Source organism: Leucobacter sp. PH1c (assembly GCF_000633415.1).
In the GTDB taxonomy this organism is placed as follows: Bacteria; Actinomycetota; Actinomycetes; order Actinomycetales; family Microbacteriaceae; genus Leucobacter.
Genome location: NZ_AYMV01000020.1, coordinates 115,343 through 205,813, shown reverse-complemented (window position 1 = coordinate 205,813; position 90,471 = coordinate 115,343). Strand labels below are relative to the sequence as shown.

The 90,471-nt window shown below is 72.4% G+C and carries 84 protein-coding genes and 1 pseudogene (1 of these 85 running past the window's edge); 45 read left to right on the top strand and 40 right to left on the bottom strand.

The window, feature by feature from the left end:
• Window positions 1-61 precede the first annotated feature (61 nt).
• Window positions 62-1,018 (bottom strand): 2,3,4,5-tetrahydropyridine-2,6-dicarboxylate N-succinyltransferase, encoded by a 957-nt coding sequence (dapD, locus tag U874_RS0107530; RefSeq protein ID WP_025133928.1) that lies wholly within the window; start codon window positions 1,016-1,018, stop codon window positions 62-64.
• Window positions 1,019-1,081: 63 nt separating this feature from the next.
• Here dapD and dapE point away from each other — a divergent pair, with 63 nt between their 5' ends.
• From dapE to U874_RS0107515, 3 genes are all read left to right on the top strand, one after another.
• Complete coding sequence (gene dapE, locus U874_RS0107525) at window positions 1,082-2,203, top strand: succinyl-diaminopimelate desuccinylase (RefSeq protein WP_025133927.1); 1,122 nt, start codon at window positions 1,082-1,084, stop codon at window positions 2,201-2,203.
• A 102-nt stretch (window positions 2,204-2,305) separates the two neighbouring features.
• Window positions 2,306-2,476: a DUF3117 domain-containing protein gene (locus tag U874_RS15090; protein WP_075201434.1), complete on the top strand. Its 171-nt coding sequence runs from the start codon at window positions 2,306-2,308 to the stop codon at window positions 2,474-2,476.
• A 306-nt stretch (window positions 2,477-2,782) separates the two neighbouring features.
• Window positions 2,783-4,918 carry an alkaline phosphatase family protein gene (locus U874_RS0107515; protein ID WP_025133926.1) on the top strand — a complete coding sequence of 712 codons (2,136 nt, stop codon included), beginning with the start codon at window positions 2,783-2,785 and terminating at the stop codon, window positions 4,916-4,918.
• A gap of 104 nt (window positions 4,919-5,022) precedes the next feature.
• On the opposite strand, the gene U874_RS0107510 is transcribed toward U874_RS0107515, so the two are convergent.
• Window positions 5,023-5,655 carry an O-methyltransferase gene (locus tag U874_RS0107510; RefSeq protein WP_025133925.1) on the bottom strand — a complete coding sequence of 211 codons (633 nt, stop codon included), beginning with the start codon at window positions 5,653-5,655 and terminating at the stop codon, window positions 5,023-5,025.
• A gap of 191 nt (window positions 5,656-5,846) precedes the next feature.
• Here U874_RS0107510 and U874_RS0107505 point away from each other — a divergent pair, with 191 nt between their 5' ends.
• A complete protein-coding gene (locus U874_RS0107505; protein WP_025133924.1) occupies window positions 5,847-6,221 on the top strand; it encodes a twin-arginine translocase TatA/TatE family subunit in 375 nt (124 codons plus the stop codon).
• A 16-nt stretch (window positions 6,222-6,237) separates the two neighbouring features.
• Window positions 6,238-8,046 (top strand): bifunctional diguanylate cyclase/phosphodiesterase, encoded by a 1,809-nt coding sequence (locus U874_RS0107500; RefSeq protein WP_025133923.1) that lies wholly within the window; start codon window positions 6,238-6,240, stop codon window positions 8,044-8,046.
• Between the two features lie 38 nt (window positions 8,047-8,084).
• On the opposite strand, the gene U874_RS0107495 is transcribed toward U874_RS0107500, so the two are convergent.
• The 3 genes from U874_RS0107495 to U874_RS0107485 are packed head-to-tail and all read right to left on the bottom strand — an operon-like array spanning window position 8,085 to window position 11,148.
• Complete coding sequence (locus U874_RS0107495) at window positions 8,085-9,212, bottom strand: P-loop NTPase (protein WP_198525827.1); 1,128 nt, start codon at window positions 9,210-9,212, stop codon at window positions 8,085-8,087.
• Between the two features lie 59 nt (window positions 9,213-9,271).
• Window positions 9,272-9,883: a DUF1003 domain-containing protein gene (locus tag U874_RS0107490; RefSeq protein WP_025133921.1), complete on the bottom strand. Its 612-nt coding sequence runs from the start codon at window positions 9,881-9,883 to the stop codon at window positions 9,272-9,274.
• Window positions 9,880-11,148, bottom strand: coding sequence for a magnesium transporter MgtE N-terminal domain-containing protein (locus tag U874_RS0107485; RefSeq protein ID WP_025133920.1), 1,269 nt, complete (start codon window positions 11,146-11,148; stop codon window positions 9,880-9,882). Before U874_RS0107485 ends, U874_RS0107490 begins: the two co-directional genes overlap by 4 nt.
• A 105-nt stretch (window positions 11,149-11,253) precedes the next feature.
• On the opposite strand from U874_RS0107485, the gene U874_RS0107480 reads away from it, so the two are divergent.
• The 4 genes from U874_RS0107480 (at window position 11,254) to U874_RS0107465 (ending at window position 14,535) form a co-directional block, all read left to right on the top strand.
• Window positions 11,254-12,456: a YncE family protein gene (locus U874_RS0107480; RefSeq protein WP_025133919.1), complete on the top strand. Its 1,203-nt coding sequence runs from the start codon at window positions 11,254-11,256 to the stop codon at window positions 12,454-12,456.
• A 106-nt stretch (window positions 12,457-12,562) separates the two neighbouring features.
• Window positions 12,563-13,063 carry a general stress protein gene (locus U874_RS0107475; RefSeq protein WP_025133918.1) on the top strand — a complete coding sequence of 167 codons (501 nt, stop codon included), beginning with the start codon at window positions 12,563-12,565 and terminating at the stop codon, window positions 13,061-13,063.
• Between the two features lie 54 nt (window positions 13,064-13,117).
• Complete coding sequence (gene arfB, locus U874_RS0107470) at window positions 13,118-13,540, top strand: alternative ribosome rescue aminoacyl-tRNA hydrolase ArfB (protein WP_025133917.1); 423 nt, start codon at window positions 13,118-13,120, stop codon at window positions 13,538-13,540.
• A gap of 26 nt (window positions 13,541-13,566) precedes the next feature.
• A complete protein-coding gene (locus tag U874_RS0107465; RefSeq protein WP_025133916.1) occupies window positions 13,567-14,535 on the top strand; it encodes a pseudouridine synthase in 969 nt (322 codons plus the stop codon).
• Here U874_RS0107465 and U874_RS0107460 read toward each other — a convergent pair.
• On the bottom strand, window positions 14,532-15,533 hold the full coding sequence (locus U874_RS0107460; RefSeq protein WP_081809932.1) for an Lrp/AsnC family transcriptional regulator: 1,002 nt from the start codon (window positions 15,531-15,533) through the stop codon (window positions 14,532-14,534). The genes U874_RS0107465 and U874_RS0107460 overlap by 4 nt on opposite strands.
• Window positions 15,534-15,642: 109 nt before the next feature.
• Between U874_RS0107460 and U874_RS0107455 the strand changes: the two genes are divergently transcribed.
• Together U874_RS0107455 and U874_RS0107450 are read left to right on the top strand one after the other, a co-directional pair.
• A complete protein-coding gene (locus tag U874_RS0107455; protein ID WP_025133914.1) occupies window positions 15,643-17,118 on the top strand; it encodes an MFS transporter in 1,476 nt (491 codons plus the stop codon).
• A 94-nt stretch (window positions 17,119-17,212) separates the two neighbouring features.
• Window positions 17,213-18,439 carry a M20 family metallopeptidase gene (locus U874_RS0107450; protein ID WP_025133913.1) on the top strand — a complete coding sequence of 409 codons (1,227 nt, stop codon included), beginning with the start codon at window positions 17,213-17,215 and terminating at the stop codon, window positions 18,437-18,439.
• Window positions 18,440-18,450: 11 nt separating this feature from the next.
• Here U874_RS0107450 and hrpA read toward each other — a convergent pair whose 3' ends face one another.
• Entirely contained in the window at window positions 18,451-22,458 is a 4,008-nt protein-coding gene (gene hrpA, locus U874_RS0107445) for an ATP-dependent RNA helicase HrpA (protein WP_025133912.1), read from the bottom strand.
• An 86-nt stretch (window positions 22,459-22,544) separates the two neighbouring features.
• Between hrpA and U874_RS0107440 the strand changes: the two genes are divergently transcribed.
• Window positions 22,545-23,384 (top strand): aldo/keto reductase, encoded by an 840-nt coding sequence (locus tag U874_RS0107440; protein ID WP_029987919.1) that lies wholly within the window; start codon window positions 22,545-22,547, stop codon window positions 23,382-23,384.
• Window positions 23,384-24,388: a malate dehydrogenase gene (locus U874_RS0107435; RefSeq protein ID WP_025133910.1), complete on the top strand. Its 1,005-nt coding sequence runs from the start codon at window positions 23,384-23,386 to the stop codon at window positions 24,386-24,388. The genes U874_RS0107440 and U874_RS0107435 overlap by 1 nt, the downstream gene beginning before the upstream one ends.
• A gap of 16 nt (window positions 24,389-24,404) precedes the next feature.
• Here the strand turns inward: U874_RS0107435 and U874_RS0107430 are convergent, their stop codons facing one another.
• From U874_RS0107430 to U874_RS0107405, 6 genes are all read right to left on the bottom strand, one after another.
• Window positions 24,405-25,733 (bottom strand): haloacid dehalogenase-like hydrolase, encoded by a 1,329-nt coding sequence (locus U874_RS0107430; protein ID WP_025133909.1) that lies wholly within the window; start codon window positions 25,731-25,733, stop codon window positions 24,405-24,407.
• 140 nt (window positions 25,734-25,873) lie between these two features.
• Window positions 25,874-26,821 (bottom strand): agmatinase, encoded by a 948-nt coding sequence (gene speB, locus U874_RS0107425; protein ID WP_025133908.1) that lies wholly within the window; start codon window positions 26,819-26,821, stop codon window positions 25,874-25,876.
• Between the two features lie 94 nt (window positions 26,822-26,915).
• Window positions 26,916-28,433, bottom strand: a complete 1,518-nt coding sequence (locus U874_RS0107420) for an aldehyde dehydrogenase family protein (protein ID WP_025133907.1) — start codon at window positions 28,431-28,433, stop codon at window positions 26,916-26,918.
• 26 nt (window positions 28,434-28,459) lie between these two features.
• Window positions 28,460-29,473: an alcohol dehydrogenase catalytic domain-containing protein gene (locus U874_RS0107415; protein WP_025133906.1), complete on the bottom strand. Its 1,014-nt coding sequence runs from the start codon at window positions 29,471-29,473 to the stop codon at window positions 28,460-28,462.
• 44 nt (window positions 29,474-29,517) lie between these two features.
• Complete coding sequence (locus tag U874_RS0107410; RefSeq protein ID WP_025133905.1) at window positions 29,518-30,969, bottom strand: cytosine permease; 1,452 nt, start codon at window positions 30,967-30,969, stop codon at window positions 29,518-29,520.
• Between the two features lie 37 nt (window positions 30,970-31,006).
• Window positions 31,007-31,228 carry a hypothetical protein gene (locus U874_RS0107405; RefSeq protein ID WP_025133904.1) on the bottom strand — a complete coding sequence of 74 codons (222 nt, stop codon included), beginning with the start codon at window positions 31,226-31,228 and terminating at the stop codon, window positions 31,007-31,009.
• Between the two features lie 203 nt (window positions 31,229-31,431).
• Here U874_RS0107405 and U874_RS0107400 point away from each other — a divergent pair, with 203 nt between their 5' ends.
• The 3 genes from U874_RS0107400 to U874_RS0107390 all read left to right on the top strand — a co-directional run bounded on the left by U874_RS0107400 (window position 31,432) and on the right by U874_RS0107390 (window position 34,951).
• A complete protein-coding gene (locus U874_RS0107400) occupies window positions 31,432-33,054 on the top strand; it encodes a PucR family transcriptional regulator (protein WP_025133903.1) in 1,623 nt (540 codons plus the stop codon).
• 9 nt (window positions 33,055-33,063) lie between these two features.
• Entirely contained in the window at window positions 33,064-34,485 is a 1,422-nt protein-coding gene (gene argG / locus U874_RS0107395; RefSeq protein ID WP_025133902.1) for an argininosuccinate synthase, read from the top strand.
• Between the two features lie 127 nt (window positions 34,486-34,612).
• The gene (locus U874_RS0107390) at window positions 34,613-34,951 is read left to right on the top strand and encodes a PLDc N-terminal domain-containing protein (protein WP_025133901.1); all 339 of its coding nucleotides are present in this window, start codon (window positions 34,613-34,615) and stop codon (window positions 34,949-34,951) included.
• A 91-nt stretch (window positions 34,952-35,042) separates the two neighbouring features.
• Here the strand turns inward: U874_RS0107390 and U874_RS0107385 are convergent, their stop codons facing one another.
• Window positions 35,043-35,291 carry a WhiB family transcriptional regulator gene (locus U874_RS0107385; RefSeq protein WP_010156721.1) on the bottom strand — a complete coding sequence of 83 codons (249 nt, stop codon included), beginning with the start codon at window positions 35,289-35,291 and terminating at the stop codon, window positions 35,043-35,045.
• A gap of 194 nt (window positions 35,292-35,485) precedes the next feature.
• Between U874_RS0107385 and U874_RS0107380 the strand changes: the two genes are divergently transcribed.
• Window positions 35,486-35,899, top strand: coding sequence for a hypothetical protein (locus U874_RS0107380; protein ID WP_025133900.1), 414 nt, complete (start codon window positions 35,486-35,488; stop codon window positions 35,897-35,899).
• Between the two features lie 80 nt (window positions 35,900-35,979).
• On the opposite strand, the gene bcp is transcribed toward U874_RS0107380, so the two are convergent.
• From bcp to aroA, 3 genes are read right to left on the bottom strand one after another with little or no spacing between them, the layout of a single operon-like run.
• Window positions 35,980-36,462: a thioredoxin-dependent thiol peroxidase gene (gene bcp / locus U874_RS0107375; protein WP_025133899.1), complete on the bottom strand. Its 483-nt coding sequence runs from the start codon at window positions 36,460-36,462 to the stop codon at window positions 35,980-35,982.
• A 40-nt stretch (window positions 36,463-36,502) separates the two neighbouring features.
• Window positions 36,503-37,561, bottom strand: a complete 1,059-nt coding sequence (gene rsgA / locus U874_RS0107370; protein WP_025133898.1) for a ribosome small subunit-dependent GTPase A — start codon at window positions 37,559-37,561, stop codon at window positions 36,503-36,505.
• 2 nt (window positions 37,562-37,563) lie between these two features.
• The gene (gene aroA / locus U874_RS0107365) at window positions 37,564-39,075 is read right to left on the bottom strand and encodes a 3-phosphoshikimate 1-carboxyvinyltransferase (RefSeq protein WP_025133897.1); all 1,512 of its coding nucleotides are present in this window, start codon (window positions 39,073-39,075) and stop codon (window positions 37,564-37,566) included.
• A gap of 82 nt (window positions 39,076-39,157) precedes the next feature.
• Here aroA and U874_RS0107360 point away from each other — a divergent pair, with 82 nt between their 5' ends.
• Window positions 39,158-39,793, top strand: a complete 636-nt coding sequence (locus U874_RS0107360) for a sigma-70 family RNA polymerase sigma factor (protein ID WP_025133896.1) — start codon at window positions 39,158-39,160, stop codon at window positions 39,791-39,793.
• A complete protein-coding gene (locus tag U874_RS0107355) occupies window positions 39,790-40,032 on the top strand; it encodes a zf-HC2 domain-containing protein (RefSeq protein WP_025133895.1) in 243 nt (80 codons plus the stop codon). The genes U874_RS0107360 and U874_RS0107355 overlap by 4 nt, the downstream gene beginning before the upstream one ends.
• Window positions 40,033-40,065: 33 nt before the next feature.
• Here U874_RS0107355 and U874_RS0107350 read toward each other — a convergent pair whose 3' ends face one another.
• The 5 genes from U874_RS0107350 to U874_RS0107330 all read right to left on the bottom strand — a co-directional run bounded on the left by U874_RS0107350 (window position 40,066) and on the right by U874_RS0107330 (window position 44,988).
• Window positions 40,066-41,706, bottom strand: coding sequence for an ABC transporter substrate-binding protein (locus U874_RS0107350; RefSeq protein ID WP_157834227.1), 1,641 nt, complete (start codon window positions 41,704-41,706; stop codon window positions 40,066-40,068).
• A 147-nt stretch (window positions 41,707-41,853) separates the two neighbouring features.
• Window positions 41,854-42,789 (bottom strand): alpha/beta fold hydrolase, encoded by a 936-nt coding sequence (locus U874_RS0107345; RefSeq protein WP_025133893.1) that lies wholly within the window; start codon window positions 42,787-42,789, stop codon window positions 41,854-41,856.
• Between the two features lie 25 nt (window positions 42,790-42,814).
• Window positions 42,815-43,198 carry a hypothetical protein gene (locus U874_RS0107340; RefSeq protein WP_025133892.1) on the bottom strand — a complete coding sequence of 128 codons (384 nt, stop codon included), beginning with the start codon at window positions 43,196-43,198 and terminating at the stop codon, window positions 42,815-42,817.
• On the bottom strand, window positions 43,195-44,037 hold the full coding sequence (locus U874_RS0107335) for an arginase family protein (protein ID WP_029987908.1): 843 nt from the start codon (window positions 44,035-44,037) through the stop codon (window positions 43,195-43,197). Before U874_RS0107335 ends, U874_RS0107340 begins: the two co-directional genes overlap by 4 nt.
• Window positions 44,038-44,151: 114 nt before the next feature.
• Window positions 44,152-44,988: a DUF3097 family protein gene (locus U874_RS0107330; RefSeq protein ID WP_025133890.1), complete on the bottom strand. Its 837-nt coding sequence runs from the start codon at window positions 44,986-44,988 to the stop codon at window positions 44,152-44,154.
• A 53-nt stretch (window positions 44,989-45,041) separates the two neighbouring features.
• On the opposite strand from U874_RS0107330, the gene U874_RS0107325 reads away from it, so the two are divergent.
• The gene (locus tag U874_RS0107325; RefSeq protein ID WP_025133889.1) at window positions 45,042-46,361 is read left to right on the top strand and encodes an MFS transporter; all 1,320 of its coding nucleotides are present in this window, start codon (window positions 45,042-45,044) and stop codon (window positions 46,359-46,361) included.
• Between the two features lie 129 nt (window positions 46,362-46,490).
• Window positions 46,491-47,681 carry an enoyl-CoA hydratase/isomerase family protein gene (locus tag U874_RS0107320; protein ID WP_025133888.1) on the top strand — a complete coding sequence of 397 codons (1,191 nt, stop codon included), beginning with the start codon at window positions 46,491-46,493 and terminating at the stop codon, window positions 47,679-47,681.
• Here U874_RS0107320 and U874_RS0107315 read toward each other — a convergent pair.
• Together U874_RS0107315 and U874_RS0107310 are read right to left on the bottom strand one after the other, a co-directional pair.
• Window positions 47,678-48,187, bottom strand: coding sequence for a YbaK/EbsC family protein (locus tag U874_RS0107315; RefSeq protein WP_025133887.1), 510 nt, complete (start codon window positions 48,185-48,187; stop codon window positions 47,678-47,680). The genes U874_RS0107320 and U874_RS0107315 overlap by 4 nt on opposite strands.
• Before the next feature lie 419 nt (window positions 48,188-48,606).
• Window positions 48,607-48,966 carry a VOC family protein gene (locus U874_RS0107310; RefSeq protein ID WP_025133886.1) on the bottom strand — a complete coding sequence of 120 codons (360 nt, stop codon included), beginning with the start codon at window positions 48,964-48,966 and terminating at the stop codon, window positions 48,607-48,609.
• A gap of 106 nt (window positions 48,967-49,072) precedes the next feature.
• On the opposite strand from U874_RS0107310, the gene U874_RS0107305 reads away from it, so the two are divergent.
• Together U874_RS0107305 and U874_RS0107300 are read left to right on the top strand one after the other, a co-directional pair.
• Window positions 49,073-49,921 carry a site-specific DNA-methyltransferase gene (locus U874_RS0107305; RefSeq protein ID WP_025133885.1) on the top strand — a complete coding sequence of 283 codons (849 nt, stop codon included), beginning with the start codon at window positions 49,073-49,075 and terminating at the stop codon, window positions 49,919-49,921.
• On the top strand, window positions 49,918-51,513 hold the full coding sequence (locus U874_RS0107300; protein ID WP_029987907.1) for a PLP-dependent aminotransferase family protein: 1,596 nt from the start codon (window positions 49,918-49,920) through the stop codon (window positions 51,511-51,513). Before U874_RS0107305 ends, U874_RS0107300 begins: the two co-directional genes overlap by 4 nt.
• 144 nt (window positions 51,514-51,657) lie before the next feature.
• On the opposite strand, the gene U874_RS0107295 is transcribed toward U874_RS0107300, so the two are convergent.
• The gene (locus U874_RS0107295) at window positions 51,658-52,911 is read right to left on the bottom strand and encodes an amidohydrolase (protein ID WP_025133883.1); all 1,254 of its coding nucleotides are present in this window, start codon (window positions 52,909-52,911) and stop codon (window positions 51,658-51,660) included.
• A complete protein-coding gene (locus U874_RS15345; protein WP_025133882.1) occupies window positions 52,908-54,329 on the bottom strand; it encodes an MFS transporter in 1,422 nt (473 codons plus the stop codon). Before U874_RS15345 ends, U874_RS0107295 begins: the two co-directional genes overlap by 4 nt.
• A gap of 123 nt (window positions 54,330-54,452) precedes the next feature.
• Between U874_RS15345 and U874_RS15340 the strand changes: the two genes are divergently transcribed.
• Window positions 54,453-55,481, top strand: a complete 1,029-nt coding sequence (locus U874_RS15340) for an Lrp/AsnC family transcriptional regulator (protein ID WP_025133881.1) — start codon at window positions 54,453-54,455, stop codon at window positions 55,479-55,481.
• A 3-nt stretch (window positions 55,482-55,484) separates the two neighbouring features.
• Here U874_RS15340 and U874_RS0107280 read toward each other — a convergent pair whose 3' ends face one another.
• Entirely contained in the window at window positions 55,485-55,871 is a 387-nt protein-coding gene (locus tag U874_RS0107280; RefSeq protein WP_025133880.1) for a DUF488 domain-containing protein, read from the bottom strand.
• 244 nt (window positions 55,872-56,115) lie between these two features.
• On the opposite strand from U874_RS0107280, the gene speB (U874_RS0107275) reads away from it, so the two are divergent.
• A complete protein-coding gene (gene speB / locus U874_RS0107275; RefSeq protein ID WP_025133879.1) occupies window positions 56,116-57,105 on the top strand; it encodes an agmatinase in 990 nt (329 codons plus the stop codon).
• Window positions 57,106-57,175: 70 nt separating this feature from the next.
• Here the strand turns inward: speB (U874_RS0107275) and U874_RS0107270 are convergent, their stop codons facing one another.
• Window positions 57,176-57,949, bottom strand: coding sequence for a carbon-nitrogen hydrolase family protein (locus U874_RS0107270; protein WP_051582834.1), 774 nt, complete (start codon window positions 57,947-57,949; stop codon window positions 57,176-57,178).
• Between the two features lie 232 nt (window positions 57,950-58,181).
• On the opposite strand from U874_RS0107270, the gene U874_RS0107265 reads away from it, so the two are divergent.
• Entirely contained in the window at window positions 58,182-59,705 is a 1,524-nt protein-coding gene (locus U874_RS0107265) for an APC family permease (protein WP_025133877.1), read from the top strand.
• Here the strand turns inward: U874_RS0107265 and U874_RS0107260 are convergent.
• Together U874_RS0107260 and U874_RS0107255 are read right to left on the bottom strand one after the other, a co-directional pair.
• On the bottom strand, window positions 59,702-60,718 hold the full coding sequence (locus U874_RS0107260) for a LacI family DNA-binding transcriptional regulator (protein ID WP_025133876.1): 1,017 nt from the start codon (window positions 60,716-60,718) through the stop codon (window positions 59,702-59,704). The two genes, U874_RS0107265 and U874_RS0107260, sit on opposite strands and share 4 nt — an antisense overlap.
• Window positions 60,715-61,671 (bottom strand): polyprenyl synthetase family protein, encoded by a 957-nt coding sequence (locus tag U874_RS0107255; RefSeq protein ID WP_025133875.1) that lies wholly within the window; start codon window positions 61,669-61,671, stop codon window positions 60,715-60,717. The genes U874_RS0107260 and U874_RS0107255 overlap by 4 nt, the downstream gene beginning before the upstream one ends.
• 144 nt (window positions 61,672-61,815) lie before the next feature.
• On the opposite strand from U874_RS0107255, the gene U874_RS0107250 reads away from it, so the two are divergent.
• Window positions 61,816-62,514 carry a metal-dependent transcriptional regulator gene (locus U874_RS0107250; protein ID WP_025133874.1) on the top strand — a complete coding sequence of 233 codons (699 nt, stop codon included), beginning with the start codon at window positions 61,816-61,818 and terminating at the stop codon, window positions 62,512-62,514.
• On the opposite strand, the gene U874_RS0107245 is transcribed toward U874_RS0107250, so the two are convergent.
• Together U874_RS0107245 and U874_RS15780 are read right to left on the bottom strand one after the other, a co-directional pair.
• Window positions 62,511-62,870 carry a multidrug efflux SMR transporter gene (locus U874_RS0107245; RefSeq protein ID WP_025133873.1) on the bottom strand — a complete coding sequence of 120 codons (360 nt, stop codon included), beginning with the start codon at window positions 62,868-62,870 and terminating at the stop codon, window positions 62,511-62,513. The genes U874_RS0107250 and U874_RS0107245 overlap by 4 nt on opposite strands.
• A 2-nt stretch (window positions 62,871-62,872) precedes the next feature.
• Window positions 62,873-63,193 (bottom strand): QacE family quaternary ammonium compound efflux SMR transporter, encoded by a 321-nt coding sequence (locus U874_RS15780; protein ID WP_025133872.1) that lies wholly within the window; start codon window positions 63,191-63,193, stop codon window positions 62,873-62,875.
• A 232-nt stretch (window positions 63,194-63,425) separates the two neighbouring features.
• Between U874_RS15780 and U874_RS0107235 the strand changes: the two genes are divergently transcribed.
• The 3 genes and pseudogenes from U874_RS0107235 to U874_RS0107225 all read left to right on the top strand — a co-directional run.
• Window positions 63,426-64,124 (top strand): asparagine synthase, encoded by a 699-nt coding sequence (locus U874_RS0107235; RefSeq protein ID WP_232755885.1) that lies wholly within the window; start codon window positions 63,426-63,428, stop codon window positions 64,122-64,124.
• Window positions 64,125-64,307: 183 nt separating this feature from the next.
• Entirely contained in the window at window positions 64,308-64,679 is a 372-nt protein-coding gene (locus U874_RS0107230) for a PadR family transcriptional regulator (RefSeq protein WP_025133870.1), read from the top strand.
• 2 nt (window positions 64,680-64,681) lie between these two features.
• Window positions 64,682-65,029: pseudogene (locus U874_RS0107225) on the top strand (DUF1048 domain-containing protein); the annotation flags it as partial.
• 83 nt (window positions 65,030-65,112) lie between these two features.
• Here the strand turns inward: U874_RS0107225 and U874_RS0107220 are convergent.
• Window positions 65,113-65,445, bottom strand: a complete 333-nt coding sequence (locus tag U874_RS0107220) for a GNAT family N-acetyltransferase (protein WP_025133868.1) — start codon at window positions 65,443-65,445, stop codon at window positions 65,113-65,115.
• A 50-nt stretch (window positions 65,446-65,495) separates the two neighbouring features.
• Here U874_RS0107220 and U874_RS0107215 point away from each other — a divergent pair, with 50 nt between their 5' ends.
• The 7 genes from U874_RS0107215 to U874_RS0107185 all read left to right on the top strand — a co-directional run bounded on the left by U874_RS0107215 (window position 65,496) and on the right by U874_RS0107185 (window position 73,292).
• A complete protein-coding gene (locus tag U874_RS0107215; protein WP_157834226.1) occupies window positions 65,496-66,122 on the top strand; it encodes a hypothetical protein in 627 nt (208 codons plus the stop codon).
• Complete coding sequence (locus tag U874_RS0107210; RefSeq protein WP_025133866.1) at window positions 66,115-67,725, top strand: adenosylhomocysteinase; 1,611 nt, start codon at window positions 66,115-66,117, stop codon at window positions 67,723-67,725. The genes U874_RS0107215 and U874_RS0107210 overlap by 8 nt, the downstream gene beginning before the upstream one ends.
• A 48-nt stretch (window positions 67,726-67,773) precedes the next feature.
• Window positions 67,774-69,087 (top strand): amidohydrolase family protein, encoded by a 1,314-nt coding sequence (locus U874_RS0107205; RefSeq protein ID WP_025133865.1) that lies wholly within the window; start codon window positions 67,774-67,776, stop codon window positions 69,085-69,087.
• A gap of 126 nt (window positions 69,088-69,213) precedes the next feature.
• Complete coding sequence (locus U874_RS0107200) at window positions 69,214-70,029, top strand: ABC transporter substrate-binding protein (RefSeq protein WP_025133864.1); 816 nt, start codon at window positions 69,214-69,216, stop codon at window positions 70,027-70,029.
• 43 nt (window positions 70,030-70,072) lie between these two features.
• Entirely contained in the window at window positions 70,073-70,936 is an 864-nt protein-coding gene (locus tag U874_RS0107195) for an amino acid ABC transporter permease (protein ID WP_029987886.1), read from the top strand.
• Complete coding sequence (locus tag U874_RS0107190) at window positions 70,933-71,712, top strand: amino acid ABC transporter ATP-binding protein (RefSeq protein WP_025133862.1); 780 nt, start codon at window positions 70,933-70,935, stop codon at window positions 71,710-71,712. Before U874_RS0107195 ends, U874_RS0107190 begins: the two co-directional genes overlap by 4 nt.
• 125 nt (window positions 71,713-71,837) lie before the next feature.
• The gene (locus U874_RS0107185; protein ID WP_025133861.1) at window positions 71,838-73,292 is read left to right on the top strand and encodes an MDR family MFS transporter; all 1,455 of its coding nucleotides are present in this window, start codon (window positions 71,838-71,840) and stop codon (window positions 73,290-73,292) included.
• Between the two features lie 21 nt (window positions 73,293-73,313).
• Here U874_RS0107185 and U874_RS0107180 read toward each other — a convergent pair whose 3' ends face one another.
• Complete coding sequence (locus tag U874_RS0107180; protein ID WP_232755884.1) at window positions 73,314-74,273, bottom strand: LysR family transcriptional regulator; 960 nt, start codon at window positions 74,271-74,273, stop codon at window positions 73,314-73,316.
• A 79-nt stretch (window positions 74,274-74,352) separates the two neighbouring features.
• Here U874_RS0107180 and U874_RS0107175 point away from each other — a divergent pair, with 79 nt between their 5' ends.
• Complete coding sequence (locus U874_RS0107175) at window positions 74,353-75,930, top strand: aminotransferase class I/II-fold pyridoxal phosphate-dependent enzyme (RefSeq protein WP_081809929.1); 1,578 nt, start codon at window positions 74,353-74,355, stop codon at window positions 75,928-75,930.
• 109 nt (window positions 75,931-76,039) lie between these two features.
• Here U874_RS0107175 and U874_RS0107170 read toward each other — a convergent pair whose 3' ends face one another.
• Window positions 76,040-76,264, bottom strand: a complete 225-nt coding sequence (locus U874_RS0107170; protein ID WP_025133858.1) for a hypothetical protein — start codon at window positions 76,262-76,264, stop codon at window positions 76,040-76,042.
• Window positions 76,265-76,380: 116 nt separating this feature from the next.
• On the opposite strand from U874_RS0107170, the gene U874_RS0107165 reads away from it, so the two are divergent.
• A complete protein-coding gene (locus tag U874_RS0107165) occupies window positions 76,381-78,051 on the top strand; it encodes a DUF885 domain-containing protein (protein ID WP_025133857.1) in 1,671 nt (556 codons plus the stop codon).
• A gap of 2 nt (window positions 78,052-78,053) precedes the next feature.
• Complete coding sequence (locus U874_RS0107160) at window positions 78,054-78,449, top strand: YchJ family protein (protein ID WP_029987883.1); 396 nt, start codon at window positions 78,054-78,056, stop codon at window positions 78,447-78,449.
• 300 nt (window positions 78,450-78,749) lie between these two features.
• On the opposite strand, the gene U874_RS0107155 is transcribed toward U874_RS0107160, so the two are convergent.
• Complete coding sequence (locus U874_RS0107155; protein ID WP_025133855.1) at window positions 78,750-80,129, bottom strand: aminopeptidase P family protein; 1,380 nt, start codon at window positions 80,127-80,129, stop codon at window positions 78,750-78,752.
• 37 nt (window positions 80,130-80,166) lie between these two features.
• Here U874_RS0107155 and U874_RS0107150 point away from each other — a divergent pair, with 37 nt between their 5' ends.
• Entirely contained in the window at window positions 80,167-81,018 is an 852-nt protein-coding gene (locus U874_RS0107150; RefSeq protein ID WP_025133854.1) for a PHP domain-containing protein, read from the top strand.
• A gap of 125 nt (window positions 81,019-81,143) precedes the next feature.
• On the opposite strand, the gene U874_RS0107145 is transcribed toward U874_RS0107150, so the two are convergent.
• On the bottom strand, window positions 81,144-82,622 hold the full coding sequence (locus U874_RS0107145) for a DEAD/DEAH box helicase (protein ID WP_036057989.1): 1,479 nt from the start codon (window positions 82,620-82,622) through the stop codon (window positions 81,144-81,146).
• 231 nt (window positions 82,623-82,853) lie between these two features.
• On the opposite strand from U874_RS0107145, the gene U874_RS0107140 reads away from it, so the two are divergent.
• Complete coding sequence (locus tag U874_RS0107140; protein WP_025133852.1) at window positions 82,854-83,573, top strand: ferritin-like fold-containing protein; 720 nt, start codon at window positions 82,854-82,856, stop codon at window positions 83,571-83,573.
• 2 nt (window positions 83,574-83,575) lie between these two features.
• Entirely contained in the window at window positions 83,576-84,763 is a 1,188-nt protein-coding gene (locus U874_RS0107135; protein ID WP_025133851.1) for a methyltransferase domain-containing protein, read from the top strand.
• Here the strand turns inward: U874_RS0107135 and U874_RS0107130 are convergent.
• Window positions 84,729-85,490: an NRDE family protein gene (locus U874_RS0107130; protein WP_025133850.1), complete on the bottom strand. Its 762-nt coding sequence runs from the start codon at window positions 85,488-85,490 to the stop codon at window positions 84,729-84,731. The two genes, U874_RS0107135 and U874_RS0107130, sit on opposite strands and share 35 nt — an antisense overlap.
• 65 nt (window positions 85,491-85,555) lie before the next feature.
• Here U874_RS0107130 and U874_RS0107125 point away from each other — a divergent pair, with 65 nt between their 5' ends.
• A complete protein-coding gene (locus tag U874_RS0107125) occupies window positions 85,556-86,953 on the top strand; it encodes a phosphopantothenate--cysteine ligase family flavoprotein (protein ID WP_025133849.1) in 1,398 nt (465 codons plus the stop codon).
• Between the two features lie 123 nt (window positions 86,954-87,076).
• Here U874_RS0107125 and U874_RS0107120 read toward each other — a convergent pair whose 3' ends face one another.
• Together U874_RS0107120 and U874_RS0107115 are read right to left on the bottom strand one after the other, a co-directional pair.
• Entirely contained in the window at window positions 87,077-87,301 is a 225-nt protein-coding gene (locus U874_RS0107120) for a DUF3107 domain-containing protein (RefSeq protein ID WP_025133848.1), read from the bottom strand.
• A 134-nt stretch (window positions 87,302-87,435) separates the two neighbouring features.
• Window positions 87,436-90,273 (bottom strand): penicillin acylase family protein, encoded by a 2,838-nt coding sequence (locus U874_RS0107115; protein WP_025133847.1) that lies wholly within the window; start codon window positions 90,271-90,273, stop codon window positions 87,436-87,438.
• A gap of 177 nt (window positions 90,274-90,450) precedes the next feature.
• Here U874_RS0107115 and U874_RS0107110 point away from each other — a divergent pair, with 177 nt between their 5' ends.
• Window positions 90,451-90,471, top strand: partial view of a UrvD/REP family ATP-dependent DNA helicase gene (locus U874_RS0107110; protein ID WP_025133846.1) — the beginning only. The gene runs 3,342 nt beyond the window's last position; 21 of the gene's 3,363 nt are visible here — the first part of the coding sequence; its start codon is at window positions 90,451-90,453; its stop codon lies off the right edge, out of view.

Genomic DNA, 90,471 nt, shown 5'->3' with positions numbered 1-90,471 from the left:
GCCGGGCCCGCAGCCGTTTCTGCGCGAGCGCGCGAGCGGGGAGCGCGTGCTCCCCGCCCCGCTACGCGTGGAGCGCCGCGTTGAGCACGATGCCGGAGCCCTCGCGGGGGAGCGCCTCGACGGCACCCGTGCGCGAGTTGCGACGGAAGAGCAGCTGCGCGACGCCCGAGAGCTCGACCGCCTTCACCTCGACGGCCTCGCCCGCCGAGTCCGCGGTGCCCTGGGGAAGCACGACCTTCGTGCCCGCGGTCACGTACAGGCCGGCCTCGACGACGCTGTCGTCGCCGATGGAGATGCCGACGCCCGAGTTCGCGCCGAGCAGCGCGCGCTCGCCGATCGTGATCCGCTGCGTGCCGCCGCCCGAGAGCGTGCCCATGATGGAGGCGCCGCCGCCGATGTCCGAGCCGTCGCCCACGACGACGCCCTGCGAGATGCGGCCCTCGACCATCGAGGCGCCGAGCGTGCCGGCGTTGAAGTTCACGAAGCCCTCGTGCATCACCGTGGTGCCGGGCGCGAGGTGCGCGCCGAGGCGTACGCGCGACGCATCGGCGATGCGGACGCCCGCCGGGACCAGGTAGTCGGTGAGGCGGGGGAACTTGTCGAGGCCGACCGCCGTGACGCCCGCGCGCTTCAGGAGCGGGAGGCGCGCGGCGTACTCCTCGGGGAGCATGGGGCCGGCGCTCGTCCACGCGATGTTCGGCAGCTTGCCGAAGATCCCGTCGAGGTTCAGTGAGTTCGGCAGCGCGAGGCAGTGGGAGAGCAGGTGGAGACGGAGGTAGGCGTCCTCGGTCGATGCGGGGGCCGCATCGAGGTCGATCTCCACGTTCACGAAGCGCAGCTCGACGCCACGCACCTCATCGGTGCCGGTGAGGCCGGCGAGCTCGGCGGGCGCGATCCACGGATCGCGGTCCTCCGGGCGCTTGCCCAGAGCGGGGGCGGGGAACCAGGCGTCGAGGGTGGAGCCGTCGGCGGCAATCGTCGCGATTCCGGCGGCCCAGGCGTAACGGGTCTCAGTCATGCCCTCAATGCTAGCGAAGCCGGGAGCTCGCCCGTGCCGTCCGGGACCGCCTAGGCTGGACGGGTGAGCACCCAGGAGACCCCGCGCCCAGCCGACCGCCTCGATCCCGCCGTCGGACCCGTCGAGTTGACCCGGAGGCTCTGCGACATCCCGTCGGTGTCGGGGGACGAGCGGGCGATTGCCGACGCCGTCGAGGCGATGCTCGCGCAGCACGCCCCGCACCTCAGCGTCACCCGCGACGGCGACACCATCGTGGCGCGGACCGAACTCGGCCGCGCCCGCCGCGTGGCGATCGCCGGGCACCTCGACACGGTGCCGATCAACGACAACCTCCCGGTGCGGGATCTGATCGAGCCGGAGACCGGCGAGGCGATGATCTGGGGCCGCGGCACTGTCGACATGAAGGCCGGGGTCGCCGTGCAGCTCGCGCTCGCGGTCGAGCTCGTCGAGCCGACCGTCGACCTCACTTGGGTCTGGTACGACCACGAGGAGGTCGCCTCGGCGCTCAGCGGCCTCGGGCGCGCGATGCGGAACCACCCCGAGCTGTTCGCCGCCGACTTCGCGATCCTCGGCGAGCCCTCGAACGGCACGATCGAGGGCGGCTGCAACGGCACCCTCCGCGCGCGGGTCGCGCTCACGGGCAAGCGCGCCCACTCCGCGCGCAGCTGGATGGGTGTCAACGCGATCCACCGGGCCGGGGCGCTGCTCGCCCGGCTCGACGCGTACGAGGCGGAGCGCGTCGTGGTCGACGGCCTCGAGTACCGCGAGGGGCTGAACGCCGTGCGAATCGAGGGGGGCGTCGCGGGGAACGTGATCCCGGATCGCTGCGTCATCGAGGTGAACTACCGCTTCGCGCCCAGCCGCTCGGGCGCGGAGGCCGAGGCGTTCGTGCGCGAGTTCTTCGCGGATGCCGACGAGATCGAGATCGTCGACCTCTCGCCCGGCGCCCGTCCCGGGCTCGATGCGCCGCTCGCGCAGCGCTTCGTCGCCGCCGTCGGCCAGGAGCCCTCAGCGAAGCTCGGCTGGACCGACGTCTCCCGCTTCGCCGCGCTCGGCATCCCCGCTGTGAACTTCGGGCCGGGTAACGCGCTCCTCGCGCACGCCGACGACGAGCGCGTGCCCGTGGCGCAGATCGAGCACGGCTACGCGGCACTGCGGGCCTGGCTTTCCGGCCCCGTGGACTAATCTCGAACGACTCCGCACGTCATCCGGGCGCTCCGAGTTCGCCTTGCTCGCTCGGGGACCGATAAAATGGACGTGAACCACCAAACTATGCGAGGAGGCGTCATGGCTGCAATGAAACCGAGGACTGGGGATGGACCCATGGAGGCGGTGCGTGAAAGCAGGCTGATCGTCGTGCGTGTGCCGCTCGAGGGCGGCGGACGCCTCGTGGTGTCGGTCAACGACCAGGAAGCGGCGGAGCTGCGCGACGTGCTCGCCGGCGTGCTCGACGGCTAGTCACGCCGACGAGCGCGTTCGACGCGCTGCTCAGGCCCCGCCCCTCTGCATGAGGGGCGGGGCCTGTTGCGTGTTCCGGCGAGGCCGCGACCTCGCAGCACCGCCGTCCGCCAAGCGTGGCGCCGCGAGGCGCGTCGCCAGCGAGTTGTGTGGACAACTGAACGCCGGGTGACCCGGCGAGGAAGCTTCCGTGACGACCGTGCGTGTCCCTGACGCGCCGCGATCGTCCCCACAGACTGGATCCCGGCGCGGCCCGGGAGGCCGCGACCGTTCCCTACTTCTCAAGACATCTTGGAGCGAGTCACTGTGAGGAAACACACCATTGCGGCGTCGATCGGGGCGATCGCGCTCGGCGTCACCGGAGTCTGCGCGGGCGTCGCCCCCGCCGCGCTCGCCGCCCCCGCCGAGGGGTCCGTGCCGAAGACGCTCGTGATCGGCGTCGACGGCGCAGCATTCGACGTCATGGCCGAGACCGAGCTGCCGAACGTGCGCGCCCTGCAGGCGGGCGGCCTGACTGCCGCGAGCAACCTGCCGGGCAACCCGATGGCACCGACCGTGTCCGGCGCGGGCTGGTCGACGATCGCCACGGGCGTGTGGCCCGACAAGCACAACGTGGTCGACAACAACTTCACCGCGCCGCGCTACGACGAGTTCCCCGACTACCTCACGCGGATCGAGGCCGCGCAGCCCGAGCGCGGTACCGCGGCGATCGGCACCTGGGGGCCGATCTCCTCCACCGTGTTCGGCGCGGCCGTCGACACGCGCCTCAAGGGCGCGGGCGATGCCGACACGACCGCGCGCGCCGTCGCGCAGCTCGCCGCCCCCGGCACCGACGACGTGTTCGTGCACCTCGACGAGGTCGACGGCGCCGGGCACAATTCCGGTTCGAGCTCGCAGGCGTACCGGGACGCGCTCGTCGTGGCGGACCGGCAGATCGGCGAGATGATTGCCGCCGTGCAGGCCCGGCCGGGCTACGCTTCGGAGGACTGGCTGATCATGCTCACCTCCGACCACGGCCACACGCCGAGCGGTGGGCACGGCGGCTCGACGAAGCTCGAGCGCAAGACCCACGTGATCGCGCAGGGCGGCGAGTTCGCGCCGGGCTCGGTGCGTCACGACGTGAAGATCTCGGACATCGCGCCCACCGTCCTTGCACACACCGGGATCGCCCGCGACGCGAGCTGGGACCTCGACGGCGCCGCGGTCTCCGACCTCGTGCCCGACGATTTCGACACGCTGCGCCCGCAGCTCCGCGTCGCGGCGCAGGAGCAGGGGCCCGGGCAGCTGCTCGGGTGGACCGACGTGGCGCCCGAGGGCTGGGAGGTCGACAACTCGCGGATGCCCTCCGGGGGTGCCCCCGAGTTCCGCGGCTGGACCTTCATGACGGACGACTTCTTCTCGAACGTGGAGCTCGGCCAGCACCGCGAGAACAACGTGCGCTCGCGCGACGTGTTCGCGGTGGCCGATTCCGACGAGTGGGCCGACGTGTCGCCCCGGGGCGGCTCGATGTTCGACTCGACCCTCAGCACCCCCGCCTACGAGCTGAACGGGGCGGCCACGGCCGAGGTCTCCTTCGTCTCCGACTACGCCGTCGACGGACCGCAGGGCGCGAGCGTCTGGGTGGTGTTCGACGAGGCCTCGGGCCTGCCGCGCCAGAAGCTGCTCGACTACCCGGCCGATGGCACGCGCGCGAACCCCGTGAACGCGGTCGAGCGCCACACGATCGAGCTGCCGCGTGATGAGCGCGGCGCGCTCCCGAAGACGCTCAGCCTGCAGTTCTCCTACTCGGGCAACAACAGCGCCTTCTGGGCGGTCGATCAGGTGCGCTTCGGGCAGCCGGAGGCGCCCGTCGCTCCGGCCGAGTTCTCGATCTCGGCCGCGCGGGTGACCGCGGGCGAGAGCGTGACGGTCTCCGGCACCGGTTTCGCCGCGGGTGAAGACGTCCGCTTCGAGCTGCGCTCGACGCCGCAGCAGCTCGGCTCCGCCGTCGCAGACGGTGCGGGTGCGCTGAGCGCGGAGCTCGTGGTCCCCGCGACGACCGAGGCGGGGGAGCACCTGCTCGTCGCGGTGCGCGCGGACGGGAGCGAACTGTCGCAGCCGCTCGCGGTCGCGGCGGTCGACCCCGGAACGGACCCCGGAACCGATCCGGGCACGGATCCGGGCACGGACCCCGGAACCGATCCGGGAACCGATCCCGGTACGGACCCCGGCACGAACCCGGGAACCGGGCCCGGCTCCGATTCCGGCTCCGGCTCCGGCTCAGGCGCGCAGCCCGGCACTCCGGACGGAGCGAAGCGGCCGACCGGCGAGCTCGCGATGACCGGCGGGGCCGCGCCCGGCCTCATCGTCGGCGGCGCGGTTGCCGCAGCTCTCCTCGGCGGCGGCGTGCTGCTCGCCGTGCGTTCCCGCCGCGGCGCCTCGGACGCGGGCCCGCTCGGCTAGCGGTGACCGTTCGGCGGGGCGGCGGCGCGAACGCGTCGCCCCGCCGAAACGCGCAGCGGGCCCGGCCGAATCGGCCGAGCCCGCTGCGCGCGCGGTGAACGCGCTCAGCCGTCGAGGCGCACGAGCGTGAGGAGACCGTCGCCCTCGGGGGAGAGCATCGGCGCGATCGCCGGCGACTCGGCCACGAGCGTCAGCAGGTCGCGCACCGCCTGCGTCTCGGCGTCGCGGGCCGCGGGATCCGGAACCCGGCCGTGCGCGAACGCGCCGGGCACGATGATGCAGCCGCCCTGCCGCACGATCCCGAGCGCGTACTCGAAGTGCTCGAGCAGCTGGGCCGGATCCGCGTCGAGCAGCACCAGATCGTAGGAGTCCAGGTTCAGCCGGGGCATCACGTGGCGCGCGTCGCCCTCGATCGCGCGGAGCCGCGCGGCCGGAATCCCGGCGTCGGCGAACATCGTGCGCGCCTCGCGCAGGTGCTCGGGCTCGATCTCGATGGTGGTGAGCGTTGCCTCGTGCGCGTGGCGGAGCAGGGAGAGCCCGCTCACGCCGACGCCCGTGCCCACCTCGCAGATGGCCTGCGCCCGCGTGAGGACGGCGAGCCCCGAGAGCTGCGCGCCGATGGAGCGGCTCACGGGCTCGATCCCGAGCTCGAGGGACAGGCGCCGTGCCCGGACGAGCGCGTCGGTTTCCCCCGGGTACTGTTCGGCGTACTGCCAGTTGCGTTCGAGCTTGCTCACGTTTCCCTCCGAAAGTTTTGCGCGCCGGCCCCGGGAGAGCGCATCTCCCCGGGCTCCGCTCGCGCGCTCCCCCTAGCGTAGAGCCACCTGCGGCCCGCGGCGGTGTCCCACGCGCTCGGCGGCGCTTTTCCTGCGCGCGCGGCGGTGGGGCCACCGTGCCGCAGGGGGAATGCGCGCTACGATAGAGGCTTATGGGACTCACGTTCGAGAAGATGCTGGTGATCTTGGTGATCGCACTCTTCGTGGTGGGGCCCGACCGTTTGCCGATGTACGCGAAGAAGCTCGGCGACCTGGTGCGCAACATCAAGCGAATGGCTGATGGGGCGAAGGATCGTCTGCGCGACGAGATGGGTCCGGAGTTCGACGAGGTCGACTGGAAGCAGCTCGACCCGAGGCAGTACGATCCGCGTCGCATCATCCGCGATGCGCTCGTCGAGGACGAGCGGGAGGCCCGCGTCGCCGCCCGCCGCGCCCGAGTCGACGAGGCCGCCGCGAAGCGCGCCGCCGCAGCACCTATTGCGGAGCCCCCGGAGGGCGGCATATTCTTCGACGAGGAGGCAACATGACGAACGACGGTTGCGTATGACCTCCCTCGCCGGCGCGGGGGAGTCCCGCGACTGGGCCAGGCCACTGCAGGCGGCCCAGATCGCGCCCCGGCAGGTGCTCGACGAGCTGATGTACGCGCTCGACACCACCTCGATCATCGCGATCACGGACCGCCGCGGGATCATCACGCACGTGAACGATCGCTTCTGCGAGATCTCCCGCTACTCGCGCGAGGAACTGCTCGGGCAGACCCACCGCATCGTGAGCTCCGGGCGTCACTCGAAAGAGTTCTTCAAGGAGATGTGGCGCACCATCGGGCGCGGCGAGGTCTGGAAGAACGAGATCTGCAACCGCGCGAAGGACGGCTCGGAGTACTGGGTCGACACGACGATCATCCCGCTGCTCGACGAGCAGGGGAAGCCCGCGCGCTACGTCGCCATCCGCACGGAGGAGACCGCCCGTCACCTCGCTGAGGAGCAGGTGCGCCGCCTCGCGTACACGGACTCGGTCACGGGGCTCGTGAACCGCGAGTCGATGCTCCGCACCATCTCCACCGCCGTCGAGTCCGGCTCAGGGAAAGACTTCAACGCGTTCGTGTCGATCAGCGTCGACGAGCTGTCGGTCGTCAACGACGCCTTTGGCTTCGAGGCCGGGGACCGGCTGCTGCTCGAGGCGTCGAAGCGCCTCCACGCCATCGAGGGCGAGCGCGCGCACGTGGGCCGGATCGGCTCGAACACCTTCGGCGTGCTGCTCCCGAACCTCGGCGCGGACTGCCGCGAGGCGGAGAGCGCCTGCCTCGCGCTGATCCGCCGGATGCTCGAGACGCTCTCGGGGCCGCTCGAACTCGGCTCCGGCGTCGTGATCGACGTCTCCGCGAGCGTGGGCTACGTGCTCTGGATCGGCGCCGACGCTGGCGCGGGGAGCGAGCAGGAGGAGGCGAGCGGCTGCTCCGCCAACGAGTTCATCGTGACCGACGACCCGCACGAGGTCGTGAAGTGCTCTGAGATCGCGCGGAAGCGCGCGCGGCGCGAGGGCGGCCCGCACCGGCTCAGGCAGTTCCAGCAGCGGATGCTGCACGAGGCGCGCGACCGGGTGCGGCTCATCTCGGAGCTGCACCGCGGGATCGAGAAGGGCGAGCTGCAGCTCTTCGCGCAGCCCATCGTCGACCGGGACCGCCGGGTCATCGGCGAGGAAGGCCTGATCCGCTGGTTCAGCAGCGAGCTCGGCACCGTCGCGCCCGATGAGTTCATCCCCCTCGCCGAGCAGACGGGGGTGATCGTTGAGATCGGCGACTGGGTGCTCGAGGAGGCGTGCCGCACGCTCGCCCGCTGGAGCAGCGACCCCGCCCGCGATGGTCTCACCTTCTCCGTGAACCTGAGCGAGCGGCAGCTCCGCGTCGACGGCTTCGCGGATCGCGTGCGGGAGGCGATCAAGCGGCACGGTGTGCCGCCCGGCCGCCTCACCCTCGAGCTCACGGAGAGCGTGCTCCACACCGATCTCGAGCGCACGGTCGGGATGCTCGCGGTGCTCCGCACCCAGGGCGTGCAGTCCTCGCTCGACGACTTCGGTACGGGCTACTCCTCGCTGAGCTACCTGCAGCAGCTCCCGGTGCAGCAGCTGAAGATCGACCGCTCATTCGTGTCCTCGGTGGTGGACGACGTGCAGGCCGCCGCGATCGCGCAGACGATCGTCTGGCTCGGCCGCACCTTCAAGCTCCAGATCGTCGCGGAGGGCGTCGAGACCGAGGAGCAGTTCGAGAAGCTCCGCGAGATCGGCGTCGATGCATTCCAGGGCTACCTGTTCGGTCGCCCGCGCCCCGTGCGCGACAGCCTCGTCAGCGTCTGACGCCGAGCCGGGCCCGGCGTTCCGCCGTCGCCCCGCGCCTAGCCAACGCTCAGGCCGAGCGAGCGGCCGGCGAGGCCGCGGCCCCGCGCCGCGATCGCACGTGCGACCGCGATGACCTGGGCGGCCGCCGGATCCGCCGGATCCGCGAGCACCGCCGGATCGCCCGCGTCGCCGCCCGCGCGAAACGCGGGGCTGAGGGGGACGCTCCCGAGCAGCGGCACCGCGCCGTGCTCGTCGTCGCTCAACCGCTCGGCGACGAGGGTGCCGCCGCCGGAGCCGAAGACGTCGATCACGCTGCCGTCCGGCTGCACGAGCCCCGCCATGTTCTCCACCACGCCGATCACGCGCTGGCCGGTCTGCCTGGCCACGAGCGCGCTCCGCACTGCGACGTCGGCCGCCGCCTCCTGCGGGGTCGTCACGACGAGCACCTCGGCGTGGGGGAGCAGCTGCCCCACGCTGATCGCGATGTCGCCCGTGCCGGGAGGCAGGTCGAGGAGGAGCACGTCGAGGTCGCCGAACCAGACGTCGCGCAGGAACTGCTCGATCGTGCGGTGCAGCATGGGGCCGCGCCACGACACGGCGGTCGTGCGCGGATCCGCATCTCCGAGGAACATGCCGATCGAGATGACCTTCACGCCGTGGGCGACGGGGGGAAGGATCATGTCGTCGACGCGCGTGGGCTGCTCGACGCGGCCGTCCCGGCTGAGGCCCAGGATGCCGGGGATCGAGAACCCGAACACGTCGGCGTCGATGAGGCCGACCGCGAGGCCCTGCGCCGCGAGCGCCACCGCGAGGCCGGCGGTGAGCGAGGACTTGCCCACACCGCCCTTGCCGCTCGTCACGGCGATCACACGGGTGAGCGAGTCCGGGCCGAACTGCACGGGCCGCGCGCCGCCGGGGCCGCGCACGCGCTCGGTGAACGCGCGGCGCTCGGCGGGGGACATGACGCCCACGTGGACGGTCGCGCCGGTGACTCCGCTCGCGCCCGCGGCGGCGGCCTGCGTATCGGCCTCGATGCGGCGTGCGGCGGGGCAGCCCGCGATCGTGAGGAGGATCGAGACGTCGGCCGCCCCGTCACTGTCGACGCGCACCTCGCGCACCATCCCGAGCTCGGTGATGGGGCGCAGGATCTCGGGGTCGCGCACGCGCTCGAGCGCCGCCCACACGGCGCGCTCGGGCGCGCTCGCGTCGGCCGGGGGGCCGGTCAGGGCGTCTGCCTCCGCGGTCACGGGCGCGCCTCCGGGCCGGGGGCGTCGCCTGCGGGGCCGTCGGCATCGGACCCATCGGCTTCGGACCCGGCCGCCGCCGCGGCTGCCGCGTCCTCCGCGTCCTCGCGATCGAGTTCCGCGAGCAGCGCTCGCAGCTCGGCGCGCAGGAACTCCCGATCCGGGAGCTCCTTCATCGCAAGGCGCAGGGCGACGACCTCGCGGGCGAGGAACTCGGTGTCGGCGAGCGCGCGCTCGGCGCGCTGGCGATCCTGCTCGATCTGCACGCGATCGCGGTCGTCCTGGCGGTTCTGCGCGAGCAGGATCATCGGGGCGGCGTAGGAGGCCTGCAGCGAGAGGATGAGCGTGAGCGCGGTGAAGCCGAGCGCCGCGGAGTCGAAGCGGCCGCCCTCGGGGCCGAACGTGTTCCAGGCGAGCCAGGCGATGCAGAAGAGGGTGAGGATGAGCAGGAACCAGGGCGTGCCCATGCCGCGCGCGATGCTCTCGGTCCAGCGGCCGAAGCGCTCGTTCCCGCTCACGCGCGGCGCACCGCTGCCGGTGCTCGAGCGCTGCGCGCGCGACCCGGCCTGGCGGGGCGCGTCGAGGCCCGGATCCCGCCCGAACAGCCTCATCGCTCGGCCCCCGGCGCGAGCGGCTCGTCGTCCGCGTGCCGCCAGTCGTCGGGCAGGAGGTGATCGAGTACGTCGTCGACCGTGACGACGCCAACGAGCCGACTCTGATCGTCGACGACGGGGAGCGCGACGAGGTCGTAGCTCGCGAGCCGGCGCGACACCTCGGCGGCGCTCGCGGTCACCGTGACGGGTTCGATCTCGGTGTCGACGAGCGCGACGAGCCGCTCGTGCGGCGGGAAGCGGAGCATGCGCTGGAAGTGCGCCATCCCGAGGTACTCGCCCGTCGGCGTCTCGTACGGCGGGTGCGTTACGTAGACGGCGGAGGCCATCGCCGGGGGAATCTCGGCGCGCCGGATCATCGCGAGCCCCTCGGCCACGCTCGACTCGGCGGAGAGCACGATCGGTGCGGGGCTCATGAGCCCGCCCGCGGTGTCCGCGTCGTACTCGAGCAGACGCCGCACGTCCTCGGCCTCCTCGGGCTCCATGAGATCGAGGAGCTCCTCGCCCTTCGCCGTCGGCAGCGCGGAGATCAGGTCGGCCGCATCGTCCGGCTCCATGCGATCGAGCACGTCGGCGGTGCGGTCGGGGCGGAGGTTCGCGAGCAGCGCGAGCTGATCCGGCTCGCTCATCTCCTCGAGCGCGTCGGCCACGCGGGCGTCGGGAAGCTCGCCGACGACCTCGATCATGCGCGCCGTGGGCAGTTCGAGCAGCGCCTCGGCGAGATCCGCCGGCTTCAGATCGACCATCGTCTGGATGAGGAGCTCGGCGGACTGCGCGCCCGCAGCCGGGAGCCGGATCTCGGACCAGCGCACGGTCTTCGCGTCGCCCCGGCTGAACGGCGCCGCGGGCTTCGGCAGCCGCACGAACACCTCGGAGACGAGCCACTCGCCCGAGCGGGTGCGCTCGATGGCCGCGTCCTCGATGCGCGCCGTCACCGGGGGAGCCCCGGCGGCCTCGGCGGCGATCTGCACGTCGCGCCCGATGAGCTCCGCGATCATGCGGGTCTCGCCGCCACGCTGCTCGAAGCGGCGCACGTTGATGAGCCCCGTCGTGATGACCTGGCCCGAGCCGATCGAGGTCACCCGGCTGATCGGCACGAAGACTCGGCGTTTCCCGGGGATCTCGACGATCAGACCGACCACGCGGGGTGCGCCGGCGGCCCGGAACACGACGAGCACGTCGCGCACCTTCCCGATGCGGTCGCCCACGGGGTCGAACACGCTGCGCCCGGCCAGCCGTCCGACGAATACCCTCGAAGTCCTCACACCCCTACGCTAGCGCGCCAGGCTGGGTTCGTGCGTGCAGTTCCGAAGGATCCCCGCGATCCGATTCCTGGGCCGTGCCCAGCTGGCCTCGGGCAGACTGTGCCCATGGCAACTCACTCGGGTGCTCCCATCAGCCGGCGACTGCTGCTCGCGCTGCCCGCCGTGGCCGCGCTCGGGCTCGCTGGCTGCGCGCCCGAGCCGGGCGCGGGGACCGACCGCGCGGCGGCCCCGGACCCGGCACCTCCCGCCGAGACCCCGGAACCGCCGCCCGAACCAGCGCCGGAGCGGCTGCTCGTCTCGCTCGCGCAGAGCGATGAGATCGCGGTGCTCGACCCGGCGCTTTTGGGGGATCCCGTGGTGCAGCGCATCCGGGTCGGCGCGGCTCCCTGGGGCGTCGCCGTCCACACGGACGCGGCGGGCGCGACGACGGCGTTCGCCGCGACGGCCGAGGGACTCGCCATCGTCGACCTCGCGGCGGGCGAGCGGCGGGCGCTCGTCCCGTACGCGCACCCCGCGCCGTCCATCTCGGCGGGCGAGTACCGGCCGGGCGGCCTCGGGCTCGCCGTGTCGCCCGACGGGACCCGGGCCTACGTCGCCGTGAGCACGGGGGAGGGGCCCGCTTGGCTCGAGGAGATCGACACGGAGGCGCGCACGGTGCTGCGCAGCGCGGCCGTGGGCGTGCGGCCGTTCGACGTCGTGATCGCCCCGGACGGCGCGTGGGTGGCCACGATCGATCACGATAGCTTCTCCGTGTCGGTGGTCGACGCCGAGACGTTCGCGGCGACTGCGCACACCGTCGCCCCGTTCGGCGTCGAGGGCGGTCTCGCCTCCTGGGAGAAGGTGCACTACGGCGCGGTGACGCCGGACGGCGCGATCCTGCTCCCCGTGCAGGGTCTCGTCGTGGTGCGACTCGATCCGCTGACCGGCGAGACGACGAGCCTGCCGAGCGCGGCCAACTCGCACGCGCACGGCGCGGCGCTTGCCGGGGAGCGGCTGCTCACGGTCGGCACGGGCGCCTTCGGGAACGCGGACGGCGGGCCGAACCTGTCGATCCTCGACACGTCGAGCGGCGCGGAGCGCGTGATCCCGCTCGACGTGCCGCACGAGACGGTCGCCGTGTGGCGCGCGGAGAACGGTGCCGAGTACGCCGCGGTGGCCGGGGGAAACACGCGGGGGCTCGGCTGGGACGGCGTGACGCTCGTGCCGCTCGCCGAGGACGCGACGGGCGCGGATCCGGTGCGCGGGCTCCCCGTCGCCGGGGCGCCGCAGGCGATCGTGGCGTTCCCCGTCGCGAGCGCCGCCGCGTGAGCGCGCGGGCGAGGGGCGCCCGCGGCGAGTGACGGTTCGCCGTGAGATTGCGCGCCGCACCCGCACGAGGGGTGCAGAAGGCCCCGTCAGGTGGGAGAATCGAGGCATGAGCACACCAGGCCCCATGTCCTCCTCGCGCGTTCCGCTGATGCCGGAGATCCCGAAGGGCGACATCGTCTCCACCTACGACCGCTACGAGGACGCGAAGCACGCCGTCGACGTGCTCGCGCGCGCGAGCTTCCCCGTGCAGCGCATCAGCATCGTCGGCAATGACGTGCGCAGCGTGGAGCGCGTCACCGGCCGCCTCACCTACGGGCGCATTGCGCTCATGGGTGCGCTCTCGGGCGCCTACCTCGGGCTCTTCCTCGGGCTGCTGCTCTTCATCTTCCAGCCGGACAACGCCGCGATCCTCGGCGTCTTCCTCGCCGCGGTCGTCATCGGCGCGGGCTTCGGCATGCTCTTCGGCGTGCTCTCGTATGCCATGAACCGCAACCGGCGCGACTTCTCCTCTGTCATGCAGATGGTGGCCACGCGCTACGACCTCATCACCGAGCCCGAGCTCGTGCACCAGGCGCGTCAGGTGCTCATCGACTCGGTGCAGCAGTAGCACCGCGGCGCGGCCCGGGCACCCCGGGCCGCGACCGTGTCCGCTGAGCGCGTGATGCATCTCGAGATCGGGCGGGGGATCGTGATCCCCGAGACGGAGCTCCGCTGGCGCTTCTCGCGCTCCTCCGGGCCCGGGGGCCAGCACGTGAACACCTCCGACAGTCGGGTGGAGCTGAGCTGGGACATCCGCGCCTCGGCCGCCGTCGACGACGCGCAGCGGGCGCGGCTGCTCGAGCGGCTCGGCGGCCGGGTGCACGCGGGAGTGATCACCGTCGCTGCCTCGGAGCGGCGCTCGCAGCTGCGCAACCGGCAGGCCGCGCAGGATCGCCTCGTCGGCCTGATCGCCGCCGCGCTCGCCCCGGACGGACCGGCCCGGCGGGCCACGAAGCCCACCCGCGGCTCGCAGCGCCGCCGGCTCGACGCGAAGCGGCGCCGCTCCGATACGAAGCAGCAGCGCCGGCGGCCCCCGCACGACTGAGCGGGCCCCGCCGGTAGAATCGTCGGATGCCTCCGCGTTCCCCTCTCCCGCAGCGACTCGGCCTCGACGCCGCGTGGATGCGCACGCCCGACTTCGACGCGGCGAACCCGCGCCCGTGGGCCAGCATGCGCGACTGGCTGAGCTCACGGCTCGCGCAGCACATCGACGTCGACGCGTTCCTCGCGGACGAGCGGTTCGTGCGGCAGACGGGGGAGCCGTTCCGCGCCGACGCGGAGTACCGGCCGAACACGTTCGTGTGGTTCTACCGGGACCTGCCGGAGGAGACCCCGGTTCCCGGCGAGATCCGCGTGGTGCACCGCGACGAGCGCATCGTCGTCATCGATAAGCCGCCGTTCCTCTCCTCGATCCCGCGCGGCAAGCACATCCGCGAGAGCGTCGTGGTGCGCATGCGCGATGAGCTCGGGCTCCCCGAACTCACCCCGATGCATCGGCTCGATCGCGTCACCTCGGGGCTCCTGCTGCTCGCCACCGAGAAGCGCTGGCGGGGCGCGTACCAGAGCATGTTCATGCGCGGGGAGGTCGGGAAGACGTACCGCGCGGCTGCGGCGATCCGGCCAGAGCTCGAGCTGCCCGCCACCGTGACGAACCACCTGCGCAAGGTGCACGGCACCTGGCAGGGCATGGCGGTGCCCGGCGCAGAGCCGAACGCCGAGTCGCTCGTCGAGCTCGAGCGCGAGCTCGCGCCCGGCGCGGAGCACTCCGCCTGGGGTGCGTCGCCCTCGGGACGCTGGGGGGTGTACCGGCTCACGCCGCGCACGGGCAAGACCCACCAGCTGCGCCTCCACCTCTGGGGGCTCGGCATCCCGATCGCGGGCGACCCGCTCTACCCCGAGGTGCTCGATACCGCCGTGGACGATTTCAGCACCCCGCTGCAGCTCCTCGCGAGCGCGCTGACGTTCACCGACCCGGTCGACGGCGCCGCGCGCGCATTCGCGAGCACGCGCCCGTTCCCGCTCGCCCCTGAGCGCTGCTAGCGCGCGATCGCGGCGACCGGGTCGGACCGCTCGAAGCCGTTGACCTCGCGGCCGAGGTGGCGGTAGAGCCGCAGCATCGTCATCCGATTCGTCACCGCGAGCTCCGGCACCAGCTGGGACAGCGCGATCTCCGCGGTGAGGAGGCCGCGTCGGTCGCGCGCGCCGATCGCGACGATCGCGTTCGCCGGACCCGTGGAACTGGCGGCGAACTGCACGGAGGGCACCGAGGCGAAGCGCGCGAGCGCCTCGGCGAGGCGCGGGGCGGGGAGCTGCAGGAAGAGCCAGTTGACCGCGGGGTAGGGATTGAAGCGCTCGGACATGTCCGCGCGGAGCTGGAGCTGCCCCTGCTCGCGGAGCCTCGCGAGCGCGTCCGCCGCGCGCTGACCGCTGATTCCCACTCGTGCGCCGAGCTCCGCGACGGGCATCCGCACGTCGGTGTGCAGGGCCTCGCGAATCGCCGTGGCGAGCGTCGGATCGATGCGTTTTGCTGAAGCCGCCCGCGCCCGTCGCGGCTCGGGGATGCGCTCGAGCTGCGCAGCGCTCAGCGCCTGGATGGTCCAGTCCGAGCCCTCCTTCGCGACGTCGCTGATGAGGTGGGAGCGCACCGCGCGGATCTCGGGGATCACCCCGATCTCCTCCAGCAGGAATCGCGCGAGTGCGTCCTCGTCGCGCGCGAACAGCGTGATGAAGAGATCGCAGGCGCCCGTGGCCAACTCGATCGATGCGACCCCGGGAAGCTCGGCGATCGCCCGCGCCGCCGAGAGGACCTGCCCCGGGAAGCTGTCGACCTCGATGAGCGCGAGCGCGTCGAGCCGCTTCAAGCCCTGCATGGCGCTCAGCCAGACGGCGCCGCCATCGACGAGGCGCTGCCACCTGCGCGCCAGGGTGTGCGCGTCAACGCCGAGCACCCCCGAGAGCGCGTTCCAGCGCACGCGTGGATCCACCTGAAGTGCGTGGATAATCTGGAAATCGAGCTCGTCAAGAGCAATATCTGTCATCACTGACCCTCCCCATGCAGAATACGCGCATTTCCGCCGTGATCATGCATCGTCTGTCAGAGTACCGATCCGTTCCCTCATCCACTTCTGCCCGTCAGGAAACGACCACATGACCATTGACAGCGCCGTCACCGCCAGCCTCCGCCCGCAGGGCAGAGCCAGGCTCCTCGTTCCCACATTCCTCGCCGTCGAGCTCTTCGCCGGACTGATCCAGGGGTGGATCATGCCCCTGCTCGGCGAGATCGCCCGGTTCCACGGGGTTCCAGCGGGCTCGATCAGCCTCTACTTCATGATCACCATGCTCACCTCGGCGATGTGCGTCCCGTTCTTCTCGATGCTCGCCGACCGCTACGGGAAGCGTGCGCTGCTCGTCACCGCGATCGTGCTCACCGCGATCGGCAGCGCGATGATCGCGTTCGCGCCCTCGTTCGCCTTCGTGCTGGTCGGCGCCGCCGTGCAGGGGCCGGTGGCGGCGTTCCTGCCCATCGAGATGGGCATCGTGAAGGAGCATCGTCCTGCGCAGGCGAACCGGATCGTGAGCGCCCTCGTGGGAACGCTCACCCTCGGCATCGCGCTCGGGAGCCTCCTGAGCGGCGCCATCATGGACGCGACGGGAGACCTCGCGCTCACGCAGGCGATCCCGGCGATCCCGCTCTTCCTGCTGGCGGCCGCCGTGCACTTCTGCCTGCCGCGCGACCGCGGGAACCGCGAGAACGCGGTCGACTGGCTCGGGGCGATCCTCTTCAGCGCCTCGCTCGGCGCGCTCATGTACGGGCTCACCGCCGGAACTGAGCTCGGCTGGCTGCACCCCGCGACCCTCGCGGCGCTCGTGGGCGGCGTGGTGGGCGCCGGCATCTTCGTCGTGGTCGAGTCGCGCATCGCGTCGCCTCTGCTCGACTTCACGGTGTTGCGGCGCGTGAAGCTCGGGATCCCGATGATCCTCGGCTTCCTCATCGCGCTCACCGCGTTCGGCATGTCGACCCCCACGACCCTCTACCTCACGGCGCAGCCGGGCGACGTGGGGTACGGGACGGGCATGAGCACCGGCAACGCCGGCCTCATCGTCTCGCTCGTGTTCCTGTGCTCCAGCCTCGGGGCGTTCGTCTCCCCGCTCGCCGTGCGCGTGTTCGGTACCTCCCGCGCCGTCGCGGTCGCGGCGTTCGTGTCGGCCGCGGCGCTGCTCCTCATGCTGACGGCGCCCGCGTCGCCCGTGGTCGTGACGATGCTGCTCGCACTGAACTCGTTCGCGTCGTGGGTGGCACTCGGGATCCTGCCTGGCGTGATCGTGGCGCGTGCGCCGCTCACCGTCGCAACGACGCTGTCCGGCCTGTACAACTGCCTCCGCTCCCTCGGCGGCTCGGTCGCCGGGGCGCTCGTCGCGGCGATCATGGCGACGTTCGTCCTCGCGCAGCAGAGCGCGGACGCGGTGGCTGTTCCCGCGCTGAGCTCGTTCCAGGTGACCTGGGCCGTGTTCGCCGGGTGCCTACTCCTGTCCGGCGCGCTCGCCCTGTTCCTCGGCCGTCGGCCGTCCGACCGGACGGAAGCCGTGATGACCGCGGCTGCCGAGCCCCTCGTCACGCCCTAGCGTCGGCGCGCTTCCCCGCCGCCGCCACCCGGCGCGCGTCCCCGTCCCCACCCCGGCGCCCCGGCGCCGCCCGCAGAAAGCAGGAAACCGGCCCATGACTCACACATCACCCCTCCAGCAGCGCGCCGAGCGCGCGATCCGCCGATCCACGGATGCGCTCATCGAGCTCAGCCACGCCATCGGCGCCGACCCCGAGCCCGGATTCGAGGAGCACCGGGCCGCGGCCCGGGTCGCCGCAGCCCTTGCCGAGACCGGCTTCGAGGTCGAGACCGGCGCGTACGGCCTGCCGACCGCGCTCCGTGCCGCGTACGGCGCGGGGGAGGTGACGATCGCGGTGGTCGGCGAGTATGACGCCCTCCCCGGCGTGGGGCACGCCTGCGGGCACAACATCATCGCGGCGGCGGGCGTGGGCGCGGCGCTCGGGCTGCGCGAGGTCGCCGACGAACTCGGGTGCCGTGTCGTGTTCCTCGGCACGCCCGCGGAGGAGAACGGAGGTGGGAAGGTGATCATGCTCGAACGCGGCGCGTGGGACGACGCGACGTTCTCCCTCATGGTGCACGCGGCCGGAGCGGGCCAGATCCGAACGGCGGGGGGCAGCAGTCAAGCGCTCGACTACTGCGAGGTGACCTTCCACGGCAAGCCGGCGCACGCGGCGTTCGCTCCCGAGGAGGGCATCAACGCCGGGAGCGCGGTGACGCTCACCGAGGTCGGGATCGGGCTGCTGCGCCAGCACCTGCCGAGCGACGTGGTGATCTCCTCGATCGCGACGACGGGCGCGGCCGTCAACGTGATCCCGGAGACCGCGACCATGCAGCTCGAGATCCGCGGGAACACCGCCGAGTCGTGGGAGACCGCCAAATCGCGTGTGCGCCAGGTGGTCGAGGGCGCTGCGCTCGCCGCAGGGTGCACGGTGGACGTTGCGGTGCCGACGCCCGGGTACGCGCCGCTGCAACAGGATCCCGAGCTGTCCGAGTTCTTCGACCAGGCACTCGCCGAGCTCCGTGGCGAGGATCGGGCCGCGTGGGGGCCCGGGATGACGCTCGGCTCGACGGACATGGGCGACGTGTCGCGGTACCTGCCCGCGATCCACCCCATGATCGCGCTCGACGGGACCGCCGCGACGCCGCACCAGCACGAGTTCGCCGCAGCGGTCGTGTCCCCGGCGGGCGACACGGCGGTGCTGCACGGCGCACTCGCGCTCGCGCGGACGGCGATCGCGGCGGTCGAGGACCGTGCGGTGCGCGAGCGGCTGCTCGCCGCCCAGCGCGACCGCGCACCGCATCCGCGCGGGCACTGGGCGGACGCGCCTCTCCCGGTGTAGCGCGGGCGCCGCTAGCCCGCGAGCACCTTCAGGATGCGCTGCGCAGAGACCGGCTCCGCCGTGCGCAGCTGCTGCGCGAACAGGCTCACCCGCAACTCCTCGATCAGCCAGCGCGCCCGCACGAGGTGCTCGGGAGCATCCTCGGGAAGGGGCACTGAGCCCCCCGCCTGCGCGAACGCGCCGCGCACGCGGTCCACCTCGTTCTGCCAGGCGCGATCCCGGCCGGGATTCTCCGTGAGCCCGCGCATGCGCTGCTGGATGGCCTCCAGGTACACGGGCAGTCGCTCCAGCCGGTCGAGCCCCGTGTGGGAGACGAAGCCGATCGTGTTCGTCGCCCACACGAGGCCGTCGATCTGCTGCGCCGCGTCGGCGACCTGGCCGAGCACCTGGATGGCCTTGGCGCCGTCGATCGCCTTGCGGGCGAGCCGGGCCCCGTCGAGCACCCGGGCCGTGAGCGCGATCGCGGCGTAGATGTCGTCGATGAGCGTGCGGGCGTAGTCGTTCGCGAGCGACTCGAACACGTCCGCGCGCCACACGAGCCCGTCGGGGGCGTGGCGCCGGATCACGCGATCCGCTGCCGCGAGCGAGACGTCGGCGATCGCCTGCTCGAGCGAGCGGTAGGGGCCCGCGCCGAGGAGCAGCTTCTCCTGGTTCGAGAGGTGCGCGCGGATGTAGCTCGCGGGGGACGGCGAGCTGAGGGCGAGCAGCCGGCGGATGCCCTTCCGGGAGATGCGGGCCTGCTCCGCCTCGTCGGCGACGAGGACGAGGTCGACGCTCGTGCGCCGGTCGAGGATCGCCGGGTAGGCGCGCACGACGCCGGCGCCGCCCGCGCGGCCCTTGGCGTACGCCGTGTCGACGTGCCGGGGGAGATCGCCGAACTCCCACGTCGTCGCACCCGTCTTCTCCAGTTCGCTCTTCGGGAGCGCCGCCGCAGCGACCTTCGCGACGCCCTGCGTGGCGCGGTCCTTGTGCGCGGCCTGGAGCTCCGCGAGATCCTTGCCCGTGCCGACCGTGCGGCCGCGCGCATCGATCACGCGGAACGTCGGGGTCAGGTGCGCGGGCAGCCGGGACGGATCGAAGTCTGCAGCCGACACCGGCACACTCGTGCGGCGGCGGATCTCCGTCGCGAGCAGCGCGGTCAGCTGCGGCGCCTCGCCCCCGGCAGGCACGGGAGCGTCGAGCTGCGGCGCGACCGTCGCGAGCAGCGTGCGCGCCCAGTCGGCGGCGGGCACCACGTGCTTGCGGATCGCCTTCGGCAGCGTCTTGATGAGCGCGGTGACGAGCTCCTGGCGCAGCCCGGGCACGAGCTTCTCGAAGTCGGCGCCGTCGAGCCGGGGGAGGAGCGGCAGCGGCACGTTGACGGTCACGCCGTCGTCCTCCGCGGTGGGGTCGAAGCGGTAGCGCAGTTTCAGCGACTGGTCGCCGTGCTGCCACTGCCGCGGGTATTCGGCCTCGTCGACGTCCTCGGCCTCGTCCTCGACGAGATCGGCTCGGCTCAGGTGCAGGAAGTTCGGCTCGCTGCGCCGCTTCTCCTTCCACCAGCCCTCGAAGTCCCGCGTTGACGCGACGTCCGCAGGGATCCTGGCGTCGTAGAACTCGAACACCGCCTCATCGTCTCCGACGATGTCGCGCCGACGCGTGCGCTCTTCCAGCTGCTCGAGCTCGCGCCGGAGCTGCCGGTTCGCCCGGTCGAAGGCCTGCGGCGAATCCCACTCCCCGTCGACGAGCGCGTGCCGGATGAACAGCTCGCGCGCGTGCGGGGCATCGAAGCGGGCGAGCTGCACCCGCCGGCGATCGACGATCGGCACCCCGTACAGGGTGACGCGCTCGAACGCCACGGCGGCGCCCTGCTTCTTCTCCCAGTGCGGCTCCGAGATCTGCCGCTTCGCGAGCGGACCGGCGAGCTCCTCGGCCCACGCCGGATCGACGACCGCGTTCGAGCGCGCGAAGAGGCGCGAGGTCTCGACGAGCTCCACGCTCATGACCACCTCGGGCGGGCGCTTCGCGAGCACGGAGCCCGGGTACAGTACGAAGCGGGTTCCCCGCGACCCGACGTACTCCTGCGCGGGCTTCCGCTTCACCGCCCCCGCGACGCCGCGTCCCTGCGGCGCGCTGCGATTCTGTCGATCGTCGCGCACGCCGAGCTGCGAGAGCAGACCCGCGAGCACCGAGCGGTGGACCGCCTCTCCCGCGCCGCCCGTCACCTGCTGAGCGGCGGCGTCGGCCTCGGCGCGCTTCACGCCCGCGATGCGCGCCAGCTGGCGGAACAGATCCATCCACTCGCGCACACGCAGGAAGTTCAGGTATTCGGCCTTGCACATCCGGCGGAACGCGCTCGACGAGCGCTCGCGCTGCTCCTGCTGCAGGTAGTTCCACAGGTTCAGGAGCGTCATGAGATCGCCCTGCGGGTCGCTGAAGCGCCCGTGGAGCTCGTCGGCGCGGCCGCGCTCGGCCTGCGGCCGCTCCCGCACGTCCTGGATGGTGAGTCCCGCGACGATGGCGAGCACCTCCGGGACCACCTCGTGCCTGCGGGCTTCGACGACCATGCGCGCGAAGCGCGGCTCGATGGGGAGACGGGCGAGCTCCCGGCCCACGGGCGTGATGCGGTGCGTCGCGCCCGAGCGCTTCCCCGCGCCGTCCCGCCCGCGGTCATCCCGCCCGCGCTCGTCGCGTGCGCCGCGTCCGCGCCCGCCGCCCGTGCCCGCGGTGACCGCGCCGAGCTCGGCGAGCAGCCCGAGACCGTCGGCGATCCCGCGCTGATCCGGCGGGGTGAGGAAGGGGAAGCGCGCGATGTCGCCGAGGCCGAGCGAGAGCATCTGCAGGATCACGGACGCGAGGCCCGTGCGCCTGATCTCGGGCTCCGTGAACTCGGGGCGATTCGCGAAATCCTCCTCGCTGTAGAGGCGGATCGCGATGCCGGGGCTCGTGCGGCCCGAGCGGCCGGAGCGCTGGTTCGCGCTCGCCTGCGAGACGGCCTCGATCGGCAGCCGCTGCACCTTGCTGCGCGCGCTGTAGCGCGAGATGCGGGCCGTCCCGGCGTCGATCACGTAGCGGATCCCCGGCACGGTGAGCGAGGTCTCGGCAACGTTCGTGGCGAGCACAATCCGGCGCGCGCCCGCGTTCGCGCCGCTCGGGCGCTCGAACACGCGGTGCTGCTCCGCGGCGCTCAGCCGGCCGTAGAGCGGCAGGATCTCGGTGCGCGCCCCGCGGCCCGAGGCGCGCGTGCGGCCGCCGAGCGCGTCGGCGGCGTCGCGGATCTCGGCCTCGCCGGAGAGGAAGACGAGCACATCGCCCGGCGCCTCCTTCGCGAGCTCGTCGACGGCGTCGCCGATCGCGTCGAAGAGGTCGCGCTCGATCGTGCGCACCTTCGGCGGGCCGCCCTTGGCGTCGGGCACCTCGATCCGCTCCACCAGGGGCCGGTAGCGCAGCTCGACGGGGTACGTTCGCCCGGACACCTCGATGATGGGCGCGGGCTGCTTCGTGCGCACGTCGGCGAAGTGCTTCGCGAACGACTCGGGGTCGATCGTCGCCGAGGTGATGATCACCTTCAGATCGGGTCTGCGCGGGAGCAGCGTCTGCAGGTAGCCGAGCAGGAAGTCGATGTTGAGGCTGCGCTCGTGGGCCTCGTCGATGATGATCGTGTCGTACGCGCTCAGATCGCGGTCCCGGTGGATCGCGTTCAGCAGGATTCCGTCCGTCATGAGCCGGATCCGTGTGTCGGCCGACACCTTGTCGGTGAAGCGCACCTGGTAGCCGACGAGGCCGCCGAGCTCGGAGCCCAGCTCCTCGGCGATGCGCTCGGCGATCGTGCGGGCGGCGATGCGGCGCGGCTGGGTGTGCGCGATGCGCTCGCGGCCGAGTGCGAGCGCGATCTTCGGCAGCTGCGTGGTCTTGCCGGATCCCGTCTCGCCGGCGACGATGACGACCTGGTGATCGCGGATCGCGGCCTCGATCTCGTCACGCATCTGCGAGACCGGCAGATCCTCGGGGAAGTCGATGCGGAGCGCGGGGAGTGTCATGATCCTCCCATTATTTCAGGCCGGGAGCGATGCGGCCTCCCCGGGCGTAGACTGCCGACTGTACGCATCACCGGATGGGAGATTTGATGACGACCGCACTGCCGATTCCGACCATTGAGCTGAACGACGGAAACCGGATCCCGCAGGTGGGCCTCGGGGTATTCCTCGTCGAACCGGGCGTGACCGAGCGCGTGGTGGCCGACGCACTCGAGGTGGGCTACCGCCACATCGACACCGCCGCGATCTACGGGAACGAGGCCGAGGTCGGCGCCGCGATCGCGAAGAGCGGGATCCCGCGCGAAGAGCTCTTCGTCACGACGAAGCTCTGGAACGACCGCCAGACCGATGCGCGCAGCGCGCTCGAGGACAGCCTCGAGAAGCTCGGTCTGGAGCAGGTGGATCTCTACCTCGTGCACTGGCCCGTGCCCAGCCAGGACACGTTCGTGACGGCGTGGGAGCAGGTGCTCGATCTGCGCGAGGCCGGTCTCACCGTGTCCGCGGGGGTGTCGAACCACGAGGTGGAGCACCTCACCCGGATCATCGAGGCGACGGGCGAGTTCCCCGCTGTCAACCAGATCGAGCTGCACCCCGAGCACCAGCGGCAGGAGCTCACGGCGTTCTGCCGCGGCAACGGGATCGCGATCGAGGCCTGGGGTCCGCTCGCGCAGGGCAAGAGCGATCTGCTCACCCAGCCGCGTCTCGCCCAGATCGCGGAGGCGCACGGCAAGTTGGTCGCGCAGGTGGTCCTCCGCTGGCACATCGAGAACGGCACGATCATCTTCCCGAAGACGAGCCGCCGCGAGCGCATGATCGAGAACGCGGATCTCTTCGACTTCGAGCTGAGCGAGACCGAGCACGCGCTCGTCACCGCGCTCGAGGCCGGGCGCAATTACGGCCCCGATCCCCGCGAGTTCGGAGCGAAGTGATGTCGGGCGGGCAGGGGTCGTCGCGCCGCCCGGTCACCGTCACGGTGACGGGCGCCGGCGGGCAGATCGGCTACGCCGCGCTGTTCCGCATCGCCTCCGGGGCCATGCTCGGCCCGGATCAGCCGGTCGCGCTCCGGCTCCTCGAGGTGCCGCAGGGCGTGCGGGGCGCCGAGGGCGCGGCGCTCGAACTGGTCGACGGCGCCTTCCCGCTCCTCAGCTCCGTCGAGATCGCGACGGAGCCCGCTGCGGGCTTCGACGGCGCAAACGTCGCCCTGCTCATCGGCTCGCGCCCCCGCACCGCGGGGATGGAGCGTGCCGACCTGCTGAGCGCGAACGGGGCGATCTTCGGCCCGCAGGGCCGGGCGATCAACGATCACGCCGCCGACGATGTGCGGGTGCTCGTGGTGGGCAACCCCGCGAACACGAACGCGCTCATTGCGCAGCGCAGCGCCCCCGACGTGCCCCCCGAGCGCTTCACGGCGCTCACCCGGCTCGACCACAACCGGGCCGTGGGGCTCCTCGCGCAGCGCGCCGAGGCGGCGGTCGCCGAGATCGGCGGGGTGACGATCTGGGGCAACCACTCGACGACGCAGTACCCGGATCTCAGCCACGCCACCGTGGCCGGCACGCCGGCGCTCGACGCGGTCGGCGCGGAGTGGGGGCGGGGCGCCTACATCGAGCGGGTGGCGAACCGCGGCGCCGAGATCATCGAGGTGCGCGGCGGCTCGTCCGTCGCCTCCGCGGCGAATGCCGCGATCGATCACGTCCGTGACTGGATGCTCGGCACTCCTGCCGGGGGCTGGACGAGCGCCGCGACGGTCTCTCGCGGCGAGTACGGTGTGCCCGAGGGGATCGTCTCGTCGTTCCCGGTGCGCGCCGAGGGCGGCGAGTGGTGCGTCGTCGAGGGGCTCGAGATCGACGCCTTCTCGCGCGCGCGGATCGACGCCTCGGTCGCGGAGCTCGTCGCCGAGCGCGAGGCCGTGAGCGCGCTCGGCCTCATCTAGGGACGCCGCGCGCGGATCAGGAGGCCTCCTCGTCCGCGCGCGGCGGCTCGGCGGCGAGGAGCCGCGGTTCGCGCTCGCCGAACAGGATGCTCTTCGCGCTCGGGCGCCAGAGCCCGATGCGCTCGTCGACGCCCTGGAGGAAGATGCGCGCCTCCGCGGTGCCGCGGGTGTCCGCGGCGCGCTGGGCGAGCTCGCCGACGCGGCCCGTGGGGAGGTAGTTCACGAGCACGAGCACCTCCGTGTCGCCGAACTCGGTGAAGTTCCCGTAGTCCGAGCCGCTGTCGCCCGCGACGAACACCGGGTCCCGGCCTCCGTGCTGCGGCGCGATCTCCTGCCGCACGAGCTCGGGTTTGCCCGCGTCGTAGGTGAACGGCCAGCCCGCGCGGGCGAGGGGGAGGGCGGTTCCGTCCTCAGCGGTCTCGAGGCGCAGCCCGAAGACGTGATCGGCGTCGAGCGCGTAGCCGAATGCGGGGTTCGTCGCGATGGCCTCGATCATCCACTCGAAACCGGCGGTCACGACGTAGACGTCGATGCCGTTCGACTGGAGGGTGTGCATGAGGTTGATGATCTCGGGGACCGTGCGGATGCCGTCGAGATACTCCGTCTCGACGCGCCCCGCGGCCCCGGGCGTCTCCGCCGGGCTCGCGAGCCGGACCGTCGTGATCTCCGATCCGAGCTGTTCGCGGATCGCCTCGGTCGCGAGCTCGGTGAAGGCCTCGGGCGTCATCCCGGCGAAGAAGAACGTCTCCCACGGGTATGCGATCTCCGGCCCGTGGGTGTCGATGAGCGCGGTGTAGTAGAAGAACAGCTTCGCCCGGAAGTCCTGGTGCTCCGGGCTCGCCTGCACGGTGGCGAGGGACTGCTCGCCCCCGAGGCCCTCGTAGGCGTCGAAGAGGACCCGGTAGTCCGCCACGATGTCGGAGACGATGGCGTCGCGGGTGATGGGCTCGCCCGCGAGATTGCGGAAGCCGTCGCCGAGTTCGCCCGCGGGCACGTCCGCCACGAGGACCTCGGCGAACTGATCGGGGGAGAGCGCGTAGCTCAGCGTCATCATCTGGGAGAGGAACAGCTTGTCGGTGACGTCGCTGATCACACTCGTGTTGTCCCAGTCGAAGACGGCGTACGCCGCGTCGGGGGCGCTGGGATCGGCGCCGCGGTGCTGGTCGATCATGTGCGTGAGGGCGGCGTAGGCATCGGGCGCCCAGTTGCCTGGTTCGAGCTGCTGCCCCTCGGCGGGGCTGTTCGACGGTGTCGATGCGAGCGCGGGGACCCGCAGACCGCCGATGAGCGCGCCTGCGGCGAGCGCGACCGCGGCCGTCGCGATGAGGGGGATGGGTTTCGCCAACGTCGGACTCCTTCGTGCGTGTGAGCGTGGGTGCGGTGCGGTGCGGTGCGGTGCGATGCGGTGCGCGTGGCACCGGCGCCGACGTCCCCCCAGTGGCCGTCGGAGAGGTGCGGTGCCCCGTCCCGGGGGCACCGCACGGGCTACGGCCGCGTGAGCAGCGCCATGTAGTCGAAGACGAGCGTGGCCGCGGCGAGCGCCGTCGTGTCCGCGTGGTCGTAGGCCGGGGCGACCTCCACCACGTCGGCGCCGACGATGCGGAGCCCATCGAGCCCGCGCAGCAGCTGGAGCAGCTCGCGCGAGTGCAGGCCGCCCATCTCGGGAGTCCCCGTGCCGGGCGCGTAGGCCGGGTCGAGGACGTCGATGTCGACGGACAGGTAGACGGGGGCATCGCCGATCCGTTCCCGGACGAGGCGGATCGCCTCGGGGACGCCGATGCGGTCGATGTCCGAGCAGCGGAGCGTGCGGAATCCCGCGTCCCGGTCGCGCGTGAAGTCCTCGCGATCGTAGACGGGGCCGCGGATGCCCACGTGCATCGAGCGGTCCTCGATGAGGAGCCCCTCCTCGAAGGCGCGGCGGAACATGGTGCCGTGGGTGATGGGTTCGCCGAAGTAGGTGTCCCACGTGTCGAGGTGGGCGTCGAAGTGGAGGAGCGCCACGGGGCCGTGCACCTGCGCGGTGGCGCGGAGCATGGGGAGGGCGATCGTGTGGTCGCCGCCGAGGGCGATCACGACGCGCTCGGGGCCGACGAGTTTCGCGGCGGCCGCCTCGATCTGCGCGACGGCGGTCTCGATCCGGTACGGAGTGCAGGCGACGTCGCCCGCGTCGACGAACTGCTTGCGGGCGACCGGGGTCGTGTCGAGTTCGACGTGGTATCCCGGGCGGAGGAGCCGGGACGCCTCGCGGATGGCGGCGGGCGCGAAGCGCGCCCCGGGCCGGAACGAGACGCCGCCGTCGTAGGGGACGCCGAGGATCGCGACATCGTAGTCGGGCACCTCGGAGAGCTGGGGGAGCCGGGCGAAGGTGCCGAGGCCGGCGTAGCGCGGCACCTCGGTCGCTTCGACCGGGCCGACGGGTTCGTGAGCCACCATGGGGAGGGTCCTTTCGTTGGTGCCCGCTGAGCGGGCGAGGAGGGAGGGGTCGCCGGCCGGGCGGCGGGTGGGCGGATCCGCCGCCCGACCGGGGCTATGCGTCGTCGATCGTGATCCAGACGGTCTTGGTCTCGGTCACGTGATCGAGCTGTTCGGCGCCGAGGTCGCGGCCGAAGCCGGAGGCCTTGTACCCGCCGAAGGGCATGGCGGGATCGATCGTGCTCTGCGCGCCCACGTAGACGGTGCCGGCCTGGAGGCGCGGGGCGATGCGCAGCACGCGGCTGAGCGACTCCGAGTAGATCGTCGCGGCGAGGCCGTAGGGGCTGTCGTTCGCGAGGCGGATCGCCTCCTCCTCGTCCGAGAAGCTCGCGACCGTGAGCACGGGGCCGAAGATCTCCTCGCGGACGATCGACATTGACTGCTCCACTCCCGCGAAGACGGTCGGCCGGATGAAGAACCCGGGACCGTCCGTCTCGGGACCGCCCGCGACGAGGCGGGCCCCCTCCGCGATGCCGGCCTCGATGCACGCGACCACCTGCGCGCGCTGCGCCTCGGAGACGAGCGGACCCATCTCCGTCGCGGGATCGAGGCCGGGGCCGACGACGATGCGGTCCGCGTGCGCTGCGATGCGCGCGGTGAAGGCCTCGGCGATCGACTCGTGCACGTAGACGCGGGAGCCGGCGTCGCAGACCTGGCCGGCGTTGCCGAAGATGCCGAGCGCGACGCGTTCGACGGTCTGCTCGAGGTCGACGTCGTCGAAGACGAGGACGGGCGACTTCCCGCCGAGCTCCAGGGTCATGCGGGTCCAGTTCGCGAGGGCGGCCGTCCCGACCGCGTGCCCGGTGCGGGTGGAGCCCGTGAACGTGATCTTGTCGATGCCGGGGTGCCCGGCGAGGTGGGCGCCGACGACCGAGCCCTTGCCGGTGACGACGTTCACGACGCCGTCGGGGATCCCGGCCTCGTGGACGAGTTCGGCGAAGCGGAGCGCGCTGAGGGAGGTGAGCTCGGCGGGCTTCACCACCACGGTGCAGCCGACGGCGAGCGCGGCGCCGAGCTTCCACATGAGGGTCTGGAGCGGGAAGTTCCAGGGCACGATCACGCCGATCACGCCGACCGGCTCCCTGCGGGTGTACGTGAGGTACGAGCCGGGGAGGCTCGACGCCTCGCCGCTCCGGCCCCCGACCTTCGACGCCCAGCCGGCGAAGTAGCGGAGGGTGTCGATCGTGCCCTGCACGTCGATGTCCCGCGCCTCGACGAGCGGCTTCCCGACATCGAGCGATTCGAGCTCGGCGAGCTCCTCGTGGTGCTCCTCGATGAGGTCGGCGAGGCGGCCGAGCAGTTGTTCGCGCTCGAGCGGTTTCAACCGGGGCCAGGGGCCGGCGTCGAAGGCGCGACGTGCGGCCGCGACGGCCCGGTCGATGTCGGCGGTCGTGCCGAGTGTGAGGCTCGTGAGCACCTCGCCCGTGCTCGCCTCGACGACGGGGGCGCGTTCGTCGCCGGACGACCAGGTTCCGTCGATGCAGATGCCGTGCGAGCGGCTGAGAAAGGCGCGCGTCGCCGTGGACAGTCCGAAACGGGTGACGTAGGCCTCGAGGGCCGGAGGGAAGGACATAGGAACTCCTCGGGGGTGCGTGGCGGTCAGAACGTGACGACGTAGCGGCCGGGTGCGCGGCCCTCGTCGAGCTCGATGAGGGAGCGCGTGAGCTCGGCGAACGGGATGGGCAGCACGCGGGAGCGCACGCGGCCCTCGGCCGCGAGCCGCACCACCGTGTCGCGTTCGAGCCGCGTGCCGTCGGCGCTGCCGCGGATCGTGAGGCCCTTGTTGATGATCTCCCAGGCGAAGAACGACAGCTCCTGCGGGGGCAGCGCGACCTGCACGATCGTGGCGCGCGGGGCGGCGACCTCGATCTCCGAGCGGAGCACGCGCGGGCTCGGGGCGAAGCTGAGGCAGGCGTCCGCTCCGCCGAGCTCGAGGATCGCTGCCGTCGCCTCGTCTCCGGGCGGGAGCGCGAGGGCCGCGCCGTACGCGCGGGCCTGCGCGAGTTTCGCCTCGTCGAAGTCGAGCGCGACGACCGTCGCCCCCGTGAGCACCGCGAACTGGAGCGCGTACATGCCCACGCCGCCGAGACCGAAGACGACGCCGATCTTGCCCGGCCCGAGCCCGGTCTTCCCGATCGCGCTGAACGCCGTGACGCCCGCGCAGAGCAGGGGCGCGGCCTCCGCAGTGTCGAGCGCATCCGGGATCGCGGTCACCCAGGTGTCGGGCGCCACGATGAACTCCGCGAAGCAGCCGTCGACGTCGACGCCCGTGGCCTCCGCGCGCGGGCAGGTGGTCTCGCCGCCCGTGCGGCACTCGCGGCACTCGCCGCAGCTGCGGTAGACGAAGCCGATGCCGACGCGCGCGCCGAGCTCCCCGCGCGCACCCGGCCCGAGGCCCACGATCCTGCCGACGCCCTCGTGGCCCAGGACGGGACGCTCGCGCCCCTCGGGAAGCGCGTCCTCGCCGTTCCAGTAGTGCACGTCGGAGTGGCAGACGCCGCTCGCCTCAAGCTGCACGAGCACCTCGCCCGGCCCGGGCTCGGGCCGAGGGATCTCGGTGATCTCGAGCGGGGCGCGGGTGCCTGCCAGGACGGCGGCCTTCATCGTTGACATGGGGGTCCTTTCCAGAGGGAGAGCGGGGAGGGAAGAGCGATGCGCTACGCGGCGGCGGGGCTCGGCTGCTGCGCCGCCGGGGCGCCCGGCGCCACGGGGTAGGCGCCCCAGCCCCGCCGCCGCACGAAGAACGGGTTCACGAGCGCGTACACGAGCCCGGCCACGACGAGCGAGAACACGGAGGCGGTCGTGTGCTCGAAGAACAGGCCCGAGCTGAGCGTCTGCGGGTTGAACGTGGCGACCGACGCCGCGATGCCCGCGATGAGCGCGATGACGGCGGCCGGGTTGAAGCCGCGGGCGTAGTAGTAGCGCGAGGCCGGCGTCGTGTCGAACAGATCGGCGAGCGGCACTCGGCTGCGCCGCAGCCAGTAGTAGTCGACGATCATGATGCCGGAGAGCGCCGAGTAGAGCGCCGCCGTCCACACCATGAAGGTGATGAAGCCGTCGTAGAGGCCCGGGAGCACGAACATGGCGACCACGGGGACGAGGCAGAAGAGGTAGGTGAGGCGCTCCCAGCCGAAGCGTTCGAGCTGTCGGAGGAAGGCCTGGCGCAGCCCGGCGATCGCGGTGTACAGGATGTTCGCCATGCTCGTCACGTTGGCGAACGCGATGAAGACGAGCACGATGACGCTCAGCCAGACGCCGCCGAGTTGCGTCATCCAGTGGGTGGGATCGGCGTTGCCGTAGACGATCGCGCCCACGAGGCCGACGGCCTCGCCCACGCAGGCGGCGAAGCAGATCCCGATCAGGTTCGGCCAGAACGCGACGCGCTCCGTCTTCGTGATGCGCGAGAGGTTGCCGATGTACGGCCACCAGGAGAAGCCCGCCGCGATGTTGATCTCGACCGCGATCATGAAGTTCATCGCGTGCGATGGCGAGATCTGGTCGAGCGCCGGCAGGGCGAGCAGCTCGCCGAGCGAGTACTCCCGGAGGTAGAGCACCACCATCACGCCCATGATCACGAAGAGCGCGGGGGCGACGACGGTGTTGAAGATCTTGATCGAGGTGGGGCCCTTCGCGACGATGATCGCGGTGAGCGCGATCGCGGCGATCGTGATGACGGGGATGTACCAGGCGTTCGGCTCGGGATCCCGGGCGCTCACCACCGCGATGGCCGAGTCGACCGAGCGGCCGAACATCGTGCCGAGCACGACGAGCCAGCCCACCGTGAGGAGGACGATCGCGAGGATGTACACGACGCGGCTGCCGTTCGGCCCGAAGACGCTGCGCAGGAAGGTGTACTGCTCGACCCCGTACTTGCCCGACGAGACGCTGACGGCGAGGCTCACGATGAGCACGCCGACCACGTTGCCGAGCAGGATTGCGAGGAGTCCGTCGGTGACGCCGACGATGCCTGCGAGGGACCCGCCGATCAGGAATCCCCAGGTGGCGATGGCGAGGGCGGAGTTCGCCCACGTGTACTCCCAGAATCCCCACAACCGCATCCGTGCGGGAAGCGGGGCGCGGCCGCGCTCGGCCTCGAGAGCGAAATCCATGATGGCTCCTTCGGAGAAGAACGATGTGCGGAGTGCCTCAGCGGCAGAGGAGGATGCCGATGAAGGCGGCGACGAGCGCGATGATCGCGATGGCGTACTCGGCGGGGGTGAGCTGGCCCGGCAGGCGCGTGCCCTCGCTCTGCGCGTACTCGAGGCACACCTCGTCGCGCTGGCGCCGGAATTCCTCCTCGGCGCCGTCGATGTCGATCCGGATACTGCCGGAGAGCGCGGCGCTCTGCGGTGCGGGATGCTGCGTCATGGGACTGTCCAAACTTCGTCGTGTGAACGGTTCACGGCCCGGGGAGCTCGTCGGTGAGCGGGGCCGGACGGGGACGGAGTGCCGGGGTGCCGCGGTGCGGGCTCCCGGGGCTCTGCCTCGTCCGTCTCAGTATTGAGTTGCCGCGCTGCGGGCTCAAGATGCGGGCTGTATCGAGCCGCGGCGCGCGGGGTTACACTGTGTAAATGATGCCCTCGATCGCTGATGTTCTGCGGGTCCCTGCGGTCGCCGCAGGCGAGCCGGAAGTGCTCGGCGGCGCGACCGGCCTCGGTGCCCCCGTGCGCTGGCTGCACACGACCGACGGGACCGATCTCGCCGGCCTGCTGCGCGGCGGGGAACTCATCCTCACCGCGGGGGAGCGCTGGACGGGATCGCTCGCCGACGCCGTCGCCTACCTCGACAACCTGGTCGAGAACGGGGCCTCCGGCGTGCTCGTCTCGCCGCTCACGGAGCGCGCCGGCGCGAAGGAGGTGCTCCGCGCCGCGGCGCGCACGGCGCGGCTCCCGGTCGTGCTCCTGCGCGACCGGGTCGCGTTCGTCGAGCTCACCGAGGCCGTGCACCGGATGCTCCTCGCCTCGGGAAGCGCGGCCGACACGGCGCCCGCCCCCGGAGTCGGTGCATCCGGGGCCGGCGCTGTGGGCGGGGGCGTCGATCCGCTGCGGCTCATCGAGCAGCTGAGCGTCGTCAACGCAGACCCCGCCGAGGTGCTTCGGCGCACGGCCGAGCTGCTCCTCGCCCCCGTCGTCCACGAGGACCTGCAGCAGCGCGTCGTCGACGCGGCATGCGCCGGGGTTCCCGAGCCCCGGCTGCTCGCGAACTGGACGCGCCGCTCGCGCCTCGGGGCCGCGGGCGGCGACCCGGCGTCCGGGGAGCGCTGGCTGCGCGCCCCCTATCGCGAGCGCGGGGAGGCGGCCGGCGCGCTCGTCGTGCCCGCTGCTCCCGCGCATCCGCTCGCGGCGGCGATCCTCGAGCGCGCCGCACAGGTGCTCGCGCACTGCCATGAGAATGTCGACCGCCCGAGCGCGGTCCGGCACCGCGCGCTCGCCGCCGTGAGCCGCGAGCTCGCGGCTCGGCCGCGCCCGGACGACGCCGACGCGCTCGTGCGGGCCGAGGCCGGAGGGTTCCCGCGCGCAGCGAGCTACCTGCCCATCGCGGTGCGCGGGGCCGCGCTCGACGCCGTGTTCGACGCCGCCGCCAGCGCGAGCGTTCCACTCGTCGCGCGGGAGCACGCGGGCGCGGTCGTCGGGGTGATCGGCGCCCCCGGGCCCCGGCTGGCCGAGTCGCGGCCCGTGCTCGACGCGCTCGCGGCCGCGCTCGGCTCGGCAGCTGCGGGAGCCGCCGAGCTCCGCTCCGCTGCGCGGCCCGTGCTCGCCGTGGGCCCCGCGGAGGAGGAGCTCGGCGCCGCGAATACGGCGGGCGCGGCCGAGGCGCTCGCCATCGCGGAGGCGGCCGGGCCCGAGACGCGATCGGGCCCCCTCGTGACCGCCGCAGACGTCCGCCTGCGGCGCCTCCTCCGCGAGCTGGGGGACGATCCGCGGATCCAGAGCTTCGTCGCGGAGAGCCTCGCCGAGCTCCGCGCGGAGGGCGAGGACCACCTCCGCGTGCTCCGCGCATACCTGGAGACGAACGGCAATATCGCCGAGGTCGCGCGTGCCGTGTACCTCAGTCGGCCGAGCGTCTACGCGCGCCTGCGGCGAATCGAAGCCGTGCTCGGCACCGAGCTCAGCAGCGTGGATACGCGGATGGGCGTGCACCTCGCGCTCCTCGCCGAGGAGTGCTGGGATTCGAGCGGCCACGGCAGACCCTAAGATAGAGGTATGTCCAAGGTTCTTTCTTCTCTTCCCGTGGGCGAGCGCGTCGGCATCGCCTTCTCCGGTGGTCTCGACACCTCGTGCGCGGTCGCGTGGATGCGCGAAAAGGGCGCTGTGCCCTGCACCTACACCGCCGATATCGGCCAGTACGACGAGCCCGACATCGACGGTGTCGCCGGGCGCGCCAAGGAGTACGGCGCCGAGCTGGCCCGCCACGTCGATGCCAAGCGACCCCTCGTGGAGGAGGGCTTCGTCGCACTGCAGACCGGCGCGTTCAACGTGCGCTCCGGCGGCAAGACGTACTTCAACACCACGCCGCTCGGCCGCGCGGTCACGGGCACGCTGCTCGTGCGCGCCATGAAGGAGGACGGCGTCGATATCTGGGGCGACGGCTCCACCTACAAGGGCAACGACATCGAGCGCTTCTACCGCTACGGCCTCATGGCCAACCCGGCGCTGCGCATCTACAAGCCCTGGCTCGACGCCGACTTCGTCACCGAGCTGGGCGGCCGCCACGAGATGAGCGAGTGGCTCGTCGAGCACGGCTACCCCTACCGCGACTCCACCGAGAAGGCCTACTCGACCGACGCGAACATCTGGGGTGCGACGCACGAGGCGAAGACCCTCGAGTTCCTGAACGCGGGGCTCGACGTGGTCGAGCCGATCATGGGCGTCGCCGCGTGGCGCGACGACGTCGAGGTCGCCACCGAGGAGGTGTCGGTGCGCTTCGAGGCGGGCCGTCCCGTCGCGATCAACGGCGTCGAGTACTCCGACCCGGTGGCACTCGTCTTCGAGGCGAACGCAATCGGCGGCCGCCACGGCCTCGGCGTCTCCGACCAGATCGAGAACCGCATCATCGAGGCGAAGTCGCGCGGCATCTACGAGGCCCCCGGCATGGCACTGCTCCACATCACCTACGAGCGGCTCGTCAACGCCATCCACAACGAGGACACCCTCGCGAGCTACCACACCGACGGCCGCCGCCTCGGTCGCCTCATGTACGAGGGCCGCTGGCTCGACCCGCAGGCGCTCATGCTGCGCGAGTCGCTGCAGCGCTGGGTCGGCTCCGCCGTGACGGGCGAGGTCACCCTCCGCCTCCGCCGTGGCGACGACTACACGATCCTCAACACCGAGGGCCCGAACCTCAGCTACCACCCCGAGAAGCTCTCGATGGAGCGCACCGTGGGTGCGGCATTCGGCCCCGAGGACCGGATCGGCCAGCTCACCATGCGCAACCTGGACATCGCCGACTCGCGTCAGCGCCTCGAGCAGTACGCGCAGATGGGCATGGTCGGCGGCGCCGTCGCCGATCTCGTCGGCGAGCTGGAGAAGGGCGGCGCGGCTGAGATCGCCGACGCCGTGACCGGGATCAGCGAGGAGGGCGACGTGCTCGGCCTCTCCGCGGCCTTCGACGCCGGCACCGACTAGAACGCGGCCCGGGATCCGGGCCGACCTGGGCATCCGAAGCGCCCCCGCACTATTCTGGTGCGGGGGCGCTTCGCTGTCTGCGCCGGCCCCGTTCCCGCCGCACCGAGAGTTGAGAGCCGTGACCCCCATGACCGCGCTGAGTGCGCTGACCGAGCTGGCCGTGCCGGCCGCCGTTTCTCCGGTGCTCGCGCCCGCTGCGGAGCGCGTGAACCCGCTCCTGCCGACGGGGTACGACGTCGCCTTCTCCGTGATCGCCGTGCTCATCCTGGGGCTCGCGGTGTGGGCGCTCGCAGTGCTCGTGAAGCGTCAGAACGAGGTGTCGCTCGTGGAGTTCTTCCTCTGGATCGCGGTGATCCTGATGTTCCCGCTGTTCGGCGCGGGCGTGTACTTGCTCGCTCGCGGCCGCGGGAAGCGATCGGAGCGCTCCGCCGGAGCCGACGGCGCGGAACGAGCCCGCGCCGAGTGACGCGCACACGCAGCAGGTCCCGGCACTCCGAGGAGGACCGGGACCTGCTGCGTGCAGCGCGGGCTGCGAGTCTCGCGCGCGGCGCGGGGGATTAGGAGGCGCGGCGTGCGCGCGCGGCGCGACGCTTCAGCGCGCGGCGCTCATCTTCGCTGAGACCGCCCCAGACGCCGGAATCCTGGCCGGTGTCCATCGCGTACTGGAGGCACATCTCGGTGACGGTGCAGCGGGCGCAGACCGACTTGGCGCGCTCGATCTGCTCCACCGCGGGGCCGGTGTTGCCGACCGGGAAGAAAAGCTCGGGGTCCACAGTGAGGCACGCAGCCTGTTCACGCCAATCCATCATGTTCTCCTTAAGTGCGACGCGGGCACGCGAACTCAGAGAGACCGGATAGCCTAGAATTCGCGCCGCCGTTACCTGAATACGTGGCTGAGAATGCTCACGTCGGTGTGCGCGAAACTCGACGGAATATATAGTTCCACGGAAATGAATGCAAATCAATAGTCAATTTGCAATCACTGGGAAAGAGAGCCGAAATGAACGCGACACCCTCCGATCACCTGCCGACCCGGGTCGGGTGGGTCGCGCTGCGCATCGTGCTGGCGATCGAGGTGATCGGCGGCGCGTGGCTGCTCTGGAACGTGCTCATCGGCTTCTTCGCCGCGGGTGACGAGCCGCTCGGCAGCCGCCTCAGCCTGCTGCTCGCCGTGGCCATCTGGTGGGTCTGGATCGCGGCCACCGCGTGGGGCGCATGGAAGCGCCGCGCGAGCTGGGTGCGCGGCTCCTCGATCACGATCCACGTGCTGCTCTTCGCCGCGGCGACGGGGATCCTGCAGGGGCTCCTCGGCCCGCAGGCCACGCTCGGCTTGGAACTGCTCGTGCTCGCCCTCGTGGGCTTTGTCGCGGCCGTGCTGGCGAAGCCCGACGCCCCCGCCGTGCCGGAGGCCTAGGGGCCCGCGTCGAAGGCGCGGAGACGCCACGGGCGCCGCACCCCGATCACGCGGGTGCGGCGCCCGTGGCGCAGCCGGGGCTAGCCCTGCGCGACGCCGAGCAGCTTCAGCACGCGCGCGACGTGGCCCGTCGCCTTGATGTTCACGAGGGCGTGCTCGATGCGCCCCTCCTCGTCGATCACGAAGGTCGAGCGGATGACGCCCTCGATGATGCGCCCGTAGCTGTTCTTCTCGCCGTAGGCGCCGTAGGCGCGGTGCACGCTCGCGTCCGGGTCGCTGAGCAGCGGGTACTCGAGGCCGTCCCGGTCCGCGAAGCGGCGCTGGCGCTCGACCGCGTCGCGCGAGAGGCCGAGCACCCGGTAGCCAGCCTCCGCGAGCGGGGCGACCGACTCCTGGAACTCGCACGCCTCCTTGGTGCAGGCTGGCGTCATCGCCTGCGGGTAGACGAAGAGCACCACCTTCTCACCGCGGAACTCGGCGAGCGTGCGGGTGACGCCGTCCTGATCGGGAAGGGAGAAGTCGGGGGCGGGCTGGCCGGGCTCGAGGATCACACGTTCAGTCATGCATCCAGCCTAGCGAGCACCGCCGACAGCGGGCCGACCCCTACTTGAGGAGCCGGCGCAGCGACTCCACGCGCAGCGCGCCGAGCGCGTCGAGCCGGCCGTCGGCGATCGCGACGTCGAGCTCGCAGTCGGGGGCATCCTCCTGATGGGTGCAGCCGCGTGGGCACCGCTCGATCAGCTCGGCGAGGTCGGTGAAGCCGCGGAGGATCCCATCGCTCGTCACGTGGCCGAGACCGAAGGAGCGCACGCCCGGCGTGTCGATGACCCACCCGGTCTCGCCGTCGACGGCCCCGGGGGTCGCCGCCCGCAGGGCGACCGAGGAGGACGAGGTGTGGCGCCCGCGCCCGGTCACCTCATTGACGTGCCCGGTGGCGCGACCCGCCTCGGGGACGAGCGCGTTGATGAGCGTCGACTTCCCGACCCCGGAGTGGCCGACGAACACGGTCGTTCGGCCGGCGAGTGCCTCGCGGATCTCCGCGAGCGGCTCGTCGCCTCGGGCGGAACGGAACACCGGCACCTCGAGGCCCGCGAAGTGGGCGAGGAAGGGATCGGGGTCGGCGAGATCCACTTTCGTGATGCAGAGGAGCGGCTGAATCCCCGCATCGTAGGCCGCAACGAGGTAGCGATCGACGAGGCGCACGCGCGGTTCCGGGTTCGCCGCGGCGATGACGATGAGCATCTGATCGGCGTTCGCGACCATCACCCGCTCGACGGTGTCGCTGTCGTCGGCGCTCCGCCGCAGGAGGGTGCGGCGCTCGTCGAGCCCGACGATGCGTGCGAGGCTGCCCTCGGCGCCGCTCGTGTCGCCCACGATCTGCGCCCGGTCGCCGATGACGATCGGGGTGCGACGCAACTCGCGCGCGCGGGCCGCGACGATCTCGCGCTCGCTCGGGTCCTCGGGGTCGGCGCCCGCGGGCACGAGCACCGCGTAGCGCCCGCGGTCGACGCCGGTCACCATCCCGACGATCGCGTCCTCGTGATCGGGCCGCCGCTTCGTGCGGGGCCGGTTGGCCTTCGGATTGGGGCGCTCGCGCACCCGGTGATCGGCGTACTCGCCGTAGGGCACGTCCTCGTCGTCGTCCGGGAGGAGCCAGCTCACGCTTACAGCCCCTCGATGAACGAGCGGGCGGCGCGGCCGAGCCCGCCGAGCGCGGTCGCCGCCGCGCCGAGGCCATCGGCGCTCTGCTCGACGATCGCGTCGAGCGGGTCGGCACCGGCGTCGCTCGCGTGGCGTCCGAGCATGCGCTGCCAGAGCTCGGGGAACTCGGGCAGGGTCTTGCTCGTGCACGCGATGTCCTCGACCTCGACGCCGGGCACCCGGAGCCCGATGAGCGCGCCTGTCGTCGCCATGCGATGGTCGGCGTAGCTGTTCCACACGCCGCCGTGGAGGGCGGCCGGGGCGATGCGGATGCCGTCCGGGAGCTCCTCCGCGGCGCCACCGAGCCCGCGGATCTCGGCGACGAGCGCGGCGATCCGGTCGGTCTCGTGGTGCCGGATGTGCCCGATGCCCGTGATCTCGCTCCCGACGCCGTCGGTGCCGTCGCTGCCGTGAGCCGCGAGGGCGGCGAGGCCGATGAGGGTGGGGGCGAGCTCGCCCGCCTCCGGGAGGTCGAGCCGCACGCCGCGGAGCGGGCCGTCGCCGTGCGCGGTGACGGCCCCGTCGTCAGCGACCGAGATCCGGGCGCCGAACTCGGGGAGCAGGGCGCGCAGCTGGTCGCCCACCTGCGTGGTCGTTTCCGGCCAGTCGGGCACGGTGACGGATCCGCCGAGCACGAGGGCTGCGGCGAGGAACGGGGCGGCGTTCGACAGATCCGGCTCGATCGTCGTATCGAGCGCCGCGATGGGGCCGGGGGCGACGCGCCATTCGCCCGGGGCGGGGGAGTGCGCGTCGACGCCGCGCGCGCGGAGCGCCGCGAGCGTCATCTCGATGTGGGGAACGCTCGGCAGCCGGTCACCCGTGTGAACCACGTGCACGCCGTCGGTGAAGCGCGCGCCCGCGAGCAGCAGCGCCGAGACGAACTGGCTCGACAGCGACGCGTCCAGCTCGACGCGGCCGCCGCGCAGTCCGCCCGTGCCGTGCACCGTGAAGGGGAGGGCGCCGCGGCCCTCGTCGGCGATGTCGGCACCGAGCGCTCGGAGCGCGTCGAGGAGGGGGCGCATGGGGCGCTTGCGCGCGTAGGGGTCGCCGTCGAAGGCGACCGGGCCGAGCGCGAGCGCGGCGAGCGGCGGCACGAAGCGCATCACGGTGCCGGCGAGGCCGCACGCGATGCTCGTGGATCCCGTGAGCTCCGCCGCGGGGGTCACCCGGAGATCCGCGCCGAAGCGGTGCGCGCTCGGCACCTCCTCGATCCCCGTGCCGAGCGCGCGGAGCGCGTCGATCATCAGGGCGGAGTCGCGCGAGTGGAGCGGCGCGCGCAGCACGCCGGGCCCGTCAGCGAGCGCGGCGAGGATGAGCTCGCGGCCGGTGAGGGACTTCGACCCGGGGAGTGCGACGCGGGCCGCGAGCGGCGCGTCCCCCGCGGGCGCGGGCCAGTGCGGGATCGCTTCCGCCTGGGCGTCGCCGGAGCGCGCCTCATCGCCGTCCTTGCCGGGGTTCAGTTTTCCTATCAGCATCCCCACCGAGTCTACCCGGCTCGCCCGCCCGCGGTGCGCGGGATCCCGGGGGCTCGGAGCTTGCCCCGCTAGGATCGGGAGTGTGACTGATACCGCATCCCAGGCGAGGCTCGAGCAGCGCTTCACCGACGAGGCGCTCCCGCTGCTGGACCAGCTCTACGGGGCCGCGATGAAGATGACGCGCAATCCGCCGGACGCGCAGGATCTCGTGCAGGAGACCTTCGCGAAGGCGTTCGCCGCGTTCGCCTCGTTCGAGGAGGGCACGAACCTCAAGGCCTGGCTCTACCGGATCATGACGAACGCGTACATCAACACGTATCGCAAGAAGCAGCGCGAGCCGCATCTCGGCGCGGTCGAGGAGCTCGAGGACTGGCAGCTCGGAGGCGCGGAGTCGACGACGGCCATGTCGGCCCGCTCCGCGGAGGCCGAGGCGATCGATCGCACCCCGGACACGGTGGTGACCGACGCGCTCAACGCGCTCCCCGAGGACTTCCGCATGGCTGTGTACCTCGCGGACGTCGAGGGCTTCAGCTACCAGGAGATCGCGGACATCGCGGGCGTGCCGATCGGTACCGTGATGAGCCGCCTCCATCGCGGCCGCGCGCGGCTCAGGAAGTCGCTCGGGGAATACGCGCGCGAGCAGGGCGTTGGACTCACTACGAAGCCTGCACAGAAGAAGACCACGGCGAAACGCACAGCGAAGGGAGACGCGTCATGAGCGACTGCGGTTGCGAGAAGGCGAAGGCGAACCTCTACGAGCTGCTGCGCGGCGAGCTCTGCGCGGAGGAGTCCGCTCCGATCCGCGAGCACATCGAGACCTGTTCGGGGTGCCAGAACGAGCAGAGCGTGTGCCTGCGCCTCACCGAGGTCGTGCGCCGCGCCTGCGAGGAGGAGCGCGAGAACGCGGCCCCCGTCGATCTGCGCAACGCGATCCTGCAGGGCCTCCGCGCCGAATAGCAGTCCGGCTGCCGGGGCAGCCCGTGCGCCGGCTCAGCTGCGCGCGTCGACCGTGACGCCCGCCAGGTTGATCCGCGCGTTCGTGTTCGCGCTCGGGAAGCCCCCGACGTGCCTGCCGACCACGTTCGTGGGCGTGTAGGTGAAGAGCCACTTCGCCGGTGCGTCCGCGGCCACCCGCTCCGCAGCCTCGGCGCGGAGCTGCGCGGCAGACGCGGCATCGGGTGCCGTCGACGCCGCGGCCAGCCGATCCCGCACGAACGGGCTGTCATAGCCGAAGTAGGACTCGGGGTCCCCGTAGTTCGCGAGGGCGTCGGTCTCCGCGTGGTCGACGTAGCTCAGCTGGTAGTCGTGGTTCGTGTACACCTGCTCCAGCCAGACGGGGAACTCGACCCGGCGCACCGTCAGCGCGACGCCGACGGCCGAGAACTGGCCCTTCAGGAGGTCGAGCGGGGCGGTGTCGTAGTGGTCGGGCACGGTGAGCGTGAGATTCAGGTGCTCCTGGCCCGCCTCGCTGAGCAGCTGCCTCGCCGAGTCCGGATCGTAGGCGTTCACGTCCGTGAGATCGGCGTAGCCGGGCTCGCCCGGGGTGATGGGCCCGCCGAGCGGGGCGCCGTCGCCGTGCTGCGAGGCGATGATGGCCGCCGGATCGACGGCACGGCTGAGCGCCGCGCGGACGCGCGGATCGTCGAGCGGGGCCTTCGCGGAGTTGAAGGCGAGCGTGAACACATCGGGCCCGGTCGCGCGCTCGAGCGCAAAATCGGGGCTCTCCGCGAACTCCTCGCGGAGCGAGGGGAGGAGTGCCGTGTGCACGTCGACCTCGCCCGACTTCAGCGCCTGCACGGCCGCGCGGCCCTGCGGGAGGAACCGGAAATCGACCGTGGCAAGCGTTCCCGCCTCGCCCCAGTAGTCGGCATTCCGGGTGAGCGTGAGCCGCTCCCCGCGCTCCCAACTCGTGAACGCGTAAGGGCCGGTCCCGTCGACCGCGAACTCGGGGGAGTCCACACGGACGCCGCGATCCCGCTCCGCGGCGCGCGACGCGGGGACGATCAGCCCGGCCGGCCCCGCGAGTTCGCGCAGGAACTCCCGATCGGGCTCCGCGAGCGTGAGGCGGACCGTGCGCGCGTCGAGCCCGGCGACCTCGACCGCGGCGCGGCCCGGCTCCGCGGACCCGAGCGCGTCGTGCAGCGAGGCGACCGCATCGTCGACGGTGAGCGGGGCGCCGGAGTGGAACGTCACTCCCGTGCGCAGCACGAAGGTGTATTCCCGGCCGTCGGCGCTCACCTCGGGCAGCTCGGTCGCGAGCACCGGGACGACCTCGGAGACGCTGCCCTGGCGAATGCCGACGAGGCCCTGGACCACGTTGTCGATGAGGATCTGCCCCGCGGCGACGCCCGGCGTGTGGCGCACGTCGAGACTCGTCGGCTCGAGGATCACGCCGATCGCCGCGTGCGCGCCGTCAGCGTCGCCCGGGCGAGTGAGGGCGTACGCGCCCGTGCCGATCGCGCCCACGGCGAGCGCGAGCGCGATCGCGGCAGCGGCGATCCTGCCGCGCCGCCTGCGCGGCCGCGCTCCCGTTCCTCGCGCGCTGGAATCGGGCACGACGGAATCGAGCACGACGGAATCGGGCACGGGGGATCCGGGCGCGGCAGATTCCGGCACGGGGGAATGGGGCACGGGGACGGACTCCTCGGGTCGAGCGCGCGGCGGTCGCGCGTGGGGAAGAACAGCGATTCCCCGCGCGACCCTGCGCGAGCATCGGTAGCCGAGACTACGCCTCGCTCCGCGCCGACTCCACCTGAGCCGAGCCTTGTTGCAGGGTTGTTACGTGCGGTCCGGTGCCGTGGCGAGCAGTGAGGCGACCGCCTCGGCGAGTGCGACGGGCGCTGCCTCGTGCAGATTGTGCGGCCCGGACACTTCGCGGATGGTCGCCTCGGGCAGCTGCTCCCGCCACTCCTTCGCGAGGGCGTCGCTCACCATCCCGGAGCTCGCGCGAACGAGGAGGATCGGGGCCGTCACGGTCTGCAGCGAGGCCCAGATGGGGGCGTAGGGCTGCGGGTCCTCGCCCGCCGGGTCCGCGCCCGTTGCGGGCGCATCGAGGTGGGCGAGGTGGTGCGTCCACTCGAGTCGGCCGTCGGCGCGCGTGCGCGTGTTCAGCGTCACCCCGCGGGTGAGCGCGGCGCGGTCGGAGCCGATCCCGAACGCGATCGCGCGATCCACGGCCTCCGCGACGTCGGCGAAGCTGCGCTGCCCGCGGATGAACTCCGTCACCGCTCCGGCGTCGCGCGCGGGAGAGAGCCCCGGAGTGATGTCCACGATGACGAGGGCCCGCACGCGCTCCGGCTGCGCCGCGGCGACGAGCGCCGCGGTGAGCCCGCCGAGGGAGTGGCCGAGCAGCACGACGGGCTCGGGGGCGAGCGCTTCGAGCGCCGTCGCGACGTCGTCCGCGAGGTGATCGGGGCGGTAGTCGCCGTCGGCCCGCCAGTCGCTGCGGCCGTGCCCCGGGAGGTCGAGCGCGAGCGCGGGGGCCCCGAGCGCGAGGAGGAAAGGATCGAAGCTGTGCGCGTTCAACCCCGCGCCGTGGAGCGCCACGATCCGCGGCGCCGCAGGAGTATCGAACGAGAGGCCGCTGAGCCGGCGCCCCTCGCCGACCGAGGCGGAGACGCGCGTCACGGGCGGCAGCGGCGCCGTGCGCCCGGCCCGCAGAGCGTCGCCGGGGAGGAAGCGGAACTCGGGATCCTGAGCGTCGGCGGTCGTCATGCGCTCAGTCTAGGTCGTGTCCGCCTCAGCGCACGTACCCGCCGTCGCGCAGCCCCGCCTCGATCTCGAAGCGGTTGCGCAGCGGGTCGCGGCCGGCCAGGAGGTAGAGGAAGGGCATCGCGAAGCCGTAGTGGCGCCACTGCTCGCGGTGCACGAGCTCGTGGCGCAGCACCGAGGGGCGCGTGTTCCGGTCGGTGAGGTAGCACGAGCCCACGCAGACGCCGCCGCGGCCGAACGCCCACTTCGGAAGCCCCGTGAACACCCAGAGCCCCTCGTGCCTGCGGACGCGGCCCGTGCTCCAGATGAGTCCCCAGACGAATCCGAAGGCCGTCGCGCAGGCGAAGCCCAGCCCGGCGAGGGGGAGCGGGCGGGAGCGGCGACGCGTGCCGCTCGCCGTGCGGCCGGTCACGCTGCTCCTCGCAGGAGACCGGAGGTGAGCGCGCCGAGGGTGCGCAGCACGGTCGGCAGATCCTCCGCCGCCCGCTCAGCGCTGGCCGGCGCGAACTCGCAGATCGCCCCGCCGACGAGGGGCACCTCCGCGACGGCGGCCCGGAGCGCCGCCGTGAGCTGCGCGACCGAGAGCCCGAACGGCACGGGCGTGTGGACCGAGCCGAACTCTGCGGGGTCGAGCACGTCGAGGTCGATGTGCACGTAGAGCCGCCGTGCCGGTGCGACCGCCGCGACGATCTGAGCCGCGAACGCCTCGGGATCCGGATCGGCCTCGATGCGTCGCAGCCCGCGCGACTCCGACTCCGCGAGCTCCTCGGGGTCGAATGCGCGGGCGCCGATGAGGGAGACGTGGGGAGCGGCCACCGGCTCGGCGAGCGCGAGATCCGGCGCCCCGTCGCCGAGCGCGTGGCGGAGCGTCATCCCCGAGGCGGCACCCGACGGCGAGGTGCTCGGGTGCTGCAGATCCGGGTGCGCGTCGAACCAGAGCACGGCGAGCGCTTCGCCCGCAGCGGCGCCGACGGCGTGCTCGAGGCCTGCGAGCGACGACGCGCAGTCGCCGCCCAGCAGGATCGGCACTTCGAGCCCGCGCCCCGCGCTCGCGAGGATCGCCTCGCGCGCGGCCGAGCGCGCCTGGACGAGGCTACTCAAGCGCGCGACGGGGGTGCCGAGCGCGTCGCCCGCCTCGAGCGGGACCGGGATGTCGACGCGCGCGCTCGGGGGCAGATCCTCCCGGAGCAGCTCAGCGCCCTCGACCAGGCGCATCGCGCGGGACGAGGGCGAACCCTGCCACTGAGGCATCACCAGAAACGCGGGCTTGGACACCGGAGACCTCCTGCACACTGCGTGGGATCCCATGGTAATCCCGCGGGGCCGGAAGCGAGCCGTGCGTTCGCGCACGGAGGACGGCGCGGCTCAGCCGACCGTCACGAAATCGATGAGGTGCTCCACGCGGCCCACGAGCTCGGGCTCCAGGTCCCGGAAATTGCGCACCCGGCCACGGATCCGCGACCACGCTTCGGCGATGTCCGCGGGCTCGTCCGACGGCCAGCCGAGCGCGCGGCAGATCCCGGCCTTCCACTCGATGCTGCGCGGGATCACGGGCCACTCCGTGAGCCCCACCCGCCCCGGCTTCACCGCCTGCCAGATATCGACGAACGGGTGCCCCACGATGAGCACGTGCTGGCCGTGCGGCCCGCGCGCGATCTGCTCGGCGATGCGGGTCTCTTTGCTGCCCTTCACGAGGTGGTCGAGCAGCACGCCGGCGCGGCGCTCGGGCCCCGGCCCGAACTCGGCGAGCACGTCCTGCAGATTGTCGGCGCCCTGCAGCAGCTCGACGACGACGCCCTCCACCCGGAGGTCGTCGCCCCACACCTGCTCGACGAGCTCGGCGTCGTGCTTGCCCTCGACGAAGATCCGGCTTGGCATCGCGACCCGGGCCCGCTGCGGGGCCGTCGCGAACGAACCGGAGGCCGTGCGCTGCCGGCCTGCGGGGCGGCGCTGCGGCATCACGAGCCGCACCGGCTCGTCATCGATCAGGAAGCCGTCGCTCAGAGGGAAGGCGCGCACCTTGCCGCGGAAGTCCTCGAGCTGCACGAGCCCCTCGCGCGCGCCGACCACGGCGCCGCACCACTCGGTCTCGCTGTGCTCCACGACGAGGTCGCGTGCGAGCACCACCTCCCGGCGCTGCACGGGGCCGCGGCGGGGCTTCATGCGGGCGAGGGGGTCACCGTCGTAGCGATCGTCGAACACGCTCCGAGCCTACCGGCCCACCCGCTGACGGGGGCGACTGATAGCGTGCTGCGGTGACCACCGATGATCGCCCACCGCGGCGCCGCCTCCGATCTCTCCTCGTCGACGTCACGCCGCTGCGCGCCAGCCCGGCGTTCGCGAAGCTCTGGGTGGGCACCTCGGTCGCGCAGATCGGCGCGCAGATCACGATCGTGGCCGTGGGCCTCCACGTCTACGCGCTCACCCAGTCGACGCTCGCGGTCTCGCTCGTCGCGCTCTGGGCGCTCGGCCCCATGATCCTCGCGGGCTTCGTCGGCGGCGCGCTCGCCGACACCTTCGACCGGCGCAGGGTCTCCCTCGTCACCGCGCTCATCGCGTGGAGCAGCGTCGGCACGATGACGGTCATCGCGTTCCTCGACGTCACCGCCACCTGGCCGTACTACCTGCTCGCCGCGGTGAACGCCACCTCCGCCACGATCCTCGGGGCGACGCGCGGCGCGATCCTGCCCCGGCTGCTGTCGCCGCAGCTGCTCCCCGCGGCCGCCGCGCTCAGCGGCATCACGATGGGGCTCGCGATCACGGTCGGCCCCGCCGTCGCCGGGGTGCTCGTCGCGAGCGTCGGGTTCCCCTGGACCTACCTCCTCGACGCCGTCCTCTTCACGGGCGCCTTCCTCGGGATCCTCAGCCTGCCGGCCATGGTGCCCGAGGGTGGCCGCGCTCGCGTGGGCTTCGGATCGGTCGTCGAGAGCCTCCGCTTCCTGCGCACCGCACCGAACGTGCGCGCCACCTTCGTCTGGGATCTCGTCGCCATGACCCTCGGCTCGCCGCGCGTCGTGTTCCCCGCGGCCGGTGCGCTCGTGCTCGGCGGCGGCCCCGTCACCGTCGGCGTGCTCACCGCGTCGTTCGCCGTGGGCGCGCTCCTCTCCGGGCTGTTCTCGGGGCCGCTCGGCGCAGTGCGCTGCCAGGGCCGCGCCGTGACCCTCGCGATCGCGGCGTTCGGCGCCTGCACCGCGCTCTTCGGCGTCGTGCTGCTCGTCACGGGAATCCTCGGTGGCGGGCAGGCACCCGCCGCCCCCGTCGTCCCCGCGATCCTGCTCGGCGGGCTGGCGCTCGCGGGGACGGGCGCCGCCGACAACGTGAGCGCCGTGTTCCGCACGACCATCCTCCAGACCGCGGCGCCCGACGATGTGCGCGGACGCATGCAGGGCCTGTTCTACGTGGTGGTGGCGGGCGGCCCCCGCGTCGGCGACCTCATCGCGGGCGGCCTCGCCACGCTCCTCGCGCTCTGGGCGCCGCCGCTCCTCGGCGGTCTCGTCATCCTCGGGGTGATGCTCGTGCTGCTGCGCACGGCGCGCGGCTTCATGGCGTACGACGCGCTGCGCCCGACGCCGTAGAGACGGCTGCCGCTGCTCCGGGGTTCCGGCTGCGGCTGCTGCGCTGTGGCTCCGGCTGCTGCCCGGTGGCTGCGGCTGCTGCCCCCGTGGCTGCGGCCGTCCGGGCCGCCGCGATGCTACGGTGCTGCCATGAGCACCGCCGCTGCAGCCCCGAGCCCCGCCCCCTCTGAACCCCTCGTTCTCGTGCGAGCGGAGGGCGCGATGACGCGGATCACGCTCAACCGGCCGCGAGCGATCAACGCCCTCTCGAGCGAGATGTTCGGCATCCTCGCCCACGCGCTTCGCGAGACGCGCGAAACAGCGGGTGCGAGCGGCGCCGCGGCCCCCCGCAGCATCCTGATCGACGGCGCGGGGGACCGGGGCTTCTGCGGCGGCGGCGACATCAAGGAGATCGCCGGAGCGGATCCGCGCGGGATCCTCGCCCTGGAGTACGCGGTGGACCACTGGATTGCGCGCTCGCCGCTCCCCGTCGTCGTCATCATGGACGGCATCGCGATGGGCGGCGGGATCGGGCTCGGCGGGCACGCCGCGCAGCGCGTCGTGACCGAGCGGAGCCGCCTCGCCATGCCGGAGGTGCGGATCGGGATCGTGCCCGACGTGGGCGGCCACCTCCTCCTCGCCCGCGCTCCCGGGCGGCTCGGCGAGCTGCTCGCGATCACAGCGGGGGAGTTCGGCGCGGCCGATGCGATCGGGCTCGGTTTCGCGGACTGGTTCGTCCCCTCCGAGCGGATCCCCGAGCTCCGCGCCGCGCTCGCCGCAGGTGAGGCGCCCGCGGCCGCCTGCGCGCGCCACGCCGAGCAGCCGCCTGGCCCGGCGCCCATCCTCGAATCGGCGGCCTGGTGGGACCCGATCGCCGAGTTCGCGCTCGGAGCCGGCGCTCCCGACGCTTCCGCCACTCCCGCCGCTCCCGCCGCTCAGGGCGGGGCCGAGGCGATCGCGGCGGCCGTTCGGCTCCTCGCCGCCCTCGACGCGAGCCCCGTCCCCGCTGCGGCAGCGACGGCGGAGCTGGTGCGCGGCATGTGCCCCGCATCAGTCGTCGTGACGCTCGCGCAGCTCGACCGCACGCGCCGCCTCGACCTCGACCTTGCGGCCGTGCTCGCCGACGACCTTCGCGTGCTCGGCCGTCTCGCCGCGCGCCCGGACTTCCCCGAGGGCGTGCGTGCACAGGTCATCGACAAGGATCGCAGCCCCGCCTGGTGCCCGGCGACGATCGCGGAGCTGGAACCGGCCGAGGTCGCGGCGATCCTCGATCCCGAGCTTCGGGACGGCGAATGGGCGCTCGACCTCGATCCCGAGCTGCCCGCGGATCCCCGGGGCTAGGACGCCGGGGCGGCCTCGTCCGCTTCGGGCTGCCAGCCGAGCGTCACGTCGACCCACCCGGCGGCGCCGGTGAGCTCCACGAGCCGGTCGACCGGGATCTCGACGGCGCTCGTCGCCGTGCCCGCGGCTGGGAACACGGTCTCGAAGCGGCGCAGGGAGGCATCGAGGAAGACGCGCGCGCCGGGCGCCGGGGCGAACGGGCAGACCCCGCCGATCGGGTAGCCCGTCCGTTCGAGCACCTCGGGGCCCCGCAGCATGCGCGGCTTGGCGCCGAACGCTCGCTTGAAGCGGCCGCCGTTCACGCGGGCATCTCCTGCGGCCACGACGAGCACGGCGCGATCCGCGTCCTCGGGGTCGGTGAAGCCCAGCGTCTTCGCGATGCGCGCGGGCTCGGTGCCGACCTTCTCGGCGGCCAGCTCGACCGTGGCGCTCGACTCGGCGAACTCGAGGATTTCTCCCGTCCACCCGAGGGCGGCGAGGTGTGTGCGTACGCGTGCGGTGTCCAAGGATGGTCCTCTCGGGGTTGGGGTCGGGGTGATGTGTGCTGGAGTGCTGGGGCTTCGCGCGCTGGGTGGTTCTGTGCGGGAGATCGGGTGGGGCGTGCGCGGGCTCGCTCCGGCGTTCGCGTCTCGCTCCCGCGTTCGCTCCCGCGCCTTGCCCGCCTCGCTTGCCCGCCTCCGCTTCCTCGGAGAAATCTGGAATATCGGAGAAATTGCGGGCTCTGCCTCCGAGATTCGTGATTTCTCCTGCGGGGTCTGTGCGCGGGGGCGCCACAGATGCGCGGGCAGAACGCGCGCCGCCCTTCCTCGCCCCGCCCGCACACCTCCGTTTCCTCGGAGAAATCTAGGATCTCGGAGAAATTGCGGGCTCTGCCTCCGAGATTCGTGATTTCTCCTGCGGGATCTGTGCGCGCGCCGCGCGCGCCCTACTCGTGCGGGTCGCCGATGCAGAACTCGTTGCCCGCGGGATCCGTGAAGACGTCCCACGAGAAGCCCTCCTCGCCGCGGAGCCCGAGGTGCTCGGCGCCCGCCGCGGTCCACTCGGCCACGAGCGCGTCGCGGTCGACGTCGGCCGTGCGGTTGAGGTCCAGGTGCATGCGGTTCTTCCCGGGGGTGGGCGCCTCGACCTTCTGGAAGCCGAGCGCCACCGGGAGTTCGGGCGCGCGCACCATGCAGAACCAGCCGTCGGCGTCGTACGCGATCTCGCCGCCGAGACGCTCCGCCCACCACGCCGCCAGGGGGCGCGGATCCTCCGTATCGAGGGTGATCATTCCGAGCTGGATCATGCGAGGTCCTCCTCCGTCGTCCGAGCCCGCGCAGCGGCGGCGCTCCCGCGCCGACCCGGGCGGCGGCGCTCCCGCACCACGCTAGCGCGCCCGGTACGCTGGTGGGGTGAATGAACGCTGGGATCCGGCCGGCCCCGACCTGGTCTACGAGGGCGACAATCTGCCGATCCTGCGCAGCCTCCCCGGGAGCGCATTCGCGACGGTGTACCTCGACCCGCCCTTCAACACGGGGCGCTCGCGGCAGGCGGAGCGCGTGCGCGGCGTGCGGTCGCCCGGCGGTCGGCTGGGCTTCCGCGGGCAGGGTTACGACGTGACGCGCGAGATGACCCTCGCCTACGACGACCGCTTCGTCGACTACTGGGAGTTCCTCGAACCGCGCCTCGAGGAGGCGTGGCGGGTGCTCTCGCCGGACGGGCTGCTGTATCTGCACCTCGACTATCGCGAGGTGCACTACGCGAAGGTGCTGCTCGACGCGATGTTCGGTCCCGAGTGCTTCATCAACGAGATCATCTGGGCCTACGACTACGGCGCGCGCACGAAGCGGCGCTGGCCGGCGAAGCACGACAACATCCTCGTGTACGCGAAGCTGCCGGATCACTACTACTTCGACGCGGAGGCCGTGGACCGGGAACCCTACATGGCGCCCGGGCTCGTGACCCCGGAGCAGGCCGCGCGCGGCAAGCTGCCGACGGACACGTGGTGGCACACGATCGTGTCGCCGACGGGGCGCGAGCGCACGGGCTACCCGACGCAGAAGCCCGAGGGGATCCTGCGCAGGATCATCCAGGCGTCGTCGCGTCCCGGGGATTGGGTGCTCGACGCCTTCGCGGGGAGTGGCACGACCGGGGCCGCCGCGGCCGAGCTGGGGCGCCGCTTCGTGCTGATCGACGACAACCCCGAGGCCACCGAGGTGATGCGGCGCCGCTTCGCCGAGCGGGAAGTGCGGTTCGCGTGAGCGGCTCGGGCGGCGCGAGCGCGGCGTTCCCGGTCCACCTCGACCGGGCGGCCGAGGCGCCCCTGCCCGTCCAGCTCGCGGCCGCGCTGCGCGAGGCGATCGACGCTGCGACCCTGCGGCCGGGGGAGCAGATCCCCGCGACCCGGGAGCTCGCGCGGCGGCTCGGGATCGCGCGCGGCGTCGTGGTCGCGGCGTACGAGCAGCTCATCGCGGAGGGGTATCTCGCTTCGGCGCACGGGCGGGGCACAATGGTGAACCCGGCGCTCGAGCGCACGGATCCCGCGGATCCGGAGGCGGCGTGGAGCGCCGAGCCCGCCGCCCGGGCGGCCGCGAAGCCCGGGACAATGGCGGGCGCCACTGCCGGCGCAGCGGCGGGCACCACGGCGGGCACAGCGGCGGGCGGCACTCCGGCCGCCACTGCGAGCACTGCTCAGAACACCACTGGCTCGGCCGCGCCAGCGACACCGCTCGCGGCCGCGCTCGACCGCGACGAGCCGCCCGCGCCGCTCACGCCCGGGCAGCCGATCACCGACGCGGTGGTCGGCCCGGCCTGGCGGAGCGCCTGGCGGCACGCGGCGGCGCTCGTCGACGCGGTGCCGCCCGCGCTGGGGGATCCCGCGCTCCGCACCGAGATCGCCGACCACCTCCGCCGCATGCGCGCGACCGCCCGTGGTGCGGGCGACGTGCTCGTCACCGCGGGCACCCGCGACGGCCTCGGGCTGCTGCTCACCGCGCTCGGGGGGACGCGCGGGCGCGAGCTCGTCGTCGGGGTGGAGGATCCGGGACTGCCGTCGCTCCGCGGCGCCGCCCAGCGCTACGGCGCGCGGATCGTCGCGCTGCCCGCCGACGGCGAGGGACTCGACACGAGCCGATTGCCTGAGGGCATGCTCGACGTGGTGATCGTCACGCCGAGCCACCAGTACCCGCTCGGCGGCTCGCTGCCCCTGCCGCGGCGCCGGGCGCTCCTCGCGTGGGCGCGGCGCACGGGCGTCGTGGTGGTGGAGGATGATTTCGACTCCGAGCTGCGCTACACGGGCAGCGCGCTGCCCACGCTCGCCGCCCTCGATGATCCGGATCGCGGCTCCGTCGTGCTCCTCGGCACGTTCTCGCGCACGATCGCCCCGGGCCTCTCGGCGGGGTTCCTGCTCGCGCCCGCCGGTCTCCGCGCGCTCATCGAGCCCGTGCGGCGCGAGCTCGGCGGCCCGGTCTCCGGGGTGGTGCAGGCCGCGCTCGCCGCCTATCTCGCGAGCGGCGAGCTGCGGCGCCACACCGCCCGGATGCTGCGCCGCTACGCCGCGCGGCGCGACGCCGTGTCCGAGCTGCTCGCGGGCGCCGCCGGGGTGCGGGTGCGCCCGATGGACGGCGGGCTGCACGCCGTGCTCGAGTTCACGAGCGGGGGGAGCGAGCGCGAGGCCGCGGCGGTCGAGCGCGGCCGCGCTGAGGGGCTTGGGGCCGCGGCGCTCGGCCGCTACTGGCAGCGCCGGGATTCCGGGACCGGGATGTCAGGCCTCGTGATCGGGATGGGCGGCGCGGACGATGACGAGTTCGTGCGCGCGCTCGTGCGGCTGCGCGCGATCCTCGACGCGCGCTGATCCCGCGTTCCCGGCGCTCGCTCCGCACGCCCAGTACGAGGACCCGGGCCGCGCGCCCAGTACGAGGACCCGGGCCGCGCACCGGCACCGCGCACCGGCACCGCGCACCGGCACCGCGCACCGACACCGCGTACCCGCACCCGCTCACGCCCGGGTGCGCGTGAGCAGCCGGGCACGCTCGGCGGGGTCGGCGGCGGCAGCGGCGGCGGCCGCTGCGAGGCCGAAGGCCGCGTCGACGACCGCGAGATCGGCCGAGGCGGTCGTGCCGTGGCGCGCGAACTCGGCGGTGTGGTGGGCGGCGCCGCCCACGTCGTAGCCGATCATCGGATGCAGGCTCGGCACGAGCAGCGACACGTTCCCCATGTCGGTCGAGGCGACGGGGGCGCTCGTCAGCGCGACGTCGCGCCCGCGGAGCGCCAGCGCCTCGCGGTAGGCAGAGCAGAGCGCCGGATCCTGCTCGAGCGCCGCGAAGGGCCGACCCTGCTCGGCGACGACGAGCGCGCAGCCCGTCGCGAGGGCCCCCGCGTCCAGGCACGCGCGCACGCGCCGGGTCACCGCCGCAAGATCCGCCTGACTGCGTGCCCGCATTTCCACGCGGCCGCGCACGCGGTCCGGGATCACGTTCACCGCCGAGCCGCCCTCGTCGAGCACGATCGAGACGACGGCCCCGGGCGGGAGCTGCTGCCGCGCGAGCGCGATCGCCGTCTGCGCGACGACGGCGGCGTCGAGCGCGTTGACGCCCTCGGCCGGGGCTGCGGCAGCGTGCGCCGCGCGCCCCGCGTAGTCGAACGCCCACAGGGTCATCGCGAGCGAGGCGTTGCCGACCGCGTCGGAGCCGGCGGCGTGGGCCATGACCGCCAGGTGCGCGTCATCGAAGAAGCCCTCCTCAATGAGGTCGATCTTGCCGCCCGTGGTCTCCTCCGCGGGCGTGACCAGTGCGAGCACCGTGAGGCCCGCGTCGGCGGCGACGGCCGCGAGGGCGAGCGCCGCGCCGAGCGCCGCGGCCGCGTTCACGTTGTGGCCGCAGGCGTGGCCGATCCCGGGCAGGGCGTCCACCTCGATGCAGCACGCGACGACGAGTTCGCCGTCGCCCGCCCGGGCCGCGAGGGCCGTCGGGGCCGACGGCTGCACGGCGTCGAGCGTGAAGCCGGCGCGGAGGAGCCGCTGCTCGATCCGGGCGCGGGCGCGGTGCTCCTCGCCGCCGAGCTCGGGGTCGGCGTGGAGCGCGTGGCTGAGCCCGCGGAGATCTGCCGCCGCCGCCGCGACGGCCGCGCCGATGCGGGCGCGGAGCGCCGGGAGCAGGAGGGGCGTGGGGAGCTGCTCGGGTGCGGGAAGCACCCGGGGTGCGGGAGACGCCTCGGACGCGGGAAACTGCGCGGGTGCGGGCGAAACGATCATGCTGCGGCCTCCTGCGCTGCGCCGCGGCGGTATCCGGCCCCGACGCAGCCGGCGATCAGCGCGACGGCGGCGAGGACGATCCAGATCGCCCACAAGCCGCCCTCCGAGATCTTCCCCGCGTCGGTCACGCTCGCAGCGGAGATCATGCGGACGATCGCGGCGCCGACAGCGATGCCGACCGAGAGCGCGAGCTCGTTCAATCCCGCGGCGGCGGAGGTACGGTCGACGGGGACGCCCTCCACCGACAGCGCGCGGGTGGCGGCCTGGTACATGCCGAGCGCGACGCTCAGCAGGGTGAAGCCCGCGCAGTACAGCGGGAAGCTCGTGTGTCCGAGTGCCATCGTCGCGAAGCCCGCCGCGAGCACGAGCCCGGCGGTGAGGAGCGTGCGATGCTCGCCGATCCGGGACATCAGCCGGGACGTCCCGAGCGACGCGAGGAACGAGGCGATCGAGGTGAGCGCGACGACGAGCGCGATGTCGAATGGGTTCAGGCCGAAGCCGTAGCCCGCGGTGGCCGGATCGGCGTGGAGGAACAGGCCGTTCGTGCCGAAGTAGCTGATGGTGGCGAAGCCGAAGCAGAACGTGGCGATCGTGATCGAGCGGATCCGCGGGATGCGCAGCATCGAGAGGTCGAGGAAGCGGCGGCGGGCTCCGCTGGGCGCCCCGTCGAGGCGCCCCCACAGGGCGAGGAGGGCGATCCCCGCGACGCCCGAGGCGAGGGTCCGGACGTCGGCCCAGCCCCACTCGGGGCCCATCGCGAGGGCGACGACGAAGCCGATGATGCCGAGCGAGCACGCGGCGAGCGGTGCGATCGCGATCGGCTCGCGGGAGGGCACGCCGGCGTCGGGCAGGGCGAACGTCGCCGCGAGGGCGAGCGCGGCAACGGGAACGGCGATCCAGAATCCGGTCACGGGGTTCTCCGCGCCGACGATCCCCGCGATGAGGCCGCCGAAGCCCACGGAGATCATGAGCACCCCGATGAGCACGCTGACCCCGCTGCGCGTGCGGGAGTCGTCGGTGGTGCGCAGGATCCCCATCATGAGCGGGATGAACCCCACCACGCAGGTGAGCAGCACGAGCCCGATCGTGATGGTGGCGAGCGAGGGCAGCGCGGCCATAAGGACGGCACCGAGTGCGACGGCCACGGTCGACCACCGCAGCACGAGGCGGTAGCCGTAGCTGTCGCCGAGGCGGGAGACGATCGGGGTCATCACCGCGAACGAGACGTTCGAGATCAGGAAGAGGCCGTTGATCCCGGGGTCGTCGATCCCGATGACGGGGCCGAGCGCGGGCAGGAGCGGGGTGAGATAGCCCTGGGTGACGCCGCTCAGGGTCTCGATGATGGCCATGGCGAGGATGATGACGGCGATCGGGGTGCGGGAGGTCCCGGCCCGGGCGGGAGCGATGGGAGCAGTCATGCTGGACCTTCTGTGAGGGAGCCGCGGCGCTGCGGCTCGATGCGTCCCGCACGGAGTGCAGGTGTGGTTACCGTAGGGTGGGCAGCAAAAGTGGGGCTCAATTTGCACGAATCGGGAGATTTCATGGAGGAAACGCTGGAAAATGCCGAGCTCTCCGAGTTCGATCTCGCGCTCATCCACGCCATCCAGATCAGTCCGCGGGCGAGCTGGCAGCGTCTCGCCGAGGCGCTCGACGTCGCCCCCTCGACCCTGTCCCGACGCTGGGCCCGGCTCGCTGCCACGCGGCGCGCCTGGGTGGCGACGGCTCCAGGCCGTAACCACCTGGAGGTGGGCGCATCGGCGTTCCTGCTCCTCCGGGTCGACCCGGCCCATCAGGCAGCGGTCACGGAAGCGCTCTGCGCGGAACCCGCCACCGGGACCGTCGAGCGGGTGGCCGGATCCCACGACTTCCTCGTCGACTGCTTCGCCCCGACCCGCGACGACCTGACCCGCTTCCTCACGGGCCCCGGGACGACCCTTCCCGGCGTCACGGGCCGGGACATCCTCTTCACCACTCGGATGCACCGCGACGGCTCGGCCTGGCGCGCTGGCGCGCTGGCTCCCGGTCCGGCCGGTCGGCTCGGGGAGGGGCAGAGCGGGCACCCAGTGCCGACGGTGCGCGATGCGGTCGACGTGGCGCTCATCGAGGCGCTCGGTGCGGACGGCCGCGCCAGCTGGTCGGAGCTCGGCGCGGTCTGCGGGCTCGCACCGCAGACCGCGCGGAGGCGCACCGAGAGCCTGCTCGCCGCGGGAGTGTTCTCGTTGCGCTGCGAGGCCGCGACCGCAGTGCGGCAGGGGCGCCGCGCGGTGACGCTGCTGCTCGACGTTCCCCCGGAGCAGCTCGACGCGCTCGGACGCTGGTTCGGCGATCGCCCGGACTGCCGGGTGAGCGCCGAGGTGCTCGGGATCGGGAACCTGCTCGTGAGCCTCTGGGTGCCGCACCTCGCGCAATTGCACGACATCGAGCGGGAGGCCGCCGCGCTGGCGCCGGCCGTCCGGGTGGTGGGGCGCGAGGTCGAGCTCGCGAGCGTAAAGCGCGTAGGGCATCGGCTCGACGCCGCCGGCCGCAGGATGGGCCGGGTGCCGGTGCCGCTCGTGCGAGCGCGCGCCTGAGCGCTACTCGGCGAGCCGGGCGAGGAGCGCGTCGCGGAGCACCACCGCGTGGTTCACCCGCGGATCTCGCGCGCCGTACAGCAGGCTGATCTTCGGGTGCGTGCGGGCCAGTTCCGCGAGGCGGGCGAGCTCGGCCTCGGCCGGACCCTGCGCGAGCTCGGCGCGGTAGTCGGCCGCGAACGCCGCGAAGTGATCCGGCAGGTGCGCGTCGGGATCCGCGTGCCAGCGCTGCCGCAGCTCGGCGCTCGGCGCGGCGTCCTTCGCCCAGCGGTCGAGCGCGGCACGCTCCTTCGACACACCGCGGGGCCAGAGCCGGTCGACCAGGATGCGCACGCCGCCCTCTGGATCAGCGGGGTCGTAGACGCGTTTCAGGGTGATCTGTGCGGGCACGCTTCCTCCTCGGCTCGGCCGGTCCGCCGGCGCACGGGTCCGGGCCCGCCCGCGCCGCCGCCCGGTGCACCTTACAGTCTGCGCGCGCGAGGTGCCCGAAGACAAGGCGGGCCTGGACGCCCGGCGCGGGGGAGTGTTACGCTTGCCGAAACGTTACGGCAGATACTTCGCTGATGTAGCAAAGATGCTCCAAACGTTTCACCACCGATCCCGCGCTGACGCGGCGAATGCGAAAAGAGGAACCATGACTGAGAACTCGGCCGGCTCGTTCGACGAGACGATGTGGAACGGGCTGCTGCACGGCGGCATCGGCGGCACCTTTATGGGGGTGCCCCGCGTGGAGCTCGACCGCGCGGCGATCGCGGCATCGGGCGCCAAGGCGGTCGTGTACGGCTTCCCCTTCGACGGCACCACGATTAGCCGCAGCGGCGCGAACTACGGCCCGCGGGCGATCCGCGAGACCTCGGTGCAGTACACGAATTTCCAGGCCACCTTCGATTTCGACCTGTTCGCGCACCTGCCACTCGTCGATGGCGGCGACTGCAACGTCGCGCTCGGGAACACCCCGAAGACGTTCGAGCGCGTCGAGGCCGACATTGCCGAGATCGTCGCCGCGGGCGCGATTCCGGTCGTCTTCGGCGGTGACCACTCGGTGAGCATCCCCGTCGGCAAGGCGGCGAAGCGGCCGGGGACGAGCCCCGGCTGGGTGCAGTTCGACACGCACCTCGATGCCGCCCCGAACGTCGGCGGCGAGGAGCTGAACCACTGCTGCACGATCACGCGCGCGGTCGACAACGGCTACGATCCCGCGAAGATCGTCCTCGTGGGCATCAGCGGCTGGATGAACCCGAAGACCGAGTTGAAGTACTGCCGCGACCACGGAATCCGCGTGATCTGGCTCGAGGAGATCTGGGAGAAGGGCACCGTCTGGGCCGTCGAGCAGATCCTTGAGCGGGTCGGCGAGGAGGGCTTCTACCTGACGTTCGACGTCGACGCGCTCGATGCCGCGTTCGCGCCGGGCACCTGCGCGCCGACGCCGGGCGGCATGACGATCCGCGAGGCGCTCGAGATCATCCGGGGGATCGCACCCGCCGGGCTCATCGGGCTCGACGTCGCCGAGCCTGCGCCGTCGCTCGACCACTCGACGCGCACCCAGCTCATCGCCGGCCGGATCGCGCTCGAGGCGCTCGCATTCCACGCGGGCTGCCCGAGCACGCCCGTGTTCGTGGGCTGAGTGCGCCCTTCGCGGATGAGGCCGCTGGGGGCCGTGGAGCGGAAGCTCCGCGGCCCCCAGCGGCCTCGTGTCATGCGTAGAGCTCGGGGCGGCGCTGCGCGAGCATGTCGGTGGGGCCGCCCGTCTCGCGCCGGAGCGGGACGGTGACGGTGATCGTGCCGCTCTCGCGGTCGTCGAGCTCGCCGAGCAGCGCGCCGTCGGGGGAGACGGCGCAGCTCCCGCCGCAGAAGTCGTGCCCGGATTCAGCGCCGACGCGGTTCGCGTACGCGAGCGCCAGCCGGTTTTCGAGCGCGCGCGACTGCGCCGCGATCCGGTGGTCGAGGGTGTAGGGGTGCATGTTCGCCGAGCCCGCGACGAGTACCTCGGCGCCGCGTAGTGCGAGCGTGCGCGCGACCTCGGGGAACTCGATCTCGAAGCAGTTGATCACGCCGATGCGCGTGCCGCAGAGCGTGATGGGGGAGAGCGCGTCCCCGGCGCGGAATGCCGCGCGCTCTGAGCCGAAGAGGTGGGTCTTGTGGATCGGCTCGCGGATTGCCCCGTCGCGGTCGATCGCCAGGTAGGCGTCGGAGAACCCGTCGCCGAGCGGGGCGACGAAGCCGGTGAGCAGTGCGCGGCCGGCCGCTCGGCAGGCGGCGGCGAGCGGGATGAGCCGCGGGTCCTTTGGTGTGAGCGCGAGCTCGTCGAGCCGCTCGGTTTGGTAGCCCGTGAGGAACAGCTCGGGGAGGACGATCAGATCCGCCGCGGTCTCCTCGACGAGCGACTGCGCTCGCGCGAGGTTGGCCGCGAGATCGCGGGGCGTCGGTGCATCCTGAACGATCGCGACGCGCAGGGTCTCGGGGGACATGGGGCTCCTCTCGGCCGTTCGCTTGGCGTGCTGCCAGCGTGATTAATCGTTTCGACTCTATCGTTTCGTTTCCGCAAAAGGAATCAATCGAGTATTGCTAAAACGTTTCGGCCGCTGTAACGTGAGCGCAGGAATCGCGTTCCCGCAGCGTCGCGGGTTCGCCCAGCGGTTCCGGACGGGTGCGCCGATCATCGTTGCACATCGTCGCAGATCTCGAAGCAAAGGAGTTTCCATGACCTCGGCGCCCACGGTGATGAAGAGAGAATTCACCATGTTCTCCGCGCTCTCCGTCGCGTTCGCGTTCGTCTCGCCCATCGTCGCGCTGTACAGCGTGCTCGGTGTCGGGCTGGCGACCTCGGGGCCGGCGTTCATCTGGGGAGGGATGATCCTGTACCTCGGCCAGTTCATCGTCGTCCTCACGCTCGGCGTCCTCGCCTCGAAGTGGGCGGACTCGGGTGGTATCTACCAGTGGTCCCGCCGCCTCCTCGGCCACCGCTACGGCTGGTTCGCCTCGTGGACCTACATCTGGACCCTGCTCATCACGCTGCCCGCAGTGGCCTACGCGGGCGCCGTGCTCATCCCGCCGATCTTCGACGTCCCCGCCGCGGATCACGGCCTCGTCACCTGGCTCGCCGTCGCGGTCCTCGCCTTCAGTACGATCGTGAACCTCGCGGGCCGAGTGTTCATCAAGATCCTCATGGTGGGGGTCATCATCGCGGAGGCGGTCGGCTCGATCGGCGTGGCGGTCTGGCTGCTCTTCTTCGAGCGCCACCAGGGGCTCGACTATCTCTCCCCGGCGAGCCTCGGCGACTACAGCGGGGCGTTCTTCTCCGCGCCGCTCGTCATGGCGATCGCCTTCTCCAGCTACTTCGCGATCGGTTTCGAGAGCGCCAGCTCGATCGCCGAGGAAGTGCAGCGGCCCAAGCGCGCCGTGCCGCGGGCGATGGTGGTGTCCTTCTTCGCGATCATGATCATCGTGCTGCTGAGCACGCTCGCGTTCACCCTCGCCGTGCCGAACGATGCGTTCCTGCAGGATCCGGAGAACGCGGCCGATCCGGCCGTCGCGATCATTGCGGCGACGTTCCCCGAGCCCGTGTTCCGCGGGATCCTCGCGCTCTTCGTCATCGCCTTCGCTGCGAGCCTCATGACGATCCAGATCACCGTCTCGCGGATCGTGTGGGCCACGGCGCGCAACGGAGAGCTCCCCTTCGCCCGCTTCCTCACACAGCTCTCGGGGGCCACCGGCCTGCCGCGCCGCGCCGTGCTCATCACGGCGGCGATCGCGGTGCTCCTCTTCCTCCCGTTCCAGAGCGAGGGGATCCAGATGGCCCTCATCTCGTTCTCCTCGGTCGGCTTCTTCATCTCCTTCCTGTTCCCGGTGCTCGGGCTCGCGATTGCGCGAGCCCGCGGCACCTGGCGCGACGACCCCTCCCTGTTCCTCGGGCGGGCCGGCAAGATCGTGAGCGCGCTCGCGCTCGTCTGGCTGCTCTTCCAGGTGGTCAACGTCGCGTTCCCGCGGCCCACGGGTGCCGGGTGGGTGACCGACTGGTCGACCGTGATCGGGGTCGGCGCGGTCGGGGTCCTCGGCGTGGTCGTCGAGGCGTGGGTGCACCGCAAGCGGCTGCACGCAGCCTCGACGGGATCGACGATCGTCGTCTTCGAGCGCGACGAATCGGAGGACGACGCGGATCCGGATCCCGAGCAGGATCCCCGCGCGGCGCGCGGACGTGCCGCCCGTGGAGCGATCGCGGGCTAGCCGCCGAGCGAGGAGCCGCGCACCGTGAGCGCCGTCGGGACAAGTTCCCGGCGGCGCTCACCCGCGCCATCGAGCGTGTCGAGCAGCAGGTCGACTGCGATCTCGCCCAGCCGGACGGGGGCGAGATCGAGCGCCGTCACCGGGGTCTGTAGCCCGTAGTCGAGATAGCGGCTGTCCGAGAGGCTGAGGATCTGCAACTCCTCGGGAATCCGGAGCCCGAGCGTCTGCGCGCTGCGCTCCGTCGCGTGCGCGAGCGTGTCGAGTGTCGTGACGACCGCGTCGAAGCGGCGATCCGGGGCCGCGAGCGCCTGCTGGATCACGGGCTCTGCCTCGTCGACGCGGGGTCCGGGGGAGCGGATGATGACGGGCTCGACCCCGGCGCCGTCGCACCAGTCGAGGTACGCGGACAGCTCATCGCGGACGTACGACGAACTCGTCTCGCTGAGGAAGAGCGCGGGCCGGGCTGGCCGCGTCGCGCTCAGGTGCGCGAGCGCGGTGGTCGTCCCCGTCGCGAAATCGTTGTCGACCCAGCTCAGATCGTCGCCGTTGCGGCCGATCGTGACGCAGGGGAGGCCCATGGCGAGCGCCGCGGAGACGATGAGGTCGTCCTGGCTCGGGTCGACCACGATGAGGCCGTCCGTCGCCGCGAGCAGCGCGCGGGAGGGCTCGCCCGACGGCATCATGGAGAGGAGGAAGCCCCGGTGGAACGCCTGCGCGCTCGCGCCGCTCAGCACCCGGAAGTAGTACTCGACGTCCCACTCCGGCTGCATTCCGGGGGCTGAGGCGTGCGACGCCATGGGCGAGACGGTGAGCGCGAGCGAGCCCGTGCGCCCCGCGTTGAGGTTCTTCGCGAGCCGGTTCGCCGAGTACCCGAGGCGGTCTGCCGTGTCGATCACGTTCTGCCGCGTCGCGGCGGCCACGCGCCCCTTCCCGTTCAGCGCCTCGGAGGCCGTGGCGACGGAGACGCCGGCCTCCTGGGCGACGTCCTTGATGGTGACGCGACGTGACTTCATGCGGCGGGTGCTCCATCCGTTTCGGGCAGGATCGCGGCGCGAGCGCGCGCCAGGAAGGCGGGGGCGGGTGCTGCGGGAATGAGCGCGGCGGCCTCGGCGGAGAGTTCGGCGATCCGCGTGCGCGCGATCCCGGCGATCTCGGGCGCGGCCGCAGCGGCCGCGAGGCGATCCCGATCGATCGCCTCCTCGGCTCCGGAGCGCGCCGCGCGCGCCGCATGCCAGAGCGGGAACGTCGGCACGCCATTGCGCAGATCCGCCGCGGCGTCCTTGCCGAGCTCCTCCGCGTCCGCGTGGATGTCGAGCAGATCGTCGCGCAACTGGAAGGCGAGCCCCAGCCGGATCCCCGCCGCGCGCAGTGCGTCCTGCTCGGTCGCGGGGAGGCCCGCTGCCCGGCCGCCGAGCGCGTAGGCCGCGCCGAAGAGCGCGCCGGTCTTCAGCGAGCCGTAGTGCTCGATGCGGGGGAGCCCGTCCGCCGCCCACGTGAGGGTGGGTTCGATCAGCTGCCCCTCGCAGAGCCCCCGGAATGCCGCGGCGAGTTCCGCGCCGACCCCCTCGGGTCGCGCCGCGCTCGCGTCGAGCGCGAGCGCGATGAGCAGGTCCCCGACGAGGATCGCGGTGCCCGGATCCGTCGCGCGGTAGAGCGCGGGCTCGCCGCGCCGCAGCTCCGAGCCATCGATGATGTCGTCATGGACGAGCGATGCGGTGTGCAGCAGCTCAATCGCTGCGGCCGTCTCGACGAGCGCCGAGCGCTCGGCGGCCCCGTACGCGAGGGCGACCGAGAGGAACGCCTCCGCCCGCACATGCTTGCCGCCCGCGAGTGCGGAGAGCTGCCGCGGGTGCTCCGCGGCCCAGGGGAAGCGCTCCAGCGCGTCGCCGATCGTCTCGACGAGCCGTTCCGCGACGGCCGCGAGGAGTTCCTGCGGGGCGGGATCGGGCGGGGTCGGCGATGTCATGCAGCTCCCTCGGTACTGGGCCAGTGGGTGCTCCTCAGCGTACGGTGCGCCGCGCGGCCTGCCAAATCGATTCAGCACGTGTCGCGACACGGCCGCGCGGCGATCGTCGGGCTCCCGCGGGGCCGTGCGGGCTATCCTGGGGGCGTGAGCGTTGACGATCTTTCGGCGAGTATGCAGAACTACCTCAAGGTGATTTGGGGGCTGCAGGAGTGGTCAGACGCGCCCGTTTCGAACTCGGCGATCGCGGAGTCGGCCGGGGTGCGGCTGTCCACGGTGTCCGATGCGCTGCGGAAGCTCTCCGAGCTCGAGCTGATCAGTCACGTGCGCTACGGCAGCGTGACGCTCACGGACCTCGGGCGCGAGCACGCGGTGTCGATGATCCGCCGTCACCGCCTCCTGGAGACCTACCTCGTGCAGGCCCTCGGGTACGAGTGGGACGAGGTGCACGCGGAGGCCGACCGGCTCGAGCACGCCGTCTCCGACGAGCTGATCCACCGGGTCGACCGCGCGCTCGGCTACCCGACGCGAGATCCGCACGGCGACCCGATTCCGAGCGCCGATGGGCGAGTGCACCGGCCCGACGCGATCATCCTCGCTGAGGTGCCCGCGCCGAACCGGGTGCGTGTCGAGCGGATCTCCGACTCGGACACGGCGATGCTGCAGTACTTCGCGAGCCGCGGGCTCGTGGTCGACGCCCAGCTCGACGTGCTCCCGGGGGAGCCGTACTCGGAGACGGTGACCGTGCGCGTGGAAGGCTCGGAGGAGCCGGTCAGCCTCGGCACGGCCGCCGCCGCCGCGATGTGGGTGTCGGTGCAGAGCGTGGAGGACGCCGCCGAGCGCTAGCGCTCGGCGGGATCCTTCGCGAACTTCAGCCCGATCACGCAGCCGACGATTCCGGCGAGGAACAGCAGCTTCAGGACGGACGGCGCCTCCAGCCCCAGGACAAACGACGCCGCAACGGTCAGCGCCGCTCCGAGCCCCGTCCAGATCGCATAGGCGACGCTCACGGGGAGACCCCGCATGGCGTAGCCGAGGCCGATCAGGCTGATCGGGTTGGTGATGCCGAAGAGGATCGTCGGCCCGAGCACCGTGAAGCCCTGCGACTCCTTCAGTGCGAGTGCCCAGACGGCCTCGAGCACGGCGCTCAGGAACAGGATTACCCAGTGGCGGGTGGAAGCGGTCTTCGTCTCCTGAGTCATGGCTAGCTCACCGCCTTCAGGCCGACCACGCAGGCGATGAGGCCGGCGAGCAGCGCCACGCGCAGTACGGTGGCGCGGTCCTTCTTCGTGATCATCGCCCAGGCCGCCGTGAGCACCGCGCCGATTCCGACCCACACGGCGTAGGCGGTGCCGACGGCGATCGAGCTCATCGCGTAGGCGAGGCCGGCCATGCTGGCGATGTAGGAGACCAGGAACGTGACGGTGGGCCAGAGCTTTCGGAAGCCCTTCGAGGCGTCGAGCGCGGTCGCCCAGACCGCCTCAAGCATTCCGCTCAGGATCAACGCAATCCATGCGAGGGTCACAGTGACATCTCTCTGGCAGTCGTCAGTGTGCGGGTACTGCTCCCTCGTCCGCACCCCTGCGTCGGGGTCGAGACCCAGTGTCGCACACCCCGGGATGCCCCGTGCCCAGCTGCTGCACAGGGAGCGCGTGCGGGCCCGGACGCCCCGCATCCCGGCCGGGTGGCCCCGAGGTCCGGGTGCTGCGCTGCGGCGAATGCTGCGCGGAGGCTCCCTGATCCTGGATAATGGACGTGTGCCCGCGCGGGCGCGCGAGAGGAGCACGGTGTTCGGCTGGTCGAAGAAGCGCAAGCGAGGCGGCGCGCGCCCGTTGCGACGGCTGCCGAAGCGCGTGCTCGCGCCCGTCGAGGAGATCGTGGAGCAGGGCCTGCTCGTCGCCGATGTGGCGGTCCGCATGACGGTCAAGAACGCGATCATCATGAACGCGCTGCAGAAGCACGTGGACTACGACGAGGCGCAGATCATCGAGATGGTGCGCACCGCGACCGAGGATCTGGCGGCCGAGCGCGAGCGCGACGCGCGCCACATCGCTCGGATGCGCGGCGAGATCCGCGACACGGGGCGCAGCTCGTGGAGCGAATCCGATTACGGCAACGACGACAATCGGACCCTGAAGCACCGCCAGGAGGTGTACGAGCGGGTCGCCGCGGAGCTGCACGCCCGCGCTGCCGACGAGGACTCGCTCCGCGCCACCGCCGAGCGCGCCCGCTCCATGGCCTGGGACGAGATCGGTGACTCGCTCAAGGAGCGCGCCACGCACCCGTACTACAGCGGCGGCGACTCCGAGGAGTACCGTGAGGCGCGCGACAGCCGGATTCAGCAGCTCATCGAGAAGGATCTCACCTCGTTGATCCAGGAGCACGTGGCGGAGCAGCCGGGCGCGAAGCAGGAGCGGCCGCGGCTCTTCAAGCGCAAGGACCGCGGGGCCTCCTAGCGGTACCCGCTCGGCGCGTGGGGCTGTCCCTGCGGGGAAGCGGGGCACAGCTGCGTCCGCGCGCTCTGTCCACGTGGCTGCGTCGGCGTGCCGCTTCAGTGCGCCCGGGTATTCAGTGTTGCCAAGTACCGGTACTCGGTGTTACTTTGTAGTGGAAGCAAGTAACGCTGAGGAGGAGTCGACGTGGCGAATCAGATGACCGAGATGCTGAAGGGCACGCTCGAAGGCATCGTGCTCGCGATCCTGTCGGGGGACCCGACGTACGGGTACGAGATCACCGCGCGATTGCGCGGCGCCGGATTCACCGACATCGCGGAGGGCACGGTCTACGCGCTTCTCGTGCGCATCGAACGCAAGGGGCTCGTCGCAGTGGAGAAGGTGCCCTCCGAGAAAGGGCCGCCGCGCAAGGTCTACGCGCTGTCGGCGACGGGCGAGGCCCAGCTCGCCGAGTTCTGGGAGACCTGGGACTTCCTCTCCGGGCGGATCGCGGCGCTCCGCGCACCGCTGTCCGTACCCCTCAGCAGCACCCCCAACACCCCGAATGAAGGAGCCTGATCATGGCCGCGAAGTGGATCGAGACCCTCACGGGCTCGCTGGAACAGAAGAAGCAGTACCGCGAACACCAGGCGCGCGTCGACGCCATGCCCGAGCCCTATCGGACCACGGTGCGTGCGCTGCAGCGGTACTTCACCTACTACGCCGGAGTCACGGACGGTGAGACACTCGTCGCCATGCTGGGCGACCACGTCGACCTCTGGGAACGCGCCGCGGTCGACGGCACGCCCGTGCGTGATGTCCTCGGCGACGACGCGGTCGCCTTCGCCGAGGAGTTCGCGCTCGCGTACCGCGGCACGGAGTGGATCGACCGCGAGCGCGCCCGGCTCCGGGCCTCCGTCGCGACCGCGCTCGGCGAGCCCGCCGACGGCTCCGAGAAGGGTCGGGCCGAGCGGCGCGCCCGCCGCGTACCGGAAGTGCACGCGCTGAGCGGTTACTCGAGCAGCTCGGGATGGCGAGCCAGGTAGCCCTCGATGAACCAGCACGATGCGTGCACACGGCGGCCGCGCGCCACGGGATCGGTGACCGCGCGGTGCGCGAGGAGGCCGGAGAGCCCCGTGCCTCGGAACTCGGGCAGCACGACCGTGTGGTCGTAATCGATCGCCCCGGGTTCGTCCTCCGCGTCGCTGAGCGTGTAGTGGGCCTCACCCACGAGCCGCTCGCCGAGCTCGCCCTCCTGGTAGATCGCGAAGCGAGAACGCTCCGGTTCGTGCAGAATGCGGAGGCCGTCAGCCGCGGCCTGGGTCTCGTCCAAGTATCGGGCCATGGCCTCAGCCTAGTCGGCGAGTGCTCGGCGGCACGGGCTATTCTCGAGAGGTGCTTACATCGTTACGATCGCGGGCGGCGCTGGGAGTGGGCGCCGCGGCGCTCATCCTCACCGGCTGCTCAGCGGCACCCGCACCGGACCCCGAGCCGGAGGTGCTGAGCGCGAGTGCGGCCGGCGCAGCGTACCTCGATGCGGTATGCCCCGTGAACGCCGCCTGGGATCAGGCGGACGCGGCCCTCGAACGACTGCGCGTCGCGGTCACGCTGGGGGAGCGCGACACGGAGGCGCTCTCGAAGGCCCTCGATGGGGTCGCCGAGGCGAGCCGCACCGCGGCCAGCGGGCTCGATCCCGAACAGTTCACCTGGCCCCGTCCCGCCCGGGCCGCCGTCGCGGACGTGCGGAAGACGCTCATCGCGGATCGCGCCCAGGCCGCGAAGGTGGCGAAGCTCGACGCGGTCGATGCGCTCGCCTACTCCTGGTCGGGGGCCGATGAGAGCGCCGCAGCCTCGGCAGCCGCGCGAGCGGCACTCGAGCTGCCCGAAGACCCCGAGGCCGCGTGCGCGCAGCGCGCCGAGCAGCTCGCTCGCGAGCGCGCTGAGCAGCCGAAGCGCACGGACGAACAGACGAAGCAACCGACCCCGAAGCCGAGCGGGGCGCAGAAGGAGCAGCGTGACTGAGCCCCAGGAAACGATCGGCCTCGCGGTCGAGCGGGCGCTGCGCGCCGCAGCTCGCGCGGGCAACCGGATGCTCGCGGGCGGGATCGCGGGCGTCGCGCTCTCCGAGCCGGGCGAGCGGAGCCGGCTGCGCACCGCTCTGGAACGGATGGGGGCGCGGATTGTCGACGCCGAGGATCCCGGGGTAGAGTTCGCGTTCGTCGACCGGGCGGAGCCCGCCCGTGCCACGGCTCAGCCTGATCCGCACACCGCGCCCGCTTCCGTGACCGCGCCGGTGGGCGCGCTGCCCGCCGTGCGGGTGGGCCTCGACGGCTCCCTCGACTCGCCCCGCGGCGCTTCCGCCGCTGCTCGCATCGCCTGGGCGGCGCAGGGGATGCCCGCCACGGCCGAGCTCGCCGGCGCGCTGCGCGAGGCGACCGGCGCGGGTGCGCCGCGCATCGCCGTGAGCCTCGTGCTCGAACCCAAGACCGCAGCGTTCACGCTTGCCCTTGCCGAGGCGGGCTGCGAGGTCGCGCTCTTCAGCGCCGTGAGCGAGACCGATCCGGAGGTGGCGGCCGCGCTCGCCGCGACGGGCCGCGTCGCGGTGTTCGCCCCTACGGCCCCGCTGGCGGAGGGATCTGCGGTGGGCGTCGGAGTCGACGCCGCGCACGCGGCCGCAGTGCTCGACTGGGGCCCCGAACTGCTCATCGACGACGGCTCGCACCTGATCCGGCTGGCGCACTCCGAACGCCCCGGCGCCCTCACCGCGCTCCGCGCCGCCGCGGAGGAGACCACGAGCGGCGTGCGGCCCCTGCGCGAGATGGCCGCGACCGGGGAGCTGCGGATCCCGGTGATCGCCGTGAACGACGCGCGCACGAAGACGGGCTTCGACAACCTCATCGGCACGGGCCAGTCGTGCGTGTTCGCCCTCGCCGACCTCTGGGACGCCGCCGATCCCGCCTACGAGGGCCTCGCGGGAACGCGCTGGGCGGTGCTCGGCTACGGGCCGGTGGGCCAGGGGGTCGCCCGCTTCGCGGCAGCGCTCGGGGCGCGGATCACGGTCGTCGAGCCCGACCCCGTGCGCGCCCTCGCCGCGCTGCACGACGGCTTCGACGCACAGCCCGCTGCCGTCGCGCTCCCCGCGGCCGACGTAGTGATGAGCGCCACCGGCGTGTGGCACACGCTCGACGCCGCGGGCTTCGCCCTGCTGCGGCCGGGCACCGTGGTGGCCGTCGCCGGCGGCATCGACGACGAGCTCGCCCTCGACTCGCTCGCCGCCGCGGGCTGGCGCGCCGAGCCGCGCTCGGCGCGGGTCGCGGAGTGGCTCGCTCCCGGGGCGGACTCGGGGCCGCTCGTCCTTGCCGAGGGCGGCGGTGTCAACTACTCGGCGGGGGAGGGCAACCCGATCGAGGTGATGGACCTCTCCTTCGCGACCCAGCTGGCGGCCCTGCTCCGGCTCCTCGAGACGCCGCTCGCGCCCGGCGTGCACGCCCTCTCGGCCGAGGAGGAGGCCCGGGTCGCCCGCGCGGCGCTCCGCGCCCGCGGCGGCGCCCCGGGGGACACCGCTCCCGCGACGCGCGCGGGCGGCGCGGCGCAGCCCTGGACGGTGCACCGATACCGCGCCTGAGCAGCGACTCCCGGCGGTCCCTCCGGGGCCCGCGGCTAGACTTCTGGGGTGAGTACTGAACCCGCGATCGTCGTCTACAGCGCCCCCCTCGTCTTCCCGGTCACGAGTCCCCGGATCTCGGACGGGGCCGTGGCGGTGCAGGGCGACCGGATCCTCCACGTCGGCGATCGCCGCTGGGTGCGCGAGGCGCTCGCCGCCCGGGGCGCCGCGTACACGGAGGAGCGCTGGGACGGCGTGATCGCCCCCGGGCTCGTGAACGCGCACACGCATCTCCAGTACACGCACATGGCAGAGGTCGCCGCTCGAAACTACACGGGCTTCGACGACTGGGGCGACGCCTTCGACGTGGTCTACGACCGCGGCGGGCACGACTGGGGCGCGGCCGCGGCAGCGGGCGCCGCGCTCAGTCTCGCCTCGGGGGTCACCGCCGCGGCCGACGTGGTGACCGACCACGCCGCGCTGAGTGCTCTCCACGACGCCGGGATGCACGGCATCGCCTACTGGGAGGTGTACGGCAAGAACAACGAGGACTGGGACGAGGCCGCGCGCGAGGAGGTGCGCGAGCAGATCCGCCGCATTCCCACGCCGCCCGGAGCCGGGGTCTCCCCGCACGCGCCCTACTCGCTCGAGGTGCAGCCGCTCCTCGAACTGCCGGACATCGTGCGGGAGGAGGGGCTGCGGCTCCACATCCATCTCGCGGAGGCGCACATGGAGCGCGAGTTCGACGGGATCGACGGCTACGCCGGGCCGGGCGGGCACGGCGAGTGGCCCGAGCTCGAGGCCGACAGCTTCCGGGCGCTGCGCTCGCACGGGATCGGGGTCTCCTCGACCCAGTTCGTCGACCATCTCGGCGTGCTCGGCCCGGACTGCCACATCGCGCACGGCGTGTACGTGAGCGCCGAGGACCGCGCGCTCCTCCGCGCCCGCGGCACGAGTGTGGCGCTCTGCCCGCGGTCGAACGAGGTGATCGGGCTCGACATGCCGCCGGTCGCCGCCTACCTCCGCGAGGGCAACCAGATCGCGGTCGGCACGGACTCCCTGTCCTCCTCGCCGTCGCTCGATCTCCTCGCGGACGTCGCGGCCCTGTACCGCGTGGCGCGCTCACAGGGCTACCGGGGTGACGACCTGCATCAGCGCCTCTTCGGGGCGGCCACGCTCGGCGGCGCCGCGGCGCTCGGGCTGCACGTGGGGAAGGGGCGGCTCGGCCAGCTCGGCGTCGGCGCCGTGGCCGACCTCGCGTTCTTCGCCGTCGGCAGCACGGATCCGGACGTCGCGCTCGCAGAGCTCGTCGAGGACGGAGCGGGGCGCGCCCGTCGCACGATCGTCGACGGCGTCGAGCGCTTCCGGGCGCCGGGCGCCTGATCCCAGCACCCGTGTGACGGCCCGTGACGGCGCCGCACGCGAGGTGGTCTGACATCTCGTAGACTGAGGGGACCCGCGCGGATCCGTTTCGCGCACCACCCCTCCCGCACCTTCCAAGGAGCCCCCATGTCCCGCACGTCCCGCTTCGCCGCAGCCGTCGCTGTCGGCGCTGCTGCTCTCCTCGCGCTCACGAGCTGCTCGGCCGGCACCGATTCGGCGACCGTCACGCCGGGCAAGCTCACCATCGCGACGGGCGAGCCGGCCTACGCTCCGTGGGTGCTGAACGACGATCCCGCGAGCGGCGAGGGCTTTGAGGCCGCCGTCGCGTACGCCGTCGCCGAGGAGCTCGGCTACGAGAAGAACGATGTCGAGTGGGTGCGCACGAGCTTCGACGCCGCCATCGCGCCCGGCCCGAAGAACTTCGATCTGAACCTGCAGCAGTTCTCCGTGAACGACGAGCGCAAGAAGGCCGTCGACTTCTCGTCGCCGTACTTCGTGACGACCCAGGCCGTCGTTGCCGCCGGCGGCACGGACGCGGCGAACGCGACGAGCCTCGCCGACCTCAAGGACTCCGTGATCGGCGTCGCCTCCGGCACGACCTCGCTGCAGGTCGCCGAAGAGCTCATCGCTCCCACGCAGAAGCTCCAGGTCTTCAACAACGTCGACGACACGGTCGCGGCGCTCAAGAACGGCACGATCGATGCGCTCGTCACCGATCTGCCCGGCGCGTTCTATGTGCGCGACGCGCAGCTCGACGACGGCGTGATCGTGGGCCAGCTTGACTCGACCGAGGGTGGCGACGAGTTCGCCATCGTGCTCCCCAAGGGGTCCGAGCTCACCGCCGACGTCACGCGCGCCGTCGACACGCTCCGCGAGAACGGCACGCTCGACGAGCTCATCACGAAGTGGGTTGCCGATCAGGGCGCCCCGGTCCTGAAGTAATTCCCGCGTGAGTCAGCCCACCCCCGCACCGCGAGCCGCCGGCATCGGATCCTCCGACACCGGCGGCTTCGCCGTGAGCGAGATCGAGCGCGAACGCCGCGCCTTCCGTCGCTCGCGCAAGCAGCGCTCCATCCTCGTCAGCCTCGCGAGCACGCTCGTGTTCGCGGGCTTCATCGCCGTCGTGATCGTGAACAGCCCCGGCTGGGAGCGCGTGCGCGAGACCTTCTTCGACCCCGCCGTCGCGATCGCCTCGCTGCCGCGTGTACTCGAGGGCCTGTGGCTGAACATTCAGGTGCTCGCCGTCGCGGTGATCGGCGTCGCGATCCTCGGCACGCTGCTCGCGGTGGCCCGCACGCTGAAGGGCGCGGTGTTCACCCCGATCCGGCTGCTCGCGGCCGGCTACACCGACTTCTTCCGCGGCATCCCCGTGCTGCTCGTGCTCTACCTGGTGGGCTTCGGGATCCCGGGCCTCGAAATCACGGGACGCATGCCGCCGCAGTTCTGGGGCGCGATCGCGATCATCCTCTGCTACTCGGCGTACGTCGCCGAGGTGCTGCGCGCCGGCATCGACGCGGTGCACCCGTCGCAGCGCCTCGCCGCCCGCTCGCTCGGCCTCAGCCACGGGAAGACCCTGCGGCTCGTCGTCATGCCGCAGGCCGTGCGCAAGGTGACGCCCGCGCTCATGAACGACTTCGTCTCGATGCAGAAGGACGTGGGCCTGATCTCGGTGCTCGGCGCCGTCGACGCGATCCGCGCGGCCCAGATCGAGGTCGCATCGTCCTACAACTTCACGCCCTACGTGCTCGCGGGCATCCTGTTCGTGCTCCTGTCCTGGCCCTTCGTGCGCCTCACGGACTGGGTGACCGCCCGCGCCCAGAAGCGCGAGCAGATCGGAGGTGCGGTGTGACCGCGCAGGAGAACGCGAGCGCCCCCGCCGCGCCGCCCGTCCTCGAGGTGCGCGGCGTGCACAAGCGCTTCGGCGAGCACCCCGTGCTCCGCGGGATCGACCTTACGGTCGCGCAGCACGAGGTGGTCGTGCTGATCGGCGCCTCCGGGTCCGGCAAGTCGACCCTGCTCAAGACCGCGAATCTGCTTGAGCAGATCGACGACGGGCAGATCCTGCTGAGCGGCGAGGATATCAGCGATCCGCGAGCCGACGCGGATGCCGTGCGCGCGCGCATCGGCGTGGTGTTCCAGCACTACAACCTCTTCCCGCACATGAACGTGCTTGACAACGTGACGCTCGCCGCCCGCAAGGTCTTCGGCACGCCGCGCGCCGAGGCCGAGGCGACGGGCCGCGCCCTGCTCGGCCGGATCGGGCTCGCCGACAAGGCGGGGGAGTACCCCGACCGCCTCTCCGGCGGCCAGCAGCAGCGCGTCGCCATCGCCCGCGCGATCGCGACGGATCCCGAGCTGCTCCTCCTCGATGAGATCACGAGCGCGCTCGACCCGCAGCTCGTCGGCGAGGTGCTCGATCTCGTGCGCGAGCTCAAGGCGAGCGGCTCCACGATCGTGATGGCGACGCACGAGATGTCGTTCGCCCGCCGCGTGGCCGACCGGGTCGTGTACCTCAAGGACGGCGTGATCATCGAGTCGGGTCCGCCCGAGCAGATCTTCGACGCACCCCAGAAGGCGGAGACGCGGGAGTTCCTCGCGCGGCTCCGGGATCCGTTCGACGCCTGATTTTCCCGGTCACGGCCCATCTCGGGCAAAAGTGTGGGTAGACTGATACGTCTGCCTCCGAGGAATCGGCCGAACACTCCTCCCGGGGCGGGTCCGTCTTCTCGCCCTTCAAGGAGCTTTCTCTCGTGACCCCCGACACCGATTCCATCCGCGTGCCCCAGCAGCCGGGCGACGCCATCGACCCCGCGGGGATGCGCGTCATCTGGCTCCTGCTCGTCGCCGCGTTCGTCGCAATCCTCAATGAGACGACGATGGCGATCGCGATCCCGGCGCTCAACACGAGCCTCGGGATCCCGCCCGAGCTCGGCCAGTGGCTCACGAGCGCCTTCATGCTGACGATGGCCGTGGTGATCCCCACGACCGGATTCCTGCTGCAGCGCTTCACGACGCGTCAGGTCTTCCTTGCCGCGATCGGCACCTTCATCCTCGGAACCGCGATCTGCCTCGTCGCGCCGGGCTTCTCGGCGCTGCTTGCGGGTCGCGTCGTCCAGGCCGCGGGCACCGGCATCATGATGCCCCTGCTCATGACGACCGTGATGAACGTCGTTCCGGCGCACTCGCGCGGCCGCATGATGGGCCGCGTCGGCCTCGTGATCAGCCTCGCGCCCGCGCTCGGCCCGACGCTCTCGGGCGTCGTGCTCGACTCGCTCGGGTGGCGCTGGCTGTTCGGGATCATCCTCCCGATCGCGCTCGTCGCGCTCGCGCTCGGCGCGAAGTGGATGACGAACCTCGGCGAGACGACGAACGCCCCCATCGACGTGCTCTCGATCGTGCTCTCCGCGTTCGCCTTCGGCGGGATCGTGTTCGGTCTCAGCCAGCTCGGCGGCCACGGCGCAGCGGGCATCCTCCCGCCGTGGGCCGTGATCGTGATCGGCGGAGCGTTCCTCGGACTGTTCATCTGGCGCCAGCTCGTGCTGCAGCGCAAGGACGACGCCCTCCTCGACCTCCGCGTCCTCACCTCGCGGAACTTCGTCGTGGCGATCGTGATCCTCGCCGTGCTCTCGCTCGCGATGTTCGGCACCTTCTCGCTGCTGCCGCTGTACCTCCAGAACGTCGCCGGGCTCGACCCGACGGCGGCCGGGCTGGTGCTGCTGCCCGGTTCCGTCATCATGGGCCTCCTCGGTCCCGTGATGGGGCGCATCTACGACTCCCGCGGCCCACGCACGCTCCTCGTGCCCGGCACCATCCTCGTGGCCGGCGCGATGTTCGTCTACTCGACCGTCGGTACCCACACGCCGATGTGGTTCCTCATGATCGTCCAGGTCGCCATGTCCGTCGGCCTCGCGAGCTCGTTCACGCCGCTCTTCTCGGCGTCGCTCGGCTCGCTCGACCGCTCGCTGTACTCGCACGGCTCGGCCGCGCTCAACACGCTGCAGCAGGTGGCCGGCGCCGCGGGAACCGCCGTGCTCATCTCGATCTACTCGGGCTTCCTCCACACGGGCGAGGCGCAGGGCCTGTCGACCGCGGACGCCGGTGCGCCCGGCACGAACGCGGCGTTCTTCACGGCGGCGTGCATCGCGCTCGTGCCCGTGGTGCTCGCGTTCTTCATCTCGAAGCCCGCGGACCAGGAGGGCCACTAAGTCCGAGGCCGCGTCGGTCGATCAGCCCAGCGCGCTGATCGACCGGCGCACGGCCTCCGCCAGCTGCCGCACGGCGGCCGACGGGCCGCTCGGGCCCGCGGGGGCCGCGAGCAGCAGCTCGCGCGCGAAGCGGGGATCGTCGATCGGGCGCAGCACGACGCCCTCGGGCGGCTGATTGCTCACGAGACTCGGCACGAGCGCGACGGCCATGCCTGCGGCGATGAGCCCGAGCACGACCGAGTAGTCGTCGGTGCGGATGGCCACGTCGATTTTGTGCCCCTCGGCGAGGAACACCTCCCGCACGAGGTCGTCGAGCGTGTCGCCCGGAGTCGATCCCATCACCCAGCTGTCGCCCGCGAGGCTGAGCAGCGTCTCCCGGTCGAACACCGCGTGGTGCGCTGCGGGGTGCGTCGACGGCAGTGCGAGCAGCATTGGGTCCGTGAAGAGGTGCGTCGTGTGCACCTCGGCCCGGAAGGGGAGCTGGTACCCGCCCGCGGCGTACACGAGCGCCGCGTCAAGCGTGTGCTGATTGATCCGCGTGACGAGCGGTGCGAGCTCCTCGAGGTGCGCGTCGAGCTCGATCCCGAGCTCACTCACCCGGCTCACGATGCCGGGGAGCAGCCGGGCAGCGGCCGTGGGGAACGTGCCGAAGCGCAGGCGGATGCGGCCGAGCTGCGCGAGGTCGCGGACGTCCGTGAGCGCCCGATCCGTGAGCCCCAGGATCTCCTCGCCCCGCTCGAGCATGAGCGTGCCGGCCGTGGTGAGCTTGCTGCCCCGCGTGCTGCGCGTCGTGAGGTCGGCGCCGACGAGCCGGTCGAGGTTGCGCAGGTGGTAATCCACGGTGGGCTGGCTCCACCCGAGGCGGGTGGCGGCCCGGGCGACCGAGCCCTCGGCTGCGACCGCGCTGAGTGCCTGGAGCTGGCGGAGGTCGATCATCGAGTATCCCCATTCCTTCTGGATCGCACCCGGGGTCATTCCCATGCGCGTTCAAGACAGTATATGGCGCCCGGGAGGAGAATCGTGGGTTCCGCCCGCGCGCGCGAGCGGGCACTCTGGCTTCATGCTGCACCACGACTCGCACTCCGATCCCGCCGTCATCGCCGCCGGGGCGGGGCTGCCCGCCTCCGCACCCGTTCCCACGTCGACCCCGCGCTTTGGCCCGGGGCACGAGCGTGCGCCGTACGCCGAGGCACTCGAACGCTTCGCCGATTCGACCCCGCTGTCGTTCATGGTCCCGGGGCACGGCAACGACCCCGAGGCCGGGGCCCAGCACCTCGCCGAGCTGTACGGCCCGCGCGTGCCGCAGCTCGACGTTCCGCTCATGCTCCCCGGCATCGACCTCGGTGACGACTCGCCGCTCGTCGAGGCGCAGCGCCTCGCCGCCGACGCCTGGGGTGCGAAGCGCACCTGGTTCCTCACGAACGGCGCATCGCAAGCGAACCGCACGGCGGCCATCGCGGTGCGCGGGCTGGGGGAGCGGATCCTCATCCAGCGCAGCATGCACTCGAGCCTCACCGACGGCGTGCTGCTCTCGGGCCTCATCCCCTCCTTCGTGTCGCCCAATGTGGACGAGCACCACGGGATCGCCCACGGGCTCACGCCCGAGATGCTCGACGCCGCGCTCCGCCGCGAGGCCGAGGCCGGCCGGGCCGTGACGAGCGTGCTCGTCGTCTCGCCGAGCTACTTCGGCTCCACCGCGGACGTCGCCGGGCTCGCCGAGGTCGCGCACGCCCACGATGCGGCAATCATCGTCGACGGCGCCTGGGGCGCTCACTTCGGCTTCCACCCCGAGCTGCCTGAGTCGCCCGCGCGCCTCGGCGCCGACCTCGTGATCTCGAGCACGCACAAGCTCGCAGGCTCGCTCACGCAGTCCGCGATGCTGCACCTCGGCCACGGCCCCTTCGCCGAGCGGCTGGAGCCGCTCGTCGCGCGCGCCTTCTCGATGACCGCATCGACGTCGATGAGCGGGATCCTCATGTCCTCCCTCGACACCGCGCGCCGCGCGCTCGTCGCCGGGGAAGCGCGAATCGGCGAGACCGTCGCCGCCGCGCGCGAGATCCGCGACCGGCTGCGGGCCGACGAGCGCTTCACCGTGATCAGCGACGGCTTCGACGCCTACGCCGACATCACCGAGGTCGACCTGCTCCGGATCCCGATCGACGTGTCCGGCCTCGGCCAGAGCGGCCACTGGGTGCGCGGGCGCATGAGCGACGAGCACGGCGTCTACCTCGAGATGTCGACCGCGACGAGCGTGGTCGCCGTGCTCGGCGCGCTGCGCACGATCGACGTCGAGCGATTCCTGGCCGCGCTCTCGGCCGTGGCGGATGAAGCGGCCACGCTTCCGGCTGCCGACGCGATCGCGTTCCCCGCACTGCCCGAGGCCGGGCCGCTCCGCGTGCGCCCGCGCGACGCCTACTTCTCGGAGAGCGAGCTCGTGCCCGCAGCCGACGCGATCGGCCGGATCTCGACCGACACGCTCGCCGCCTACCCGCCCGGGATCCCGAACCTGCTGCCCGGCGAGGAGATCACCGCGGAGACGGTCGCGTTCCTGCAGGCCGTCGCGGCGTCGCCCACGGGGTACGTGCGCGGCGCGGCCGACTCCGCAGTGGCGAGCTTCCGCGTGCTGCGCGGCGAGTAGCTGCACCCGCGGGACCGGCGCTGCGCGCGGCCGGTCCCGCACACACAACAGGGGCGGGGATCCAGATGGATCCCCGCCCCTGTTGCGTACGCGCTGGTGAGCGCGGGACTCACTTCTTCTCGAAGAGGTTCCCGATGAGCGTCGAACCGATCAGCACCACGGCGAGCAGCACGACACCGACGATCGAGATCGCCACGACGTCGACCGGCTGGCCGGCCGAGGAGAACATCGAATCGGTGGTGTCGGCGCCGCCGGTCGCGAATGCCGGGGCTGCGACGAACACCGAAGCGAGCGCTGCGGTCACGGCGGTAGCGATGCGGGTGCGGATCTTCACGTGTTTCTCCTCGCGAGTGGTTCGGTGGGCGCAGAGCGCCGATACTCACATCCTACCCTGCTTTGTCCGCCGGGCAATCCGGCCCGCGGAGCGCCGCTCGGGCCTAGGGTGGAAGTATGACGAACTCGCGCCAGCAGACCCCCATCGACCGGATCGCCGAGACATGGGTGGACACCCTCGTCGCGCACGATCCGACCATCGGCACCTACATCGGCCGCCCCGGCGGCGGCCTGCCGGACTACTCGCCCGCGGGCGCCGAAGCCTTCGCCGCGGCGCAGCGCGCGGCCCTCGCCGAGCTGACGGCGGCGACGCCCGTCGACGGCGTCGACACGGTGACGCAGCTCGACCTGAGCTCGGAGCTGCGGCTCGGCCTGGCGCAGCACGAGGCGGGCGAGGCGCTCCGCGACCTCAACGTGATCGAGTCGCCGCTGCAGCAGATCCGCGACAGCTTCGACCTCATGCCCACGGAGAGCGACGCCGAGTGGGAGGACATCGGCGAGCGCCTGCGTGCGATCCCCGCGGCGCTCGCGGGCTACCGGGCCGCGCTCGCTGCGGGCGCCGACCGCGGCCTCGCGCCCGCCGTGCGCCAGGTCGTCGAGGTCGCCGCGCAGACTCGCCGCACCGCGGGCACCCCCGAGACGCCCGGCTTCTTCGGCCGGCTCGCCGCGGGCCACGGCGCGGGCATCGAGCAGGCCGCCGCAGCGGCCTCCGCCGCGTACGCGGAGATCGCCGACTTCCTCGAGCGCGAACTCGCGCCGCGCGCCCCGGAAGCCGACGCGTTCGGGCGCGAGCGCTACGAGCTCGCCTCCGAGGCGTTCCTCGGCGCCCGCATTGACCTCGACGAGACCTACGAGTGGGGGATCGACGAGCTCGCGCGCATGGTCGACGAGCAGGAACGCATCGCCGCCGAGATCACGGGCGGCGCGCGACACCCCGGGGTGGTCGCCGAGGCGATCGCGCAGCTCGAGCGCGACGAGAGCCGCAAGCTGCACGGCACCGAGGCGCTGCAGCGCTGGATGCAGGAGACGAGCGACCGCGCCGTCGCCGAGCTCGGCGCCACCCAGTTCGACATCCCCGAGGAGATCCGCGCGCTCGAGTGCATGATCGCGCCCACCCAGGAGGGCGGCATCTACTACACCGGGCCGAGCGACGACTTCTCGCGCCCCGGCCGCATGTGGTGGTCCGTGCCCGAGGGGGTCACCGAATTCGACACGTGGCGCGAGCTCACCACGGTCTACCACGAGGGCGTCCCCGGGCATCACCTTCAGATCGGCCAGGCCGTGGTGAACCGGGGCATGCTCAACGAGTGGCGGCGCCAGCTCGCCGGCAGCTCCGGCCACGCCGAGGGCTGGGCGCTCTACGCGGAGCGGCTCATGGAGCAGCTCGGCTACCTCGACGACCCCGCCGACCGGCTCGGCATGCTCGACGGCCAGCGCATGCGCGCGGCGCGGGTGGTGCTCGACATCGGCGTCCACCTCGGCAAGCCGCACCCCGACGGCGGCACCTGGGACGGGGACCGCGCCTTCGCGTTCCTCGCGGAGCACGTGAACATGAACGACGGCTTCGTCCGCTTCGAAGTGCTCCGCTACCTGGGCTGGGCGGGCCAGGCGCCCTCCTACAAGGTGGGGCAGCGGATCTGGGAGCAGCTGCGCGACGAGGCGGCGCTTCGCGCATCGACCGCGGGCACCGACTTCGATGTGCGCGACTTCCACCGCGAAGCGCTCGCGCTCGGCGGCGTGCGCCTCGATACGCTCGAGCGCGCGCTGCGCGGCGGGCTCGGCGCGTGACGATGCCGGCGGGGGCGGGCGCTGGTCTGCCCTGCCCCTGCGGCAGCGGGGGAGCCTACGCCGACTGCTGCGGGCCCCTCCACGCGGGCGAACCCGCCCCCAGCCCCGAGCGGCTGATGCGCTCGCGCTTCAGCGCGTTCGCGCTCGGCCTCGCGGCGTACCTCGTGGAGAGCTGGGACCCGGCCACCCGCCCCGACTCGCTCGAGCTCGACGACACGGTGGAGTGGCGCCGCCTGTTCATCTCCGACACGAGCCGCGGCGGCCCAGGCGATACGGAGGGCTTCGTCACGTTCACCGCGATCGGACGCGGGCCCGAGGGGCGCTTCGAGCAGCGCGAGCGCAGCCGCTTCCTCCGCGCGGGGGCCGGGTGGCGCTACGTGGACGGCGAGGAGCTCTAGCTCGGCAGCGGTTCGCGCCGCTGCGCGTGTGCGCGCTCGGCGGTGCGTGTGTTCTTGGATCCCTGCCCATCCCACGCGTGAGCGCCTTGGATCCCCTCCGATCCCGCAGGAGAAATCCGAGATCTCGGAGCCTCGATGGGCGAAAACTCCGAGATTCCAGATTTCTCCCGGGGAAATGGGAGGAGGACAGGTTGCTCCGGGGAAAGTGGGAGGAAGACAGGGCCCCTCGGTCCCCGCTGACATCAGCGGGGGCCGAGGGGCGGGGCGGGCCAGACGAGTCTGGCCCGCCGCGAGCTCTGATCAGGCCTGCGCGTCCCGGATCCAGGCCTCGACCGCGTCCGCGGTGCGGGGGATGTCCGCCGAGAGGTTCACGCAGCCGTCCGCGGTGACGAGAATGTCGTCCTCGATGCGGACGCCGATCCCGCGCAGCTCCGCCGGGACCGTCAGGTCGTCGGGCTGGAAATACAGGCCGGGCTCGATCGTGAAGATCATGCCGGGCTCCAGGATGCCGTCGAGGTACATCTCGCGGCGGGCCTGCGCGCAATCGTGCACGTCCATGCCGAGGTGGTGGCTCGTGCCGTGCACCATGTAGCGGCGGTAGTAGGCCGTGCCGTCGTCCTCGGGGAGGATGCCCCACTCGCGGGTGCGGGCCTCGATCACGCGCATCGCGGCGTCGTGCACATCGCCGAAGCGGATCCCGGGACGCACGATGGCGCGTGCGGCGTCCGCCGCCTCGAGCACGGCGTCGTACACGCGGCGCTGCACCTCGGAGAATGTGCCCGAGACCGGCACGGTGCGGGTGATGTCGGCGGTGTAGAGGCTGTCGAGCTCGACGCCCGCGTCCAGGAGCAGGAGGTCGCCCGCGCGCACGGGGCCGTCGTTCCGGATCCAGTGCAGCGTGCACGCGTGGGGGCCGGAGGCCGCGATCGTCTCGTAGCCGACGGTGTTGCCGTCGAGGCGGGCGCGCTGGTTGAAGACGCCCTCGACGATGCGCTCGCCGCGGGGGTGGGCGCTCGCGGCGGGGAGCGCGGCGAGGACCTCGGAGAAGCCGGTCGCGGTCGCATCGACGGCGGCCTGCATCTCGGCGATCTCGTACGCGTCCTTCACGAGGCGCAGCTCCGAGGCCGCTCGCGCGAGCTCGGCATCGTCGATCGTGCGGTCCGCGTCGCCGGGTACGAAGTCCGCAAGGTGCGCGGTGCGCACGCCGAGGGCGGCGGCCACCTGACCGAGCGACGGGCGAGGGCCGATCCAGAACTCGCCGATCTCGGGGTTCGCGAAGAACTCGTCGCTGTCGCGCCCCGCTCGCTCCCGGAAGAAGAGCGTGGCCTCGTGGGCATCGCCCGCGGGATCGAGCACGAGGATCGCACCCGGCTCGCTCTCGGCGCCCCAGCCGGTGAGGTGGGCGAAGGCGCTGTGCGCCCGGAACGGGTAGAACGTGTCGTTCGAGCGCTGCTTCATGGCCCCCGCGGGGATCACGAGCCGCTCGCCGCGGAACTGCGCCCCGAGCGCCGCGCGACGCGCGGCCGCGTGCGGCGCGACGGGCAGCTCGCTGGGGAGCGTCTCGGGTCGGTCGGCCCAGTGCGCCGAGATGTAGTCGGCGAAGCTGCTCGTCTGCGGCGTCGTGCTCCGGTTGCTGTTGTCGATCTCCACCTCGTGAGTGGTCTGCGCGCTCTCAGTCATACCCCCATCCTCTCACCGTGACCGTAGAATGAACCGCATGGTAGACACGAGTGCGCCGCGGGGCTTCGATCTCCACACGCACTCGGTGCACTCCGACGGCACGACGAGCCCGTCGGAGATCGTCGCAGCGGCCGCCGCGATCGGCCTGCCGGGCTTCGCGCTGACCGATCACGACACCATCTCGGGCTGGGACGAGGCCCGGGACGCCGCCACCGCGCGCGGCATCGACTTCCTCCCCGGGATGGAGATCACGACCGAGCACGACGGCCGATCGCGCCACCTGCTCGCGTACGGGATCGACCCGGCGGCGGGCGAGCTGTTCGCGGCGCTCGCGCTCGTGCGCAGCGCACGCCTGGAGCGCGCCCGAGAGATGGTGCGGCGCGTGTCGCGCGACTACCGGATCAGCTGGGACGACGTCGTCGGAGCGGAGGACGCCCGCACCGTCGGGCGGCCGCACATCGCGGACGCGCTCGTCGCCGCGGGCTACTTCGCCGATCGCGGCATGGCGTTCGAGCGGGTGCTGTTCCCCGGGTCACCGTACTACCTCGGCACCTACGCCATCGCCACGCGCGACGCTATCCGTATGGTGCGCGCAGCCGGGGGCCGCGCCGTGCTCGCCCACCCCGCCGCCCTGCGCCAGCGGCGCCCCGTCCGTCCGGAGGAGCTGGCCGCGCTCGCCGCCGAGGGGCTCTGGGGGGTCGAGCTCGAGCACCCGGAGCACCGCGAAGACTGGGTGCCGCCCCTCCGCGAGGCCGCGGAGCGTCTCGGCCTCGCAGCGACCGGCGCGAGCGACTTCCACGGTGCGGGGAAGCCCAACGAGCTGGGGGAGTGCACCACGCCGGAGTCGGTCGTCGCACGGCTGCGCGACGGGCTCGCAACCCCGCGCTGACGCGCCCGCGCCAGGCATCAGCGCACGCCCGCATCCGCGCACGAGAACGGGCCCGGGGCGCGTGCGCCCCGGGCCCGTTCGCTGGCTTCCGGAACCGGTTCCTGGAGTGGGACCGGGGGCCGCGGCTAGGCCGCGGGCGTCTCGGGCGAGCTCGTGTCGGTCGCCGGGCGGGCCTCACCCGCGGCGCTGCCGCCCGAGCCGCCCCGACGACGACGGCGACGGCGGCGCGGAGCGGCCTCGCCGTCCGTCTGGAGCGGCGCGCCGGGCTCGCCGCCGCCTGCGGCGTCGTGGCCGTGCTGCTCGTGCCCGTGGCTCTCGTGGCGGCCCTGTCCCTGCGGGTTCGCCTCGCGCGTGCGGCGGCGGGTGCGCGAGGCGTCACCCGAGCGCTCGCCGCCCGAGCGCTCGCTGCGCCCGCGTCCGCCACCGGAGCCCGCGGTGCGCTCCTTCACGGGCGTCGCCTTCAGGCGGCCCTTCGAGCCCTCGGGGATGCGCAGGTCCTCGTAGAGGTGCGGCGAGGAGGAGTACGTCTCGACGGGCTCGGGCACTCCGAAATCGAGCGCCTTGTTGATGAGCGCCCACTTGTGCAGGTCGTCCCAGTCGACGAAGGTGACGGCGATGCCCGAGCGGCCCGCGCGCCCCGTGCGGCCGACGCGGTGGAGGTAGGTCTTCTCCTCGTCCGGCACGGTGTGGTTGATCACGTGCGTCACGTCGTCGACGTCGATGCCGCGCGCGGCGACGTCGGTGGCAATGAGGATGTCCTTCTTGCCCGACTTGAACGCCGCCATGGCGCGCTCGCGCTGGTCCTGGTTCAGATCGCCGTGCACCGAGGCCGCGTTGAACCCGCGATCCACGAGCTCCTCCTGGAGCTTCGCCGCGGCGCGCTTCGTGCGCATGAAGATGACGGTCTTGCCGCGGCCCTCGGCCTGCAGGATCCGGCCGATCACCTCGTCCTTGTCGAGCGAGTGCGCGCGGTAGACGATGTGCTCGATGTTGGCCTGTGCCGCGCCCTCGTCGGGGTCCGTCGCGCGGATGTGGATCGGGTTCGACATGAAGCGGCGCGCGAGCGTGACGATCGTGCCGGGCATGGTCGCCGAGAACAGCATCGTGTGCCGGATCTGCGGCGTGAGCGAGAACAGCTTCTCGATGTCGGCGAGGAAGCCGAGGTCGAGCATCTTGTCGGCCTCGTCGAGCACCATCTCGCGCACCTGCGAGAGATTCAGGATGCGCTGGTTCGCGAGGTCGAGGAGGCGGCCCGGCGTACCGACGACGATCTGCGCGCCGGCCTTCAGCTGCTCGATCTGGCCCTCGTAGGCCTTGCCGCCGTAGATGGAGACGACGGTCGCGGCGCGGTTCTGCGCTGCGAGCTCGAGGTCCTCCGTCACCTGCACGGCGAGCTCGCGGGTCGGCACGACGACGAGCGCCTGCACACCGGGCTCGGGGGAGGCGCCCACGCGCTGCAGCAGCGGAAGGCCGAAGCCGAAGGTCTTGCCCGTGCCGGTCTTGGCCTGGCCGATGATGTCCTGGCCCGTCAGCGCGAGCGGGATCGTCTGCTCCTGGATCGGGAAGGCCTCGATGATGCCCTTGCTAGCGAGCGCGTCGACCATGTCCTGGTCGACGCCGAGTTCGAGAAATGTCGTCACGGGTGCGTCCTCTACGGGGTGCGGTGCTGCGCGGTGATACCGAAGAGCGCAGCGGCCGGCGCTCCTGCGTCGCCGGCGGTGAATACGTACGATCACCAGTCTATTCCCGCGCGAGCACGGAATCGTGAGGTGATCCGCGGGTCGTCGCAGCGGCTCATGCGCCCACGCGCCGCCCGGCGGCGCTAAGCTGTCAGAGTGTTCGAGTGGATCCGTGGGCTGCGCAGGAAGAATGCCCCTGCCCGGAAGCTGCGTTCGCGCGGCGAAGGCCCCGATACGGAGCGCGTCGAACTGTCGGAGCTCGCGCCCGGGATCCTGCCCTTCCTCGGGCTGACGGCCTACCTGCAGCTCGAGCTGTACGAAGCGGCGACGCGCGCCGTCTCCGGCGCCCCGACGCTCGAGGCGAAGAACGTGCTCGCCGAGGTGGCCGGGCAGACGCTCTCGAAGCATCAGCTCCTCACCGCCGAGATCCGCGATCGCGGCCAGGAGCCCCACATCGTCATGGCGCCGTTCTCGCCCGTGATCGACGCCTACGTCGAGCGGATCGACACGCCGGACTGGCATCAGCACGTGCTCTCGCTGTACCTCGTGGGCGGGCTCTTCGACGACTTCTTCGCGAGCCTCGCGCAGGGGCTCCGCGACGGCTACCGCACCGAGGCGATCCGGATCCTCAGCAACGACACCGGCCGCGCCGAGCTGAAGGCGCTCCTCGAGGACGCGCTCGCCGCCGACGCCTCGCTCTCGAGCTGGCTCGCGCTCTGGGGCCGCCGCCTCGTCGGCGACACCCTGCTCGTCGCCCGCGCGGCGCTGACGCTCAGCGAGCGGCGCGAGTTCGACGCGAGCGAGATGGAGCCCGTGTTCACGGAACTCATCGCCGACCACATCCGCCGCATGGACGGCCTCGGCCTCACCGCCTGATCGTGCTCGTCTCCACCCCGCGCTGCGACTACTTCGAAGCCGGTCGCTGCCGCTCGTGCACCTTCATCGAGACCCCGATCGTCGAGCAGCTGGGCCGCAAGGAGGCGCGCTGCCGCGAGCTGCTGCCGTCGGTGCCCGCGGCGGGCTGGCTCCCCATCGTGGGCGGCGGCGACCGCGACTTCCGCAACAAGGCGAAGCTCGTGGTGGGCGGCGCGGCCGGGGCGGTGACGCTCGGGATCCTCGGGCCCGACGGCGCGGGCGTCGACCTCCGCGACTGCCTCATCCAGGAACCCGCGATCCGCGCCGTGATTCCGCGCCTCGCGCGCCTGCTCGACGCGACAGGACTCGCGCCCTACTCGGTGCCGCGCCGTCGCGGCGAGCTCAAGTACGTCCACGTGACGGCCGCGCCGTCGGGCGAGCTGATGCTCCGCTTCGTGGTGCGCAGCGAGGAGGGGCTCTCGCGGATCCGCGCCCGGCTCGCCGAGCTCCGCGCGACGGTCCCCGAGGCCGCCGTGATCTCGGTGAACCTGCTGCCCGAGCACGTCGCGCTGCTCGAGGGCGAACGCGAGGAGCTGCTGCTCGGATCCTCGCTCACGATGGAGCTCGGCGATGTCTCGCTGCACCTCCGCCCGCAGAGCTTCTTCCAGACCAACACGGCGGTGGCGCGGGAGCTCTACGGGCAGGCGACGCGCTGGGTGGAGCGCTTCGATCCCGCATCGATCTGGGATCTGTACTGCGGGGTCGGAGGATTCGCGCTCGCCTGCGCACCGCGCTCAAGCCCTGATTCCGGATCCGGATCCGATTCGGGTGCCGCGCGTCGGGTGCTCGGCGTCGAGCTCTCCGCGGCCGCCGTGGCCTCGGCTGAGCGCAGCGCCCGGGACGCGGGAATCGACGCGCGCTTCGTGGCCGCCGACGCGACCGCGTTCGCGCTCGGCGCTGCGAACGAGGCCCTGCCCGAGCTCGTGATCGTCAACCCCCCGAGGCGCGGGATCGGTGCCGAGCTCGCCGCCTGGCTCGACGGTTCGGATGTCCCGAGCGTGATCTACTCGAGCTGCAACCCGGAGAGCCTCGCGCGGGATCTCGCGGCGCTGCCCGGCTACCGGGTGTGCGAGGCGCGCGTGTTCGACATGTTCCCGCACACGGGGCACCTTGAGGTCATGGTCCTCCTGGAGCGGGCAGCGCGCGTGTGAACGCCGGGTCGTCCCAGCGACCCGGCCGGGCGAGCGCGGCCCAGTGCAGCGAGACGCGCGGCGGTCCCGGAGCGGTGACGCCACCCGCCTCGGCCGTGCACACGAGGAGCGACTGGGTCGGGTAGCCATGCGGGGTGTTGTCGCGCACGATCGCGCGTTCGTCCTCGGGGCCGAGCGCGGCGCTCTCCGCGAGGATGCGCAGCCAGCGCGCACGCCAGCCCTCCGCGGGGGCGCCTGCCGCGGCGCGGAACACCGGGAGCCAGCGCGCGATCCTGGGCGATGCGGGATCGTCGACCTCGCGGTGATCGACCATGTGGACGCCCGGGGCGAGCCGCTGCCTGCGCAGCGCGCTTCCGTCCCACGAGACGGTCTCCGCACCGTCGGGCCCGAGCGAGACCAGGGTGAACGCCGGGGTGCCGGGAGGATCGCTCGGAGCGCCGCCCTCGACCGCAGCGAGGGGCAGCTCGCCCCGTGAGCGGAAGCCCGCGGCCGGCTCGGGGACCTCGGCGGCACGGTTCAGGAGAACCGCGAGTCGGCCGCTCGCGGGCTGCGCGGCGAGCCACGCGCCTCCGGCACGACGGTCGCGGACCCCGATGACCCCGGGGAAGCGCTCGGGCCACCAGGGGCCGGGCGGATCCCACGCTCGCGCGGGATCCTCGTCCCGCACCGCCAGGATCCGGATCGCGTCGCGCGCCTCCGTCGGGACCTCGATGACCACGGTGCACATGCTGCTGAGTGTACTCAGCGCGCGTGCATGCCCGGAATCCGCGCCGCGAGTGGGAAGATGGGGGCGTGAATATCGTGCTGGGAGTCAGTGGCGGGATCGCCGCCTACAAGGCCGTCGCGCTCGCGCGCCTCCTCGTGGAGGCCGGCCACGAGGTGCATGTCGTGCCGACCGCGGACGCGCTGCGCTTCGTCGGGCAGCCCACCTGGGAGGCCATCAGCCGGAACCCCGTGACCACTTCGGTGCACGACGACGTCCCCGAGGTGCGGCACGTCGCGCTCGGGCAGCGCGCCGATCTCGTCGTCGTCGCCCCCGCGACCGCGAACACGCTCGCCCGGATGACGGCGGGTCTCGCCGATGACCTGCTCGGCACGACGCTGCTCGCCACGCGGGCGCCTGTCGTCGTGGCCCCGGCGATGCACACGGAGATGTGGCAGCACCCCGCCACTCAGGACAACGTCGCGATCCTCCGTTCTCGCGGGGTCGTGTTCGTCGGGCCCGAGAGCGGTCGGCTCACGGGTGACGACACCGGCCCGGGCCGCATGAGCGAGCCAGCGGATATCGCCGCGCGCATCGAGCAGATCCTCGCCGAGGGTGTGGCGGCCGACGCGGCCGATGCCGCGGGACTGCCCGGGGCCGAGGCCGGCGCGCGGGGGAACGCAGCCGGAGATGCTGCTGCGGGGCTCGGAGCTGAGTCCGAGAGCGGCGAGGGCCGCGCGAGCGACGAGGACGCCACCGTCCTCGCTCCCGCCGTCCCGGCTCGCGGCGACTTCACGGGCGTGCGGGTGCTCGTGACCGCGGGCGGGACGCGCGAGCCGATCGACCCCGTGCGTTTTCTCGGAAACCGCTCGAGCGGCCGCCAGGGGGTCGCGCTCGCGGCTGCGGCTGCGGACCGCGGGGCGAAGGTCGTGCTGCTCGCGGCGAACATCGATGACGCGGTGCTCGCCGAGGTCGCGGAACGCCCGGCGGTGCGCATCGTGCCCGTCGGCTCGACCGCCGAGCTCGAGCAGGCGGCGCACGCCGCCGCGGCGGGCGCCGAGGCCGTGATCATGGCGGCGGCGGTGGCCGACTACCGGGTGGCCGAGGTCTCCGAGGGCAAGCTCCGCAAGGAGGACTCGCCGGGGGCTGCTCCCACACTCGAGCTCGTCGAGAACCCGGACGTGCTCGTGGGACTCGTGCGCGAGCGCCGTCCCGGTCAGGTAATCGTCGGCTTCGCGGCGGAGACGGTCGAGAGCGAGGAAGAGCTGCTCGAGCGCGGGCGGCGGAAGCTCGTTCGGAAGGGCGTCGATCTGCTTGCGGTGAACGCCGTCGGCTGGGACGAGGGATTCGAATCGGCGGAGAACGCGCTGCGTGTGCTCGACGCCGACGGCACGGTCGTCGCGTCGGTCGCGGGGACGAAGCGCGAGGCGGCGGAGCGCCTGCTCGACGCGGTGCGCGACGAGCTCGACGCGGCGGCCCGGGAGTAGCCCCGGAGCAACTCCGGGCGTCGGCCCCGGGCGTCGGCCCCGAAACACTGGTGCCCCGGGTGCATCGCAGCCTCCTGCGCAGGAGCTGCGACGCAGCCGGGGCACCGGTGCGTGCGGTGAGTGTTAGCTCACGAAGCCGATCTTGCGCCCGGCCTCGCCGCCCAGCTCGATGTAGGTGACCGCGTCCGCGTTGACGAGGAACTGGCGTCCCTTCGTGTCCTGCAGGGTGACGAAGTCAGAATCCTGCGCTGCGGCCGCCTCGAACAGGGCGCGAACCTCATCCGCGGTCGCGTCGGTCTCGAACGCGAGCTCACGGGGCGACTGCTTGATGCCGATGCGAACTTCCACGGGGCCTCCTCTGACGGGTGGCCGCTCGGCCACTCGATGTGCATGTGCTCCGAGTCTATGGCCGGCGGCTCGGCCGCGCCGGGGAACGGGGCGCGCGTTCGCCGTGAGCGCAGCCCCGATCCCCGGCGCAGTCCTCAGGACTCGGACGGGACGAGCCGCAGCTCGTCGGTGCTGCTCGCGTCCACGGCGCTCGCGGAGAAGCCCCAGGGCCCGGGCTCTCCGCTCGCCCACGCAGCGGACTGGTCCGTGTAGTTCGGGTGGAACGCGTGGCCGCTCGCGCCCGTGAGGTTCTGCCAAGTGGAGGCGTCCCAGTCTGCGAGGTCGAGCACCATGCGCATCGATGGGACGGTGCTCGTCGCGTAGCCCTCGTCCAGGTTCCAGCCCGTCGCGTTCACGACGCCAGAGCCGCCTCCCGTGGGCACCGGCCCGCGGTTGAAGAGCCACTCGATGGGCGCGATCCCGCTCGTGCCGAAGGTGCCGTGAGTCAGTGGGAGCGCGTGCAGCTCGCCCCAGTTCCATCGCTCGGGGCGGTTCCCCTGGAGCTCGTTCAGCTCGGCCACCGCGCGCTCGGCGCAGAGCGCCAGGAACTCCTGCTGCGTGGTCGCGAGCCCGCTCTCCGAGCTGCGCCACCACTCGGAGTCCGGCGCATCGAGCAGCTGCGCGAACACGAGCGCGAGCCGCGACTGGTCGTCGCGCGCGATCGGCACGGCCTGCTCGTCGGTGAGCTGCGCGGTCACCTCGCGCCAGAGCACGTTCGCGAATGCGGCCGCGGCTGAATCCGGATCATTCTGCCCATCCCAGTCGGCGAGCAGTTCGAGCGCGGCGTCCACTTCGGGCTGCCCGGTCGACAGCCCAGTGAACGCCCGCTGCAGCGAATCGGCCGCGGGGAAACGGTTGTCCATGTGAATCGCGGTCATGTCCGCCGCCGTGAGCGGGCCGTCCTCGATGCGCTCGTCGAGGAGCTCCTGAATCCGCGCGGCGCGGTAGCCGGTGTCCCAGTCCCGGCTGAGGAAGTAGCGGTAGTCGTCCGTGACGATCGCGTTGTTCGCCGTGACGATCACGCCGGACTCCGGGTTGTACGCCGTGGGGAGCTCCTCGAAGGGGATCGCCCCCTGCCAGTCGAACGCGCTGTCCCAGCCGGGCTGCGGGAGCCAGCCGTCGCCTGCGCCGCGGATGGGGAGCTTGCCCGGCGCCTGGTAGCCGATGTTGCCCTCCCGGTCCGCGTACACGAGGTTCTGGGCGGGCACATCGAACTGCTTCGCAGCGAGGCGGAAGTCCGAGAAGTCCTGCGCCAGGTTGAGCGTGAAGATCGCCTGCGCGGTCGTGCTGACCTCGAGGGCCGTCCACTGCAGGCTCAGCGCGAACTCGCCGGGCGGCAGTTCCTCCGTCGCCGGGTCGGAGAACGAGGTCACGTGCGGCAGCTCCGCGTGCCCCGCCGCCGGGCGGAGTGCGCTCACCCGTGGATCCTCGCTGATCGCGGTGAAGTCGGATTCGAGCCCGGACACGATCGGTCCGTGCCCCGTTGCGCGGATCTCGAGGTCGACGGGGTCGCCCCCGGCGACCTTGATCGTCTCCGTTCGGGTCTCGAAGGGGTGCTTCTCCCCGTCCTGCCAGTACCCATCGGCCTCGATGCGCTCGACGTAGAGGTCGGCGACGTCCGTCGTGAGGTTCGTGAGCCCCCACGCGATGTCCTGATTGTGGCCGATCACGATGCCGGGCAGGCCTGCGAAGCTGAAGCCAGCCACCTCGAATGGGCACTCCGGGCCGACGGTCGCGCAGCGCAGCTGCATCTGAGTCCACACGGAGGGGAGGGCCGCTCCCAGGTGCGGATCGTTCGCGAGCAGCGGCTTGCCGCTCTCGGTGTGTTCCCCGGAGACGACCCAGGAGTTTGAGCCGATTCCCTCGCCCTGCTCGCTGATCATGGCGTTCACCTGCGAGACCCGGGTGCCGAGCTCCGCGAGCGCGGGGACCGCCGCGCTCGCTGCAGCCGCCTGGCCAGCCGACACAACGCTGCTGATCGCCCCTGCGCCACTCGCTCCGGCATTGCTTGCCTCGGCGTTACTTGCTTCCGTGCTGCCGGATGCGGCCGTGCCGGCTTCCGCGGTGCTCGCGCCGGTGCCCGTGCCCGTGCCGCCGGAGGCCCCGCCGCGCGGTGCCGGGATCGCGGGATCGTCGACGTGCGCCCCCGCAGGGTCGTCCGCCAGGATCACGGGGTGCTCCGCGAACGGATAGTCGGGATACAGCGTCGCGAGCGTCTCCTCGTCGAGGCCCTGCGCGAGCAACGCGCGCGCCGTCTCGTCCTCGATGTTGGTGCGAAGATCCCAAGCCATCGCCTTGAACCACGCGACGGAGTCCGCTGGGGTCCAGGGCTCGGGTGCGTAGTCGGCGTTCTGGAGCCCGAGCACGGCGTACTCGAGTGAGAGGTCCGCGCCGGAGCGCTCCGCGAGATACGCGTTCACCCCGGCGGCGTAGGCCTCGTAGTAGGCGAGGGTCTCGGGCGGCAGCTGGGCGACCTCCTGCTCTGCGAGGTCGCGCCAGCCGAGTGTACGCAGGAACGAGTCGGTGCCCACCTGGGACTCGCCGAACAGCTCCGAGAGCCGCGCACTCGTGAGGTGGCGCCGGAAGTCCATCTCCCAGAAGCGATCCTGAGCATGGACGAAGCCCTGGGCGAAGAACAGATCGTCCGAGGTCTCCGCCGTGATGGTGGGGATACCGAGCGCGTCCCGCTGCACGCTCACGGGCTGCGCGAGGCCGCTCACCGCGAGTTCGCCGTTCGCCTGCGGGAACGAGCGCGCCACGGTCCACGCACCGAAGCCGGTCGCGGCGAGCGCGAGCACCACGATGATCGCGAGGATCCAGAGGATGATCCGGCCTGGCCTGCGGCGCTTCGCGCCGGGAACGGGCGCGCCCGGTGCGGCGGGCGGAGCGCCGCCTGCCGGAGGTGCGGGCGGCGCGGGTGCGGTCAACGTCATGGGGATCCTCCACTCTGAGGGGCTGGTGCGGCCGAGCTTGGCTCTGCCGCTCCGTGCGCCGCGGGGCGGTGCCGGGAATTCCTCCGAGTCTGGCACGGACCGCCGACATTGTCGCCATCCCGGTCCGCGCGGGGGCGGTCGGAATGGAATGTCCGAGGTCCTCAGTAGGCTTGCCGCATGATCCCCCTCGACACGTCC

What these genes read in the sequence shown, in the direction of transcription:
- dapD (WP_025133928.1), bottom strand. Translation starts at nt 1,018, where the DNA reads ATGACTGAGACCCGTTACGCCTGGGCCGCCGGAATCGCGACGATTGCC.
- U874_RS15090 (WP_075201434.1), top strand. Translation starts at nt 2,306, where the DNA reads ATGGCTGCAATGAAACCGAGGACTGGGGATGGACCCATGGAGGCGGTG.
- U874_RS0107505 (WP_025133924.1), top strand. Translation starts at nt 5,847, where the DNA reads ATGGGACTCACGTTCGAGAAGATGCTGGTGATCTTGGTGATCGCACTC.
- U874_RS0107500 (WP_025133923.1), top strand. Translation starts at nt 6,238, where the DNA reads ATGACCTCCCTCGCCGGCGCGGGGGAGTCCCGCGACTGGGCCAGGCCA.
- U874_RS0107490 (WP_025133921.1), bottom strand. Translation starts at nt 9,883, where the DNA reads ATGAGGCTGTTCGGGCGGGATCCGGGCCTCGACGCGCCCCGCCAGGCC.
- U874_RS0107480 (WP_025133919.1), top strand. Translation starts at nt 11,254, where the DNA reads ATGGCAACTCACTCGGGTGCTCCCATCAGCCGGCGACTGCTGCTCGCG.
- U874_RS0107475 (WP_025133918.1), top strand. Translation starts at nt 12,563, where the DNA reads ATGAGCACACCAGGCCCCATGTCCTCCTCGCGCGTTCCGCTGATGCCG.
- arfB (WP_025133917.1), top strand. Translation starts at nt 13,118, where the DNA reads ATGCATCTCGAGATCGGGCGGGGGATCGTGATCCCCGAGACGGAGCTC.
- U874_RS0107465 (WP_025133916.1), top strand. Translation starts at nt 13,567, where the DNA reads ATGCCTCCGCGTTCCCCTCTCCCGCAGCGACTCGGCCTCGACGCCGCG.
- U874_RS0107460 (WP_081809932.1), bottom strand. Translation starts at nt 15,533, where the DNA reads ATGACAGATATTGCTCTTGACGAGCTCGATTTCCAGATTATCCACGCA.
- U874_RS0107455 (WP_025133914.1), top strand. Translation starts at nt 15,643, where the DNA reads ATGACCATTGACAGCGCCGTCACCGCCAGCCTCCGCCCGCAGGGCAGA.
- U874_RS0107450 (WP_025133913.1), top strand. Translation starts at nt 17,213, where the DNA reads ATGACTCACACATCACCCCTCCAGCAGCGCGCCGAGCGCGCGATCCGC.
- hrpA (WP_025133912.1), bottom strand. Translation starts at nt 22,458, where the DNA reads ATGACACTCCCCGCGCTCCGCATCGACTTCCCCGAGGATCTGCCGGTC.
- U874_RS0107440 (WP_029987919.1), top strand. Translation starts at nt 22,545, where the DNA reads ATGACGACCGCACTGCCGATTCCGACCATTGAGCTGAACGACGGAAAC.
- U874_RS0107435 (WP_025133910.1), top strand. Translation starts at nt 23,384, where the DNA reads ATGTCGGGCGGGCAGGGGTCGTCGCGCCGCCCGGTCACCGTCACGGTG.
- speB (WP_025133908.1), bottom strand. Translation starts at nt 26,821, where the DNA reads ATGGTGGCTCACGAACCCGTCGGCCCGGTCGAAGCGACCGAGGTGCCG.
- U874_RS0107420 (WP_025133907.1), bottom strand. Translation starts at nt 28,433, where the DNA reads ATGTCCTTCCCTCCGGCCCTCGAGGCCTACGTCACCCGTTTCGGACTG.
- U874_RS0107415 (WP_025133906.1), bottom strand. Translation starts at nt 29,473, where the DNA reads ATGTCAACGATGAAGGCCGCCGTCCTGGCAGGCACCCGCGCCCCGCTC.
- U874_RS0107410 (WP_025133905.1), bottom strand. Translation starts at nt 30,969, where the DNA reads ATGGATTTCGCTCTCGAGGCCGAGCGCGGCCGCGCCCCGCTTCCCGCA.
- U874_RS0107405 (WP_025133904.1), bottom strand. Translation starts at nt 31,228, where the DNA reads ATGACGCAGCATCCCGCACCGCAGAGCGCCGCGCTCTCCGGCAGTATC.
- U874_RS0107400 (WP_025133903.1), top strand. Translation starts at nt 31,432, where the DNA reads ATGATGCCCTCGATCGCTGATGTTCTGCGGGTCCCTGCGGTCGCCGCA.
- argG (WP_025133902.1), top strand. Translation starts at nt 33,064, where the DNA reads ATGTCCAAGGTTCTTTCTTCTCTTCCCGTGGGCGAGCGCGTCGGCATC.
- U874_RS0107390 (WP_025133901.1), top strand. Translation starts at nt 34,613, where the DNA reads ATGACCGCGCTGAGTGCGCTGACCGAGCTGGCCGTGCCGGCCGCCGTT.
- U874_RS0107385 (WP_010156721.1), bottom strand. Translation starts at nt 35,291, where the DNA reads ATGGATTGGCGTGAACAGGCTGCGTGCCTCACTGTGGACCCCGAGCTT.
- U874_RS0107380 (WP_025133900.1), top strand. Translation starts at nt 35,486, where the DNA reads ATGAACGCGACACCCTCCGATCACCTGCCGACCCGGGTCGGGTGGGTC.
- bcp (WP_025133899.1), bottom strand. Translation starts at nt 36,462, where the DNA reads ATGACTGAACGTGTGATCCTCGAGCCCGGCCAGCCCGCCCCCGACTTC.
- aroA (WP_025133897.1), bottom strand. Translation starts at nt 39,075, where the DNA reads ATGCTGATAGGAAAACTGAACCCCGGCAAGGACGGCGATGAGGCGCGC.
- U874_RS0107355 (WP_025133895.1), top strand. Translation starts at nt 39,790, where the DNA reads ATGAGCGACTGCGGTTGCGAGAAGGCGAAGGCGAACCTCTACGAGCTG.
- U874_RS0107345 (WP_025133893.1), bottom strand. Translation starts at nt 42,789, where the DNA reads ATGACGACCGCCGACGCTCAGGATCCCGAGTTCCGCTTCCTCCCCGGC.
- U874_RS0107335 (WP_029987908.1), bottom strand. Translation starts at nt 44,037, where the DNA reads ATGCCTCAGTGGCAGGGTTCGCCCTCGTCCCGCGCGATGCGCCTGGTC.
- U874_RS0107320 (WP_025133888.1), top strand. Translation starts at nt 46,491, where the DNA reads ATGAGCACCGCCGCTGCAGCCCCGAGCCCCGCCCCCTCTGAACCCCTC.
- U874_RS0107310 (WP_025133886.1), bottom strand. Translation starts at nt 48,966, where the DNA reads ATGATCCAGCTCGGAATGATCACCCTCGATACGGAGGATCCGCGCCCC.
- U874_RS0107295 (WP_025133883.1), bottom strand. Translation starts at nt 52,911, where the DNA reads ATGATCGTTTCGCCCGCACCCGCGCAGTTTCCCGCGTCCGAGGCGTCT.
- U874_RS15345 (WP_025133882.1), bottom strand. Translation starts at nt 54,329, where the DNA reads ATGACTGCTCCCATCGCTCCCGCCCGGGCCGGGACCTCCCGCACCCCG.
- U874_RS15340 (WP_025133881.1), top strand. Translation starts at nt 54,453, where the DNA reads ATGGAGGAAACGCTGGAAAATGCCGAGCTCTCCGAGTTCGATCTCGCG.
- speB (WP_025133879.1), top strand. Translation starts at nt 56,116, where the DNA reads ATGACTGAGAACTCGGCCGGCTCGTTCGACGAGACGATGTGGAACGGG.
- U874_RS0107270 (WP_051582834.1), bottom strand. Translation starts at nt 57,949, where the DNA reads ATGTCCCCCGAGACCCTGCGCGTCGCGATCGTTCAGGATGCACCGACG.
- U874_RS0107265 (WP_025133877.1), top strand. Translation starts at nt 58,182, where the DNA reads ATGACCTCGGCGCCCACGGTGATGAAGAGAGAATTCACCATGTTCTCC.
- U874_RS0107260 (WP_025133876.1), bottom strand. Translation starts at nt 60,718, where the DNA reads ATGAAGTCACGTCGCGTCACCATCAAGGACGTCGCCCAGGAGGCCGGC.
- U874_RS0107255 (WP_025133875.1), bottom strand. Translation starts at nt 61,671, where the DNA reads ATGACATCGCCGACCCCGCCCGATCCCGCCCCGCAGGAACTCCTCGCG.
- U874_RS0107245 (WP_025133873.1), bottom strand. Translation starts at nt 62,870, where the DNA reads ATGACTCAGGAGACGAAGACCGCTTCCACCCGCCACTGGGTAATCCTG.
- U874_RS0107220 (WP_025133868.1), bottom strand. Translation starts at nt 65,445, where the DNA reads ATGGCCCGATACTTGGACGAGACCCAGGCCGCGGCTGACGGCCTCCGC.
- U874_RS0107200 (WP_025133864.1), top strand. Translation starts at nt 69,214, where the DNA reads ATGTCCCGCACGTCCCGCTTCGCCGCAGCCGTCGCTGTCGGCGCTGCT.
- U874_RS0107180 (WP_232755884.1), bottom strand. Translation starts at nt 74,273, where the DNA reads ATGGGAATGACCCCGGGTGCGATCCAGAAGGAATGGGGATACTCGATG.
- U874_RS0107175 (WP_081809929.1), top strand. Translation starts at nt 74,353, where the DNA reads ATGCTGCACCACGACTCGCACTCCGATCCCGCCGTCATCGCCGCCGGG.
- U874_RS0107165 (WP_025133857.1), top strand. Translation starts at nt 76,381, where the DNA reads ATGACGAACTCGCGCCAGCAGACCCCCATCGACCGGATCGCCGAGACA.
- U874_RS0107160 (WP_029987883.1), top strand. Translation starts at nt 78,054, where the DNA reads ATGCCGGCGGGGGCGGGCGCTGGTCTGCCCTGCCCCTGCGGCAGCGGG.
- U874_RS0107155 (WP_025133855.1), bottom strand. Translation starts at nt 80,129, where the DNA reads ATGACTGAGAGCGCGCAGACCACTCACGAGGTGGAGATCGACAACAGC.
- U874_RS0107150 (WP_025133854.1), top strand. Translation starts at nt 80,167, where the DNA reads ATGGTAGACACGAGTGCGCCGCGGGGCTTCGATCTCCACACGCACTCG.
- U874_RS0107145 (WP_036057989.1), bottom strand. Translation starts at nt 82,622, where the DNA reads ATGGTCGACGCGCTCGCTAGCAAGGGCATCATCGAGGCCTTCCCGATC.
- U874_RS0107130 (WP_025133850.1), bottom strand. Translation starts at nt 85,490, where the DNA reads ATGTGCACCGTGGTCATCGAGGTCCCGACGGAGGCGCGCGACGCGATC.
- U874_RS0107115 (WP_025133847.1), bottom strand. Translation starts at nt 90,273, where the DNA reads ATGACGTTGACCGCACCCGCGCCGCCCGCACCTCCGGCAGGCGGCGCT.